This window comes from Kitasatospora sp. NPDC049258, assembly GCF_040678895.1.
Lineage (GTDB): Bacteria > Actinomycetota > Actinomycetes > Streptomycetales > Streptomycetaceae > Kitasatospora.
In genome coordinates this window covers 1-114103 of record NZ_JBFAQT010000021.1, presented here as the reverse complement: position 1 = coordinate 114103, position 114103 = coordinate 1, and the positions used below count along the sequence as shown (strand labels likewise).

Genomic DNA, 114103 nt, shown 5'->3' with positions numbered 1-114103 from the left:
CCAGGTCGAAGGGCCTGGCGGCCTCGGCGCGGGCCAGCCGCTCGATCTCCGCGGGCCGGCGGGCGGCGGAGAGCCGGCCGAGGTCGCGGACCGGGAGGGGGAACTCGCCGGCCGGGTCGATCCGCTGGCGCGGGGTGCCGTCGTGGTTCACCAGGGCGGTGCGCAGGATCTCGTGGCGCGCCACGATGCCGCCGAGGGCGGCCCGCAGGGCGTCCACGTCCAGCGCGCCGTGGATCCGCAGCGAGAAGGGGACGTTGTAGATCGGCCGGCCGGCGGCGAGCTGCTCCAGGAACCACAGGCGCTGCTGGGCGAAGGAGGCGGGCAGTTCGGCCTGCTCCGGCTCGCGCGGCCGGATCCGGTCGCCGGTGGTGCGGCGCTGCTCGGCCAGGCGGGCGGTGAGCGCGGCGCGCTGGGCCGGCGAGAGCCGGTCGCGCAGGGCGGTGGTCTCAGACAAGGCTGGTCTCCTTGCGCTCGGTCTCGTCCATGACCTTCCAGCGGAAGCCGCCGGCACCGAAGCGGGCCTGGCGCGGTACCGCGCTGCCGGCCGGGATGTCGCGCAGCGAGCGGAAGGAGGTGTTGCCCTTGTAGAGCGAGAGCTCCACCGTGCCGGTCGCGCTCGCGACGATGGTGTCGGCGTCCGCCCGGGCGGCGGCGGCGCGCTCGTCGAACCAGCGGCCGGCGTACAGCTCGGTGCCGAGCACCGCGGACAGCGACTGCAGCCGGCGGGCGTCCTCCAGCGACAGCACGGCCTGGTAGAGCCGGCGCACGCAGCGGCCGAGCAGGTCCAGGCCGGGCGCCTCGTAGACGCCGCGGCACTTGGTGCCGTTGAGCCGGTTCTCCAGCACGTCGAAGAAGCCGAGCGCGTTGCGGCCGCCGACCAGATTGGCCTGCAGCATGGCGCCGAGGGCGTCCACCGGCTCCTCGCCGATGCTCAGCGGCCGGCCGTTGCGCAGGGTGATGGCGAAGGACTCCGGCCGGTCGGGCGCTTCCTCGGGGGACACGCTCATCACCCGCCGGACGGCCCCGTGGCCGGCCAGCCGCTCCAGTTCGGTGCCCTCGTGCGAGTAGCCGCCGAGGTTGCCGTCGAGCGAGCGGACCGCCTCGTCGCCGATCAGGGACAGGCCGTGCGCGGCGGCGAAGGCGGCGAGCGCCGCGCGGTCGGCGAACGCCGCTCCGCAGGCCGGGTCGGCCCAGGGGGTGAACACGTCCATGGCGGGCCGGATCCGGGAGACGTAGCCGGCGAACCGGCGCTCGTCGTTGCCGCCGCTGACGGAGGCGTGCCCGAGGACCCGCAGCCCGCGGTCGCCCATCACCGCCGCCAGACCGCGGACCAGGACGGCCCGGGAGGCGCCGGTGGTGTTCCAGTAGCCGTCGTCGTAGCGCGCCTGGTAGCGCACCACGTCGACGCACAGCTCGGCCATCTCCCGGCGCAGGTCGACGACCTCCGTGGGCAGGCCGGCCGCGACCAGTTCGGCGGCCAGCCGGTCGAGTTCGGCGCGCGGCCGCTGCCCGATGTCGGCCAGGAAGGCCTGCATCGGGACGCCCTGCTCGGCGAGCCACAGGGCGGTGGCCCGCGAGGGCAGGCCCTCCGAGACGCAGAACCCGACGGGCCCGGGCAGGTCCCGTACGTTCGCAATCGTGGTCATGACGTCACACTCCTCGCGGTGGAGCCGATCCGGACCGCGGCGAGGCGGTCGTGGAACGGCTGGTGGTGGTCGCGGAACCCGGCCAGCCGGGGGTCGTTGTGGACGGTGCGCCGGTACTCGTTGGTGCGGGCGCCGAACGAGCCGCTGGCCGCGACGTCCTGGTGCCAGCGGGCGGTGCGCTCCCACTCGGCCCGGGGCCCGGGCTCCCAGCTGAGCGCCTCGGGCCGGAACGGCAGCCCGGCCCGCTCGCAGTAGGCGCGGACCACGCCGGCCGGGTCGGCCAGCAGGTCGGTGGAGTCGATCACCACCGGCGTGCTGCCGGTGGCCCGGCGGACGTGCTCGAAGACCTCGAACTGCCGCTCGTAGCCGACCTCCTCCAGCGTGAGGTCGGGGTTGACGGCGAAGTGCGAGGCGATCGCCTCGGCCGGGTCGCGGATGATGAAGGTGTGCACGATGCCGGTGGTGAACCGCTCGTCCAGGTACGGCAGGTACCGGTACTCGGTGGTGTCCTTGAAGAACACCGGGCGGTCCTCGCCGAGCAGCAGGATCCGCTCCAGCAGCTCGGCGGGGCTGTGCACCCGGACGCCGTCGAGGTCCAGGTGGCCGACGCTCAGCAGGTTGGAGATCGGTTCGTGGAGCACCAGGAGGTCCCGGCGCTCCATCATCATCCGGGTGAAGGCGGTGGACCGGGAGCGCGGCGGGCCCCAGAGGGCGATGACGCGGGGCCGCGGGGCAGAAGGATTCACTGGGACCATTCCGTCGGGGTTCGGTCCCACCGGTGCCGCTTGAGTTCGGCGGCCAGCGGGGCGGGCAGGGCGGGCAGGCTGCTGACCGCGAGGTTGGCCCGGACGTGCTTCGGGGAGCTCATCCCGGGGATCACGGTGGCGATCCGCGGCTCGTCGAGGATGAAGCGCAGGGCCAGCTCGGGCAGGGTCAGGCCGGGCGGGAGCAGTTCCTTGAGCCGGTCGGCGCGCGCCACGGCCGGCACCAGGTTCTCCGGCACGAAGTAGCTGTTGCGCCAGTCGCCCTGGGGCCAGGTGCTGTCGGCGGTCAGGGTGCCGGTCAGGGTGCCCTCGTCGAACGGCACCCGGGCGATCACCGCGATGTCCAACTCCTCGCACAGCGGGAGGAGTTCGTCCTCGGGTGCCTGGTCGAAGATGTTGTGGATCACCTGGACGGCGTCCACCAGGCCGGTGCGCAGGGTCTTCAGGACGTTCCACGGCTCCCAGCGGTTCACGCTGATGCCGATGCCCCCGACCAGGCCCTCCGCGCGCAGCCCGGCCACCGCCCGCTGCCAGCGCGGGTCCTCGGCCCAGGCGTCCTCCCAGACGTGGAACTGCAGGAGGTCGATCCGCTCGACGCCGAGGTTGGCCAGGCTCCGCTCGGTGTACGCGCGGACGTGGTCGGCCGGGAACACGTCCTCCAGCCGGGAGTCCCTGGTGGAGGGCCACCGGCGGTCCTTCGGCGGCACCTTGGTGGCGACGGTCAGGCCGCGGTCCGGGTTGGCGCGCAGCACCTCGGCGAGCATCCGCTCGCTGTGGCCGCGCCCGTAGATCCAGGCGGTGTCGAAGAAGGTGCAGCCGAGGTCGACGGCCTCCTGGAGGGCGGTGAGCCCGCGTTCGTCGTCGGCGCCGGTCCAGCCGCCCTCGCCGCCGGCGACCCCCCACATGCCGTAGCCGACCTCGCTGACCTCGCGGCCGAGCCGGCCGAGGCGTCGGTACCGCATCAGCGCACCCCCCGACCGTGGGCCAGCGGGACCGGCCGGGCGGTGGGGCGGGGCGTGCCCACGCGCTGGAGGCAGCCCTGGGCGTAGCGGCCGAGCACCGCCTCGCGCGGCGGCAGGACGATCCCGGCCTCGGCGCAGAGCCGGTCGGCCCGCTGCGAGGCGAACCGGTGGGAGGCGTCGCTGAAGACGTCGGCCAGGCAGCGGGCGTCCGCGGCGGGATCACCCACCGGCTCGGGGAGCATGGTGCGCAGCCGCAGCACCGCTTCGTCGGAGCGGTCGAGCGAGCGCCAGAAGGCGCGGTAGGAGACCCGGTCGACCTTGGACCGGCGGGCCAGCGCGTGGAACAGGTCGTCCAGCCCGACGGCGGTGCGCTGGACCGGGTGGTAGGTGTCGCCCACCCGCCCGCGGGCGACGGCCGCGACGACCAGCCGGGCCACGTAGTCGACGGGGGTGTAGTCGATGGAGACCGAGGTGCCGGGGTAGACGCCGTGGGAGGCCGCCGCGCGCAGCAGCCCGTCGACCAGGCCGCGGTCGCTGGGCACGCCGGTGCCCGAGTGCGGGCCGACCTCGCCGAGGCGGTAGACGCTCGACTCGACCCCCCGGTGCCGCGCGGCCAGCACCAGCCGCTCCGAGACCCACTTGGACTGGCCGTAGCCGTGGGAGGGCAGGGAGTTCTCCTGGGGCTCGGCCTCCTCGGCGATCCGGCCGCCGTCCAGCGCTCCGGCCGGGAAGATGCCGAGGGTCGAGATGTGGTGCAGGTGCTTGCGCCGTCCGGTGGCCATCAGCCGCAGCACCTCGCCGGTGCCCTCGACGTTGGCCGGCCGGTGGGCCTCGTAGTCGAGCAGCAGGTTGACCATGGCGCCGCTGTGCACGACGGTGTCGACCTCGTCGGCGAGCGCGCCGAAGGCCTCGGGGGTCAGCCCGAACAGCGGGGTGCCGAGGTCGCCGGGGAGCACCTCCATCCGGTGGGTCGCGGTGTCCTCGGCCAGGCCGTAGCGGGCCAGCACCGCGTCCATCCGGGCCCGGGCCGCCCGCCGGTCGGCCGCCCGGACCAGGCAGACCACCCGGGCGGGGGTGCGGGCGAGCAACTCGTGCAGCAGGTGGGCGCCGACGAACCCGGTCGCGCCGGTCAGCAGGACGGTGCCGAGCTGCCAGGGGTCCTCGGCGGACCGGCGCAGGTCCGCGGGCAGCACGGAGTCGGCCCGCAGCCGGCCGATGACCGGCTCCTCGCCCGTGGCGTCGGCCTCGTGGACCAGCGCCACCTGCGCCCGGACGGTCGGGTGGCTGACCAGCTCGCGCACGCTGGGCGAGCGCCCGAGGACGGCGCGCAGCGCCACGGCGAGCCGGTGGGCGGCGAGCGAGTCACCGCCGGCGTCGAAGAAGCTGGTCGTCGTGCCGACCGCCGGCAGGTTCAGGACCTGCCGCCAGACCGCGAGGATCCGCCGTTCGAGTTCGGTGGCCGGGCCGGTCTCCTGCTGCGGGTTGACACCCGAGGTGGCCAGCGCCGCCAGGGCGCGCCGGTCGGCCTTGCCGTTGGGGGTGAGGGGGAAGGCGGGGAGTTCGACCACCTCCTTCGGCACCGCCTCGCCGGGCAGCAGCCCGGCCACGTACTCGCGCAGCCGGCCGGCCGGGACGGGCTCCGCGAGCAGCACGAAGGCCACCAGGCGCTGGCGGGAGCCCTCGCCCGCGATCACGGCCTTGGCCTCGCGCACCCCCGGGTGCCGGCTCAGCGCCGCCTCCACCTCGGTCAGTTCGATCCGGACCCCGTTCAGCTTCACCTGGTGGTCGCGGCGCCCGGCGAAGCGCAGCAGACCGTCCTCGCCGAGCCAGCCGAGGTCGCCGGTGCGGTAGATCAGCGGGCCGGGGACGCTCGGGAACGGGTTGGGCAGGAACGCGGCCGCGGTCTTCTCCAGGTCCCCGAGGTAGCCGCGGCCGACGCAGTCGCCGCCGATGTGGATCTCGCCCTGCACGCCCGGCGGGACGGGCCGCAGCCGCTCGTCGAGCACGAGCGCCACGGTGTTGTCGATGGCGCGCCCGATCGGGATCTCGTCGGCGTCGTCGATCTCGTGGAACACCGAGCCGATCGAGCACTCGGTCGGGCCGTAGGTGTTGGTCAGCCGGACCTGCGGCAGGAGGGCGCGGAACTGCCGCACGGCGGTCGCGTTGACCTCCTCACCGCCGATCAGCACCCGGCGCAGCGAGCCGAGGGAGGCACGCAGCCGCGGGTCGTCGGCGACCATCGTCACCAGCGTGTTGAAGATCGACGGGACGAAGTCGGTCATGGTGACGCCGTGGCGGGCGATCACGTTGACCGTCTCGGTCAGGTCGAGGATGCCGTGCCGCACCGGGATGACCACGGTGGAGCCGGTGGTCAGCGGCCAGAACAGCTGCCAGATCGAGGAGTCGAAGACGTGCCGGCTGTTCTGCAGGACGACCGCGCCGTCGGCGGCGAACCGGCGGGTCATGGTCAGGAACCGGTTCAACAGCCCGAGGTGGGCGTTGAGCGCGCACTTGGGCAGCCCGGTCGACCCGGAGGTGAAGAACCCGTAGATCAGGTCGTCCGAGGTGGGGCCGGGGCCGGGGGGCGGCGGCGCGTCGTCCGCGAGGGCGGCGAGCTCCACCGGCACCGTCGCGCGGCCGCCGGCCACCGCCTCGGCGAGGTCGGCCAGGCCCGGCGAGCAGATCACCACGGCGGGGTCGAGCTGGTCGAGCACGGCGGCGGTGCGGGCGGCCGGCCAGGCCTCGTCCAGCGGGACGAACGGCGCGGCGAGCTTCATCAGGGCGATCGCCGACACCGGCAGCAGAGGGTCGTTGCCGACCAGCAGCGGGGTGAGGGCGCCGCGGCGCACGCCGGCCGTCGTGAGGCGCGCGGCCAGCGCGTTCGCCCGGCCGTCGATCTGGCGGTAGGTCAGCACGGTGTCGCCGAAGACGATCGCCGGCCGGTCCGGCGTCTCGGCCACCCGGGCGTGGAACAGTTCCAGTACGGTCGCCTGGGGCGGGTACTCCACGCGGGTGAAGTCCACCTCGCCCGCGTCGGCGTCGGTCGGGGTCAACCTGGGCACTGCACACCTCTCCTGTTGATCGCGCGTCATCGCGCGGGGACGGTGGGGACACTCGGCCCGGCGGCCGGCTCGGGCGCGGTCAGCGTGTGGCGTCCGACCAGGCCGGCCAGCAGGCCGGCGGCGACCGCGGCGGGGATCACGGCGAACCCCAGGGTCAGCGAGTGGGCCGCGAGGGCGCCGGCCAGCGCCGCCCCGGCGGCCGCGCCGACCGACTCGGCGGTGCTCAGCCAGGCCCACGCCTCGGTGGAGTGGCTCTTCGGCACCACGATGTCGAGCAGTTCGTAGAGCACGACGTTGGTCACGCCCCAGGCGAGGCCCACCACCAGCAGCAGCGCCCCGACCACCGGCTCGGGGGGCGTCGGCACCAGGGCCAGCGTGCTGACCAGCAGCAGGGCCAGCCCGGCCACGTACCGGCCGCCCGGGGTGTACGTGGCGAGCTTCGGGGACAGCACGCTCCCGACCACCCCGCCGACGCCGAGCGCGCCGAGCATCAGGCCGGCCGCCCAGCGGTCGCCCCGGTCCGTCGCCAGCGCCACCACCACCACGTCCACCGCGCCGAGGCCGAGGCCGGCGCCGATGCCGCCGACCGCGATCGTGCGCAGTCCGGGGAAGCCGATCGCCCCCAGCACGCCGCGGGACTCCTTCGGCGCCGGCCCGTCGGCGGCCGGTTCGTCCGCGCCGTCCGTGGCGGGTGCGCCGGCCGGGCCGGTCTGCGGGCCGATCAGCAGCAGGCCCAGGGTGGTGAACAGGGCCGCCACCGCGAGGCCCGCGGACGGGTTCAGGAGGGTGGCGAGCAGGGCCGCCGCCGGGGCGCCGCCGATCTGCGCCAGGTCACCCAGCATCGCGGTCAGCGCGTAGGCGCGGGGCAGGTCCGCCTCGGGCACCACGTCGGACCAGCGGCCCCGGGCGAAGCCGATCAGCGGCGGTGTGGAGCCGCTGACCACGGCGGCCAGGACCACGAACACCGCGCCGCCGGCGTGCATCCGGGCCGCGCCGATCATCAGCAGCAGCGCGGTCACCTGGACGGCGGCGAGCGCCGGCAGCGTGCGCCGGGGGCCGTAGCGGTCCACCAGCCGGCTGCGCGGCACGCTGACCAGGGCCGCCGCCAGGCCGTAGGCGGCCGCGGCCAGGCCGGCCGCCGAGTAGGAGCCGGTCGCGTCGATCACCTGGAGCACGATCGCCAGGGCGATGATCGCCACCGACACCCAGGCCGAGGCGCAGGCGAGGGCGAGCCGGCGGGCGCCCCCGCCCTTCGGGAGGAGCATGGTCGAGATGCCGCTGTTCATCGGTCGGTGTCCTCGATCTCGTCGAGCAGGTGCTCGAGTTCGGTGTCGTCGAGCCCGGCCAGCAGCTCCAGGTCGACGCGGTCGCAGAAGTCCGCCAGGTCCACGGTGTCCATCACCTGGCGCAGGGAGAGCCGGACGCCGAAGCGGTCGCCGATCGCGCCCAGCATGCTGGCGGCGGTGAGGGAGTCCCCGCCGAGGGCGAAGAAGCCGTCCCGCCGGCCCACGCCGGTACGGCCCAGCACATCGGCCCAGATCGCGGCGACGTCCCGCTCGGTGGCGGTCAGCGGGGCTTCGGAGGCGGTGTCCGCGGTCCGCCCCTCGGCGCCGGGGCCGCCGGGCGGCTCGGGCAGGGCGGCCCGGTCGAGCTTCCCGTTGCCGGTCAGCGGCAGGCGCGGCAGGACCACCACCGCGGACGGCCGCAGCTGCTCGGGCAGGTGCCGCGCGGCGTGCGCCGCCAGCTCGGCCGGCAGCTGCCGGGCCGCCGGGCCGTGGGTGCGCGGGCGCGGCACATTGGCGCTGGCCGGGCCCGGCGGCCGCCCGGCGGGCCCGGGGAAGACCACCTCCCAGGTGTGCGCGCCGATCACCGCGTCGAACGCGCCGTCGCGGTGCCCGGCCCGCCAGCTCACCGCCACCGGCCGGCCGGCCGCGGCCGCGGCCCGCTCGACCTCGGCGGGGGTCAGCCCGCCGGCCGGGACGACGGACCCGCCCCCGTCGAGGAGTTCGGCGGCGGAGCTGACCAGTGTGGCCAGCCGCGGGTGCGGTACGGCGCGCAGCAGCACCCGATCCCCGCGCTCGGCCAGGTGGCGCAGGCCCGGGGCGTCGAGCGCCCCGGCGTCGATCCAGCTGCCGTCGACGGCCGCCGGCCCGTTCGCCGCGGGCGTCAGCACCACGTCGTAGCGGAAGGTGTTCAGCTCGTTGTCGTGCGGGCCGGTCTTCGGCGCCACGCGCGGCGCGGCCAACCCGTGCTCGGCGGCGAACTGCTCGAACCAGGCCGGGGCCAGCAGGAGTTCGCCCTCGTCGGCGAGCTCCTGGCGGGCCAGACGGCGGTGCTCCGCCGGTGTGCTGTCCGGGTGCCGGTGCCGCACCACGTCCACCTGGAAGGCATCGTGCAGCGCGAGGTGGCGCACGTCGCCGACGAACAGGTGGCCGTGCGGCTCCAGCACCGCCAGCGCGTTGCGCAGCACCGTCCGCAGGTACTCCTGGTCCGGGAAGTACTGCGCCACGGAGTTGATCACGACGCAGTCGAAGGTCTCGCCCGCGAGCGCGGCGAGGTCGGTGCCCTCGGCCCGGTGCACCGAGACCCCGGCGAGCGGGCGGGCCCGCAGCCGCTCGCGCAGCAGGTCCACGGTGGTGGCGGACAGGTCCGTGCCCGCGTACCGCTCGCAGTGCGGCGCCAGGCGCCACATCAGCAGGCCGCTGCCGACGCCGATCTCCAGCACCCGGCGGGCGCCGAGCTCGGCGATCCGGGCCACCGTGCGACCGACCCAGTCCCGCATCTCCTCCTCGGCCATGGCCCGGCCGGTGTAGCTGCTGGCCCAGCCGCGGACGTCGAACTGCGGGTCCACGGTGTCCGCGCCCGCGTGCGCGGCCTGGAACACCTCCTGCCAGGAGGCGACCGTCCGCTCCGGCGTCCCGGTGTCCGGCGCGGCCGTGACGTAGGCGACCAGCCGCCGGGCTCCGGAGGCGTCGGCGCGGGCGACGACCGCGGCCTCGGCCACGCCCGGGTGCCGGGCCAGCTCCGCGGCCACCTCGCCGGGCTCGACCCGCACGCCGCGGATCTTCACCTGGTCGTCGACCCGTCCGACGAACTCCAGCCGGCCGTCCGCCAGCCGGCGCACCAGGTCGCCGGTGCGGTAGACCCTGGCACCGGGGCGGAACGGGTCCGGCGGGAAGCGCTCGGCGGTCAGCTCCGGCCGCCCCAGGTAACCCCGGGCGACGCCGCCCCCGCCGATCCACAACTCACCCGCCGCCCCGGCCGGCACCGGCGCGCCCCGCTCGTCCACGACGTAGGCGCGGGTGGCGGTCACCGGGGCGCCGATGGTGGGGGTGGCGCCGGCCTCGTCCAGCGGCTGGGCGGTGGCGTAGACGGTGGCCTCGGTCGGCCCGTACAGGTTGAAGAACCGGGTGCCGGGGATCGCTCGCAGGCGGTTCCAGAGCGCCGGGCCGGTGGGCTCACCGGCCACGACCACCACCGACGGGGCCCGGTCCTGGTCCTCGAACAGGCCCAGCGAGACCAGCACGGCCAGCTGCGAGGGCGTCACGTCGATGACACCGACCCGGTGTTCGGCCAGGTGGGCCGCGAGGGCGTGGGTGTCCCGCCGGGTCTCCTCGTCGACGATCCAGCCGGTGTCGCCGCGCAGCAGCCAGGAGAGCTGGTTGACCGAGGCGTCGAAGGCGAAGGAGGCGGTCAGCCCGACCAGCAGCGGCCGCGGGCCGGCCGCCGGGTGCAGCACGTGCCGGTTGGCGCGCAGCAGGTGGGCGAGGTTGCCGTGCTCGACCTCGACGCCCTTGGGGCGGCCGGTCGAGCCGGAGGTGTAGATGACGTACGCCAACTGGTCCTCGGCGCGCGGGAGTCCGAGGTTGCTCTCGTCGTCGCACGCTCCCGCCGGGCCGTCGGCGCGGGCCAGGGCGTCGTCCAGGGTGATCGCGGGCACCTCGGTCCGCAGCTCGTCGAGGGCCTGCGCCCGGGCGAGCAGCAGCTGCGGCCGGCAGTCGTCCAGCAGCAGGCGCAGCCGCTCCACCGGGTGGGCCGGGTCCAGCGGCACGTACGCGCCGCCGGCCTTCCAGACCGCCAGGATCGCCACCACCGACACCGCCTCGCGCCCGGCGTGCAGCGCCACCCGCGAGCCGGCCCCGACCCCGGCCGCGACCAGGCGGCGGGCCAGCCGGTTGGCGGCCGCGTTGAGCCGGCCGAACGTCAGCGCCTCGCCGGGCCGGGCCAGGGCTGGCCGGTCCGGGTGCTCGGCGGCCCGCTGTTCGAAACAGGTGACGATGTCGTCGGTCGGGCCGGGCGCGTTCGGCCCGGCGTTCCGTTCCGCCGGTGCTACCGGCTCGGTCGAAGAGATGAGTTGAGACACCAGCCAGCTCCAGGGCGTGGGTTGGGTACGACGGAGGGGGAGGGACGGCGCGGGGTCGGGCGGGCCGGGCCGTGGGGGCCGAGCGGCGGCCGCGCTCACCGCGCGGTCATCAGCACGCCCCGTTCGGTGACGGCGTGCAGGATGGTCGTCACGGCGCGGGCGGCGTCCAACCCGCAGTGCCGCGGCGGCTTCCCGGTGGCCAGCGCCTCGGCCATGTCCCGGTAGACCTCCAGGCGCAGCCGCGCTCCCGGGAGCGCCGGGTGGTCCTCGATCACGCCCCCGGTCTCGGTGGTCACCTCGCCGTCCTGGACCAGCAGCCGGCAGTCGGCCCCGAGGACCTCCAGCCGTGCGACGCGGACGGTGGACTCGGCGGTGACGGCGAAACCGAGCGTCGCCCCGCCCCGGTAGTCGACGACCCCGGCGATCCGGGAGTCGATCCCGGCGGCGACCTCGCGGCGGCCCACCACGTGGACCGCGGCGGGCTCGCCGAGCACCTGGCAGGCGAGGTCCAGGTAGTGCGCGCCGAGGTGGGCGCCGACGCCGCCGAGGGCCCGGGCCGGGTCGTGCCGCCAGCCGGCCCGGTGGTAGTGCGCGGTCGGGCGGAAGCGGGACACGTGCAGCACGGCGGTGGCGCCCGGCCCCCAGTCCCAGCGCAGGACCTGCTCCGGGATCAGCCGCCGGTGCTGGAACATCACCCCGACGGGCCGCCCGACCCGCCGGCTGACCGCGAGCAGCCGGTCGACCTCCGCCGGCGAGCAGGCAGCCGGCCGTTCGAGCAGCACCGCCTTGCCGGCCGCCAGGGCCTGCTCCGCGAGCTCGGCCCGCCCGCCGGGGGGCGTGCACAGCGCCACCAGCTCCACCTCCGGGTCGCCGAGCAGCTCCGCCCAGCCGGAGCTGCGCCGCAGCGGCCCGAGGTCCGCCGCCCGGTCCGGCACCAGCACGGACCTGATCCGCGCCACCCCGCTGCCCTCCAGCGCTGCCGCGTGCCGGCGGCCGGCGACACCGAAGCCGACCAGCCCGACGCCGAGGGTCATCGGACCGGTCCCAGGCTGGTGGTGCGGTCCACGGCGCTCCTTCGGGGGGTGGGTGCGGGCCGCTCCCAGCCGGGGAGCGAGCGCAGCAGGGCGGCGGCCGCATCGGCCGCCTGACAACGGATCTCGGGAATCGCGGTGGACTCCAGGAGGTTCCCGCGGCGGGCCGCGCCGAGCGTCCACAGCGGTGGCGCCCAGGCCCGGTCGCGGGCGGGCAGCAGGCGCCCGTCGGCGGCGGTGTCCAGCCCGACCCCGGCCGGCCCGGGGCGGGCCGTCCCGCGGTTCAGCAGGCCGCCGAGCAGCGGGTCGGGCACGGTACGCGGGTCCAGCGGCGCGCCGGTGCAGTCGACCACCGCCACCACCTCCAGCTCCCGCCCGTCGGACAGCCGCACCCGCAGGCCGTCGTCGGCACCGCGCGCGCCGACCATCTCGCAGGCCCGCACGGTCAGCCGGCCGGCGGCGCGCAGCGCGTCCAGCCGCCCGGCCGTCGCCGGGGCCAGCCGGTGCCGGTGGACCTCCCAGCGCCGGAGGTCCTCCCGCAGGAACCGGGCCCGGTCGACCGGCGACAGCCGGCCCCACAGGGCCGCGGTGACCGGCCGCAGGCCGTCCAGGCCCGGCCGCCAGTCGCCGCGGGCCCGCCGGGTCGCGGCCAGGTGCCGCAGGGTGGCGCGGCGCAGCGCGGCCAGCTCGTGCAGGCCGTCCAGCACCGGCGGGTCCACCGGCGGCAGCGGGTGCGAACGGTGTCGCTCGGGCAGCAGCCCGGTGCGGGAGACGGCGTGCACGGTGCGGCCGGCCCGGCCGAGGGTCACGGCCACGTCGGCCATGGTCAGTCCGGTGCCGACGAGCAGGACGTCCCCGCGGTCCGGGATCCGCTCCAGGGCTCCCGCCGCCCAGGGGTCGCGGACGAACCGGGCGTCGGAGCGCAGGCCGGCGGGCGCCCACGCGGCGTCGGACGGCAGGGGCCCGAGGGCGAGCACCGCCGCGTCGACGCGGTGACGCGCGCCCGAGGCGAGGTGCAGCACCGGCCCGGTCGGCCCGCCGTCGAGGTCGACGACCGTGTCCCGGTGGTGGACGAGCCGGGCCGAGCGGCCGCACCGCTGCGCCGTGCGGACCAGCAACTCGCCCAGGTACTGCCCGTACACCGCGCGGGGGACGAAGTCGGTGGCCGCGTACCGGTCGCCGGTGCGGGCGGCGAGCCAGCGCACGAAGTGTTCCGGGTCCTCGGGGAGCGCGCCCATCCGGCCGGCGGGCACGTTGAGCAGATGGCGGGGGTCGTGCGTGCGGTAGGCCGCGCCGCGGCCGGGTGCCGGGGCGGGGTCGACGAGCTCGACCGCGCAGCGCAGGCCGTGCCGGTCGGCCTGCCGGAGCAGTTGGACGGCGGCCAGGGTGCCGGCGGCGCCGGCCCCGATCACGGCGACCCGCGGGAGCGCGGTGTCCTCGGTCATGCCGCGCTGCCCGGGCGGACCGCCATGCCGGCGCCGAGCGTGTCGCCGTCGTGCTCGTCCAGCAGCAGGAAGGCCCCGGTCGCGCGGATCCGGTCGTAGGCGTCGACCGGGAGCTCGGTCATGGTGCGCAGGGTGACCGAGGCCAGTGCGTTGAGTTCGAGCTCGGCCGCCCCGGGGAGCCGGCCGGCCGTCGCCGGGTCGAAGCGGTCGCCGATCCCGCGGACCACCGCCCGGGTGACCTGGGTGCCGTGCCGCACCAGGAGGCGGGCGCCGACCCGCAGCGGGCGCGGGGAGAACCAGCAGACGGTGCCGGTGAGGTCGCGGGTCGGCTCCGGGGCGTCGGCGGCCGAGGCGAGCAGCTCGCCGCGGGAGATGTCGAGGTCCTCGTGCAGCCGCAGGACCACGGACCGCCCCGCGCCGGCCTCGGCCAGCTCCCGGCCGGCCGCGTCGATGGCGGCGATCCGGCCGGTGGCACCGGACGGCAGCGCGACGACCTCGTCACCCGGCCGCAGCACCCCGGACTCGATCCGCCCCGCGTACCCCCGGTACTCGCCGGCGCGGAGCACCACCTGCACCGGCATCCGGGCCGGCCGCGCGTCGGCGGGCGCGGCCGAGCAGTCCTCCAGCCGGGCGAGCAGCGGTCCGCCGGCGTACCAGGGCATGGCGGCGGAGAGCTCGACCACGTTGTCGCCGGTGGCCGCCGAGACCGGGACGACCACCGGTGCGGCGATCCCCAACCGCTCGGCCAGCGCGCGGAACTCCCGCTCCACGGCGCGGAACGCGGGCTCGGCCCAGCCGGCCAGGTCCATCTTGTTCACCACGAGCAGGACGTGCCGCACCCCGAGCGCGGCCACCACGGCCGTGTGCCGGCGGGTCTGGTCCGTCAGCCCGGCGCGCACGTCGACGAGCAGCAGGGCGGCGTCCGCCGTGGACGCGCCGGTGACCATGTTCCGGGTGTACTGGACGTGCCCGGGGGTGTCGATCAGGACGAACGACCGCCGGGGAGTGGCGAAGTAGCGGTACGCCACGTCGATGGTGATGCCCTGTTCCCGCTCGGCGCGCAGGCCGTCGGTCAGCAGGGAGAGGTCGAGCCCGGTGCCGCGGTCGTGCCCGGCCGCGAGCAGCGCGGCGAGCTGGTCGTCGGGCACCGCGCACGAGTCGTGCAGCAGGCGGCCGATCAGGGTGGACTTGCCGTCGTCGACGGAGCCGGCGGCCACCACGCGCAACAGAGTGTCGGTCATCAGAAGTAGCCCTCACGCTTGCGGTCCTCCATGGCGGCCTGCCCGACCCGGTCGTCGGCCCGGGTGGCGCCGCGCTCGGTGGTGCGGCTCAGGGCGACCTCGGTGACGATCGCCGGATAGTCGACGGCGCTGCTCTCGACCGCTCCGGTGCAGGTCACGTCACCGACGGTGCGGTAGCGCACCAGCCGCTCCTCGATCCGCTCGCCGGCGCGCAGCGGCACGTGCGGGGACTCGGGCAGCCACATCCCGTCCCGCCGCAGCACCCGGCGGCGGTGCGCCCGGTAGAGCTCCGGCAGGGGGACGTCCTCGCGGGCGAGGTAGCGCCAGACGTCCAGCTCCGTCCAGTTGGAGAGCGGGAACACCCGCAGGTGCTCGCCGGGCAGGTGGCGACCGTTGTACAGCTGCCACAGCTCGGGCCGCTGCCGGCGCGGGTCCCACTGGCCGAACTCGTCGCGCAGGCTGAAGATCCGCTCCTTGGCCCGGGCCCGGTCCTCGTCCCGGCGCGCCCCGCCGATCAGGGCGTCGAACCGGTGCTCGGCGACGGCGTCGAGCAGGGTGACCGTCTGCAGCGGGTTGCGCAGTCCGTCCGGGCGCTCGCGCACCCGGCCCGCGTCGATGGAGTCCTGCACCCGCGCCACCAGCAGGCGGGCACCGGCCCGTTCGGCCGTGGCGTCGCGGAAGGCCAGCACCTCGGGGAAGTTGTGGCCGGTGTCGACGTGCAGCAGCGGGAACGGCACGGGCGCCGGGCGGAACGCCAGCAGCGCGAGGTGGAGCACCAGAACGGAGTCCTTGCCGCCGCTGAACAGCAGGGCCGGGCGGTCGAACTGCCCGGCGACCTCCCGCAGGACGTGGATCGCCTCGTCCCGCAGGTCGTTCAGGTGTCCGTCCGGCGCCGGTGGCGCGCCGGCGGTGCGCCGGGCCGGCTCGGCGAGCGTGGTCATACCAGTCCTTCCCTGGTCAGGAGGTCGAGGAGGTCGTCGACGCAGGCGTCGGGGGTGCGGGCCTCGGTCTCCAGCCGGAGCTCCGGGCCCTCGGGTGCCTCGTACGGCGCGTCGAGGCCGGTCATACCGGTGCTCCGACCGGCCCGGGCCCGTGCGTAGAGGCCCTTGACGTCGCGTTCCTCGCAGGCCGCGAGCGAGGTGGCGACGTGCACCTCCAGGTACCGGACGCCGTCCGCGCGGTGCGCCCGGCGGACCAGGCGGCGCGCGTCCGCGTACGGCGCGACCACCGGGACGACGGCGAGGACGCCGTGCGCGGCCAACCGCCGGGCCAGGAAGCCGACCCGGCGCACCTGCTGGTCGCGGTCCGCCCGGGTGAAGCCGAGGTCGGGCGAGAGCTCGGCGCGCAGCGCGTCACCGTCCAGCAGTTCCACCGGCCGGCCGCCGTGGAGGCGGGCGCACAGGGCCCGGGCCAGCGTGGTCTTGCCGGCGCTCGGCAGGCCGGTCAGCCACAGGGTCGCGCCCGGTGGCCGCGCCGGCGGCGGGCCGGCCGGCGGCCGCGCCCCGGTTGCGGGAGTCGTCATCGCGTCCACCCCTTCCAGGCGCCGCGGGGCCGGCGGCGCCTGGCCCGGACGGCCGGGCCTACCACCAGCCGTTGCTGTCCGAGCCGGCCTGGGGCGAGGGGGTGCCGCTGGGGTCGGTGTGCGGCGCGGTGGTGGCGTCGGCGCCGTCGGCGGTCACCGAGACCTGGGCCGACGGGCCGGCACAGACACCTGCGGAGCCGGCGACGGCGGCGCCGCAGGCGACCAGCGCGAGTGTGGCGGCACCGACGAGCGATGGGACGAAACGGAACGACCTGGACATGACTCTCCCCGTGGATGGCGTTCGGATGGTCGACCGGGGGGCGCTGGCGGCGCCTCGCTCCGGCCTTCTGACGACAATCCTGCGCGTCCCGTGATCGGTAATCCACGGTTGCGGGCTGCGGCCATCGGCCATGACCGATGCTGGCCACGGCACCGGATCGTCTCACCTGATGAGACGGACCCGTTGGTGGCATGCCAAAAACACACGAGGTACTGTGCTAGGCCGCGGTCGATCCGCGACAGGTGGGCGCCGACCTCCACCCACGGGGTCACGGCGCCCCACGGGGGACAGGGGAGCAGGATGCGGCGTCACCTCGCCGGCACGGACACCGAGGCGTCACTCACCCAAGCCGTGTACCGGCTGATCCATCAACATCCGACCTGGCTGGTGGAGGACATCGCGGCCGACGCCGGCGTCTCGCACGCCGAGGTCGAGGCCGCGCTGGACCCGTTGGAACGGCTCGGCCTGCTCGCGCCGTCCGCCACCGCGCCCGGCGGCTACAGCGCGATCGACCCGGAGGCCGCCCTGAGCCGCCTCTTCGCCGCCGAGGAGCGGCAGGTGACGCTGCACCAGCAGCAGATCGCCCGCACCCGGGAGTCGATCCGCACCATCATGAGCGGATTCGTCCGGCTGCGGGCCGAGGAACGGGGCGTCGTCGAGATCGAGACACTGCGCAGCGGCAGCCAGGTCAACGCCTTCATCGACGACGCGGTCAGCATGGTGCAGTCGCACGAGAGCACCATGCACCCGGGCGGCATCCCGCCGGTCGAGGTCATGGACGACATGCTCCTGCGCGATCAGGAGGTGATCGGCCGTGGCATCGAGGTCCGCACGCTCTACGCCCGGCACGTCGCCGAGGTGCCGCACATGGCCGAGTACCTGGCGGAGATCACCCGCCTCGGCATGGACGTCCGGATCTCCGCGCACCTGCCGCTACGGATGCTGATCTTCGACGAGGGCCTGGCGCTGCTGCCGATCGACCCCCAGGACAGCTCGCGCGGTGCCTTCGCCATCCGGGGCACCGAACTCGTGCGCTCGCTCCAGACGTTCTTCGACTTCTGCTGGCACGACGCCGCCCCGCTGGACCGCGGCGGTTCGGGCGCGGCCGTGGACGTGCCGCTCACCGCCCAGGAACACCTGATCATCCGGATGCTCGCCGCAGGTGTGAAGGACGAGACCATCGCCCGCCAGCTGGGCGTCTCCGCACGGACCCTGAGCCGGACCATCTCGGGGCTGCTGGACAGCCTCGGCGTGCAGACCCGGTTCCAGGCCGCGCTGAAGATCGCCGAGATGGGGATCCTGGAGCAGGCCGCGTCCGTCGGCTGACCCGACCGCCCACCGCTCGCCCACCGCCCGCGCGGAGCGGCAACGCCCTTCGCCGCGGGCGGTCCGGGCGGCGTCCCGTACCGCCCGGGCGGCCCCGGAACGCAGAAGTGCCGGTCGAGACGGATCTCGACCGGCACTCTCCGTGAACCCTTGGGTTCACCTTCGGTGTCCGAGGGGGGACTTGAACCCCCACGCCCGATAAAGGGCACTAGCACCTCAAGCTAGCGCGTCTGCCATTCCGCCACCCGGACCAGGTGTCTCGCCCGCGCCGCTCTCCGCCGCGCTGACTCCGTAACTGTAGCAAAGATCGGCTGGCGGACCCAAAACCGCCCGGGGCACCGGGAGGGCGGCCCGCGGCCGGGAAACTCGGTCTTGGGCGCGGGCGGTCGGCCGGGAGAGGATGGCGGGACGGTGCCCGCGGAGCCCCCGGGCCGGGGGTCGGCGTGCAGGTACGCCGCGCGGGCCGCAGACGTCGGCAGAGACGAGGAGTGACCGTGAGCGAGTCGAGGGCGGAGCAGGCGGGTGCCGCGCGGGTGACGGCGGAGTCGGAGGTCGCCGAGATCTGCCGTGACCTGATCCGGATCGACACCAGCAACTACGGGGACGGGTCGGGCCCGGGCGAGCGCAAGGCGGCCGAGTACGTCGCGGAGCAGCTGGCCGAGTTCGGCCTGGAGCCGACCATCATCGAGTCGGCCAAGGGCCGGGCGTCCACCGTGGTCCGGATCGAGGGGGAGGACCGCTCGCGGCCCGGCCTGCTGGTCCACGGGCACCTCGACGTGGTGCCGGCCAACGCGGCCGACTGGACCTACGACCCGTTCGCCGGCGAGATCGCCGACGGCTGCGTGTGGGGCCGGGGCGCGGTCGACATGAAGGACATGGACGCGATGACCCTGGCGGTGGTCCGCGACCGCCTGCGCACCGGCCGCAAGCCCCCGCGCGACCTGGTGCTGGCCTTCGTCGCGGACGAGGAGGCGGGCGGCACCTTCGGCGCCCGGTACCTGGTCGACAAGCACCCCGACCTGTTCGAGGGCGTCACGGAGGGCATCGGCGAGGTCGGCGGCTTCTCCTTCACGGTCAACAACGACGTCCGGCTCTACCTGATCGAGACCGCCGAGAAGGGCATGCACTGGATGCGGCTCACGGTCGAGGGCCGGGCCGGGCACGGGTCGATGGAGAACGACGACAACGCCATCACCGAGCTGTGCGAGGCGGTGGCCCGGCTCGGCCGGCACACCTTCCCGCTGCGGATCACCAAGACCGTGCGCGCCTTCCTGGACGAGCTCTCGGACGCGCTCGGCGTGCCGCTCGACCCGGAGAACATGGACGAGACGCTCCGGGTGCTCGGCGGCATCGCCAAGATGATCGGCACCACCCTGCGCAACACCGCCCAGCCGACCATGCTCGGCGCCGGCTACAAGGTGAACGTCATCCCCGGCCAGGCGACCGCGCACGTGGACGGGCGGTTCCTGCCCGGCTACGAGGAGGAGTTCCTGGCCGAGCTGGACAGCGTGCTCGGCCCGCGGGTGAAGCGGGAGAGCCTGCACACCGACAAGGCGATCGAGACCAGCTTCGACGGTGCGCTGGTGGACGCGATGCAGCTGGCGCTGCGCGCCGAGGACCCGATCGCCCGGGCCGTGCCGTACTGCCTGTCCGGCGGCACGGACGCGAAGTCCTTCCAGGACCTCGGCATCCGCTGCTTCGGCTTCGCGCCGCTGCAGCTGCCGCCGGAGCTGGACTTCGCCGGGATGTTCCACGGCGTGGACGAGCGGGTGCCGGTGGACGGTCTGAAGTTCGGCGTCCGGGTGCTGGACCGCTTCTTCGACGCCTGCTGAGCGGCTCGCCGAGGCACCTGCCGAGGCACCAGCCGAAACGCCTGCCGAAACGCCGCGTCGGCGGCCGTCCGACGGCCCGTCCCGGGATTCCCGGGGCGGGCCGTCCGCATTGTCGGAGCTGATGATTAGGGACAATGCGACACGCTGGTGAAGAAACGATACCTCTTGGAATTCCGGGTCGATCAGGTGTGCGAGCTGTCACCGCTGGGAGTGAATGGGCGGGCGGCTCCGTACCCCGTTTGCCACACCCTCGTTCACCCATATGCAGTCCGGAGAACGGTCTGCGGAATCGACCAGGAGGAAACCATGAAGGTCAAGAAGATCGCCGCTGTCGCCGCTGCCACGGGTGGCCTGGTGCTCGCCGGTGCCGGTGTCGCGTCCGCCCACGGCGGCGCCACCGCGCACGGTGCGGCGGTCGGCTCCCCGGGCGTGCTGTCGGGAAACCTGATTCAGGTCCCGGTGCACGTGCCGGTCAACGTCTGCGGCAACACCATCAGCGTGATCGGCCTGCTGAACCCGGCGTTCGGCAACAGCTGCGCGAACTTCTGAGCCGCTCCCGGCCCGACGTCGATGGGCCGGTGACGGCCGGCCGGTGACGGCCGGCCGACCGGAGCGCCCCCTGAGCCGTGGATCCGCGGCTCAGGGGGCGTGGCGGTTTTTCACCCGCGTCCATTCGGGGGTCGTCGGACACGGCATCGAAGACATCACTCGATCGAATGAATTGCGGCCTTATGGCTCAACATCGGCCGCGGCCACTCGTTTACAGGTGTACCGGCGGAGGCATTCGTCGGGAATTCCGACAAGTACAGAAGTCAGGGGAGTCAATTGCGACAGGTCGCTAAGAAGGGCCTCCTCACTGCCGTGGCCACCGGCAGTGTGCTGGCCTCGACGGCGGGCTACGCCTACGCCGCCAGCGAGGCCCAGGGCGTGGCGGCGAACTCGCCCGGCGTGGGTTCGGGAAACGCGGTCCAGGTCCCGGTGGACATCCCGGTCAACGCCTGCGGGAACACCGTGGACGTCGTCGGCCTGCTCAACCCGGCCTTCGGCAACCAGTGCGGCAACGCGTCGCACACCAGGGGTGCCCACGCGCCGGCCCACGCGGGCGGCGCGTCGGCGAGCGGCACCACCCAGGGGTCGCCCGGCGTGGGCTCGGGGAATTCGGTCCAGGCCCCGGTGAGCGTCCCGGTGGACGCCTGCGGCAACTCGGTCAACGTGGTGGGCATCGGCAACCCGGCCTTCGGCAACGACTGCGCCAACCACAGCCACCCGGCCCCGACGCACCCCAGCCACCCGGTCACGCCCCCGGCCGGGGACGACTGCCCCGACCAGCCGGGCGCCCACAACCCGCCGCCGCCCGGTGAGACCACCCCCACCCCTCCGGGCACCACCACCCCCACCGGCACCCCGAGCGGTGGCACCCCGCGCACCGGCGGCGGCTCCGAGGGCTCCGGTCCGTCGCAGAGCACCCCTGGCAGCGTCACCCCGGCGAGCACCGGCTCGGCGCCGGCGGTGACCCAGACCCAGCTGGCCTCCACCGGCGCGGCCGGGGTGGAGCTGCTGGCGGGCACCGGCGCGCTGCTGCTGCTCGGCGGCGGCGTGCTCTACCGCAGGGCCCGCGCGGCGGCCTGACACCGCCCGCCATCGAGGCGCCCGTGGTCGTGGGGGGCGACTACGGGCGCCTGGCACCGCTGCCCCGGGGCACTGCCCCGGGTCGGCGCCCAAGGCCCCGCCCGCCGGTCACCAGCTGCTGCGCACCTGCCGGATGATCCGGCGCCGCAGCAGTACCGTCCGGCTGCCGTCCGGGAAGAGCCGCAGGCGGTCCAGCTCCCAGTGCCCGTACTCGGCGTGCTCGGTCAGCAGCTGGCGGGCCGCGTTGCGGGTGGTGCCCCGCGGCAGCCGCAGGGACTGGTACTCGTACTCCGGCTGCCGGGTCAGCTTGGGTGGCGTCAAGTCTCTCCTCCTGCGTTTCGGCTGTCGGCAAGCCTAGGGCCTGCCGCGGACAACCGGGCCGGGCGGACGGGCGGCGCACTCCCTCCGGCCTGCCGGGTTGTCCGCCGAGCCTGCCCTGGTCCGGGATGACCGTCCATCAGTTTTCGACTGTGGACGAGATACCCAGCGTTCGGCCGCCGACCCCCGGAATCACCCGTTCCGCTGGAGGCCGGGTCCGGTACAGATCCGCCCGGATCGGACATCGGGGGGTAACTTGCCGGGAATTCACGGCTGTAGGTGACAACCGCTGTGCGTGTCGCCGCCGGGTGGGGATAGCGTCTGCACCATGTCTGATGCCGCGCAGCTCACCGTCAACGAGGTACGCGCCGCCGCCGAGGCGGTCAAGGCCGCAATCGATCGCCACCTGGAAGCAGTTTCGAGCGCCACCGAAGCCGGCGAACCCGCTGTGGTCACTGCCTACGAGGAGCTCGCCGCGGCGGCCATCGCCTACGACCAACTTCTCTACGAAGCCTACGACGAGGTCACCCCCTTCGAAGTGCCCGGCGACGAGGCGGGCGGTGCCTACCACGGCCCCGACCAGCCCGAGGCGATCAGTGTGCTGATCCGCCGCGACTACCTGGTCGCCGACCCCTCCCGGCTGCGGGCGCAGGCCGAGCGGGTGGACAGCACGCTCACCCCGGGCGGTGGCGCCGGGGACGCCGTGACGGCCGCGATCGGCGTGCTGTTCGGCGAGTACGAGCCGGACGAGATCGCCGCCCGGGCGGACGAGTTCGGCCTGGAGGAGGGTGACTCCACGCTCTGGGTCTCGGCCACCGAGCCCACCGACCCCGGCGAGTGGCTGCCCGAGCCCTTCGACGGGCTGGACCCGCAGCTGCTGATCTGCCGGTTCGACGTCAGCGAGGTCTACGACGACGAGCTGGACGGCCTGGAGCAGGAGCTCTGAGCCCTGCGCGCACGGCGGGGGGTGAGGCACGCGCTCGCGTACCCCACCCCCCGCCGTGCGCCGGTCACTCGCGGCAGACGACGAAGTCGGGGTAGGCGTGCCGGCCGGGCCGGTCGCCGATCTCCTCGATCGCCGCGCGGATGTCCCGCAGCTGGGCCACGGTCATCTCCAGCGGGGGCTCGTCCGGCTGGTGGACGGTGCGGATCGGGTAGTCCACGCCGGGTTCGGTGGTCATCTCGATGTGGCAGCCGAGCACGTGGGTGACCCGGCGGGAGGCGGCGAAGTCGATCAGGCGGTCGATCGTCCGGCCGAAGGCCGCCCAGTCGGCCACGTAGAGCCGCCCCGGGTAGACGGTGTCCCCGGTGAGCAGGAAGCCGGTGCGCGGGTCGTAGTAGGTCACCGCCGCCGGATGGTGGCCGGGCGTGGCCAGGCACTCCAGCACCCGGCCGCCGAGGTCGACCAGGGCCACCCGGTCGGGGTCGTCGGCGAAGCCGAAGTACTCCCAGGCGTGGTCCAGCCCGGCCGGCACCAGCACGGTGTCCGGCCGGTCGGCGAACTGGGCGTCCCCCGCGACGTGGTCACCGTGGGCGTGGGTGTGCAGCACCAGCAGCCCGTAGCCGTCCCGCGGGTGGTCGGCCAGCCAGGCCGAGAGCAGCTCGTCGACGACCCGGCGCAGCGGGAAGAACTCGGCGTCGGCGGTGGCCCCGGTGTCGATCAGGACGGCCCGCTCCTCGCCGAACAGCAGGAACAGGAACGGGGCCTCGTAGTCGACCGCCATGTTCTGGCGCAGGATGACGGTGTGCTCGTCGTACGCGTGCACCTGGATGTCCGGGTCGGTGTTGTGCTTCGCGGAGGTCGACCCGTGGATCCACCGTACGCCGAGCGGCCCGGCCTGCGGTGTCCCCGTCGTACCCGTCCCCATGACGCCTCCAGCCCCGTGCCCCGACAGTCCTGTACCCCGGCGGCCCCGTACCCGACAGTCCCGTGCCCCGGTGGCCCCGTGCCCGATCCGGGCGACCGGCGGCGAGCCTACCGAAGGCCGCCGCCGCCCGCTCTCGGTTCACCCCTGCTCGGCGTGCTCGGCCAGGATGGCCCGCAGCCGGGTGGAGCGCGGCTGCGCGGGTCGCTGCGCGACGGCCTGGGCGAGGGCCTGGCCGGCCGCGTGGACCACGGACAGGTGCCGCTCGGCGCGGCCGAAGGCGGTGTACACCCACTGCCTGGTCAGCCCGGCCGCCGCGTCCTGGGGCAGCACCGCGACCACGGCCGGCCAGCGTCGGCCGACGGCCTGGTGGGCGGTCAGCGCCCAGCCGTGCCGCAGCCCGGCGGCCTGGTCGGGGGAGAGGGTCAGCCGCTCGCCGTCGGCCAGCTCCAGGTGCAGACCGGCCGCGTCGCCGTCCAGCACCCGGCCCGGCAGGGTGACCCCGAGGGAGGGGGAGTGGACCACCCGGTCGCCCGGGTCGAAGCCGCCGAACCGGCCGGGGCCGGGGTTGAGCCGGGCCTTGGCCGCCGCGTTCAGCGCCCGGGTGCCGGCGCTGCCGCCGTGGCCGGGGGTGAGCAGCACGGTCTCCTCGGCCGGGATGCCGAGCGCGCGCGGGATCGAGTCGCCGAGCAGTTGCAGCGCGCGGTGGACCGCCTCGCCGTCGTCCGTGGCGCCGAGGATCACCACCTCCTTCTCCGGTGCCTCGACGGTCAGCAACTCGCCGATGCCGATGCCGGAGACCAGCTCGCCGATCGGACCGAAGTCAGGAGTCCGGGAGGCCACCACCGGGCAGAGCTTGACGGCGATCAGGTCGGCGAAGAACCGGCCGGGGCCGGCCGACCAGAGCTGGCCCGGGTCTCCGCCGAGCACCAGCCGGGTGCCGTCCGCGACCGCCTCCAGCAGGGTGGCGGCCAGCTCGACGTCGAGCAGCGGCGCGTCCAGCACCAGCAGCAGGTCCAGCGCCAGGGTGCCGTCCTCGGCGCGGCCCGGACCGGCCGTACCGGCCAGCAGGTCGGCCAGGGTGGCCACCTGCCCGGCCGCGCCACAGGAGTCGGCGGCCGGCTCGGCAAGCAGCGCGGCCAGGCTGTCGCGGCCCTGCTCCGTCCAGGTGGCGGCCCAGGCCCGCAGCCCGAGGCCGTGCGCGGCGGCCAGCACGGCGGCGCTCTCGGCGCGGGCGGCCTCGCCGCCGGTGTGGGCCACCAGCGCGCCGTCGGCGACGGCCCGCAGCAGCGCGGCGGCGGAGGAGGACGGTGCGGCGGCGACCGCCTCGGCCCAGGCGGCCGGACCGGGCGCGGGAGCGGGAGCGGGCCCGGCGGCGTCGGTGCCGGCCTCGGTCCCGTCCCCGGCGTCGGCCTCGGTCTCGCTGTCGATCCCGGCCTCGGTCCCGTCCCCGGCGTCGGCCTGCTGCGCCCGGGACTCCTGGTACGCCCGGTACTCCTCGTCCGAGCCGGGGGTGAAGGTGGAGAGCACCCGGACCAGCCCGTCGGCCAGGCTCTCCTCGGCCAGCGCGAGCCGCTCCAGGGCGAGCACCGTGCGGGTCGGCGGCTCCTCCTCGTCGTCGGCGCCGGGGCGGCCGGGGAGCTCCTCCTGGAACGCCATCACCAGGCCGTCCACCACCACCGCCTGCAGGGCGGCGGCCGGGTCCGGCAGGCCGAGCCGCTCCAGACCGGTGGCCACCTCGCCGATCTCCTGGGCCGAGTGCCCGCGCAGGGCCGCCTGCTCCAGCAGCCACGGCACCAGGGCTTGTGCCCGCCGGGGGTCGCCCGGCCCGGCCTGCTGGCCGAGCAGGCCGCGGGCGAAGCCGTCCGCGTGCTCGGGCCGGACCCCGGGCAGGGCCAGGACGGCCCAGGGGTCGGCCCGCAGCGCCTCGGCGGCGCCCTCGCCCAGCTCGGCGACGGCGGCGGGGGCCAGCGAGGTGGGCGCGCCGCCCGCGGCGAGGACCTCGGCGGTGGCCCGCAGCGCGGCCTCGCGCTGCTGGTCGGCGGCCGGGCCGGTGGCGTCCGCGGCGGCGGGGCGCTCGGCGGAGCCCTCACCGGCGCCGCCCTGGCCGACCGCCCGGATCGCCTCCGCGAGGGCGGCCACCGTGCCCGCCCGCTGCTCCGGGGTGATCGGCTCGGTCTCGCTGCTCGCCGCTTCGGTCATGGGTTCGCTCCTCACAGCCGGCGCTACAGCTCCGTCCAGCCCTGGTCCGGGTAGCGGCGCAGTGGGGCTGACACGTCGTCCAGCGCGCCGCGGATCTCATCCGGAAGCGTAAGGGTCTCCACCGACAGCGCTGCCAGCAGCTGGGTCGCGTTCCGGGCGCCGACCAGCGCGCTGGCCACCCCGGGCCGGTCCCTGACCCAGGCCAGTGCCACCGCCAGCGGGCTGCTGGCGAGGCCGTCGGCGGCGGTGGCGAGGGCGTCGACGATCCGCCGGGAGCGGTCGCCGAGGTAGGGCTGGACGAAGCCGGACAGGTGCGCGGAGGCACCGCGCGACTCCGGTGGCACACCGTGCCGGTACTTGCCGGTCAGCACCCCGCGGCCCAGCGGCGAGCAGGCGATCAGCCCGAGGCCGCCGTCCAGGGCGGCGGGCAGCATCTCGCGTTCGATGCCGCGCTGGAGCAGCGAGTACTCCATCTGGGTGCTGGCCAGCGGGACCCGGTCGGGGGTGCCGCGCTGCCAGGTGGCGGCCTTCGCGAGCTGCCAGCCGCTGAAGTTGGAGACCCCCACGTACCGGGCGCGGCCGGAGGCGACCGCGAGGTCCAGCGCGTGCAGGGTCTCCTCGGTCGGCGTGGCGGGGTCGAACGCGTGCACCTGCCAGAGGTCGACGTGGTCGGTGCCGAGCCGGCGCAGGGAGGCGTCCAGCGCGGCCAGCAGATGGCCCCGGGAGCCGTCGAAGCGGCGGTCGGTGCCCGGCACGCTGCCCGCCTTGGTGGCGATCACCAGCTCGGAGCGGGGCACCAGGCTGTCGGTGAGGCGGGAGATCAGGTACTCCGCGCCGCCGTCGGCGTAGACGTCGGCGGTGTCCAGCAGGGTGCCGCCGGCGTCGACGAAGACCTTGAGCTGTTCGGCGGCCTCGTGCTCGTCGGTGTCCCTGCCCCAGGTCATGGTGCCGAGTCCGAGGCGGGAGACCCGCAGCCCGGTCCGTCCGAGGTGGCGCTGTTCCATCGGGGCGGTCCTCCGTCAGCTGACGAACACGCAGGTGAACACGGAGCTGGGGAGTGGCCTCCCGCTGCCGGCCGAGCGTAGCGCCCGCACCCTGGCGCAACCCCGAAAGACCCGCGCACACGCCGCGCGCGCCCGTCTCCACCCGCTTGCGGAGTCCGCTGCGCGCTCCCCCGCACGGGTGACGCAGCACACACCTACCGGCCAGTAGCATGTCGGTCGAAGGCAGGGTTACGCTCACGCCACGGACCGACTGGAAGGCTTGGCACCCATATGCGACTCGGGATCAACCTCGGCTACTGGGGACTCGGCATGGACGCCGACAACATCGCCGTCGCCCAGGAGGCCGACCGCCTCGGCTACTCGGTCTGCTGGGCCGCCGAGGCCTACGGATCGGACGCGGCCACCGTGCTCAGCTTCGTCGCCGCGAAGACCGAGCGGATCGACGTCGGCTCGGCGATCTTCCAGATCCCGGCCCGCACCCCGGCGATGACCGCGATGACCGCCGCCACCCTGGACACCCTCTCCGGCGGCCGCTTCCGGCTGGGCCTCGGGGTCTCCGGCCCGCAGGTCTCCGAGGGGTGGTACGGCGTCAAGTTCGACAAGCCGCTGGCCCGCACCCGGGAGTACGTGGAGATCATCCGCAAGGCGATGTCCCGGGAGCGTCTGGTGCACGAGGGCGCCAACTGGACGCTCCCGCTGCCCGGCGGGCCGGGCAAGCCGATCAAGCTCACGGTCCACCCGGTGCGCGAGCACATCCCGCTGTACATCGCCGCGATCGGCCCGAAGAACCTGGAGCAGACCGGCGAGATCGCCGACGGCTGGCTCGGCATCTTCTTCGCCCCCGAGCACGCCGCGCTCTCCCTCGACCCGCTGACGGCCGGCCGCGCCAAGACCGGCCAGGGCCTGGAGGGCTTCGACCTCTGCCCGACCGTGGCGATCTCGGTCGGCGAGGACGTCAAGGCGGCCGCCGACTCGCAGCGCTCCTACGCGGCCCTGTACATCGGCGGCATGGGCAGCAAGGACAAGAACTTCTACAACCAGCTCGCCCGCCGGATGGGGTACGAGCAGGCCGCCGACGAGATCCAGGAGAAGTACCTGGCCCGGGACTACGCCGGCGCCGCGGCCGCCGTGCCGCACGACCTGATCGACTCCACCGCCCTGCTCGGCGGCAAGGAGCGGATCGCGGACCGGATGCAGGCCTACGCCGCCGCGGGCGTCACCACGCTGACCCTCGCCCCGGCCGGCTTCACCCTGGACGAGCGGATCACCGCCCTGCGGACCGGGGTCGAGGCGCTGGAGCTGGCCGGCCTGGCCTGAGGCCCGGGGCAGAGGCCGGGTGCCCGGGGGCGGACGACCGCTCCCGGGCAGGGCAGGGCAGGGCAGGACGCGCGGGCGGCCCTCAGAGCCAGCCGGCGCGCTTGAAGGCCCGGTACAGCCACACGCAGGCGCCCGTCATCAGGGAGAGCGCCGCCGGATAGCCCCAGATCTGGTGGAGCTCCGGCATGTGGGTGAAGTTCATGCCGTAGATGCCGGCGATCATCGTCGGCACCGCGGCCAGCGCCGCCCAGGCCGAGATCTTCCGCATGTCGTTGTTCTGCTGCACGCTGACCTGCGCCAGATTGGCGTTCAGGATGTCCGAGAGCAGCCGGTCCAGGCCTTCCCCCAGCTCGTTCACCCTGGTCAGGTGGTCGGCGACGTCCCGCAGGTAGGGCTGGAGCTGCTCCGGCACGAACGGCACGTCCGGCCGCAGCAGCCGGGCGGCCGGCTCCTGGAGCGGCAGGGTGGCCCGGCGGAAGCGCATCACCTCGCGCTTGAAGGCGTAGATCCGCTCCGCGACGCCCTGGGCCCGGCCGGGGGCGAACACATCGGCCTCCAGCTCGTCCAGGTCCCCCTGGAGCGTGGTGGCGAGGTCCAGGTAGCTGTCGACCACCAGGTCGAAGACCGCGTACAGCACCGCGGCCGGGCCGAGCCTCAGCAGGTCGGGCTGCTTCTCCAGCTCCGAGCGCAACTTCCGCAGCGGGCTGTCCGAGCCGTGCCGGACGGTCATCACATACGAGTCGCCGACGAAGACCATCACCTCGCCGATGCTCATGGTGCGGTCGGCCGGGTGGTAGCCGATCGTCTTGAGCACCAGGAACAGCGCGTCCTGGTACTCCTCCAGCTTCGGCCGCTGATGGGCCGTCACGGCGTCCTCGGCCGCCAGCGGGTGCAGCCCGAACTCCGCGGTGACCAGGTCGAACTCCTCGGCGGTCGGCTCGGCCAGCCCTATCCACACGAAGGAGTTCCCGGCTGCCCGGGCGGCGTCCAGGGCGTCCGAGAAGTCGTCAGGCCCCTCGGTGCGGTGGCCGTCCCGATAGACGGCGCAGTCGACGATCATGTCGGCCATTGTCCCGCGCCTGGCGCCGAAGGGCCGTCACATCCACCGAACGCGCACGAGCCGACCACCCGGTGCGGGCGCCCGCGGGCACCCCGTAGGCTTGGCCGCATGCCCACCCTGCTGCTCGTCCGCCACGGCCGTTCCACCGCCAACACGGCCGGTGTCCTGGCCGGCTGGACACCGGGCGTCGACCTCGACGGGACCGGGCGCGCCCAGGCCGCCGAGCTGCCCGCCCGGCTCGCCGGGATCCCGCTGGCCACGGTGGTCTCCAGCCCGCTGGAGCGCTGCGGGCAGACCCTGGAGCCGCTGCTGGCGGCGCGCCCCGAGCTCGGCCCGGCGGAGCTCGACGAGCGGTTCGGCGAGTGCCACTACGGCGACTGGACCGGACGCCCGCTGGGCGAGCTGGCCAAGGAGCCGCTCTGGCGCACCGTCCAGGACCACGCCTCGGCCGCCGCCTTCCCCGGCGGCGAGTCGCTGCGCCAGCTCAGCCACCGCACGGTGGACGCCGTCCGGGACTGGAACGACCGGATCGCCGCCGAGCACGGCCCGGACGCGGTCTGGGCGGCCTGCTCGCACGGCGATGTGATCAAGGCCGTGGTCGCCGACGCGCTCGGCCTGCACCTGGACCACTTCCAGCGGATCTCGGTCGAGCCCTGCTCGGTCACCGCGATCCGCTACACCGAGCACCGCCCCTACCTGCTGCGCCTCGGCGACACCGGCAGCCTCGCCTCGCTGGCCCCCAGAACCGACGGCCCGGCCCCGAGCGGGGACGCGGTGGTCGGCGGCGACACCGGCGCGCCCGCACCGGCGCCCGCGTCCTGAACCCACCCCTCACCCGGCCGCCGCGCAAGCCGTAGGCTGGCCTGAGACAGCCCCTGCCCGATCCCGATCCGGAGCGAGAGAGTGCCCCGTCAGGTCTACTTCTACGACCAGCCCGAGCGGTTCGTGGCCGGTACGGTCGGCCAACCCGGCTCCCGCGCCTTCTACCTCCAGGCCAGCTCACGCGGGCGGATGACCAGCGTGCTGCTGGAGAAGACCCAGGTGGCGGCGCTGGCCGAGCGGGTCGAGGAGGTCCTGGACGAGGCCCTGCGGCGCAGCTCCGGCTCCCCGGCGATCCCGGCCGTGGCCCCCGCCGAGCTCATCGACACCGCCCCGCTGGACCTGCCGCTGGAGCAGGAGTTCCGGGTCGGCACCATGGCCCTGGCCTGGGACAGCGTCGACGAGTGCCTGGTGGTCGAGGCCCAGGCGGTGACCGAGGACGAGGACGAGGAGGCCGCGCTGGAGGACGAGGAGAACGGCCCGGACATGCTCCGGGTGCGGCTCAGCGGCGCGATGGCCCGGGTGTTCGCCAAGCGCGCCCTGGACCTGGTCGCGGCCGGCCGCAAGCCCTGCCCGTTCTGCAACCTCCCGCTCGACCCGGAGGGCCACCTGTGCCCGCGCGCGAACGGCTACCGGCGCTGAACACCCCGTCGCCCAGCGAGGCCGTCCCCGGCACCGACCCGAAGGCCAGCGCGGCCCTCGCGGCCGACCCCGAAACCGCCCTCCGGCTGCTGGGCTCGGGCGCGCTGACCGTGCACGGCCGGGTCACCGACGCCTCCAACGCCGTCCTGTACTGCACCGTCGCGCTGGACGGCCGCACCGCCCCCTGCGTCTACAAGCCGGTGGCCGGGGAGCGCCCGCTCTGGGACTTCCCCGACGGCACCCTGGCCGGCCGCGAGGTGGCCGCCTACCGGCTGGCCGCGGCGACCGGCTGGGCGCTGATCCCGCCCACCGTGCTGCGCGAGGGCCCGCACGGCCCCGGCATGGTCCAGCTGTGGATCGAGCCCGACCTCGGCGCCCCCGAGCTGCTCGCCCTGCAGGACCCGGCCGGGCCGGAGCCGGGCTGGCTGCCGATCGTCCGGGCCGAGGTGGGGGAGGGCCGCACCGCCCTGCTGGTGCACCGCGACGACGAGCGGCTGCGCCGGCTCGCCGTGCTGGACGCCGTCCTCAACAACGCCGACCGCAAGGGCGGCCACTGGCTCCCGGCCGCCGACGGCCGGATCTACGGGATCGACCACGGGGTGACCTTCGCCGTCCCCGGCAAGCTGCGCACGCTGCTGTGGGGGTGGGCCGAACAGCCCCTCCCCGAGGAGGCCCGCGAGGTGCTCGACCGGCTCGCCGCCGGCCTCGGCGCCGACCTCGGCGGGGCGCTGGCCGAGGAGCTCCGCCCGCACCTGACCGAGGCCGAACTGGCCGCCACCGGGCAGCGGATCGAGCTGCTGCGGCGCACCGGGCGGCACCCGCTGCCGTCGGCTGACTGGCCGTCGATCCCGTGGCCGCCGGTCTGACCGGCACGGGCTGCGGCGGGTGGCTCGTACCCGGAACGATCGGAAAGTGATTCAAGCCGATCCTGGTGACTGGTTAGCCTTTCAAATGATCGCAAGGTTAGAGTCGGAGCCATGCATTCCTGGCCCGCCTCCGAGGTTCCCGCCCTGCCCGGTCAGGGGCTTCCCCTGCGCATCCACGACACCGCCACGAGCAGTGTCCGAGAGATCGTGCCCCAGGGGCCGACCGCTCGCCTGTACGTCTGCGGCATCACCCCGTACGACGCCACCCACCTGGGCCACGCTGCCACCTACAACACCTTCGACCTGGTGCAGCGGGTCTGGAAGGACGCCGGCCACGACGTCCTCTACGTGCAGAACGTCACCGACGTGGACGACCCGCTGCTGGAGCGGGCCGTGGCCACGGGGCAGGACTGGACGGTGCTCGCCGAGCGCGAGACCGCCCTGTTCCGGGAGGACATGACCGCGCTGCGGATCCTGCCCCCGGCCCACTACATCGGTGCCGTCGAGTCGATCCCGTGGATCGTCCCGCTGGTCAGGAAGCTGCTGGCGCGCGGCGCCGCCTACGAGCTGGACGGCGACATCTACTTCTCGGTGGAGTCGGACCCGCGCTTCGGCGAGGTCTCCGGGCTCACCCGCGAGCAGATGCTGCCGGTCTTCGGCGAGCGCGGCGGCGACCCCGAGCGGCCCGGCAAGAAGCACCCGCTGGACGCCCTGCTCTGGCTGGCCGCCCGCCCGGGCGAGCCCGCCTGGGACACCGAGCTCGGCCACGGCCGCCCCGGCTGGCACATCGAGTGCGTGGCGATCGCCCTGCAGTTCCTCGGGATGTCCTTCGACATCCAGGGCGGCGGCACCGACCTGTCCTTCCCGCACCACGAGATGGGCGCCGCGCACGCCCAGGTCGCCACCGGCGAGCACCCCTACGCCCAGGCGTACCTGCACTCCGGCATGGTCGCGCTGGACGGGCACAAGATGTCCAAGTCCCGCGGCAACCTGGTCTTCGTCTCGGCGCTGCGGCGCGAGGGCGTCGACCCGGCGGCGATCCGGCTGGCCCTGCTGGCGCACCACTACCGCAGCGACTGGGAGTGGACCGGCGCCGACCTGGACCGCGCCGTCGAGCGGCTCGCCGCCTGGCGGGCCGCGGTCTCCCGGCCGGACGGCCCGTCCGCCGAGGGCCTGCTGGCCGAGGTCCGGGCGGCCCTGGCCGAGGACCTGGACGCGCCGGCCGCGCTGGCCGCCGTCGACCGCTGGGCCGCTCTGCAGGCCGGGACCGGCGGTACCGACATCGGGGCGCCCGGCCTGGTCTCGCGGACGGTGGACGCGCTGCTGGGCATCGCGCTGTAGCACCGGGCACCACATCGGAAAGGGGCGTCGGGACCAGGTCCTGACGCCCCTTCCGGTCTGCTCGGCTCAGCCGTCCCGGCCCTCGTCGCGCCCGTCGGCGCCGTCCTCGGCCTGGTCCTGCGCGCTGTCCTGCGCGCTGTCCTGCTCCTCGGCCTGGTCCGGCTCCGCCGCCGGGCCGGGCTCCCTGTCCTCGGCGGGCCTCGGCTCGGTGTCCGCCGGGCCCGCGGTGGCGTGCCCGGCCACCGGCTTCTCGCCGGTCGGCCCCAGGTTGTCGCGCCGGCGCAGGTAGCGCTCGAACTCCCGGGCGATCGCGTCACCCGAGGCCTCCGGCAGCTCCGCCGTGTCCTGGGCCTCCTCCAGCTGCTGCACGTACTCCGAGACCTCGCTGTCCTCGGCCGCCAGCTGGTCGACGCCGAGCTGCCAGGCCCGGGAGTCCTCGGCCAGCTCGCCCGGCGGGATCCGCAGGTCGAGCAGGTCCTCCAGCTTGTTGATCAGCGCCAGCGTGGCCTTCGGGTTCGGTGGCTGCGCCACGTAGTGCGGCACCGCGGCCCAGAGCGTCACCGCCGGCACCCCGGCGTGCGCGCAGGCCTCCTGGAGCACGCCGACGATGCCGGTCGGGCCCTCGTAGCGGCTCTCCTCCAGATCCAGCGTCCGGGCCAGCGCGGCGTCCGAGGTCACCCCGCTGACCGGCACCGGACGGCTGTGCGGGGTGTCGCCGAGCAGGGCGCCCAGGATCACCACCAGCTCCACGCCCAGCTCGTGCGCGAAGCCGAGCAGTTCGTTGCAGTACGAGCGCCAGCGCATGCTGGGCTCGATGCCGCGGACCAGCACCAGGTCGCGCGGCTTGGGCTCGGTCACCCGGACCACCGAGAGGCGGGTGGTCGGCCAGGTGATCCGGCGGACGCCGCCGTCCAGCCAGACGGTCGGGCGGTTGACCTGGAAGTCGTAGTAGTCCTCCGCGTCGAGTGCGGCGAACACCTTCCCGCCCCAGGTCTCGTCCAGGTGCCCCACGGCCGCCGAGGCCGCGTCACCGGCGTCGTTCCAGCCCTCGAAGGCGCAGACCATCACCGGGTCGATCAACTCGGGAACGTCCTCCAGCTCGATCACCCAGCGTCTCCCTCCATCGGTCAGCCGCCGCCCCCGTCCGGTGCGCACCGGCTGGCCGGCCGCCGACTGTTCAACTCGCGCGTGGAACGCCCCGTTCCACGGTCCCTACCTGCCCAGCCTACGGTCTTCGACACCTGCCCCGGCCCGGAGTGGGAGAGCCTATCGGAGGGGCCTCGAGGCAGGGCGGAATTACCCCGCCGACGCTGCCGGGCGATGGGTCACCCGAGCGCCGCGGTGACGGCCGGGAGGTAGCCGTCCGCCTGGCCGCGGGCGGTGGGGTGGAAGGACTCCTGGAGGTGGGTGAGCACGAAGCGGGTGATCCACTCCTGGGAGCCGCCGGAGCAGACGCCGTGGCCGGCGAAGGCGGGCCGGACGTCGGCGAACTCGAAGCCCTGCTTGCCGGCCTGCTGCTGGATCAGCTCGTCCAGCCGGTCGGTGACGGCGTTGAACCGGACCCGGCGGGCGTCGGTGCCGATGGTGCAGATGGTGCCGGTGTGGAGCAGGTGCGGGTAGCCCGTCACCACCACCCGGGCGGCCGGGGCGGCCGCGCGCAGCTCGCCGTAGAGCGTGCCCAGCCTCCCCGGCAGGTCCTCGCGCAGCCGGCGCTCGGTCTCGTCCAGCGCGCGGTCGCACCGGCCGTCGGTGCTGAAGGGCTGGAGGCAGGCGACCACCCCGTCGGCGAAGCCCAGGTCGTTGCCGCCGATGGTCAGGGTGACCAGGGTGGCGTCGGCGGGCACCAGGGGCAGCTGGTCGCGCCGGACGTCCTCGGTGGTGGCCCCGTTGCAGGCCGCGTGCACGAAGGCGGCGGGGTGCTGCCCGGCGGCCCACAGGGCCGGGTACGCGCGGGCGCTGCGGCGGCAGTCGCCGCTCGCCGGGTCGTAGGCGCCGGCGGCGACGCCGGCCGCGTAGGAGTCGCCCAGCGCGGCGTAGGTGTCCTGCGGGGCGGCGGCGGCCGGGGTGGCGATGAGCAGCAGGGGAGCGGCGACGAGGGCGGCGAGCAGGCGGTGGCGCACGGGCTTCTCCGGGGTGCACGGGCCGGCCGGCCGAGCGGCGCGACCGTTCGATCACGCATGGTAGTCGGTTGGATGCGAAGCGTGGGGATGCCTTGATTTGCAAATCAGCGCAAGCCGTTTGCGCGATCTGTCGTACACTCGCGGCCATGACACGACGACTTGCCGAGGTGGCCAAGAAGGTCGGGGTGAGCGAGGCGACCGTCAGCCGGGTGCTGAACGAGAAGCCCGGCGTCTCCGAGGCGACCAGGGCCGCGGTGCTGACCGCCCTGGACGTGCTCGGCTACGAGCGCCCCACCCAGCTGCGCGGCGAGCGGGCCCGGCTGGTCGGGCTGGTGCTGCCCGAGCTGCAGAATCCGATCTTCCCCGCGTTCGCCGAGGTGGTCGGCGGCGCGCTGGCCGGCCAGGGCTTCACCCCGGTGCTCTGCACCCAGACCGCCGGCGGCGTCTCCGAGGCCGACTACGTCGACCTGTTGCTGGAGCAGCAGGTCTCCGGAGTGGTGTTCTTCGGCGGCCTGTACGCCCAGGGCGACGCCCCGCACGAGCACTACGACCGGCTGGCCGAGCGCAGCCTGCCGACGGTGCTGCTGAACGCGGCCATCGACCACCTGGACTTCCCCCGGGTCTCCTGCGACGACGCCGTGGCGGTCGAGCAGGCGGTGGGCCACCTCAAGCAGTTGGGCCACCGCAGGATCGGGCTGGTGCTCGGCCCGGCCGACCACGTGCCCTCGCACCGCAAGCTGGCCGCGGCCCGCACCGCGATGGCCAAGGCCGGCCTGGAGCTCCCCGAGGAGCACGTGGAGCGGGCCCTGTTCAGCCTGGAGGGCGGCCAGGCCGCGACCACCCGGCTGCTCAAGCGGGGTGTCACGGGCGTGGTCTGCGCCTCGGACCCGCTGGCCCTGGGGGCGGTGCGCGCGGTCCGGCGGGCCGGGCTGGCCGTGCCCGACGACGTGTCGGTGATCGGGTACGACGACTCCTCGTTCATGATGTGCACCGATCCGCCGCTGACCACCGTCCGCCAGCCGATCGAGGCGATGGGCCGGGCGGCGGTCGAGCTGCTGGTGGGGGAGATCGCCGGGGTCAAGGTGACCCACGACGAGCTGCTGTTCGAGCCGGAGCTGGTGGTGCGCGGGTCGACCGCGCCGGTCCGCGAGCGGGGCTGACGGTGGCGGCCGGCGGCGGCGCCGCCACGGTCTGACGAGGCTTCACCGGGCGGGCGGGCACTTCGGTGCCCGCCCGCTTCGGTATGCCCGCGGCCGGTCCGGAGGTGACTGTGCGTCGGTACGAGCCGTTGACATGCCCGTAGCCCCTCTGTAACTCTTGGCTGCCATCGCGCAAATCCTGCACAGATCAATGTCGTTTTCTTGATTCAAGCTGCAACTTCCCCGGAACGGCCGAGTGGTGGGCCGTTCGGGGCCCTCACCCGCCGACCCTCAGCGGCGGGCCCGGCGCGCAGCCGCGCACAGCACCGGAGTTCCGGGCCGCCGTCCGACAGCGGCGGCCCGGTGAGCTGTCAGTGATCGCAGAATCAGAGACAGAGGGACGCAATGAGATCGAAGCGCATACAGCCACGGCTGACCGCAGGGGCGGCCGTGCTGGGCATGCTCCTGCTGGCCGGGCCGCTGCTGCCGGCCGCCCGGGCCGCGGGCGGCCCCAACCTCGCCGCCGGCAAGGCCGTCACCGCCAGCAGCGTCGGCGACGTCTACGTGGTCGGCAACGTCAACGACGGCAATCAGGGCAGCTACTGGGAGAGCGCGAGCAACGCCCTGCCGCAGTGGGTCCAGGTCGACCTCGGCAGCGCCGCCGCGATCGACCAGGTGGTGCTCAAGCTGCCCACCTCCTGGGAGTCGCGGACCGAGACGCTCACCCTGCAGGGCAGCACCGACGGATCGAACCTCTCCACCCTGGTCGGCTCCGCCGTCTACTCCTTCGACCAGGGCGCGGGCAATACCGTCCGGATCAACTTCGGTGCCACCAGCGCCCGTTACGTCAGGATCAACGTCTCTGCCAACACCGGCTGGCCGGCCGCCCAGTTCTCCGAGTTCGAGGTCTACGGCGCCGCGTCGGCCTCGGGCAACCTGCTGGCCGGCCGCCCGATCACCAGCAGCAGCGCCAACTCCCCGTACAGCGCGAGCAATGCCGCGGACGGCAACCGGGGCAGCTACTGGGAGAGCGCCAACAACGCCTTCCCGCAGTGGATCCAGGGTGACCTCGGGGCCGCCGTGCCGGTCAACAAGCTGGTGCTGGGGCTGCCCGGCGGCTGGGGCGCCCGGAGCGAGACCCTGAAGGTCCAGGGCAGCACCGACGGCAGCAACTTCACCGATCTGGCGGCCGCCACGGCCTACTCCTTCGATCCGGCGAGCGGCAACACCGTCACGGTCAACCTGGCGACCACCACCACCCGCTACCTGCGCCTCACCGTGACCGCGAACTCGGCCTGGCCGGCCGCCCAGCTGGCCGAGTTCGAGGCGTACGGGCCGGCCACCGGCGACGTCCAGGCGCCGAGCGCGCCGACCGGCCTGGCGTACACCCAGCCGGCCTCCGGGCAGATCAGGCTCGGCTGGAACGCGGCCACCGACAACGTCGGCGTCACCGGCTACGACATCTACGCCGACAACGTGCTGCTCACCAGTGTCGCTGGCAGCGTGCTGAGCTACACCGACAGCCGCCCGGACAGCGCCACCGTCTCCTACTACGTGAAGGCCAGGGACGCGGCGGGCAACCAGTCCGGCAGCAGCAACACGGTGACCCGGGCCGGGCAGGGCGGCGACACCCAGGACCCGTCCGCGCCGGCCGGCCTGGCGTACACCCAGCCGGCCTCCGGCCAGATCAGGCTGACCTGGGGCGCCTCGGCCGACAACGTCCAGGTCACCGGCTACGACGTGTACGCCAACGGCGCGCTGCGCGCCTCGGTGGCGGGCAATGTCCTGACGTACACCGACAGCCAGCCCGACAGCGCGACGGTCTCCTACTACGTGAAGGCCAAGGACGCGGCGGGCAACCAGTCCGGCAGCAGCAACACGGTGATCCGGACCGGGCAGGGCGGCGGCACCGGCACCAACCTCGCGGCCGGCAAGCCGATCACCGGCTCCTCCTCGGTGTTCACCTTCGTGGCGGCCAACGCCAACGACAACGACACGGCCACCTACTGGGAGGGCGCCCCCGGCAGCTACCCGGACACCCTGACGGTGGCGCTCGGCGCCAACGCCGCCACCAGCTCGGTGGTGGTCAAGCTCAACCCCAACAGCGCCTGGTCGACCAGGACCCAGACCATCGAGGTGCTGGGGCGGGAGCAGAGCGCCACCGGTCCCACCCGGCTGGTCGCCCCGCAGAGCTACACCTTCGACCCGGCCACCGGGAACACCGTCACCATCCCGGTGAGTGCGACCGTGGCCGACGTCCAGCTGAAGATCACCGCCAACAGCGGCTCCGCGGCCGGCCAGGTGGCCGAGTTCCAGGTGATCGGCACCCCGGCGCCCAACCCGGACCTCACCGTCACCGGGATCACCTCCTCGCCCGCCGACCCGGTCGAGACCGACGCCGTCCAGCTCTCCGCCACCGTGCGCAACGCCGGCACGGCCGCGGCCGGGCCGAGCAGCGTCACCTTCTACCTGGGCACCACCAAGGTCGGCACCGCCCAGGTCGGCGCGCTGGCGGTGGGTGCCACCAGCACCGTGAGCACCGGCATCGGCACCCAGAACGCGGGCAGCTACCAACTGACGGCCAAGGCCGACGAGCCGAACGCCGTGATCGAGCGGGACGAGACCAACAACGACTGCACCAGCCCCACCGCGCTCACGGTCAGCCCGGTCGCCAGCTCCGACCTGGTCGCCGCGGCGGTCGGCTGGACGCCGGGCAACCCGGCCGCCGGCAACAACGTCGCGTTCACGGTGGCGATCAAGAACCAGGGCACCGTGGCCACGACCGGCGGCAGCCACGGCGTCACCCTCACGGTGGCCGACGCCACCACCGGCGCCGTGGTCCGGACGCTGACCGGCTCCTCCACCGGTGCGATCGCCCCGGGCGCCACCACCGCGCCCGTCCCGCTGGGCAGTTGGACGGCCGCCAACGGCAAGTACACCATCAGGACGGTGCTGGCCGCGGACGGCAACGAGCTGCCCCTGAAGCAGGGCAACAACACCGGCAGCCAGCCGCTGTACGTCGGCCGCGGTGCCAACATGCCGTACGACACCTACGAGGCCGAGGACGGCGTGCTGGCCGGCGGCGCGGCCGTGGTCGGCCCGAACCGGACCATCGGCGACCTGGCCGGCGAGGCTTCCGGGCGCCGCGCCGTGACGCTCAACTCCACCGGCGCCTCGGTGGAGTTCACCACCAAGGCGGCCACCAACACGCTGGTGACCAGGTTCTCCATCCCGGACGCGCCGGGCGGCGACGGGATCGACTCCACCCTCGACGTGTACGTGAACGGCAGCTTCCTCAAGGCGATCGACCTGACCTCCAAGTACGCCTGGCTGTACGGCAACGAGACCTCGCCGGGCAACGGACCGAGCGCGGGCGGACCGCGGCACGTCTACGACGAGGCCAACCTCCTGCTGGGCACCACGGTGCCGGCCGGCAGCAGGATCAAGCTGCAGAAGGACGCCGCCAACTCCAGCCAGTACGCGATCGACTTCGTCAGCCTGGAGCAGGCGACCCAGACCGCCGACCCGGACCCGGCCCGATACGCCGTGCCGGCCGGCTTCACCCAGAACGACGTGCAGGCCGCGCTGGACCGGGTGCGGATGGACACCACCGGCACCCTGCTGGGCGTCTACCTGCCGGCCGGTGACTACCAGACCGCCAACAAGTTCCAGGTCTACGGCAAGGCCGTGAAGGTGATCGGGGCCGGGCCGTGGTTCACCCGGTTCTACGCGCCGGGCGGGCAGTCCAACACCGATGTCGGCTTCCGCGCGGAGGCCTCGGCCAACGGCTCGACCTTCGCCGGCTTCGCCTACTTCGGCAACTACACCTCCCGGATCGACGGCCCCGGAAAGGTCTTCGACTTCTCCAACGTCGCCGGCATCACGATCGACAACATCTGGACCGAGCACATGGTCTGCATGTACTGGGGCGCCAACACCGACTCCATGCGGATCACCAACTCGCGGATCCGCGACACCTTCGCCGACGGCATCAACATGACCAACGGCTCCACCGACAACCTGGTCTCCAACAACGAGGCCCGGGCCACCGGCGACGACAGCTTCGCGCTGTTCTCCGCGATCGACGCCGGTGGCGCGGACGAGAAGAACAACGTCTTCGAGAACCTCACCGCCGTGCTGACCTGGCGGGCGGCCGGGATCGCGGTGTACGGCGGCTACGCCAACACCTTCCGCAACATCTACATCGCCGACACCCTCTGCTACTCGGGCGTCACCATCTCCTCGCTGGACTTCGGCTACCCGATGAACGGCTTCGGGACGGACCCGACCAACCTGCAGAACATCTCCCTGGTCCGGGCCGGCGGCCACTTCTGGGGCGCCCAGGTCTTCCCGGCGATCTGGGTCTTCTCGGCCTCCAAGGTCTTCCAGGGGATCCGGGTGAGCGACGTGGACATCGTCGACCCGACCTACAGCGGCATCATGTTCCAGACCAACTACAGCGGCGGCCAGCCGCAGAACCCGGTCACCGACACGGTGTTCACCAACGTCTCGATCACCGGGGCCCGCCGGAGCGGTGACGCCTTCGACGCCAGGTCCGGCTACGGCATCTGGGCCAACGAGATGCCGGAGGCCGGCCAGGGCCCGGCGGTCGGCTCGGTGACCTTCGACCACCTGACCCTGAGCGGCAACGCCAAGGACATCCAGAACACCACCTCGACCTTCCACATCACCGTCAACCCGTAGCACCGACGCTCCGGAGCAGGGCGGGCACCGGGGTGCCCGCCCTGCTCCGGCATGCCCGCAGCCTGCGTCGACGGGCGGCTACGCAAGCGAGAAGTCGTGTTTTTGCGAAATCTCGTCGACATCTTGTGGTCATCTGTCGAGGCTGGTTAAGTGGTCGACGCCAGCAGGCGATGCGTCACCGCAGCGGCAGAGGTACGACCTCGCACGCGCTTCCCCGCCACCCGACTGTGTTTCTCGGAGGCGGCCCCCACCGGAAATCACGGGCTACTCCCGCGCCCCGGCGCTGCCCACGTGCTCGAAAGGGTCCACCCGCATGAACAGAGACCGGCTCATCCGCAGATCCGTCGCCCTCGCCGCCGCGGCCGGCCTGGCGCTCAGCGCCGCCGCCTGCAGCTCCTCCGGCTCCTCGGGCTCGGCCGACCAGGGCGGTTCGGCCAAGGGCGGCTCCGCCGACGCCGCGGCCCCGCTCGACCCGGCCACCAAGGTGACGATCAGCATCGACTGCCAGCCGCCGGTCACCAAGGCCGCCGAGCGCAAGCAGTGGGCGGACGACGTCGCGGCCTTCAACAAGCTCTACCCGAACGTCACGGTCGACGCCAAGGACGGCTTCCCCTGCGAGGAGCCCGCCGCCTTCACCGCCCAGCTCAAGGGCAGGACCCAGACCGACGTCTTCTACAGCTACTTCACCGACCTGAACCAGGTGCTGGACGCCGACGGCGTCGAGGACATCTCGGCCTACGTCAACGACAGGTCCGTCCCGGCCCTGAAGGACATCGACCCGTCCGTGCTGGCCACCCTGAAGTCGGAGGGCAAGCTGTACGGACTGCCCTACTCCAACTACAAGATGGGCCTGCTCTACAACCGCAAGCTCTTCACCCAGGCCGGCCTCGACCCGGACAAGCCGCCGACCACCTGGGAGGGCATCCGGGAGGCCGCCAAGAAGATCGCCGCGCTGGGCAACGGCGTCAACGGCTACGGCGACTACAGCGCCACCAACCAGGGCGGCTGGCACTACACCGCCGAGCTGTACGGCCTGGGCGGCGCGATGACCACCGCGGACGGCAAGAAGGCCGCCTTCAACACCCCCGAGGGCAAGCAGGTCCTGCAGAACCTGTACGACATGCGCTGGACCGACAACAGCATGGGCGCCACCCAGGGGCTCAAGTGGCCCGACCTGATGACCCAGATGTCCACCGACAAGCTGGGCATGTACGTCGGCGCCCCGGACGACATCACGTACATGGTGCAGACCCTCAAGGGCAACTACGCGGACTACGGCATGGGCCCGATGCCGGGCGGCAGGGCGGCCCTGCTCGGCGGCAACGACTACCTCTTCAAGAAGGGGTCGAGCCCGGACCAGATCAAGGCCGGCATCGCCTGGATCAACTTCAAGTTCCTCACCATCGGCAAGGGCCAGTTCGACTACGCCCGCAACAAGACCGACGGCCTGCCGGTCGGCCTGCCCCAGCCGTTCTTCTTCACCGGCGCCAGCCTGCAGGCGGACAACAAGGCCAAGGCCACCGACGCCACCGTCCCGGTGCAGAACTACGCGCCGTACCTGGCCGCGTCGGTGCCCGGAAAGACCGAGCCGGCCAACGCCCAGCAGATCTACAAGGTGCTGGACAACGCCGTCTCCGCCGTCCTGACCGACAAGGACGCCAAGGTGGACAAGCTGCTCTCGGACGCCGAGAGCCAGGTCAACCAGGTGCTGGCGAGCCTCCAGTAACGGTCCGCCAGGGGCCGGCCGCCGGGCCGGCCCCCGGCGCCGCCCGCACCCGCCCAGCCCGCCGACCCAGGAGCCCCCTCCGATGGCAGCGATCAGCGTCTTGGCCCGCAAGAAGCCCGCCGGGCCGCCCCCGGACCGTGCCCCCGCCTCCCGCCGCGCGGGTCTGCGCCAGCGCGTCCGCCAGCACCTCACGGCGCACGGCTTCCTGCTCGGCGCGCTGCTCTGCTTCGGCTACTTCGCCTGGTACCCGATGGTCCGCGAAGTCATCATGAGCTTCCAGAAGACCAAGCGCGGCCGGACCACCTGGGTGGGGTTGGACAACCTCGACCACATCCTCCAGGACCCGGCCTTCTGGCAGGCCTGGCGCAACACCCTGCTCTTCACCCTGCTCGCCCTGCTGCTCGGCTTCGCGATGCCCTTCGTGGTCGCCGTGCTGCTCAACGAACTCCGGCACGCCAAGGCCTACCTGAGGATCCTGGTGTACCTGCCGGTGATGATGCCGCCGGTCGCCTCGGTGCTGCTCTTCAAGTACTTCTACGACCCCGGGCACGGCCTGTTCAACAGCATCCTGAGCGCCCTCCACCTGCCGACCTCGGCCTGGCTGAACTCCGCCGGCACCGCGATGGTCTCGGTGGTGATCGCCGCCACCTGGATGAACATGGGCGGCGCCACCCTGATCTACCTGGCCGCCCTGCAGGGCATCCCCGGCGAGCTGTACGAGGCCGCCGAGCTGGACGGGGCCGGGCTGCTGCGCCGGATCTGGCACGTCACCATCCCGCAGACCCGGCTGATCCTCTCGATGCTGCTGCTGCTCCAGGTCGTCGCCACCATGCAGGTCTTCGTGGAGCCCTACCTGCTCACCGGCGGCAACGGCCCGCAGGGCTCCACCACCACCGTGGTCTACCTGATCTACCAGTACGCCTTCAACTTCAACAACTACGGCAGCGCCTCCGCGCTGGGCCTGGTGATGCTCGTCGTCCTGGCCGGCTTCTCGGCCCTCTACGCGCGGCTGAGCCGCACCACCGACTGAGGAGCGGCCGCGATGCGCACCCTGATCTCCGACACCCAGCTGAACCGCCGCCGCGGGCGGATCGTGTACCGGATCGTGCTCACCCTGGTGCTGGTCACCTTCACCCTGGTCTTCCTCGGCCCGCTCTACTGGCTGGTCACCGGCGGGCTGAAGTCCACCCGGGAAGTGCTGCAGAACCCGCCGACGCTCTTCCCCGCGCAGATCCGCACCGACACCTACAGTGAGGCCTGGAGCCAACTGCGGATGGGCCGGCTGTTGTTCAACACCCTCTACTACGCCTTCGGGGCGCTCGCCTTCCAGCTGGTGTTCGACGTCGCCGCGGCCTACGCCCTGTCGAAGCTCCGGCCGGTGCTGGGCAAGCTGATCCTCGGGATGATGCTCGCCACCCTGATGATCCCGGCGGCGGTGCTGATCGTGCCGCAGTACCTGACCGTGCTGGATCTGCCGCTGCTGCACGTCAACCTGATCAACACCCCCTGGGCGATCTGGCTGCCCACCGTCGCCAACGCCTTCAACATCTTCCTGCTGAAGCGCTTCTTCGACTCGATCCCGGAGGAGCTGATGGCCGCGGCGGCGATCGACGGGGCCACCCCGCTGCGGGCCCTGTGGTCGATCGTGCTGCCGATGTCCCGCCCGATCCTCGGCGTGGTGTCCATCTTCGCGGTGGTCAACGTCTGGAAGGACTTCCTGTGGCCGATGCTGGTCCAGCCGGATCCGGCGAACCAGCCGCTCAACATCGGCATCAACTCGCTCTCGCTCGGCGTCTCGCAGAACGTGATCATCGCGGCCCTGGCGATCGCCTCGGCACCGACCGTCGTGTTCTTCCTGATCTTCCAGCGCAACATCATGGCCGGCCTGACCTCAGGCAGCCTCAAGGGCTGACCGCCCGTCACATCCCCAAGCCTGTCCACTCTCGAAAGGGGCCCCACCGTGGCACAGCAGCCCGAGCACTCGGACTGGTGGCGGGACGCCGCGATCTACCAGGTGTACCCGCGCAGCTTCGCCGACGGCAGCGGCGACGGCACCGGGGACCTTGCCGGGGTCCGCTCACGCCTGGCGTACCTCGCCGAACTCGGCGTCCAAGCCGTCTGGTTCAACCCCTGGTACCCCTCGCCGATGGCCGACGGCGGCTACGACGTGGCCGACTACCGGGACGTCGACCCGGCCTTCGGCACGCTGGCCGAGGCCGAGAAGCTGATCGCCGAGGGCCTGGAGCTGGGCATCCGGACCATCGTGGACGTGGTGCCCAACCATGTCTCCGAGGCCCACCCGTGGTTTTGCGCCGCGCTCGCGGCCGGCCCCGGCAGCCCCGAGCGGGAGCTCTTCCACTTCCGTCCCGGCCGCGGCGAGCAGGGCGAACTGCCGCCCAACGACTGGAGATCCGAGTTCGGCGGCTGCCCGTGGACCAGGACCAGCGACCCGGACGGGACGCCGGGCGACTGGTACCTGCACCTGTTCGCCGTCCAGCAGCCGGACCTCAACTGGGCCCACCCGCAGGTCCGTTCGGAGCACGAGTCGATCCTGCGGTTCTGGTTCGACCGGGGCGCGGCCGGGGTGCGGATCGACTCCGCCGGCCTGCTCGCCAAGGATCCCGGGCTGCCGGACTTCGTACCGGGCCGCGACCCGCACCCGTACGTCGACCGGGACGAGCTGCACGAGATCTACCGCTCCTGGCGCGAGATCGCCGACTCGTACGCCGAGCCCCGGGTGCTGATCGGCGAGATCTGGGTGCCCGACACCCAGCGGTTCGCCCGCTACCTGCGCCCGGACGAGCTGCACACCGCCTTCAACTTCGACTTCCTGGCCCGGCCCTGGGACGCGGCGCAGCTGCGCGCCTCGATCGACGCCACCCTGGCCGCGCACGCCCCGGTCGGGGCCCCGGCCACCTGGGTGCTGGCCAATCACGACGTCACCCGCACGGTGACCCGCTACGGCCGGGCCGACACCCGGTTCGACTTCGCGGCCAAGGCCTTCGGCACCCCCACCGATCTGCCGCTCGGGCTCCGCCGGGCCCGGGCGGCCGCGCTGCTCTCGCTGGCGCTGCCCGGCTCGGTCTACCTCTACCAGGGCGAGGAGCTCGGGCTGCCGGAGGTGGAGGACCTGCCGCTGGAGCGCCTCCAGGACCCGATGCACCTGCGCTCCGGCGGCATCGACCCGGGCCGGGACGGCTGCCGGGTGCCGCTGCCCTGGTCGGGCGGCGAGCCGCCGTACGGCTTCGCTCCGCCGGGTGTCGAGCCGTGGCTGCCGCAGCCGGCCGGCTGGGCCGCGCTGACGGTCGAGGCCCAGTCCGGGGACCCGGCCTCGATGCTGGAGCTCTACCGGGCGGCGCTGCGGATCCGGCGTTCGGTGGTGGCGGGGGAGTTCGACTGGCTTCCGGCCGCTCCGGAGGTGCTGGCCTTCCGGCGCTCGGGTGGCTTCTGCTGCCTGGTGAACCTGGGTGCCGAGCCGGTGCCGCTGCCGCCGCACGGGGCCGTGCTGCTCGCCAGCGGGCCGCTCGCCGACGGGCTGCTGCCGGTGGACACGGCGGTCTGGCTGCAGGGCTCGCCAATCTGATGGACACCTGTCTATGATTACTGGACAGTTGTCCATGAGTGAGTGAGTGGGGACCATGCAGATCCTGTCCGTCGTCCTGGTGGCCCTGGTGGCCGCGCTGCACCTGTACTTTCTGGTGCTGGAGATGTTCCTGTGGCAGCGCAAGCCGGGGCGCGAGCTCTCCGGCTTCGACGCCGAGCTGGCCAGGGCGACCGCGCCGCTCGCCGCCAACCAGGGCCTCTACAACGGCTTCCTGGCGGCCGGCCTGGTCTGGGGCCTGATCGCGGCCGACCCCACCGGCCAGCGGGTGCAGGTGTTCTTCCTGAGCTGCGTGGTGGTGGCGGGCCTGTACGGCGCGGCCACCGCCAACCGGCGCATCCTGTTCGCCCAGGCCCTCCCCGGGGCACTGGCGCTGGCCGCCGTGCTGGTGGCCGGATGAGCCCGGCCGCAGCCGACCCGCGGGCCGAGCGGACCAGGGCCGGCCTGCGGGCGGCGCTGCTCGCCGAATGCGCGGAGCGGCCGCTCGACCAGGTCAGCGTCTCGGCGGTGGTGCGCCGGGCCGGGGTCGGCCGGGCCACCTTCTACCTGCACTACCAGGACCTCCAGGCGCTCGCGGTGGACGCCTGCGCGGAGGTGGTGCGGGCGGCGAACGACGCCCTGCACGCCTGGCGGGGCATCCCGGATCCGGCGGCGCCGCCGTCCGAGCTGGCGGAGTTCTTCGGCGAGGTCCGCGAGCAGGCCGGGCTCCACCGCTCCCTGCTGCACCCCGGCGGCACCGGCCCGCTCGGCGAGCTGCTCAACCTGGAACTCCGCGAGCGCAGCCGCACCGAACGCGCACGCGCCGGCGCCCCCCACCCCGGCGTGGTCGCGGCCGCCGTCGCCGGGGCCTTCACCGCCCTGCTGGCCGACTGGCTGCACAGCCCCGAGCCCGCCGCCCCGCCGGTCGTGGCCGGCCAGGTCTGGCGCCTGCTGATCTCCCTGCACCGCACCCCGTTCCCCTGAGCACCGGCGCCGCACCCCGCCCGGACGCGCGTCTCAGACCCGCCCCCACCCGTCCCGGTACGCCGCCCAGTCCTCGTCGGTCGCCGTGAAGTCGACGTACAGCGCCAGCCCGAAGGAGCGCCGCGGGCTGTCGCCGAGCCCGAGCCGGGCGCCGCGGACGGCCGCGGCCACCGTCTCCGCCGAGCCACGGTGGCTGAAGGTGTCGTCCCAGTAGGCGGGCAGCCCCATCAGCAGGTCGACCCGCTCGGGCGTCACCTCCAGGGCCAGCCGGGTCTGCCGCACCACGTACCCGCCGTACAGCGACTCCAGCTGCATGCTGGTGTCGTAGGACATCAGCGCGACCTGGTCGACCCGGCGCGCGGTCTGGGCGAAGTACGCCTGCGACCACCACTTGCCGTGCCCGGTCAGCCCGGTGCCGGCCACGTGCAGCCCGGGCAGCGGGTCGATCTGCGGCGCCGCCACCGACAGCGGGACACCCCGGGCGGCGGTCGTCGCGTGCGCCTGGTCGAGCAGGGCGAGCCAGCCGGGGTCCTCCGAGTGCACCGGCTCCATGTCGAAGTGCACCCCGTCGAAGCCGAGGTCCAGCACCTGGACGCAGGAGGCGGTGATCCGGTCCCGGACGTCCGCCCGGTCGAGGTGCAGCCCCTCCTTCTCGGGTGCGACCACGTCGCCCAGCCAGGACTGCACCCGGACCCCGGGCAGCGTCCGGTGCACCTGGTCCACGAACCGCCGGGCGGTCGGGTACAGCGCAGGGTCGAGCGAGCCGTCGTGCGCGAGCGGCCCGGTGTGCACGTAGAGGTCCCGGATCCCGGTGCCGGCCAGCCGCCGGCCGAGCTCGGCGAGCTCCGCGTCCCCCTTTCGGCCGTCCACCCAGGCGTGGCCCAGCCAGAGCGCGTCGCGGCCCCTGCTCCGGGCCTCGGCGGCCGGCTCTCCGGTGTACGCGAGCCGCAGCGCGGCGGCCGCGCCGGCCACCGGGAGCAGCAACAGGGCCAGGCCCAGCAGGGCCGCCACACCCGTCCGGCGCCATCGGCCCCACCCGCGCCAGCGTGCCCGCAGCACCCTCAGTCGCGCCCGTATCGCCCGTCGCACAAGGCCTCCCCGTTCTCGTCCGGCGTCCATCAGGACGCCCACGATGCGAAACGGGTTCCGTGCGCGGGGCCCCGGGCGGATACCCTGACCGGGTGCGTCCCGGATCACAGGAGCGGGACCGCATAGCCGACAGCCGTCGCACTCAGGAGCAGCCACATGGCCACAGCCGTCCCCTCGTCCGCCCAGACAGCCTCCGTCCAGCAGGGGCGTGCGAACGCCCTGCGTGAAGCCCTCGCCGCCCGGGTGGTGGTGGCCGACGGCGCGATGGGCACCATGCTGCAGGCGCAGGACCCCACGATGGAGGACTTCCAGCAGCTGGAGGGCTGCAACGAGGTCCTCAACGTGACCCGCCCCGACATCGTGCGCGCGGTGCACGACGCGTACTTCGCGGTGGGCGTGGACTGCGTGGAGACCAACACCTTCGGTGCCAACCACGCGGCGCTGGGCGAGTACGACATCCCGGAGCGGGTCTTCGAGCTCTCCGAGGCGGGTGCCCGGATCGCCCGTGCGGCCGCCGACGCCTTCGCCGAGCAGGACGGCCGGACCCGTTGGGTGCTCGGCTCGATCGGGCCCGGCACCAAGCTGCCGACCCTCGGCCACGCCCCGTACGAGCTGCTCCGGGACGGCTTCCAGCGCAACGCCGCCGGCCTGATCGCCGGTGGCGCGGACGCGCTGCTGGTGGAGACCAGCCAGGACCTGCTGCAGACCAAGGCGGCGATCCTGGGCTCCAAGCGGGCGCTGGCCGAGGCGGGCCTGGACCTGCCGGTGCTGGTGCAGGTGACGGTGGAGACCACCGGCACGATGCTGCTCGGCTCCGAGATCGGTGCCGCGCTGACGGCGCTGGAGCCGCTGGGCGTCGACTACATCGGCCTGAACTGTGCCACCGGCCCGGCCGAGATGAGCGAGCACCTGCGCTACCTGGCGAAGAACGCCAGGGTGGGGCTGTCCTGCATGCCGAACGCCGGTCTGCCGGTGCTGGGCAAGGACGGCGCGCACTACCCGCTCTCCCCGGCCGAGCTGGCCGACGCGCACGACGTGTTCACCCGTGACTACGGCCTCTCGCTGGTCGGCGGGTGCTGCGGCACCACCCCCGAGCACCTGCGCGCGGTGGTCGAGCGGGTGCAGGGCCGCGAGATCGCGGTGCGCGACCCGCGCCCGGAGCCGTCCGCGGCCTCGCTGTACCAGGCGGTGCCGTTCCGGCAGGACACCTCGTACCTGGCGATCGGCGAGCGGACCAACGCCAACGGCTCGAAGAAGTTCCGCGAGTCGATGCTGGCGGGGGACTGGCAGGCCTGCGTGGAGATCGCCCGCGAGCAGATCCGGGACGGGTCCCACCTGCTGGACCTGTGCGTGGACTACGTCGGCCGGGACGGCGTGGCCGACATGAAGGAGATCGCCGGCCGGCTGGCCACCGCCTCCACGCTGCCGATCGTGCTCGACTCCACCGAGCCGGACGTGCTGCGGGCCGGCCTGGAGGCACTGGGCGGGCGGGCGCTGCTCAACTCGGTCAACTACGAGGACGGCGACGGCCCGGACACCCGGTTCGGCAAGGTCGCCGGGCTGGCCCGGGAGCACGGCGCCGGTCTGATCGCGCTGACCATCGACGAGGAGGGCCAGGCCCGCACCGCGGACACCAAGGTCGCCATCGCCGAGCGGCTGATCGCGCAGCTGACCACCGAGTACGGCATCGAGGAGAGCTCGATCCTGGTCGACTGTCTGGCCTTCACCCTGGGCACCGGCCAGGAGGAGTCCCGGCGGGACGGCATCGAGACCATCGAGGCGATCCGCGAGCTGAAGCGGCGCCACCCCGAGGTGCAGACCACGCTGGGCCTGTCCAACATCTCCTTCGGCCTCAGCCCGGCGGCCCGGATGGTGATCAACTCGGTCTTCCTGAACGAGTGCGTCGAGGCCGGCCTGGACTCGGCGATCGTGCACGCCTCGAAGATCCTGCCGATGGCCCGGATCCCCGAGGAGCAGCGCGAGGTCGCGCTCGACCTGGTCTACGACCGCCGCACCGAGGACTACGACCCGCTGCAGAGGCTGCTGCAGCTGTTCGAGGGCGTGTCGGTGGCCTCCAGCGCGGAGTCCAAGGCGCAGGAGCTGGCGGCGCTGCCGCTGGAGGAGCGCCTGCAGCGCCGGATCATCGACGGTGAGCGAAACGGCCTGGAGGCCGACCTCGACGAGGCGCTGGCCGAGCGCCCGGCGCTGGAGATCGTCAACTCCACCCTGCTGGCCGGGATGAAGGTGGTCGGCGAGCTGTTCGGCTCGGGCCAGATGCAGCTGCCGTTCGTGCTGCAGTCCGCCGAGGTGATGAAGACCGCGGTGGCGCACCTGGAGCCGCACATGGAGAAGTCCGACGACGAGGGCAAGGGCACCATCGTGCTGGCCACCGTCAAGGGCGACGTGCACGACATCGGCAAGAACCTGGTCGACATCATCCTGTCGAACAACGGCTACACCGTGGTCAACCTCGGCATCAAGCAGCCGGTCTCGGCGATCCTGGACGCCGCCGTCGAGCACAAGGCGGACGTCATCGGGATGTCCGGGCTGCTGGTCAAGTCGACGGTGATCATGAAGGAGAACCTCCAGGAGCTCAACCAGCGCAAGCTGGCGGCCGACTACCCGGTCATCCTGGGCGGCGCCGCGCTCACCCGCGCCTACGTCGAGCAGGACCTGCACGAGATCTACGAGGGCGAGGTCCGCTACGCCCGGGACGCCTTCGAGGGCCTGCGCCTGATGGACGCGCTGATCGCGGTCAAGCGCGGGGTGCCGGGCGCCGCGCTGCCCGAACTGCGCCAGCGCCGGCACGCCCGGGTCGAGGTCGAGGAGCCGCTGGAGGAGCCGAACCTCGGTCAGATCCGCTCGGACGTCGCGGTGGACAACCGGGTGCCCGCCCCGCCGTTCTGGGGCGACCGGATCGTCAAGGGCATCCCGTTCGCCGACTACGCCTCCTGGCTGGACGAGGACGCGCTGTTCAAGGGGCAGTGGGGCCTGAAGGCCGCCCGCACCGGCGAGGGCCCCTCGTACGAGGAGCTGGTGGAGACCGAGGGCCGGCCGCGGCTGCGGATGTGGCTGGACCGGCTGCAGACCGAGGGCTGGCTGGAGCCCGCCGTGATCTACGGCTACTACCCGGCCAACTCCAAGGGCGACGACCTGATCGTCTTCAACGAGGACGGCTCCGAGCACACCCGCTTCACCTTCCCCCGCCAGCGGCGCGGGCGGCGGCTGTGCCTGGCGGACTTCTTCCGCCCGGAGGAGTCGGGCCAGCGGGACGTGCTGGGGCTCCAGGTGGTGACCATGGGCAACCGGGTCTCCGAGGCCGCCAACGAGCTGTTCGCCAACAACTCCTACCGCGACTACCTGGAGCTGCACGGGCTGTCCGTCCAACTGGCCGAGGCGCTGGCCGAGTTCTGGCACGCCCGGGTCCGGTTCGAGCTGGGCTTCGGCGACGAGGACCCGCAGGACGTCCGGGACATGTTCGCGCTCAAGTACCGCGGCGCCCGCTTCTCGCTCGGCTACGGGGCCTGCCCCGAGCTGGAGGACCGCGCCAAGATCGCCGAGCTGCTGAAGCCGGAGCGGATCGGGGTCGTGCTCTCCGAGGAGTTCCAGCTGCACCCGGAGCAGTCCACCGACGCGATCGTGATCCACCACCCCGAGGCCAAGTACTTCAACGCCCGGTAATCCGTGCCTTGCGCTCCGTTCGCGGCAAAAGCGGACACCGGGCGTAAGCTTGATGATCCTGAACGGGCCGGTCCGCTCACCAGCGGGCCGGCCTGTGCCATCCCCCGGGATGGTCGGCACTCGGAAGGGACCACCCGCATGACGACCGTTTCCACCTCTGCCCGTACCACCGGCGACGGCGCGGGCCTGCAGGCGGTCCTGCTCGACATGGACGGCACCCTGGTCGACACCGAGGACTTCTGGTGGCAGGCCGAGGCCTCGCTCTTCGCGGAGCTGGGCCACCAGCTGGACGAGGCGGACCGGGCCCAGGTGGTGGGCGGCCCGATGAGCCGGGTGATCGACTACCTGCTGGGCCGCACCGGGGTGCGGCTCAGCCCCGCGGAGCTGACGGTGCTGATCAACCAGCGCTTCGTCGACCTGCTGGCCGGCGGCGTCCCGCTGATGCCCGGCGCCGAGCGGCTGCTCAACACGCTGGGCGCGCACGGCATCCCGGCCGCCCTGGTGTCGGCCTCGCACCGGCACATCATCGACATCGTGCTGCAGAGCCTGGGAGCCCACCACTTCGCCTTCTCGGTGGCCGGCGACGAGGTGGTGCGCACCAAGCCGCACCCGGACCCGTACCTGGCCGCGGTGGCCCGCCTCGGCGCCGAGCCGGGCCGCTGCGTGGTGGTCGAGGACGCGCCGACCGGCGTCCGGGCCGCGGAGGCGGCCGGCTGCCCGGTGATCGCGGTCCCCTCGGTGGCCGCGATCGAGCCCGCCCCCGGACGGACGGTGCTGGCCTCGCTGGAGCAGGTGGATCTGGAGCTGCTGCGGGCCGTGGTCGCCGCCCGGGTGTGAGATTGCTCTCTTTTGGACGATTCGCCGCTTCCGTACCGCGCACCGGCGGCGACACTGCGTGCTCATGACCAGGGGCAAAACGGGCATTGGCTGACAACTCGTCGGGGTGCTCCGGCGACGGCCCGTCAGGGTGGGGCGAACGGGCACGATTCGTACATGTTCGATGTGGCACGCTACATCCGAATCAGTGCCCTGACCTCATGCCGCGTCAGCCCCGTCGCCGGGTATCCGGTCGAAGGTGCGCGCGCGGTCGTAAGGCCCTCCGGAGCCTGCCCCACACCGGCAGGTCGAGGAGGCCCCCGGCGCCCACCGCAGCCGGCCGCATGCAGAAGGAACCCAACCGAATGACTTCCGCCAACCGCCGCCTGGCGGTCCTCAGCTGCGCGGCCCTGGTGGCCACCACGGCCGCCGGCTGCGCCTCCGCGACGAAGGTGGTCACCGGTGGTGACTCCAGCGGCGCGATCACCATGGGCACCACCAACGTGACCAGCGTGCTGGACCCGGCGGGCGCCTACGACGCCGGTTCCTGGATGGTGCTCAACAACACCTTCCAGTCGCTGCTCAAGTTCCCGGCCGGCGCGACCGTGCCGCAGCCCGACGCCGCGCAGTCCTGCGAGTTCACCGGCTCGGACGCCAAGACCTACCACTGCACCCTGCGCAGCGGCCTGAAGTTCTCCAACGGCCACCCGCTGACCGCCGCCGACGTGGTCTTCTCGGTGCAGCGGATGCAGAAGATCAACGACGAGAACGGCCCCTCGGGGCTGCTGTCGACCATCCAGTCGGTCGAGGCGAGCGGCGACGCGGACGTCACCTTCCACCTGACCTCGCCGGACGCGGTGCTCCCGGCCAAGCTGGCCTCGGCGGCCGGCTCGATCGTCGACCACCAGGTCTACCCGGCCGACAAGCTGCTGGAGAACTCCAAGCTGGTCGGCTCCGGCCCGTACAAGGTCGACTCGATGGAGGAGGCGGACGCCGAGAGCCACTCGCTCGGCAAGGTCTCGCTCTCGGCCAACTCGAACTACAAGGGCGACGCCAAGCTGCAGAGCGACAAGTTCGCGCTGCGCTTCTTCGCCAAGGCGGACGAGCTGAAGTCGGCGCTGGACAAGGGCGACGTCGACGTGGCCGACAACAGCCTGGAGCCGACCGCCGCCGCCCAGATCAAGAACGACGAGCTGGCCGGCAAGGGCGACCTCAAGGTGGCCGAGGGCGACGGCGCGGAGACCCGCTTCCTGGTCTTCAACGCCAAGGACCCGGTCGGCGGCAACGTCGCGGTCCGCCAGGCCGTCGCGCAGCTGCTGGACCGCAAGGCGATGGCCCGCGACGTGTACGCGAGCACCGTCCAGCCGCTCTACTCGGTGGTCCCGACCGGCATCACGGCGCACAACACCGCCTTCTTCGACAAGTACGGCGAGCCGGACGTCAACAAGGCCAAGAAGATCCTGGGCAACGCCAAGGTCGCCACTCCGATCAAGATCACCATGACCTGGTCGCGGGCCCGGGCCGGCGCCGAAGAGCTCAACCTGGTCAAGAAGCAGCTGGAGGCCAGCGGCCTGTTCCAGATCACGGTCGAGCAGGAGCCGGACTGGACCGCCTACAAGGAGGGCTGGAAGTCCGGCAAGTACCAGGCCTACACGGTCGGTTGGACCCCGGACTACGCCGACCCGGACGACTTCATCTCCCCGCTGGTGGTGGACGGCGGCGCCTTCCACAACGGCTGGGACGACCCGAAGATCAGCCAGACCCTGGTGCCCGAGAGCATCAGGTCCACCGACCGCACGGCCGGCGGCAGCTACACCCAGATCCAGAAGCTGGTCGCGGACGCGGTGCCGATGCTGCCGATGTACCAGAACAAGTCCTTCTTCGCCTCGCGCAACAACATCACCGGCATCGAGGGCACCATGGACACCACCGGCGTGGTCCGGTTCTGGGAGATCGGCCGGGTCAAGAAGAAGTGACCCGTGCCGGGTGACCCGACCCGGTGACCCGCCACGGCGAAGGCCCGCCCCCCGCGAAGGGGGCGGGCCTTCGCCGTACGCCGAGCCGGGCGGGCCGGCTCAGAGGGCGCCGGGCCGCACCAGGCCGCTCTCGTAGGCGTACACCGCGGCCTGCACCCGGTCGCGCAGCTGAAGCTTGGTCAGCACGTGCCCGACATGGGTCTTCACGGTGGTCTCGCTGACGAACAGCTCGGCGGCGATCTCGGCGTTGGACAGGCCGCGGGCCACCAGCCTGAGCACCTCCACCTCACGCTCGGTCAGCATGGTGAGCGCCTGCGGCGGCAGCTCCTCGCCGGAGGGCAGCCGGGTGGCGTACATGTCCAGCAGGCGGCGGGTCACCGAGGGTGCCAGCATCGCCGCGCCGTCCGCGACCACCCGGATCGCCTGCACCAGCTCCTCCGCCGGCACGTCCTTCAGCAGGAAGCCGCTGGCCCCCGCGCGCAGCGCCTCGACCACGTACTCGTCCAGGTCGAAGGTGGTCAGCACGAGCACCTTCGCCGGGCCGTCCCGCCCGGGGCCGGCGATCCGCCTGGTCGCCTCCACCCCGTCCATCCGCGGCATCCGGATGTCCATCAGCACCACGTCCGGCTGGAGCGCCCGGACCTGGTCCAGTGCCTGCTGGCCGTCCCCGGCCTCGCCGACCACCACCAGGTCGGGCTCGGCCTCCAGGATCATCCGGAAGCCGGTGCGCAGCAGCGGCTGGTCGTCGACCAGCAGCACTCGGATCGTCACCTGTGACTCCTCTTGCTCATGTCTTGGTCCCCCGTCGGGATCGAACTCAGCCCTGCTCGGGCAGCGTGATGTGGATCGGCAGCGGGTACGGCGGCGGGGTGCCGCCGAACTCGGGGCAGCTGGCCTGGTGGTCGCACCAGTCGCAGAGCCGGTTGCGGGTGGCCGGGAACTCCCCGGTCGTGACCGCCTGCGAGATGGTCTGCCAGAGCGCCTCCAGCTTGCGCTCCACCGAGCGCAGGTCGGCCTCGTCCGGGTCGTAGGTGACCACGTCACCCCCGCCGCCGAGGTAGACCAGCTGCAGCCGCTTGGGGATGACGCCCTTCCAGCGCCACACCACCAGGGCGTAGAACTTCATCTGGAACATCGCCTTGCCCTCGAAGTCCCGCGAGGGCGCCCGCCCGGTCTTGTAGTCGACCAGCCGGACCTCGCCGGTCGGGGCGACGTCCACCCGGTCGATGTAGCCGCGCAGCAGCAGGCCGGACTCCAGCGCCGTCTCCACGTAGAGCTCCCGCTCCACCGGGTGCAGCCGGGTCGGGTCCTCCAGCCGGAACCACCGGTCGACCAGCTTCTCGGCGTCCGCCAGCCAGCGGGCCAGCGCGGTGGCGGCGGCCTCCTCGTCCTGCCCCGGCGCGGCGAACAGCTCGGCCAGTTGCGGGCGCTCGGCCAGCAGCCGCTCCCACTGCGGGCGCAGCAGGTCCAGGGCGCGCTCCGGGGTGCGCTCCTCGGCCGGGCTGTCGAACAGCCGCTCCAGCACGGCGTGCACCAGGGTGCCCCGGGTGGCCGCCGGGCTCGGCGGCTCGGGGAGCCGGTCGATCACCCGCAGCCGGTAGAGCAGCGGGCAGGTCATGAAGTCGCCGGCCCGGGAGGGGGACAGGCCGGTCGGGGCGCTGGCCGGCCTCGGCTGCGCGGTCGCGGCGGGGTCGCGGTCGGTCTGCTGCATACCCAGACCCTATTGCCCGGCGCTCACATCTCGCTGTCAGGGCACCGGGCCGACGCCCGCCGCGGCGCGATCCCGGGCCAGCCGACGGCACCAACGGGGGCGCACGCGGCGTTGTACGGGGTATAGACCCATGCGAGGGGCGCGCGCCGAATCGTCTGCGCGATCACGTAGCGTGGGCGCACCGACCGCAGGTGCCACCGCGGGCACGCACCGACCGACCACGGGATCGAAGAGCGAAGGGGCAGCGTGAGCGACAGCAGGGGGCAGCAGACCTCGGCGGGGCCACCACCGGCCCACGAGCCGGACGGGCCCGACGGCGACGAGCCGCGCGGCGGGATCCTGATGGGACGCCCGTTCGGGGTGCCGGTCTACGTCACCCCGTCCTGGTTCGTGATCGCCGCCCTGATCACCTGGATCTTCGGCGGCCGGCTCGCCGACATCCTCCCCGAGCTGGGCTACACCCGGTACCTGGTCGCGCTCTCCTTCGCCGTCGCCTTCTACGCCTCGGTGCTGGTGCACGAGCTGGCGCACACCGTGGTGGCGCTGCGCTACCGGCTCGGCGTGCGGCGGATCCGGCTGCAGTTCTTCGGCGGTGTGTCGGAGATCGAGAAGGAGGCGCAGAGCCCCGCCCGGGAGTTCTGGCTCGCCTTCGTCGGGCCGCTGCTCTCGCTGGTCCTCGGCGGCCTCTTCTACCTGGCCGTGCGGGCCGTGGACGCGGGCACCGTGCCCGGCGTGCTGCTGGCCGGCCTGATGGTCTCCAACCTGGTGGTCGCGGCCTTCAACCTGCTGCCCGGCCTGCCGCTGGACGGCGGCCGGATGCTGCGGGCCGTGGTCTGGGGGATCACCGGGCGGCCGATGACCGGCACCGTGGCCGCCGCCTGGGCGGGCCGGGTGCTCGCGCTGGCGGTCCTCTTCGGCCTGCCGCTGTTCAGTGCCGCCCAGGCCGGTCCGGACCGCTCCGGGGTGGACAGCGTGATCGACGGGGTGCTGGCCGCGGTGCTCGCGGTGATCATCTGGAGCGGCGCCACCAACAGCGTCCGCAACGCCCGGCTCAAGGAGGCGCTGCCGCTGCTGGAGGTCCGCGACTTCACCCGGCGCGCGGTGCACGTCACCGCCGACACCCCGCTCGGCGAGGCCATGCGGCAGGCCAGGGAGGCCGAGGCCGGGGCGATCCTGGTGGTGGACGGCCGGGGCGACCCGATCGGGCTGGTCAAGGAGCACGCCGTCAGCGCCGTCCCGGAGCACCGCCGCCCCTGGATGTCCGTCGGCGCCCTCGCCCGCGACCTCGAACCGGGCCTGCGGATCCCGCTGGACCTCACCGGCGAGCAACTGCTCACCGCACTGCGCCGCACCCCGGCCACCGAGTACCTGGTGGTGCGGGCCGACGGTTCCCCGTACGGCGTGCTCACCCTGGCCGACCTGGAGCGCCGGCTGACCGCGGCCCTCGCCGGCCGGTAGCGCGGCGGCACTGGTCGGACGGGCGTCCGGCTTCCCCTAAGATTGTCCGCATGTCCGAACCGACCGGTGCCACCCGCCGACGCGGGCCCTTCCAGGTCGGGGACCAGGTTCAGCTGACCGACCCCAAGGGCCGTCACTACACGTTCACTCTGCAGGCCGGGAACCAGTTCCACACCCACAAGGGTGCGTTCCCCCACGACGAGCTGATCGGTGCCCCTGAGGGCACTGTTGTGCGTACCACGGGCAACGTGCCCTATCTGGCGCTGCGACCCCTGCTCCCCGACTACGTCCTGTCCATGCCCCGCGGCGCGGCGGTGATCTACCCCAAGGACGCGGGCCAGATCCTCGCCATGGCCGACATCTTCGCGGGTGCCCGCGTGGTCGAGGCCGGCGTCGGCTCCGGGGCGCTGAGCAGCTACCTGCTGCGCGCCGTCGGCGACACCGGGATGCTCGCCTCGTACGAGCGCCGCGAGGACTTCGCCGAGATCGCCAAGGGGAACGTCGAGCGCTACTTCGGCGGTCCGCACCCGGCGTGGAAGCTCACGATCGGCGACCTCCAGGACAACCTGGTCGAGACCGACGTCGACCGCGTCATCCTGGACATGCTCGCCCCCTGGGAGTGCCTGGACGTCGCCTCCAAGGCGCTCGTGCCCGGCGGCCTGATCTGCTGCTACGTGGCCACCACCACCCAGATGTCGCGGACCGTCGAGGCGCTGCGCGAGCACGGCACCTTCACCGAGCCGCAGGCCTGGGAGACCATGGTCCGCACCTGGCACCTGGAGGGCCTGGCCGTCCGCCCGGACCACCGGATGATCGGCCACACCGGCTTCCTGCTCACCGCCCGCCGGCTGGCGGACGGCGTCGAGCCGCCGCTGCGCCGCCGCCGCCCCGCCAAGGGCGCGTACGGCGAGGACTACGACAACGGCGCCGAGCCGGAGCTCACCCTGGCCGAGCGCGCCGCCATCCGGCGGGCCACCCGCCAGGCCGCCGCGGCCGACGCGCGCGAGCTCGACTGACCTCGGGAGCACCGGCCCGCGAGGGGTGGCACACCGGGCGCGAGCCCGCGGTGCCACCCCTCGCGGGCTTCTTGTCGTACCGGCTCGGACCCTCGTCGACCTGCTGTGCGACCCGGTGCGGACACGGCCGTTCGGGTGTGGGACGATGCTCGCTCACAGCACCCACCGTGCCGATCAGGGGCACCGTACCGGTGGAGGGGACTGCCTGGTGGAAGCAGCGGTCGAGACGGCGCGGACGATGACGACGAGCGGCGCGGGGGGCATACCCGCCCACGCCCGCCCCGGAGTGCGGCACTGGGCCCTGGTGGCCGCCGGCTGCCTCGCCCTGGTGGGCGGCGCCCTCGCCGCCACCCCCGCCACCGGCACCGTCACCGCCGGCCGGCCGGCCGCGGGCCCGACCCCGACGGCCGCCGCGCCCGACCCGGCCGCGGCCGAACTGCCACTGGACTGCGGCCCGTTCCCGGTCGCCGTCGGCGCGAGCTTCCCCGCCGACCTGGGCGACCACCACCCGGTCACCGTGGTGGCCGCGCACTGCGCCGCCGACAACGGCACCCCGCCCGACGGCGTCTGGCTGCTCGGGCCCGGCCAAGGCGGCCGCCCGGTGGTGCTGGAGACCCTGCTGCGCCCGGACGAGAACCTCACCGTCACCCGGCTCGCCCCGGCCGGCGGCTACGTCACCGCGCACGTCCAGGGCTACTCGGACGACGAGGTGCCGCGCTGCTGCCCGGACGTCTCCAAGGACCTGAACTGGGTCCGCAAGGACGGCCGGTGGACCCGCGGCGAGAGCGTCCCGTCGGCCGCGCAGGCCTGAGGCCTCGCGCGCGGCCGCTGCGCCGCTACGGCGCGTCCGGCCCGTACACCTCGACCCGGTCGGTGACCCGCCGCACGTGGATGCAGTCGCCGGGGCACTCCTTGGCGGAGTCCACCACGTCCTGAAGCAGGGTCAGCGGCACCGGCGCGGTCTCGCCGGGCTGCTGGCGCAGCTCGTCGTCCGGGCCCTTCACGTACGCCAGGCCGTCGATGTCCAGCTCGAAGACCTCGGGCGCGTACTGCGCGCAGATGCCGTCGCCGGTGCACAGGTCCTGGTCGATCCATACTTCGAGCGCGTCGCCGGTCGCCGACATGTCCCCTGCCGTTTCTGCTCCGAGTTGCCCCGATTTCGTAGGCAATCCCGCCATTCGTACAACGATCGCACCGCTTTCCACGGTCACGATCAGGTATTGACTCGATCGACGATACATCTGGTCCGCTTTGAATCGTCGACCGGTGGGCATCTCCTCTACCAGAGGGGAAGCACGCGAGGGCGAAGATCGGACACGCCCACTCCATCTTTCTTGATCTAGGGGTTTACGGACCCCTGGTCCCAGGTAGGGTCTGGAAGCGTCCAGCTCCCCCAGGAGGAGGTGAGGACCGTGGCCGCCCACGATGACGACTACAACCGCAGCGCCGGCCGGCCTGCTCGTGGTTCAGACGAGGCCGCACAGGTCTCGTACCTTGAGCAGGAAATCGCCGTGCTGCGCCGCAAGCTGGCCGAATCGCCCCGCAACTCGAGAGTTCTCGAGGAGCGGATCGTCGAACTCCAGACCAATCTGGCCGGGGTCTCCGCCCAGAACGAACGGCTCGCCTCCACCCTGCGAGAGGCCCGCGACCAGATCGTGGCCCTCAAGGAGGAGGTGGATCGGCTCGCCCAGCCCCCCGCAGGCTTCGGCGTCTTCCTCGAACGGAACGAGGACGACACCGTCGACATCTTCACCGGTGGGCGCAAGCTGCGGGTGAACATCAGCCCCGGCGTCGACCTGGACGCGCTGCGCCGCGGCCAGGAGGTGATGCTCAACGAGGCGCTCAACGTCGTCGAGGCGATGGCCTTCGAGAGCATCGGCGACATCGTCACCCTCAAGGAGGTCCTGGAGGACGGCGAGCGCGCCCTGGTCACCGGCCACACCGACGAGGAGCGGGTGGTCCGGCTCGCCGAACCGCTGCGCGGCATCAAGCTGCGCCCGGGCGAGGCCCTGCTGCTGGAGCCCCGCTCCGGCTACGTGTACGAGGTCGTGCCGAAGTCCGAGGTCGAGGAGCTGGTCCTCGAGGAGGTCCCGGACATCGACTACCGGCAGATCGGCGGCCTGGGCAACCAGATCGAGCAGATCCGCGACGCGGTGGAGCTGCCGTACCTGCACGCCGAGCTGTTCAAGGAGTACGAGCTGCGCCCGCCCAAGGGCGTCCTGCTCTACGGCCCGCCCGGCTGCGGCAAGACGCTGATCGCCAAGGCGGTGGCCAACTCCCTGGCCAAGAAGGTGGCCGAGGTCACCGGTCGGCCGCAGGGGAAGAGCTACTTCCTCAACATCAAGGGCCCGGAGCTGCTCAACAAGTACGTCGGTGAGACCGAGCGGCAGATCCGCCTGGTCTTCCAGCGGGCCCGGGAGAAGGCCAGCGAGGGCACCCCCGTCATCGTCTTCTTCGACGAGATGGAGTCGCTCTTCCGCACCCGTGGGTCGGGGGTGAGCTCGGACGTGGAGAACACCATCGTCCCGCAGCTGCTCGCCGAGATCGACGGCGTGGAGGGCCTGGAGAACGTCATCGTCATCGGTGCCTCCAACCGCGAGGACATGATCGACCCGGCGATCCTGCGGCCCGGCCGCCTGGACGTCAAGATCAAGATCGAGCGGCCGGACGCCGAGGCGGCGAAGGACATCTTCTCCAAGTACCTCAAGGAGTCGCTGCCCTTCCACCCGGACGACGTCAAGGAGCACGACGGCTCGCTGCCGGCCACCGTGGCCGCGATGATCCAGTCCGTGGTCGAGCGGATGTACTCGGAGACCGAGGACAACCGCTTCCTGGAGGTCACCTACGCCAACGGTGACAAGGAGGTCCTGTACTTCAAGGACTTCAACTCCGGCGCCATGATCCAGAACATCGTGGACCGGGCCAAGAAGATGGCCATCAAGGACTTCCTCGACCACGGCCAGCGGGGTCTGCGCGTCTCCCACCTGCTCGCCGCCTGCGTCGACGAGTTCAAGGAGAACGAGGACCTGCCCAACACCACCAACCCGGACGACTGGGCCAGGATCTCCGGCAAGAAGGGCGAGCGGATCGTCTTCATCCGCACGCTGGTCACCGGCAAGCAGGGCGCCGAGTCCGGCCGCTCCATCGACACTGTCGCCAACACGGGGCAGTACCTCTAAGCGGCGGTCACCCTCCGTCCGGCTGCGGAGCCTGCGGGCCCCGCAGCCGGACGGCGTGTCTCGGGGGCCGGCCGCAGGGGGCCGGTCCAAGCTCGACCTGTCGCCGGTCTCGCACCGGCGGCGGTGAACACAGGTGAACACAGCGGTACGTCAGTACCCAGCCCGGCGGGGCGGGGTACCGGGCAAGGAGGGCCGCATGACCGTACGGCGCGTGATGGGGATCGAGACCGAGTACGGAATCTCCGTGCCCGGCCACCCGAACGCCAACGCCATGCTCACCTCGTCCCAGATCGTCAACGCCTACGCGGCGGCGATGCACCGGGCCCGGCGGGCCCGCTGGGACTTCGAGGAGGAGAATCCGCTGCGCGACGCCCGGGGCTTCGACCTCGCGCGGGAGGTGGCGGACGCCAGCCAGCTCACCGACGAGGACATCGGCCTCGCCAACGTCATCCTGACCAACGGCGCCCGGTTCTACGTGGACCACGCGCACCCCGAGTACAGCTCGCCCGAGGTCACCAACCCGCGCGACGCCGTGCTGTGGGACAAGGCCGGTGAGCGGATCATGGCCGAGGCGGCGGCCCGCGCCCTGGAGCTGCCGAACGGGCAGCCGATCCACCTCTACAAGAACAACACCGACAACAAGGGCGCCTCCTACGGCACCCACGAGAACTACCTGATGCAGCGGGCGACGCCGTTCGCCGACATCGTCCGCCACCTCACCCCGTTCTTCGTCTCCCGCCAGGTGGTCACCGGCGCCGGCCGGGTCGGCCTCGGCCAGGACGGCTCCGCGAACGGCTTCCAGATCAGCCAGCGGGCCGACTACTTCGAGGTCGAGGTGGGCCTGGAGACCACCCTCAAGCGCCCGATCATCAACACCCGGGACGAGCCGCACGCCGACGCCGAGAAGTACCGCCGGCTGCACGTGATCATCGGCGACGCCAACCTCTCCGAGATCTCCACCTACCTCAAGCTGGGCACCACCTCGCTGGTGCTGTCGATGATCGAGGACGGCTTCATCGCCGTCGACCTGGCCGTCGACCAGCCGGTCCGCACCCTGCACCGGGTCTCCCACGACCCCGGCCTCGAGTACCTGATCACGCTGCGCAGCGGCCGCAAGCTGACCGCGGTCCAGCTCCAGATGGAGTACTGCGAGCTGGCCCGCAAGTACGTCGAGGACCGGTTCGGGCAGGACGCGGACGAGCAGACCGTGGACGTGCTGGCCCGCTGGGAGGACGTGCTCGGGCGCCTGGAGCGAGACCCGATGAGCCTGTCCCGGCAGCTCGACTGGATCGCCAAGAAGGAGCTGCTGGAGGGCTACCGCCAGCGCGACGGCCTCGGCTGGGAGGCTCCGCGGCTGCACCTGGTCGACCTGCAGTACAGCGACGTCCGGGCCGACAAGGGTCTGTACAACCGGCTGGAGGCGCGTGGCCGGTTCGACCGGCTGGTGACCGAGGAGGAGGTGCAGCGGGCCGTCCTGAAGCCGCCGGAGGACACCCGGGCGTACTTCCGGGGCCGCTGCCTGGAGCAGTACGCCGAGCACGTCGCGGCGGCCTCCTGGGACTCGGTGATCTTCGACCTGCCCGGCCGGGACTCGCTCCAGCGGGTGCCCACCATGGAGCCGCTGCGCGGCACCAGGAACCACGTCAAGGAGCTGCTGGACCGCTGCCGCACTGCGGAGGACCTGCTCCGGGTGCTGGCCGGCGGGTAACTTTTCGATCACCACGGGTGAACGGCGTCCGGATGGGAATCATCCGGGGGAGAGCCGAACGTTGAACGTAAGTGGGGGCGAGATCCGCACCCTGTGGATAGGGTCTGACTCAAGCAGACCGAGCCGTGCCAGACCGATCGAGCGAGCGGGGTGAGGGAAATGGCTAAGGACAACGACGGCGGCCAGCAGCGGGCGAACCGCTCCTCCGAGGAGGTCGAGGAGCAGGCCGCGGAGGCGCAGGGCTCCGAAGACCTCAAGGAGCGCCAGGAAAAGCTCAGCGACGACGTCGACGCCGTCCTGGACGAAATCGACGAGGTCCTGGAGTCGAACGCGGAGGACTTCGTCCGCGGATTCGTGCAAAAGGGCGGCCAGTAGTTTTCCCCGGGTCCTGGAAAACCGTAGACAATTCGGGGCGGGCAGCGCTGCAGGCGCCAATCGCGTCTGTGGCGCTGCGTGCTGTCCGGGCCGGTCCGGCCCGCCGCCGCGGCCTCCCGTTCCACCCGGCGCAGTGCCCGCAAGCGCACCGGTCCCGACATGTGGATCACGGGCCGGAAGCGGGTAAGGTCCGGGTCATCAGCTGCACTGATCGTCCACTGGAAGGAAACGTGTGGAAGCCAACACTGGTGGCACCGGGCGTCTACCGGCTGCCTTCCTGACCCCGGGGTCCTCGTCGTTCATCGACTTCCTGGCCCAGCACTCGCCGTCCATGCTGCCCGGCGGCCGCACCCTCCCCGAGGGGCTGACGATCGAGGCGCCGCACGGCACCACCATCGTCTCGGCGGTGTTCGACGGCGGTGTGGTGATCGCCGGTGACCGCCGGGCCACCATGGGCAACGTGATCGCCCAGCGCGACATCGAGAAGGTCTTCCCGGCCGACGAGTACAGCGCGGTCGGCATCGCCGGCACCGCCGGCCTCGCGGTCGAGATGGTCCGGCTGTTCCAGCTGGAGCTGGAGCACTACGAGAAGATCGAGGGCGCCGTCCTCTCGCTGGAGGGCAAGGCCAACCGGCTCACCACGATGATCCGGTCCAACCTGCCGATGGCCATGCAGGGCCTCGCCGTGGTGCCGGTCTTCGCCGGCTACGACCTCGACCTCGGCCGGGGCCGGATCTTCACCTACGACGTCACCGGCGGCCGCTCCGAGGAGCGCGGCTTCGCCGCGACCGGATCGGGCTCGGTCTTCGCCCGCGGCGCGATGAAGAAGCTCTACCGGGACGGCCTGACCGCCGATCAGGCCGCCACGCTGGCCGTGCAGGCGCTCTACGACGCCGCTGACGACGACTCGGCCACCGGTGGCCCGGACGTCGCCCGGGGGATCTACCCGATCGTCTCGGTGATCACCGAGGACGGCTTCCGCCGGCTGTCCGACGACGAGGTGTCCGCGATCGCGGTCTCCATCACCGCCGGCCGCCGCGAGCACCCCAACGGCCCGCAGGCCCCGCTCCTCTAGTCCGCGCACTCCTCACCCGGAAGGGACGGTCCACCGGTGTCCACACCGTTCTACGTCTCGCCTCAGCAGGCCATGGCGGACCGCGCGGAGTACGCCCGCAAGGGCATTGCCCGCGGGCGCAGCGTGGTCGTGCTCACCTACACCGACGGCATCCTGTTCGTCGCCGAGAACACCTCCCGCGCACTGCACAAGGTGTCGGAGATCTACGACAAGATCGCCTTCGCCGCGGTCGGCCGGTACAACGAGTTCGAGAACCTGCGGATCGGCGGCGTGCGCTACGCCGACCTGCGCGGGTACTCCTACGACCGGGCCGATGTGACCGCCCGCGGGCTGGCCAACGTCTACGCCCAGACCCTGGGCACCATCTTCTCCTCGGTCGGCGAGAAGCCGTACGAGGTCGAGCTGATCGTGGCCGAGGTCGGCCGCACCGGCGACGACGACCAGATCTACCGGCTCACCCCGGACGGCTCGGTGGTCGACGAGAAGAACTCCGTCGTGGTCGGCGGCAACGCCGACTCCATCGGCAACTACCTGGGCCAGCGCCACCGGGCCGGTATGACCCTCGTCGAGGCGCTCCGGGTGGCGGTGGACGCGCTGGCCCGCGACCCCAACGGCGGCAGCCCGCGCACCCTCACCCCGGAGCAGCTGGAGGTGGCGGTGCTGGACCGCCAGCGGCCCCAGCAGCGCAAGTTCAAGCGCATCCTGGGCGGCCAGCTGGCCCGCCTGCTGAGCGGCGACGAGACGGCCGCGGACGACTCCGCGCCGGAGCCCGCCGACCAGCCGTCCGGCGGGGCCGCACAGGCCGCCCCGGGCGAGGACGGGTCGGAGTCCGCCGGCGAGTGACCCGGCGGGGTGGATCCCGTACGGAGCGAGCATTCGCGCCGTACGGGATTCACGTGCGCCTACGGGCATTTGGCGGTTCGCCGTGATCGGATTGGCATCGTCGCAGTGGGTTTCGAAAGGCCCTCGGAAGAGAAAAGATGCCTCATGGACCGCCGAATTTTCGGGCTGGAGAACGAGTACGGTGTCACGTGTACGTTTCGGGGACAACGGCGTCTGTCTCCGGACGAGGTGGCCAGGTACCTCTTCCGCCGCGTAGTTTCCTGGGGCCGCAGCAGCAATGTGTTCCTGCGCAACGGTGCACGCCTCTATCTGGACGTGGGCTCGCACCCCGAGTACGCCACCCCCGAGTGTGACGACGTCACCGAGCTGGTGACGCACGACAAGGCCGGTGAACGGATCCTCGAAGGCCTGCTCGTCGACGCCGAGCGGCGGTTGCACGAGGAGGGCATCGCCGGCGACGTCTACCTCTTCAAGAACAACACCGACTCGGCCGGCAACTCGTACGGCTGCCACGAGAACTACCTGGTGGCCCGGCACGGCGAGTTCTCCCGGCTGGCCGACGTCCTGATCCCGTTCCTGGTGACCCGCCAGCTGATCTGCGGGGCCGGCAAGGTGCTGCAGACCCCGCGGGGTGCGGTGTTCTGCGTCAGCCAGCGGGCGGAGCACATCTGGGAGGGCGTCAGCTCGGCGACCACCCGGTCCCGACCCATCATCAACACCAGGGACGAGCCGCACGCCGACGCCGAGCGGTACCGCCGGCTGCACGTGATCGTCGGCGACTCCAACATGTCGGAGACCACCACCCTGCTCAAGGTGGGCGCCACCGACCTGGTGCTGCGGCTGATCGAGGCCGGCGTGGTGATGCGCGACCTCACCCTGGAGAACCCGATCCGGGCGATCCGCGAGGTCAGCCACGACCTGACCGGCACCCACCAGGTGCGCCTGGCCAACGGCCGGGAGGCCAGCGCGCTGGACATCCAGGAGGAGTACTTCACCAAGGCGCTCGAGTTCGCCGACCGCAAGGGCCTCAACACCGGCACCATCGCCCGGGTGCTCGAGCTGTGGGGCCGCACCCTGGAGGCGGTCCGCACCGAGGACCTGGCCCGGGTCGGCAACGAGATCGACTGGATCATGAAGTACAAGCTGATCGAGCGGTACCGCGAGAAGCACCAGATGACCATGTCCAACCCGCGGGTCGCCCAGATCGATCTGGCCTACCACGACATCCACCGCCGCCGCGGGCTGTTCTACCTGCTCCAGAACAAGGGGCAGGCCACCCGGGTGACCACCGACCTGAAGACCTTCGAGGCGAAGTCGGTGCCCCCGCAGACCACCCGCGCCCGGCTGCGCGGCGACTTCATCCGCAAGGCCCAGGAGCAGCGCCGGGACTTCACGGTGGACTGGGTGCACCTGAAGCTGAACGACCAGGCGCAGCGGACGGTGCTCTGCAAGGACCCGTTCCGTTCGGTGGACGAGCGGGTGGAGAAGCTGATCGCCGGCATGTGACCGGTGCACCGGGGTGGTGGTCGGGCGGATTGTCCGATCACCACCCCTTTGTCTTGTGCTTGTGTCTCCGACAACCCGGACGAATCGGGCCATACGCTGAGCCGCATGCGTAGATTCGCCGGTCTTCTGGTTGTGCCCCTCGCCGTCCTGCTGGCCGCGTGCAGCAGCGGATCCGGGTCCTCGTCGGGCAGCTCCTCGTCCACCGCCACGGCCGCCTCCCCGGTGGAGGTGCCGAGCCCGGTCGCCTCGGCCGATCCGATGCCGACCGTGACGGGCAGCTTCGGCAGCAAGGCGACCATCACGCTGCCCGACGCGAAGCCCAGCGGCCAGTTCGTGGTGAACACCGTCTCGGCGGGCAGCGGGGCGACGGTGGCCAAGAACGACTGGGTCACCGTGAACTACACCGCCAAGGACTGGACCACCGGCAAGGACCTGCCCAGCTCCTACGACCAGGGCAGCAAGCCGCAGCTCTACCAGGCCGGCAGCGGCGGTCTGGTGCCCGCCTTCGACCAGAGCGTGGTGGGCCAGAAGGTGGGCAGCCGGGTGCTGGTGGTGGCCCCGCCGGCGGCGGCCTTCGGCAGCCAGGGCAACAGCGCGCTCGGGATCGGCAAGGACGACACCGTGGTCTTCGTGCTGGACATCATGCAGGACGTCCCGCCGGACTCCACGATCACCGGCACGATGTCCGAGCCGCCCGCGAACATGCCGCAGGTGACGGACAACGGGAAGGCCGCGCCGACCATCACCGTGCCCTCGGGCCAGGCCCCGCCGACCGACCTGCAGACCTTCGTGCTGATCAAGGGCGACGGCAAGGAGGTCAGCTCCGGGCAGACCCTGCTGGTGCAGTACACCGGCGTGGTCTGGGCGGACGGCAAGCAGTTCGACTCCTCCTGGAGCCACGGCGGGGCGCAGGCGCTCCAGGTCGGCACCGGCAGCCTGATCAAGGGCTGGGACCAGGCCCTGGTCGGCCAGACCGTCGGCAGCCGGGTGCTGCTGGTGGTGCCGCCGGCGCTGGGCTACGGGGACAAGGCGAGCGGTGCCATCCCGGCGAACTCGACGCTGGTCTTCGTGATCGACATTCTTGAGGCGGTCTGATCCCATGGGGTCGGGCGGGCGTTCGCGAACCTGAACGTCCGTCCTCATGGTGACCTGACATACTGCTGCCCTTCCGCAGTTGGTACCTGTCGTCGGGCGAGATGAATTGGGGAGTCATGTCTGAGAAAGCGTCGGGCCCGGGCGAGGCCGGGACCGCGAACGGCGCGGTCGGCCCAGGCCCGGCATCGCCCGACCGCGAGTCGATCGTCGTGCCGCCGGCGATCCTGGCCCAGCAGGCCGGCTGGGGCCAGGCCCCGGCCGCCCCTGCCGCGCCCAAGGACGACGAGCAGCCGCAGGTCTTCGCCTCCACCAAGCGCAAGCAGGAGGTCTCGGAGGCCGGCTACAACGAGAACCCGCCCGGAGTGGGCAAGCTGGGTGTGATCCTCGGCACGGTGCTCACCCTGCTGCTGGTCGGCAGCGGCATCACGCTCTACCTGGCCTACAAGCCGGACTCCAAGAGCTCCCCCGCCACCAAGGCCGACGCCGCGCCCACCGCGTCGCCGTCGCCCACCGAGGCCCCGGTGCCGCCGATCAAGGACACCGCCAAGGTGCTCCCGACGGTCACCGGCGACTTCGGCCAGAAGGCCACCATCGCGCTGCCCAAGGAGGCGGCCGACGGCACCTTCGTGGTCAAGGAGCTGAGCGCGGGCAACGGCCCGAAGGTGGAGAAGAACAGCTGGGTCACCGCCGACTTCACCGCGATGAACTGGACCACCGGCAAGGAGATCCAGGGCTCGTACGAGGGCGGCAAGCCGCAGCTGTTCCAGGCCGACGGGGGCCAGCTGATCCCCGCCCTGGACGCCGCCGTGACCGGCCACAAGGTCGGCAGCCGGCTGCTGGTGGTGGCCCCGCCGGCCGCGGCCTTCCGCGAGCAGGGCAGCCAGGGCATGGGCGTCGGGCCGACCGACAACCTGGTCTTCGTGATCGACATCCGCAACGCCAACGCGCCGGACGCCGTGCTCAGCGGTGACGTCACGCCCCCGCCGTCCGACTTCCCGAAGGTCAAGGACAACGGCAAGAAGGCCGCCGAGATCACCCCGGTGCCGGGCGCGGCCGACCCGACCGAGCTGAAGACCGCGGTGCTGATCCAGGGCAAGGGCCGCAAGGTCGAGTCCGGTGAGGGCGTCCTCGTCCAGTACACCGGCGCGCTCTACAAGGACGGCAAGAAGTTCGACTCCTCGCTCGACCGGGGTCAGGCGTTCAGCTTCGTCACCGGTGGCGGCAACGTCATCGAGGGCTGGGACAAGGGCCTGGTCGGGCAGGCCATCGGCAGCCGGGTCGAGCTGGTGATCCCCGCCTCGCTGGCCTACAAGGACCAGGCCAAGGACACCATCCCGGCCAACTCCACGCTGGTCTTCGTGGTCGACATCCTGGATGCCGGTATCGGCGGCGGCAGCGGCTGAGACACAATGTCAAGGTGATCCGGCGCGGGGCAACTCGCGGCCGGGCCTGACTTCGACGGGCGGCAGCCGGTCGTACCGTGGTCCTGGACAGGACTTCGGCGCGGGCGGCTGCCGCCGCGTCATGTGTCTATCAGCGAACGAGAAGAGTCTGTTGTGAGCATCAGCAAGCCGGAGATCGACTTCCCGGGCGGCGAGCCGCCGAAGGAACTGCAGATCCGCGACATCGTGGTCGGCGACGGTGCCGAGGCCAAGTCCGGCGCGATGGTCGAGGTCCACTACGTGGGTGTCACCTTCGAGTCGGGCGAGGAGTTCGACGCCTCCTGGAACCGCGGTCAGTCCTTCCGCTTCCCGCTGGGTGGCGGCCGCGTCATCAAGGGCTGGGACCAGGGCGTCCAGGGCATGAAGGTCGGCGGCCGCCGCGAGCTGGTCATCCCGGCCCACCTGGCCTACGGCAACCAGTCGCCGAGCCCGCTCATCCCGCCGGGTTCGACCCTGATCTTCGTGGTCGACCTGCTCGGCGTCTGAGCCCGCCCGCAGGGGCCGCATCCCGCCCGGCGGGATGCGGCCCCTGCGGCGTTCACGGACTCGGCTTTTGCGCAGCGTGCCCGTACCGGTACGGTCGGGTCCGCCGGATCAAGAATGTCCCGCCGAGACTCCCAGGAAGGTCCGCGATGGCGATCGCCAAGGCAGAGCGGCTGATGAACCTTGCGCTGTGCCTGATGAACACCAGACGCCCGCTCTCCAAGAAGGAGTTGCGGGAGTCCATCGAGGCCTACCGCGAGGCCTGGCAGCAGGGCAGCGAGGACGCCTTCAACCGGATGTTCGAACGGGACAAGGACGACCTGCGCGAGCTCGGCCTGGTCATCGACGTGGACGAGAACGCGCTGGACGGCGAGATCGGCTACCTGGCCCGCCGCGACCGCAACCGGCTGCCCGAGATCGCCCTGGACGCCGAGGAGGCCGCCGCGCTGAGCCTGGCCGCCCGGGTCTGGCAGCAGGCCAAGATGTCCGGCGCGGCCAGCGGTGCGCTGCAGAAGCTGCGGGCCGCCGGCGTGCCGTTCGCCGAGGACACCGAGCACAGCGCGCTGGAGCCGCGGATCCCGGCCCGCGAGGCCGCCTTCGAGCCGCTGCTCACCGCCGCCCGCGACCGCCGCCCGGTCGGCTTCGAGTACCGCAAGGCCGGCGCCGCCGTCCCCGAGCAGCGCGCGGTCGAGCCGTGGGCGCTGGAGTGCTGGCGCGGCCACTGGTACCTGGCCGGCTACGACCGGGACCGGCAGGACGCCCGGGTCTTCCGGCTCAGCCGGATCACCGGCAAGGTCCGCTCGCGGGCCGGCGCCTTCACCGGCGCGGTGCCCGAGCACGTGGACGTCCGGGCCTACGTGGCCCGGTTCGCCGGCGAGGGGGCCACCAGCACCGCCACCGTCCGGCTGCGCCGCGGCGCCGCCTTCCCGCTGCGGACCAAGGCGCTGGGCAGCGTCCGGGTGGACGAGCAGTGGGACGAGCTGGAGATCCCGTACGGCTACGGGCTGGGCGCCGACCTGGCCGAGTTCGGGCCGGACGTGGTGGTGCTGGGCCCGGACGACCTGCGGGCCGACGTCATCGACCGGCTGCGCGCGGTGGCCGGCCTCGCCGAGGGGGAGTAAGGCCATGAGCAACGCGATCGACCAGACCCGGCGGATGCTCTCCCTGGTCACCTACCTGCGCGAGCGCCCGGGTGCCGAGGTGGCCGAGGTGGCCCGCGCCTTCGGCATCACCGAGCGCGAGCTGATCGGCGACCTCAACGTGCTGCCGATGTGCGGCACCAGCTTCCGCGGCGGCGACCTGCTGGACATCGACACCGACGGCGAGCGGATCTGGTGGCACAACGTCGACGACGTGGCCCAGCCGCTGCGGCTGGCCGCCGACGAGGCGACCGCGCTGCTGGTCGCCGCCCGCGCGGTGGCCGGGCTGCCGGGTCTGCGCGAGCGGGACCGGCAGGCGCTCACCCGGGCCGTCGCCAAGCTGGAGGACGCGGCCGGCGAGAGCGCCGAGTCAAGCGCCCGGGTCGGCGTCACCTTCGAGGCCGAGGGCCAGGTCTTCGCCGACATCGACCGGGCGCTCAGCGAGGGCCGGCGGATCTGGCTGCGGTACTGGTCGCACGGGCGCGGCGGGATGACCGAGCGCGAGGTCGACCCGATCCGGCTGGTCACCGAGGGCCACACCTACCTGGAGGCCTGGTGCCGGGTCTCCGAGGACCGGCGGATCTTCCGGCTGGACCGGGTGGCCGAGATCAAGGTGCTGGACGAGGCCGCCGACGCGCCCCGGCTGCAGCCGCGCGACCTGTCGGCCGGCCTGGTCAACCCGGCCGCCGACGACCCCGAGGTGGTGGTCGAGGTCGGCCCCGGCGGGCGCTGGGTGGCCGAGTACTACACCCACGACTCGGCCGAGGAGCTGCCCGACGGCGGTCTGCGGATCACCCTGCGCAGCGCCGACCCCTCCGGGCTGCGCCCGCTCGCGCTGCGGCTGGGCCGGGACGGCCGGATCGTCTCCCCGCCCGAGCCGGCCGAGCAGGCCAGGGCCGCGGCGCTGGCCGCGCTGGACGCCTACCGGGACGGGCAGGTCTGATCCGGGGTGGTGGAGGGCACCAGATTCAAGGTCTACTGCTCGCAGTGCCGGGAGAAGGTGGAGCTGCCGGTCACCGACTTCCGGCTGGCGCTGGGGGCCACCGCGGAGCGGACCTTCTACAGCTTCACCTGCCCGGAGTGCGGCGCGGCGGTGCGCAAGACCGCCGGGGAGAAGATCGTCGCCGCGCTGAGCGCGGCCGGGGTGCGGACCATGCGGCTGCTGCCGCTGGACGGATAGGGTCGGCGCCATGGAGTGGATCGTCATCGCGGCCGTCCTGACGGCCACCGCGGGCCTGCTGGTGCTCGGCGTGCTCGGCTGCCGGCTCTGGCTGCAGGTCCGGGTGCTGGCCCGGGAGGTGGACGGCGCCTCCCGGGCGCTCGCCGAGGCGGCCGGCGCCCTCGCCGGACACCGGCGGTAGCGGGTTACCCTCTAGGGCAGGTCCCTGCGGTGCGGGAGGGGCCTGCCGCCTCGGCCACCGGGCGGTTGCCGGGCCGACATCGGCAGCGGCTACCATCGCCCGCAGCAGGGCAGTACCCGGATTGGCTGAGCTGACCGATGCTCAGCACGGGGGCCCGCCGCCCGGCGGGTTTCGTCGCACGAGTTCGAGGACCGGGGTTGAGCAAGTCTTCCAAAGCACCCAAGGATCCCGAAGGCCGGATGGCCCTCGCGGATCACCTGCGCGAGCTGCGCAGCCGGCTGGTGAAGTCGGTCCTGGCGATCCTGCTGTTCACGATCATCGCCGCGTACTTCAACAAGCCGCTGATCGACTTCCTGACCGCGCCACTGCCCCAGTGCGGCCCGGACGGCAAGCCGCTGCCGGGTGACACCAACTGCGCCAGCGTGGTCAACATCGGCCTGCTGACCCCGTTCACCCTGGTGCTCAAGGTCAGCCTCACGGCCGGTCTGGTGGCCGCCACCCCGGTCTGGCTGTACCAGCTGTGGAAGTTCGTCTCGCCGGGCCTGCACAAGCACGAGCGCCGGTACTCGCTCACCTTCCTCGGCGCCGGCACCCCGCTCTTCCTGGCCGGCGCGGCCTTCGCGTACCTGGTCATGCCGCTGACCGCGCAGATGCTGATCTCCTTCACGGCCGACCACGTCTCCAACATCCTGCCGGTCGAGGACTACCTCGACGTGGTCACCCGGATGGTGGTGGTGTTCGGCCTGGGGTTCGAGTTCCCGCTGTTCCTGGTGATGCTGAACGTCATCGGGGTGCTCACCGGCAAGCGGCTGCTGGGCTGGTGGCGCGCGATGGTGATGGCGATCACCGTCTTCGCCGCCTTCGCCACCCCGAGCGCCGACCCGCTGACCATGCTGGCGTTGGCGGCGCCGATGTGGGGCCTGTACTTCCTGGCCGTCGGCATCTCGGTGCTGAACGACCGCCGCCGGCTGCGCCGCAACCCGGACGCCGGGCTGGACGACGACGAGGCCTCGCAGGTCGACCTCTCGGTGGACGAGGTGGACGGCGCCGAGTCGGTGGCGGCCTCGGCCACGCCGGCCGCTCCGGCCCCGGTGCCCGCCGCCCGGCACGAGCAGATGGACGACATCACCTGATCGACGCCCACGAAGGCCCCGTTCCGCCGCCCGGCGGGGCGGGGCCTTCGCCATGACCGCGCCGGTCCGGCGGGCCACCTTGGCAGCTCCATCGCCATGTGACATATTACTGCCGTGTCCATGCGATCCCCCCACGACGTCGTGGTGATCGGCGCCGGTGTCGTCGGCGCCGCCTGCGCCTACTACGCCACCCAGGCCGGCCTGCGGGTCGCCGTGGTCGACCGCGGCCCGGTGGCCGGCGGCACCACCGGCGCCGGTGAAGGCAATCTGCTGGTCTCCGACAAGGAGCCCGGCCCCGAGCTGGACCTGGCCCTGCTCTCCACCCGGCTCTGGCTGGAGCTGGCCGACACCCTCGGGGTCGCGGTCGAGTACGAGCCCAAGGGCGGCCTGGTGGTCGCCCGGGACGCGGCCGGGATGGCGCTGCTGCGGCGGTTCGCCGCCGCGCAGGCCGCGGCCGGGGTCGAGGCCGCCGAGGTCAAGGGGGACGAGCTCGGCGAGCTGGAGCCGCACCTCGCCGCCGACCTGGCCGGCGGCTTCCACTACCCGCAGGACGCCCAGGTCCAGCCCGCGCTGGCCGCCGCCCACCTGCTGCGGGCCGCCCGCGCCGGCGGCGCCGAGCTGATCCTCGGCGAGGCCGTGCGGGCCGTGCGCACCCGGGCCGACGGCTCGGTGCTCGGGGTCACCACCGAGCGCCGCCGGCTGGACGCGGCTGCCGTGGTCAACGCCGCCGGCACCTGGGGCGGCGAGCTCGCCCGGCTCGCCGGGGTCGAGCTGCCCGTGCTGCCCAGGCGCGGCTTCGTCCTGGTCACCGAGCCGCTGCCGCGGATCGTCCGGCACAAGGTCTACGCCGCCGACTACGTGGCCGACGTGGCCAGCGGCTCCGCCGCCCTGCAGAGCTCCGCCGTGGTCGAGGGAACCCCCGGCGGACCGGTGCTGATCGGCGCCAGCCGGGAGCGGGTCGGCTTCGACCGGACGCTGTCCGTCGAGGTGCTGCGCCGGCTGGCCGGCAACGCCGCCGCGCTCTTCCCGGTGCTGCGCACGGTCGCCGTGCAGCGGGCCTACCGGGGCTTTCGCCCGTACCTGCCGGACCACCTGCCGGCGATCGGCGCCGACCCGCGGGCGCCCGGCCTGTACCACGCCTGCGGCCACGAGGGCGCGGGCATCGGGCTGGCCCCCGCCACCGGGCGGCTGATCGCCGCGCAGCTCACCGGCGCACCGCCGGAGCTGGACCCGAGCCCGTTCCGGCCCGACCGCTTCGCCGGCCGGCCCGCCCCCGAGGGAGAGGCATGAGTACCCGACGCACCCCCGCCGAGCTGGTCGGGGCCGAGCCCGGGCCCGGGCACACCATCGAGTTCGACGGGCGCCCCGTGCCCGCCCTGCCGGGCCAGACCATCGCCGCCGCGCTCTGGGCGGACGGCGTGCTGGCCTGGCGCACCACCCGGGTCGGCGGCCGGCCACGCGGCGCGTTCTGCGGGATCGGCGTCTGCTTCGACTGCCTGGCCACCGTCAACGGTGAGCCCAACCGGCGCACCTGCCTGCTCCCGGCCCGGCCCGGCGACAGCGTCACCACCCAGGAGGGCCACGGCCGTGCCGACCTCGCCGTCTGACCAGCGCGGCCCCGCCGCCGAGGACGCTGCCGCCGTCTACGACCTGGCCGTGATCGGGGCCGGGCCGGGCGGGCTGGCCGCCGCCGTCACCGCCGCCGACCTGGGCCTGAGCGTGGCCCTGCTGGACGCCGGCGGGCGCCCGGGCGGACAGTACTACCGCCACCCCGCGCCGGGCCTGCGCGCGGCCCGGCCCGAGCGGCTGCACCACGGCTGGTCCGCCTTCGCCGGCCTCTCCCGCCGCCTGCGGGAGCACATCGGCCACCGGCGGATCGGCTACCTGAGCGGCCACCACGTCTGGACCGCCGAGCCCGGCGCACCCTGGCGCCTGCACGCCACCACCGGCCGCGACGCCGGGGACGCGGCGGTGCTGCGGGCCCGCGCGGTGCTGCTCGCCACCGGCGCGTACGAGCGCCAGCTGCCCTTCCCCGGCTGGACGCTGCCCGGTGTGGTGACGGCCGGCGGTGCGCAGGCCATGCTCAAGTCCTCGCTGGTGCTGCCCGGGCGCCGGATCGTGGTGGCCGGGAGCGGCCCGCTGCTGCTGGCCGCCGCCTCCTCGCTGGTCACCGCGGGGGCCGAGGTGCCGGCGATCGTCGAGGCCGGGACCTACCTCGGCTACGCCCGGGGCCTGCCGACCCTGCTCGGCAACCCCGCCAAGCTGGTGGAGGGCGCCGGCCACGGCGCGCGGCTGCTGCGTCACCGGGTCCGGCTGCGGCGGGCCAGCGCGGTGGTCGAGGTGCACGGCAACGACCGGGTGACCGGCGTGACGGTGGCCCGGCTGGACCGCGACTGGCGGCCGGTGCCCGGCACCGGACGCCGGATCGACTGCGACGCGGTGGCGGTCGGCCACGGCCTGATCCCGCAGATCGAGCTGGCGACCGAGCTGGGCGCCGACACCCGGGTCATCCCGGACGGCACGGTCGCGCTGCGGGTGGACGCCGAGCAGCGCACCAGCCTGCCCGGCCTGTGGGCGGTGGGGGAGACCTGCGGGGTCGGCGGGGCCGACCTGGCGCTGGCCGAGGGGGTGCTGGCCGCGCACGCCGTCGCCGGGCGCGCGGCCCCGCCCGGGGTCGCCCGCCGCCGCGACCGCCGCCGGGCGTTCGCGGAGCTGATGGCCGCCGCGCACCGGCCCGCGCCCGGCTGGACGCAGTGGCTGACCCCGCAGACCGAGGTCTGCCGCTGCGAGGAAGTCCCGGCCGGGCGGATCCGCGAGGCGGTCGAGGAGCTCGGGGCCACCGACGCCCGGACGGTCAAGCTGCTCACCCGGGCCGGGATGGGCTGGTGCCAGGGGCGGATGTGCGGGGCGGCGGTGGCCTGCCTGTCCGGCGATCCCTCGACCAGGGCGGACAGCCGCCCGCTGGCCTGTCCGGTGCCGCTGGCCCAGCTGGAGCGGCTGCCGGCGCAGGAGCCGCAGGCCTCGGCGGAGCCGGAGGTGCCGGCCTAGGCCGTCCGGCGGATTTCTGCGGGGCGGCTCTTGTGGCCACCCCGTCAAATCCTATAAAATGTCACACCTCACCACACAGGAGAATCCCCCGTGTCCCACGCACCCCATGACCCCACCCGTCCATGGCGCGGCATCATGGTCGCCACCGCACTCCCGCTGCGTGACGACCGCTCCGTCGACTACGACGCCTACGCCGAGCACGTCCGCTGGCTGATCGACAACGGCTGCGACGGCGTCGTCCCCAACGGTTCGCTCGGCGAGTACCAGACCCTCACCGACGAGGAGCGCGCCCGCGTCGTCACGGTCGCCGTCGAGGCGGCCGGCGACGGCTCCCGGGTGATGCCCGGCGTCGCCGCGTACGGCAGCGCCGAGGCGCGCCGCTGGGCCGAGCAGGCCGGCGAGGCCGGGGCCGGCTCGGTGCTGCTGCTGCCGCCGAACGCCTTCCGGGCCGACGCGGCCGCCGTCCGGGCGCACTACGCCGAGGTCGCCGAGGCCGGCGTGCCGATCGTGGCCTACAACAACCCGATCGACACCAAGGTCGACCTGGTGCCCGAGCTGCTGGCGCAGCTGCACACGGCCGGCTCGATCGTCGCGGTCAAGGAGTTCAGCGGCGACGTCCGCCGGGCGTACGAGATCGCCGAGCTGGCCCCCGGTCTCGACCTGCTGATCGGCGCCGACGACGTGCTGCTGGAGCTGGCCCTGGCCGGCGCCGTCGGCTGGATCGCCGGCTACCCGAACGCCCTGCCCCAGGCCTGCGCCACGCTCTACCACGCCGCCGTGGCCGGTGACCTGGCCACCGCGCTGCCGCTCTACAAGTCCCTGCACCCGCTGCTGCGTTGGGACTCCAAGGTGGAGTTCGTCCAGGCCATCAAGCTGTCGATGGACATCGCCGGCCGCCCCGGCGGGCCGGTCCGCCCGCCGCGCTTCCCGCTCTCCCCGGAGATCGAGGCCGCCGTCCGGGCCGCCACCGAGAAGTCGCTGGCCGAGGGCCTGAAGTAACGCACTGTCAGCGGGGCCGGCTGCGGGGACAGCCGGCCCGCCCCGGCCCGTACGAGGGAGTATCGAACCCATGCGCAGCCGCCACGTCTTCCACGCCGTCGACTCGCACACCGAGGGCATGCCGACCCGGGTGATCACCGGCGGATTCGGCACCATCCCCGGCAGCACCATGGCCGAGCGCCGGGTCCACTTCCAGCAGCACCTGGACCACTTCCGCACCCTGCTGATGTACGAGCCGCGCGGCCACGCCGCGATGAGCGGGGCGATCCTGCAGCCGCCGACCCGGCCGGACGCCGACTTCGGGGTGCTCTACATCGAGGTCTCCGGGCTGCTGCCGATGTGCGGCCACGGCACGATCGGCGTCGCGACGGTGCTGGTGGAGACCGGCATGGTCGAGGTGGTCGAGCCGGTCACCACCGTCCGGCTGGACACCCCGGCGGGGCTGGTGATCGCCGAGGTGGCCGTCCAGGACGGCGCGGCCAAGGCCGTCACCATCCGCAACGTGGCCTCCTACGCGGTGGCGCTGGACCGGAAGGTGGAGGTGCCCGGCTACGGCACCGTCGGCTACGACCTGGCGTACGGCGGCAACTTCTACGCCGTGCTGCCGCTGGCCGAGCTCGGGCTGCCGTTCGAGCGCGAGCGCGGGCAGGACATCCTGACCGCCGGCCTGGCGCTGATGGACGCCATCAACGAGGCCGACCGCCCGGTGCACCCGCAGGACCCGTCGATCCACAGCTGCCACCACGTCCAGCTGCTGGCGCCGGGCTCCACCGCGGCGCACTCCCGGCACGCGATGGCCATCCACCCGGGCTGGTTCGACCGGTCGCCCTGCGGCACCGGCACCTCCGCCCGGATGGCCCAGCTGCACGCCCGCGGCGAGCTCCCGCTGCACCAGGACTTCCGCAACGACTCCTTCATCGGCACCACCTTCACCGGCCGCCTGGTGGAGGAGACCACCGTGGCCGGCCTGCCCGCGGTCGTCCCCACCGTCACCGGCCGGGCCTGGATCACCGGCACCGCGCAGTACTTCCTCGACCCGGACGACCCGTTCCCGGCCGGCTTCCTGCTCTGAAAGGCTTCCGCACCATGAGCATCGACTCGTACAACCCGGCCGACCCGAGCGATCTGGTGATCCGGGTCGAGGCCCCCGGCGCGGCCGGCACCGCCGCCGCCGTGGAGCGGGCCCGGGCCGCCGGGGCGGCCTGGCTGGGCGCGGGCGCCGCGGGCCGCTCGGCCGCCCTGGGCCGGGCCGCCGCCGCGCTCGAGGCGCACGCCGAGGAGCTCGCCGCGCTGGTGGTCCGCGAGGTCGGCAAGCCGGTCGCGGAGGCCCGCGGCGAGGTCGCCAGGACCGTCGCCATCTGGCGCTACTACGCGCAGGCGCCGTACGCCCCGGCCGGGGAGCTGCACGAACCGGCCGCGGGCCAGGGGCTGCTGATGACCCGGCGCCGCCCGTACGGGGTGGCCGGGCTGATCACGCCGTGGAACTTCCCGCTGGCCATCCCGACCTGGAAGGCCGCGCCGGCGCTCGCGGTCGGCAACACGGTGGTGCTCAAGCCCGCGCCGGAGGCGACCGCCTGCGCGCTGCGGCTGGCCGAGCTGGCCGGCCTCCCGGAGGGCGTGCTCACCGTGGTGCCGGGCGGGGCCGAGGAGGGCGCCGCGCTGGTGGACGCGGTCGACGTGGTCTCCTTCACCGGTTCGACCGGGGTCGGCCGGGTGGTGATCGCCGCCACCGCCGCCCGCGGGGTGCCGGTGCAGGCCGAGATGGGCGGTCTCAACGCGGCGCTGGTGCTGCCCGACGCGGACATCGAGCAGGCCGCCGCCCACCTGGCCGCGGCCATCGCCGGGTACGCCGGCCAGAAGTGCACCGCCACCAGCCGGGTGATCGCCGTCGGGGCGGCCCACCGGCCGCTGCGCGAGGCGCTCGCCAAGGCGCTGACCGCGACCGCGACCGGGGCGCCCGGGGAGGCGGAGACCGTCTGCGGGCCGGTGATCAGCGAGGCCGCGCTGCACCGGCTCACCGGCGCGCTGGACTCGGCGGTCGCCGCCGGCGCCACCGTGGTGGCGGGCGGCTCCCGGCCGGAGCGGGACGGCTGGTACCTCGAACCGACCCTGCTGGAGGACGTCCCGGACGGCCACCCGCTGCTGGCCGAGGAGTTCTTCGGCCCGCTCGCGGTGCTGGTCACGGCCGCCGACCTGGACGAGGCGATCGACCTGGCCAACAGCACCCGGCACTCGCTCGCCACCTCGGTGCACAGCCGCGACCTGGACACCGCGCTGGCCGCCGCCGACCGGCTGGAGGCCGGCATGATCCGGGTCAACGCGCCGTCCAGCGGCGTCGACTTCCACCTCCCGTTCTCCGGCGCCAAGTCCGCCAGCTACGGCAGCCGGGAGCAGGGGCAGGCCGTGCTGGACTTCTTCACCTCCAGCCGGACCGTCACGCTGCTGCCCGCCGGGACGTCCCGATGAACCCGATCAGCACCGTCGACTACCACGCGGCCGGTGAGCCGTTCCGGATCGTCACCGGCGGCCTGCCGCCCGTCCCGGGTGACACCGTCGCCGAGCGCCGGGCCGTCGCGCTCGGCGCCGGCGGCAGCGCCACCGCCCCGCGCCCCGGCGCTTTGGACGAGGTCCGCCGGCTGCTCTCCCGCGAACCGCGCGGCCACGCCGGGATGTACGGCGGCTTCGTGGTGCCGGCCGACGACAGCGAGGCGCACTTCGGGGTGCTGTTCTGGCACAAGGACGGCTACTCGACGGCCTGCGGGCACGGCACGATCGCGCTCGGCGCCTGGGCGGTGGACTCCGGCCTGGTCGCCGCGCCGGCCGACGGCACCGCCTGGGTGCGGATCGACGTGCCCTCGGGCCGGGTCTCGGCGGCCGTGCACCGCGCCGGCGGCCGCACCACCGCGGTCACCTTCCGCAACGTGCCGACCCTGGTCACCGCCCGCAAGGTGGCGGTGCCGACCTCGCGCGGCACCGTCGAGGTCGACCTGGCCCACTCCGGCGCCTGCTACGCCTCGGTCCGCGCCGCGGACCTCGGCCTGACCGTCCGGTCCGACCGGCTGCCCGAACTGACCGCGGTCGGACGGGAGATCCGCACCGCGCTGGCGGCCGGCCCGGGCACCCGGCACCCTCGGGACCCACGGCTGTCCGGTGTCTACGGGGTGATCCTCCACGAGGAGCTGCCGGACACCCCGCAGGGCCCCAGCCAGCGCAACGTCACCGTCTTCGCCGACGGCCAGATCGACCGCTCGCCCTGCGGCTCGGGCACCTCCGCCCGGCTGGCGCTGCTCGCCGCCGACGGCCGGCTCGGCCCGGGCGAGCAGCTGCGGCACGAGTCGGTGATCGGCACGGTGTTCACCGGCCGGGTGGTGGGGGAGCACCCGGACGGGGTGGTCACCGAGGTCACCGGCACGGCCCACCGCACCGGCGAGCACCGCTTCGAGCTCGACCCGTTCGACGGGCTCGGGACGGGATTCCAGCTCTGATGGCCGACGAACCGATCGGCCTCGCGCCGACCCTGGAGCTGACCCTCTCCCCGGCCGGGGCGGTCGAGGCGCTGGAGCGCGTGCTGCGCGAGGGCCTGGACCCGGAGCAGTGCCCCGCCCGCGCCAACATCCCCGTCCCGGCCGGGGAGTTGCTGCTGATGCCGGCCGCGGCCGGGCGGTACGCCGGGGTGAAGATCGCGGGCGTGGCGCCGGCCAACCCGGCCCGCGGCCTGCCCCGGATCACCGGCAGCTACCTGCTGCTGGACGGCCCGACCCTGCGGCCGCTGGCGCTGCTCGACGGCGCCGCGCTGACCGCGCTGCGCACCCCGGCGGTCACCGCGCTGGCGCTCGGCCGGCTGGCCACGCCCGACGCGGAGCACCTGGTGCTGTTCGGTACCGGCCCGCAGGCGTACGGGCATCTGGAGGCGCTGGCCGCGATCCGCCCGCTGACCCGGCTCACGGTGGTGGGACGCAGTGCGGTGCGGGCCGAGGAGTTGTGCGCCCGGGGCCGCGCGCTGGGGCTGGAGGCGGTGGCCGGCGGGCCCGGTGCGGTGGCCGGGGCGGATCTGGTGGTCTGCTGCACCACGGCCCGTACGCCGCTGTTCGACGGCGCGCTGGTGCCGGACCGGGCGGTGGTGGCGGCGGTCGGCTCGCACGAGCCCGGGGCGCGCGAGGTGGACGGCGCGCTGGTGCGGCGCTCCGCGCTCTACACCGAGTCCAGGGCCACCGCGTTGCGCGAGGCGGGCGATCTGCTGATGGCTTTCCGGGAGGTCGGGGAGGCCGTTCCGGCGAGCCTTGCGAACCTCTCAGAACTGGTGAACGATGGGGCAGTTGCCCCGCTCGACCGGCCGCGGTTCTTCAAGAGCGTCGGGATGGCCTGGCAGGATCTGGCAGTCGCTGCCAGGCAATACGAATGTCACCCGAATTGCGTTTGAATCTTCCACAATTTGAGTAACGTGACATTGTACAATGGTGTCCTGCAAACTCCCGGAGGAACACCATGGCGGACCGAAAGCCCCGCACCCTCATCTCGGTACAGGAGCGGCTGCGCGACCAGGTCGCGCACGCACTGCGCGCGGGGCTCATCTCCGGCGAGCTGCGCCCCGGCGTCGTCTACTCCGCGCCCGCCCTGGCCGCCGACTTCGGGGTCTCCGCCACCCCCGTCCGCGAGGCGATGCTCGACCTCGCCCGCGAGGGCCTGGTCGAGGCCGTCCGCAACAAGGGCTTCCGGGTCACCGAGCTCAGCGAGCGGGACCTCGACGAGTACACCGAGATCCGCGCCCTGATCGAGGTGCCCACGGTCGGCCGGGTCGCCCGCACCGCCACCCCCGAACAGCTCGAGGCGCTGCGCCCCGAGGCCCAGGCCATCGTGGTCGCCGCCCGGGAGCACGACCTGATCGGCTACCTGGAGGCGGACCGGCAGTTCCACCTCGACCTGCTCGGACTGGCCGGCAACGCCCGCCTGGTGGAGACCGTCGGCGACCTGCGCAAGCGCTCCCGCCTCTACGGCCTCAACCGGCTGGACCAGCGCGGCGAGCTGGTCACCTCCGCCGAGGAGCACCTGGAGCTGCTCGACCTGATGATCGCCGGCCGGGCCGACGAGGCCGAGGAGTGCATGGCCCGCCACCTCGGCCACATCCGCTCGCTCTGGGCCTCCGGCGCGGAGCACGCCGTCGAGGAGCGCCCCGCCCTGCGACTCGGCGCCCGCTGACCCGTCCGGGTCGGCGGCCTCGGCCGAGCTGCCTCAGGTGAGCGGCCTCGACCGAGCTGCCTCAGCGGAGGCGGCCGTCGTGCATCTGCGCCACCCGGTCGACGCGGTGGAGCAGGTCGCGGTCGTGGGTGACCATCACCGTCGCCGTCCCATGGGTGCGGGTGACCTCGGCGAGCAGCTCGACGATCTGCGTGCCGCGCTCGTGGTCCAGGGCGGAGGTGGGCTCGTCCACCAGGAGCACCGAGGGACGGCCGAACAGCGCCCGGGCGATGTTCACCCGCTGGCGCTCGCCGCCCGAGAGCTGGTGCGGACGGCGGCGCTGCTTGGCGCCGTCCAGCCCGACCGAGGTCAGCAGCTCCTCGGCGCGGGCCCGGGCCGCCGCCGGGCGCCCGCCGCGGACCGACTCCAGCACCAGCAGCTGCTCCACGGCGGTCAGCGAGGCCAGCAGGTTGGACTGCTGGAAGACGATCCCGAGCCGCTCGCGGCGCAGCGCCGTCCGGGCCCGGTCGCCGAGCGCTCCGGTGTCCTGACCGTCGATCATCACCTCGCCCGTGTCGGGCCGTTGCAGGGTGGCGGCCACCGCCAGCAGGCTCGACTTGCCGGAGCCGGACGGGCCGACCACCGCGGTGAACTCGCCCGGGGCGACCACCAGCGACACCGCGTCCAGCGCGGTCAGCCGGCTCTCGCCGTCCGGGTAGCTGAGCGTCACCCCGCGCAACGCGAGGCCGGTGCGGGTGAGTTGGGGGGTCGTGGTCATCGGGAGGCTCCCAGTGCGGCCAGCGGGTCGACGGAGGTGATGCGGCGGACCGCCAGCGCGGCCCCGGCCAGGCCCAGCAGGACCATCGCGGCCACCGGTACGGCCACGGTGGCCGGCCCGACGTCGAACGGCACCGCGGCGGAGGCCAGCAGCCCGCCCGCCCCGCCGACCGCCCCGCCGAGCAGCGCCCCGGCGAGCAGCACCGCGGCCGCCTGCGCCAGCGCGTCCCGCACCAGGTAGCCGCTGCTCGCGCCGACCGCCTTGAGGACCGCGATGTCGGGGCGCCGCTGCACCGTCCAGACGGTGAAGAAGGCGCCGACGACCAGCGCGCTCACCGCGAACAGGAAGCCCTGGATCAGCTGCAGGCTGCCCTGCTCGGCCGCGTAGCCGTTGATCCCGGCCAGCGCGTCGGCCAGCGCCACGGTCGTGGTGCCCTGGGCCCGGTCCAGCGCGGCCGCCGCGGCGGGGGCGCCGGTGAGCGCCAGCGCGGTGGGCCGGCTCTGGCCGCTGATCCGCTCCCAGCCGGCCAGCGTGGTCCAGACGGTGGGCGCGTGCGAGTACGAGCGCTCCGCGGTGATCGCGGAGACGGTCAGCGTGCTCGGGCCGACCGTGACCCGCGCCCCCACCGACAGGTGGTACGTGCGCGCGGTGTCCGCGCCGACCGCCAGCTGGCCGTCCTGCGGGGCCGCGCCCTGGCGCAGCGGCGGCAGCAACTCGGCGGGGGAGCCCAGCACGCTGACCGAGGCCGCCGCGTCGGCCGCGGTCAGCCTGGTCAGCGAGATGCCCAGCGGCTGGGCGGCCCGCACGCCGGGCGCGGCGGTGAAGGCGGCCTGCTGCTCGGCGGAGACGGTGGAGTTGCCGAACGAGACCGTCGGGGCGGCGCCGGCCGGGGCGCCGAACACGATCCGGTCGGCCGGCAGCGCGGCGACGGTCGAGGAGGCGGCGGCGGCCAGGCCGCCGGTGAGGCCGTAGAGGAACACGACCAGCGTGGTGATCAGGGTGACGACCGCGCCCATGAGGGCGAAGCGGCCCTTGGCGAAGCGGATGTCACGCAGTGCGACGAACACGGGGACCTTCCGGTGGAGGGGGCTGTCCGATGGCGTCACCCACCCTGGCCGCCCGCGACGCCGCCGCCATCGTGGAGAGGAGGGCACCTCGCCTCCACCGTCGGATGCAGCCGGGAATCCATCGAACGGTTGATGCCCGGCCGGTCGGCGGGGGCCGCCGCAGCCCGTACCCTCGGAAGGCGTGACCCGTACCGAACCGCCCGCACCGGGCCACGCCGCCGACACCCCCGCCCTGCGGCTGATGAATCTGGCCCTGCACGGGCTGTTCTTCGCCCTGCTCGGGGTGCTGCTGGTGCGCGGTACGGTCGGCGGCGACCTCGGGGCCGGCGCGCTGGCCACCGCCGCCGCGCTGGCCGTGGTGTACGCCGCCGGCGGGCCGGTCGGGCGGATCCGCGACAGCCGCGCGTGGGCCTGGCTCTGGCTCGGGGCGGTGGTGCTGCTCTGGATCGCGCTGACCCTGCAGCACCCCGAGTTCTGCTACCTCGCCTTCCCGCTCCACTTCCTCTGCCTGCACCTGCTGCCGGTGCGCCGGGCGGTGGCCGCCGTCGCCGGGCTCACCCTGATCGTGGTCGCCGCGCAGGCCGGCACAGCGGGCGGCCTCACCACCGCCAAGGTGCTCGGCCCGGTCGCGGGCGCGGCCGTCGCCCTGCTCACCGCGTACGGCTACGCCGCGCTCTACCGGGAGAGCCGCGAGCGCCAGCGGCTGATCGACGACCTGATGCGCACCCGCGGCGAGCTCGCCGCCACCCAGCGCGAGGCCGGGCGGCTGGCCGAACGGCAGCGCCTCGCCCGCGAGATCCACGACACCCTGGCCCAGGGCCTGTCCTCGATCGTGCTGCTCGCCCGGGCCGCCGAGTCGGCGCTGCCCGCCGACCCCGCCACCGCCGCGAGCCGGATCCACGAGGTCGGGCGGACGGCCTCCGCCAACCTCGCCGAGGCCCGCCGGTTCGTCCACGCGCTCACCCCGCCCGCCCTCGACGACGTCACCCTCACCGAGGCGCTGCGCCGCCTGGCGCAGGGTGCGAGCGCCGACTTCCACCTCGACGGCGAGCCGCACCCGCTGCCGGTCGAGGCGGAGGTGGCGCTGCTCCGGCTCACCCAGGAGGCGCTCGCCAACGCCGTCCGGCACGCCCGGGCGGGGCGGATCGCGGTCACCCTCGCCTACCTCGACGACGAGGTGACCCTGGACGTCTTCGACGACGGGGTCGGCTTCGACCCGCGGGCCAGGTCGGGCGGTGGCCGCCGTACCTTCGGCCTGCACGGCATGCGGGAGCGGATCGCCGCCCTCGGCGGCAGCCTGACCGTCGAGTCGGCCCCCGGCGAGGGCACCGCCGTCGCGGCGGCGCTGCCGCTGCAGGCGACGGTGCCGGCCGAGGCGGGTGCCCGGTGATCACGGTCCTGCTGGTGGACGACCACCCGGTGGTGCGGCGCGGCCTGCGGGCGATGGTCGACGACTTCCCGGACATCACGGCGGTCGGCGAGGCGGCGGACGGCGCGGAGGCGCTGCGGCGGCTGGCGGAGCTGGAGCGGCGGCCGGACGTGGTGCTGATGGACCTCCAGATGGGCCCCGGTATGCACGGCGTCGAGGCGACCCGCCGGATCACCGCGCTGCCCGACCCGCCCGCCGTGCTGATCCTCACCACCTACAGCACCGACGCCGACATCCTCGCCGCGGTCGAGGCCGGCGCCACCGGCTACCTGCTCAAGGACGCCCCGCCGCAGGAGGTGGCGGCCGCGGTGCACGCCGCCGCGCGGGGCGAGACGGTGCTCGCCCCGCCGGTGGCCGCCCGGCTGCTGGGCCGGGTGCGCTCCGGCCGGCCGAGCCTGTCACCGCGCGAGACCGAGATCCTCCGGCTGCTCGCCGAGGGCCTGGCGAACCGGCAGATCTCCCGGCGGCTCTTCATCAGCGAGGCCACCGTGAAGACCCACCTGGTGCACATCTACGACAAGCTCGGTGTCGACAGCCGCACCGGGGCGATCGCCGCCGGCCTCGGCTCCGGGCTGATCCGGCCGGCCTGAGGCGCCTTGGCGGCGGGGGCCGGGTGGGGCGCCCGCGCGGAGCGGTCGGAGCTGTCGCAGCTGTCGGAGCTCTCGGAGCGGTCAGAGCGGTCAGAGGGGGAGGACCGGGCGGGTGGAGTAGTCCTCGTAGAGGTCCTCGCCCTCCGGGCCGTGGACGAACTCGGCCATGAACGGGTTGCGGTTGGCCGTGGCCAGCGGCAGCCAGCCCAGCAGGTGGCCGTAGCCGCCGCAGACCGACTCGCCGCCGTCGCCGCCGTGCACGGCCCTCGGGTCGGCGGAGATCTCGGTGCGGTAGGTGTCGTAGGTGATCCGCAGCCCCAGGGCGCTCGGCCGGTGCTGCGGCCCGGTGGTGTCGCCGTACGGGATGCGGTCGAGCGGGCACTCGTCGCCCCAGCGGAACAGCGTGCTCGCGCCGGCCCCGCAGGCGTGCTCCCACTCGTCGGAGCTGGGCAGCCGCAGGCCGCGGGTGGCGAGCGCGGCCGGCATGTCGCACGGGAGCTCGGTCAGGCCCTCGTCCGCCACCGCCATCAGCACCGTGGCCAGGGTGACGCTGCGCGGGGTGCTCATGAGGTGGGCGAGGTGGGTCCGCAGGTCGCGGCCGAAGCCGAAGCCCTCCGCCAGGCTCCGGGCGTAGTCGGCGATCTGCCCGGGCGTGGGCTGCCAGGCGTCCGGGTCGAAGCCGAGCCGCACCTCGCCGCCGGGTATCAGGGCGAACTCCTGCCCCTGCCGCTCGATCCGGACCCGGTGCAGCGGGGCGCCGAGGTGCTGGACGCTCTCCACCGCCGTCACCCGGCCGCCCACCAGGTCGGCGGCCTGCCGGGCGAGATCGCGGGCGGTCGGCAGGTCGAGCGACCGCCAGCGGTCGAGCGTGAGATCGGCGAGAGACATGGCCGCAGTCTGGCACCGGCCACCGACACCTCGCGTTCACGCGTCGTCAGCCGGCGCCGACACGGCGGCCGGCCGCGAGCGGTCCCCCGGGCGGGGCATTCCTCAGCAGGAGTACGCCGCGGGGCGGGGCCGGGCGGGCGACCGGCTCCGCCGTGGGGCGCGGGGTCGGAGCACCGGGATGTCGACCTTCAGCACGAAGGCGTGCGGCGCCGGGTCGGCCGGGGCCTGGTAGGTGAGGGTGGCCGTGACCCTGCTGCCGTGCGGGGCGGTCGGGCCGACCCGGACCGCGAAGCCGCGGTTGACCCAGGACCAGGTGTTGCCGACCACGTCGGGGCAGGTCGCGGTGGTGCCGTCGGCCGAGAACTCGCACGGCGCCCAGTCCGGCGCGGAGCTCAGGAAGCGCGAGCCGGGCGGCAGTTGGGCGACCAGGCGGCCGCGCCACGGGTAGTCGGTGGACGGGCCGAGGTTGCGCTCCTCGACCTCGAAGTCGGCCGGCTCGCCGGGGGCGGCCGGCAGCGGCGGCCGGGCGCGGCCACCGTCACGGCGAGGTCGCGGGCGTAGGGCGGGGACGAGGGTGGCGGGCGGCTCGGATCGGCGCCCACGTTCGTCCGCGACGTTATCCCCGGGCGGCGGGCGGCAGCGGGACGACCGGGCCGGGGCGCCCCCGGACGCCGCCCGCCCGGGTGACCTGACAGGGCTCGGGGCGACTTCGGTGCGGGGCCGTTAGGGTGGGGCGAGGAGTGGGGTGAACCGGCCCTGGAGGAGTGGCACATGACGGTGGATCTGACCGGTCTCGCGGCGCCCGTGGTGGCCGCGCCGATGGCGGGCGGGGCCTCGACCCCGCAGCTGGTCGCGGCGGTGGGCGCCGCCGGCGGCTTCGGCCTGCTGGCCGCCGGGTACCGGACGGCCGCCGCCGTGGCGGAGCAGATCCGGGCCACCCGGCAGCTCACGGACCGGCCGTTCGGCCTCAACCTCTTCGTGCCGGCCGCCCCCGGCGACCCGGCGGCCGTCGCCGGGTACCGGGAGCGGCTGCTCCCCGAGGCCGAGCGGCACGGTGTCGAGCTGCCGGCCGCGATCGCGCCGGACCGGGACGACTGGGACGCCAAGATCGAGCTGCTGCTGGCCGATCCGGTGCCGGTGGTCTCGTACACCTTCGGCCTGCCCGCCCCGGCCGAGGCGCAGGCGCTGCGGGCCGCCGGGATCGTGCAGGTCGGCACGGTGACCACGCCGGCCGAGGCGCGGGCCGCGGCCGAGCTCGGGATGGACCTGCTGACGGTGCAGGGCCCGGAGGCGGGCGGCCACCGGGCCACCCACCGGGCGGACGCCGAGCCCGGCGCCGTGCCGCTGCTCGACCTGCTGGCGGCGGTCCGCGCCGAGGTCGACCTCCCGCTGATCGCGGCCGGCGGGATCGCCGACGGCCCGGGGCTGGCCGCCGCCCTGCGGGCCGGTGCGGTGGCCGCCCAGCTGGGCACGGCCTTCCTGCGCTGCGAGGAGTCGGGCGCCTCGGCGGCGTACCGGCAGGCCCTGGTCGACCCGCGGTTCCGGGAGACCGTCGTCACCCGTACCTTCACCGGCCGTCCGGCGCGCGGGCTGCGCAACGCCTTCATCGACCGCTACCAGCCGTACGCGCCGGCCGCCTACCCGGAGGTGCACCACCTCACCCAGCCGTTGCGGGCGGCGGCGGCGAAGCGGGCCGACCTGCAGGCGATGCACCTGTGGGCCGGCACCAACCACGGGCTGGCCGCGGCCGGCCCGGCGGCGGCGATCGTCCGGGAGCTCGTGACGGGGCCGGCCCGTACCTGAGCCGCGGGCCACCGCCGGGCCGGCGGGGGTCAGCCCAGCAGGGTGCCCATCCACTCCTCGATCCCGGCCACCGTGCGCGGCAGCCCGCCGGACATCAGCCGGGCGCCGTCCGAGGTGATCACCAGGTCGTCCTCGATCCGGACGCCGATGCCGCGCAGTTCGAGCGGCAGCGTCTCGTCGTCGGGCTGCAGGTACAGGCCGGGCTCGACGGTGAGCACCATGCCCTCCTCCAGCACGCCGTCCAGGTAGGTCTCGGCCCGCGCCTTGGCGCAGTCGTGCACGTCGAGGCCGAGCATGTGGCCGCTGCTGCACAGGGTGTAGCGCCGGAACAGGCCGCTGTCCTCGCGCAGGGCCTCCTCGGCGGAGATCCGCAGCACGCCCCAGTCGACCAGGCCTTCGGCGATCACCCGCATGCCGGCCCGGTGGAAGTCGCGGAAGCTGGCACCCGGGCGCAGGGTGGCGATGGCGGCGTCCTGGGCGGCCAGCACCAGCTCGTACACCTGGCGCTGGACGGGGGAGAACGTGCCGCCGAGCGGGAGGGTGCGGGTGACGTCGGCGGTGTAGAGGGTGTCGGTCTCCACGCCGGCGTCCAGCAGCAGCAGTTCGCCGGGGTCGAGCGCGCCGTCGTTGCGGATCCAGTGCAGGACGCAGGCGTGGGCGCCGGAGGCGACGATGGTGTCGTACCCGGTGCCGTTGCCCTCGGCGCGCGCACGCAGGTTGAAGGTGCCCTCCAGCCAGCGCTCGCCCCGGCCGTGGCGCAGCGCGGCGGGCAGCGCCCGGACCACGTCCTCGAAGCCGGTGGCGGTGAGGTCGACGGAGTGCTGGAGCTGGGCGACCTCCCAGGCGTCCTTGATCAGGCGCAGCTCGGAGAGCGCGGCCGCGAGTGCGGTGTCCGACTGCTCGGCGGCGGCGTCGGGCCGCCCGGCGAGCGCGTCGAGCGCCGGGTCGACGCCGGTGAGCACCCGGGTGGCGGGCTGCCCGCCGGTGAAGAGCTTGGCCAGGTCGTCCAGGTGCGCGGTGCGCACGCCGGTCAGCCGGGCGGCCTCGTCGAGGTCGGGCCGGCGGCCGACCCAGAACTCGCCGTAGCGGCGGTCGCGGTAGAACTCGCCGCCGTACGGGCCGGGGCCGCCGCGCGGGGAGCGCGGGCGCAGGTGGAGCACCGCCTCGCCGGTGGGCTCGATCACCAGGACGTGGCCGACCTGGTCCTCGCCGGTGAGGCCGGTGAGCCAGGCGTAGGCGCTGTGCGGGCGGAAGCGGTAGTCGCAGTCGTTGCTGCGGACCTTCAACTGCCCGGCGGGGATCAGCAGTCGCTCGCCGGGGAAGGCGGCGGCCAGCCGGCTGCGCCGGGAGCCGGTGGCGTCGTACCCGGGCACCCGCCGGTCGGCGGGCAGCGGGGTGGCGGCCCACCCGGTGCCCATGAAGGCGTCGAGGGCGGGCGAGACGGGCAGATCGTGGCTGCCGGTGTTGAGGCGAGGGGTGGGTTCGGCGGTCACTGCTGCGACTCCTCTGACCTGGGGCGGAACTACGGGGAACGATAATGGAGTTGCGCTCCGGCAGGACACGGCTCGGTAACGGGCCGCACCAGCTCTTGCCAGTGCAATTTCACATTACTATGTTACGGGTCACATCCCGGAGGGGCTAGACCCATGGTCGCCCCTCCGGAGTGGGCCCCGGATCAGCCCCGGGGCGGACTGGGTCTCAACACCGGCCCCCCATCTCGGAGTTCAACATGAACAGGCGCACGCACGTCGCCCTGGCGGCGACCATCGCAGCAACCCTCACCCTTGGTCTCGGGGCATGCAGCAGCAACGGCAGCAGCAACGGCGACGGCGCCGACCACGCGGGTGTCACCACCGAGGGCAACGGCATCGTCGGCGGCACGCCGGTCAAGGGCGGCACCCTCACCATCCTGTCCAACCAGGACTTCGACCAGCTCGACCCGGCCCGCAACTGGACCATGCCGGTGATGGACGTCGGGGTCCGGATGCTCTACCGCACCCTGACCACCTTCAAGGCGGCCCCGGGCGCCGAGGGCCTGAAGATCGAGCCGGACCTGGCCACCGACCTCGGCACCCCGAGCGACGGCGCCAAGACCTGGACCTTCCACCTCAAGGACGGCCTCAAGTACGAGGACGGCACCCCGATCGTCGCCGACGACATCAAGTACAACGTCGAGCGCTCCTACTCGCCCGAGCTGCCGGGCGGCCCCGACTACGCGGTGCGCTACCTCGACGCGCCCGAGGGCTACAAGGGCCCGCTCGCCGGTGAGCGCCTGGGCAAGCAGGCCATCGAGGTCCCGGACGCCAAGACCATCATCTTCCACCTCAAGCGCCCGGTCGCCGAGTTCGGCTACACCGTGACCCTGCCGACCTTCGCGCCGGTGCCCAAGGCGAAGGAGGCCGGCGCCAACTACAGCAACCACCCGGTCTCCTCCGGCCCGTACAAGATCGAGGAGTACGACCGCGGCAAGCGCATGGTGCTGGTCCGCAACACCAACTGGGACGAGAAGACCGACCCGGTGCGCAAGGCCTACCCGGACAAGATCGTGGTGGAGCAGACCCTCAAGGGCGCCGGCATCGCCGACCGGCTGATCGCCGACCAGGGGGACGACAAGAACGCGATCTCCTACGTCGACCTGGTCTCCGCGAAGGTCGGCGAGGTGCTCACCAACCCGGAGCTGAAGAAGCGGCTGATCAGCGAGAACTCCGGCTGTACCGCGATGTTGGTGACCAACACCAGCAAGCCCCCCTTCGACAACCAGAAGCTGCGCCTGGCGCTGCAGTACGCGGTGGACAAGGAGGCGTACGCGACCGCGGTCGGCGGCCCGGCGTTCAACGACGTCGCCACCACCTTCCTGCCGCCGGTGCTGACCGCCGGCGCGCCGATCGACCACTTCATGATCAAGCCGGCCGGCGACCCGGAGAAGGCCAAGCAGCTGATGGCCGAGGCCGGTTACGCGAGCGGCCTGAAGACCGAGCTGATCACCTCCACCGGCGGCAAGCCGCAGGCCGAGGCGGTCCAGGCCTCGCTGAAGAAGGTCGGCATCGACGTCACCGTCACCACCGTCGACCCGACCGCGGTCGCCTCCATCACCGGCGACAAGGACAAGCAGCCCGGCCTCTCGCTCAGCGGCTGGTGCCCGGACTACCCGTCCGCCGCGACCTTCCTGCCGATGATCTTCGACGGCCGGTCCATCAAGGACAAGGGCAACAACGGCAACAACAGCCGGTTCAACGACCCGGAGACCATCGCGGAGCTGGACCGCATCGCGGGCCTGGAGGACCTCCAGAAGGCCAACACGGCGTGGCTCGCCCTCGACGCCAAGATCATGGACAAGTCGCCCGCCATCCCGATGACCTGGCAGAAGAAGCCGCTGCTGGTCGGCTCCAACATCGCCGGCGCCTTCGCGCACCCGGTGTGGTCCGGCCAGATCGACTACGCCGTCATCGGCCTGAAGTCCGTCAAGTAGTCAGGAGCCTGACCCATGACCGCCCCGCTCCCCGAGGCAGCCGCCCAGGGAGCGGGGGCGGTGGTCAGCGCCGCCGACCCCGCCCCCGCGCCCGCCGCGCCGCCCGCCCCCGGGCCGCCCGCCTCCCCCTGGCGGCTGGCCTGGCACCGCCTCCGCCGCCAGCGCCCCGCCATGGCCGGCCTCGGCATCATCGCCTTCTTCGTCCTGACCTCGCTGCTCGCCCCGGTGTTCACCGCGATCAGCGGCTACGGCCCGGCGGACACCGACAAGAAGGCCCTCGACCTCTACCTCGGCGGCCTGCCCAAGGGCGCCCTGGGCGGCGTCGGCACCGACCACTGGCTCGGGGTCGAACCGGGCCTGGGCCACGACATCTTCGCCCGGCTCCTGTACGGCGGGCAGATCAGCCTGCTGGTGGCCTTCAGCGCCGCGCTCATCACCACCGTGATCGGCGTCCTGCTGGGCATCACCGCCGGCTACTTCGGCGGCCGGATCGACTCGGTGATCAGCCGCTTCATGGACATCATGATGTCCTTCCCCAGCCTGATCTTCATGATCGCGCTGCTCTCGGTGGCCCGGAACGCCAACCGGATCCTGCTGCTGATCCTGGTGATGAGCGTCTTCGGCTGGCCGTACATCGCCCGGCTGATCCGCGGTCAGACCCTCTCGCTCAAGCACCGCGAGTACGTCGAGGCCGCCCGCGCCTGCGGCACCTCCAGCGCCCGGATCCTGTTCACCGAGATCCTGCCCAACCTCACCGGCACCATCATCGTGTACGTCACCCTGGCCATCCCCGGCCTGATCGGGGCCGAGGCCGCGCTGACCTACCTCGGCGTCGGCGTCCGCCCCCCGACGCCCTCCTGGGGGCAGATGATCTCGGACGCGGTGCCCTACTACAAGGTCGACCCGATGTTCTTCGTCCTGCCCAGCCTCTGCCTGTTCCTGGTCGTGCTGGCCTTCACCCTGCTGGGCGACGCGCTGCGCGACGCCCTCGACCCGAAGGGCAGCCGGGCATGATCGGATTCCTGGTCCGGCGGGTGGCCGGCATCCTGCTCACCCTCGTGGTGATCTCCGCCATCACCTTCGCCGTCTTCTACCTCCTGCCGAGCGACCCGGCCGCGCAGTTCTGCGGCAAGGACTGCTCGGCCGACCGGATCCTGCTGGTGCGCCAGCAGATGGGCCTGGACGACCCGGTCACCGTCCAGTTCGGCCGCTACCTGGTCGGCATCTTCGCCGGCCAGACCCTGGGCAGCGGCGACTACGCGGTGCACTGCAGCTTCCCCTGCTTCGGCTACTCCTACCAGAGCGCCCAGCCGGTCTGGGACCTGATGATGGACCGCCTCCCGGCCAGCGCCTCGCTGGCCGTCGGCGCCGCCTTCCTCTGGCTGGTGATGGGCCTGGCGGCCGGGGTGGTCTCCGCCCTGCGCCGGGGCACCTGGATCGACCGCACCCTGATGGTCGGCACCATCGGCATCGCCGCCATGCCGGTCTACTTCACCGCCATGGTCCTGCTGTACCTGGTGGTCGGCCAGCTCGGCCTGATCCCCTACCCGCGCTACATCGCCTTCGGCGAGCACCCGTTCCAGTGGATCCAGAACCTGATCCTGCCCTGGATCACGCTGGCGCTGATGTCCGCCGCGATGTACGCCCGGATGACCCGCAACTCGGTGATCGAGACGATGGCCGAGCCGTACGTCCGCACCGCCCGGGCCAAGGGCCTGCCCGAACGCAGGGTGGTGGCCAAGCACGGCCTGCGCCCGGCGCTCACCCCGGTGGCCACCATGCTCGGCATGGACCTCGGCGGCCTGCTGGCCGGCGCGCTGATCACCGAGTCACTGTTCGGTCTGCCGGGCGTCGGCAAGCTCTTCGCCGACTCGCTCAACAAGGCGGACCAGCCGGTGATCATGGGCGTGACGCTGCTGGCCTCCTTCTTCATCGTCACCTCCAACCTGATCGTGGACCTCGTCTACGCCTGGATCGACCCGAGGGCGAGGCTGTCGTGACCCTGCTCGAAGTCAAGGACCTGGCGGTGCAGTTCGACACCGCGGAGGGAGTCGTCCGAGCCGTCCGCGGCGTGGACTTCACCGTCGAGGCCGGCCGCACGCTCGGCATCGTCGGCGAGTCCGGCTCCGGGAAGTCGGTCACCTCGCTCGCCGTGATGGGCCTGCACCGGGGGGCCGAGGTCACCGGATCGGTCCGCTTCCAGGGCACCGAGCTGATCGGCGCCCCCGAGGAGACCGTCCGGCAGCTGCGCGGGCGCCGGATGGCGATGGTCTTCCAGGACGCCCTCACCTCGCTGCACCCCTACTTCACCATCGGCGACCAGATCGCCGAGGCGCACCAGACGCACTTCGGCACCGGCCGCAAGGCCGCCCTGGCCCGCGCCGTCGAGGTGCTCGGCGACGTCGGCATCCCCGAACCGGCCCGCCGGGCGGGGGAGTACCCGCACCAGTTCTCCGGCGGCATGCGGCAGCGGGCGATGATCGCCCTGGCGCTCTCCTGCGAGCCCGACCTGATCATCGCCGACGAACCCACCACCGCACTGGACGTCACCGTCCAGGCGCAGGTGCTGGAACTGCTGATGAAGATCCAGCAGGACCGCGGACTCGGCATCATCATGATCACCCACGACCTGGGCGTGATCGCCCGGGTGGCCGACGAGGTGCTGGTGATGTACGGCGGCTCGGCCGCCGAACAGGCCCCCGCCGAAACGCTGTTCAGCACACCGCGGCACCCCTACACCCGCGGCCTGCTGGACTCGCTGCCCCGCCTCGACGCCGCCGACGGCGACCCGCTGCTCGCCATCCCCGGCAGCCCGCCCTCGCTGCTCGCCCCACCGGCCGGCTGCGCCTTCCACCCGCGCTGCGGGCTGTACGCCGCCGCCCCCGAGGCCGTCCGCGCGGCCTGCACCGGCGAGCGCCCGCCGCTGCGCCTGGTCGCCGAGGACCACCGCACCGCCTGCCTGCTGGACTCGCCGTCCGAGGGCCGCATCACCCACCAGGAGGTGACCGCATGACGGCCCCGCTGCTCACCGTGCAGGACCTGGGGATGACCTTCCCCGGCGCGAACGGCGCCTTCCGCCGCCACGCGGGCGTCCGGGCCGTCGACGGGGTGAGCTTCGACGTCCGGCCCGGTGAGACGCTCGGGCTGGTCGGCGAATCCGGCTGCGGGAAGTCCACCACCGGCCGGATGCTGGTCCGGCTGCTCGACCCGACCGCCGGCCGGGTCGGCTTCCACGGCCGGGACATCACCCGGATCGGCCAGCGCGAACTGCGGCCGCTGCGCAGCAAGTTGCAGATGATCTTCCAGGATCCGTTCGCCTCGCTCAACCCGCGGCAGACCGTCCAGCAGATCATCTCCGCCCCGCTGCGGGCCCAGGGCGCCGCGCCCAAGGAGATCGCCGCCGAGGTCCGGGACCTGATCCGGCTGGTCGGGCTCGCCCCGGAGCACCTGGAGCGCTACCCGCACCAGTTCTCCGGCGGCCAGGCCCAGCGGATCGGCATCGCCCGCGCGCTGGCCACCCGCCCCGAGCTGGTGGTCGCGGACGAGCCGGTCTCCGCGCTCGACGTCTCCATCCAGGCCCAGATCGTCGGCCTGATGGAGCGGCTGCAGCGCGAACTCGGCGTCGCCTACGTGTTCATCGCGCACGACCTGGCCGTGGTGCGGCACATCAGCCACCGGGTGGCGGTGATGTACCTCGGCCGGATCGTCGAGATCGGTGACAAGCGCGAGGTGTACGAGAGTCCCGCGCACCCGTACACCAAGGCGCTGCTGTCCGCCGTGCCGCTGCCCGATCCGCTGGCCGAGCGCCGGCGCGAGCGGATCGTGCTGCTCGGCGACCCGCCGAGCCCCGCCAACCCGCCCAGCGGCTGCACCTTCCACCCCCGGTGCCCCAAGGCGCAGCAGATCTGCCGGACCGAGGCACCGCTGCTGAGGATCACCTCCGCGGGCACCGCCCGCCAGGCCGCCTGCCACTTCCCCGAGGCCTGACCGCGCCGTCGCGCCCGCGCCGCCCCCCGGGAGCCGGGCCCGATCATCCCCCACAGCCCGATCATCCCCACCGCCCGATCATCCCCACAGATCAGGAACACAGATGTCGACCCCACCCGCCAGGAACAGGACCCTGCCCGCCGCCGCCGCACCGGCGGGCGCCCGCCCGCCGCTCGCGATCCGGACCGTCCACCCGCCCGTGCCGCGGTGACCCATGACCCCCGGTCGGGCGTCGGCGGGGAACCGTAACAGCGGGCCGCGCCCGGCCGGGACTTTCTTCTCCCCGCCGAACTCCCGCACGGACCGGACGTCCTGACCGCTTCCGCGTCCGGCCCGTGCGGGCCACTGCCGTACGCCGCCGGCCGCCGCCCCGGACATCCTGTCCTCGGGCGGCGGCCGGTGCGTACGGAAACGGTCGTCAGACCTCCAGGTCGGCTTCGATCCGCTTCAGCTGGTGCCGGGCCATCGCCAGGTTGGCCCGGCCCTTGTCGAGCGCCAGGTAGAGGAACAGGCCCTTGCCGGAGCGGCTGGTGAGCGGCCGGATCAGGTGGTACTGGCTGCTGAGCGAGATCAGGATGTCCTCGATCGCCTCCTTGAGGCCGAGCAGCTCGATCGCCCTGACCTTGGCGCGGACCACGTCGGTATTGCCGGCCGCGGCCACGTTCAGGTCCAGATCGGGGCCGCCGCCGAGGATGCCCAGTGCCATACCGCTGTTGTAGTCGACCAGAGCGACACCGATAGTGCCGTCGATCGAGTTCATGATGTCCTTGAGTGCGCTGTCGGTGCTCGCCATGGTGTCCTCTTTCATCTGGGGATGGCAGGGTTGTCGGATGGTGCGTGAAATGGCTGGGGGTCAGTCCCGCTGGTCCTGGCGCTCCAGGGCGGAGTCCGCGATCGTGGCGATCCGGCCGCCGGCCCGGCGGGCCTCCAGGTGCAGCCGCCCGATGTTGGCCTCGGGCCCGGCCAGCAGGGTCAGCACCACGAAGGCGCCGGCCGCGTAGGTGGCCGTGTAGCCGAACTCGCCCCGGGTGAGCAGCTCGCGGAACCCGCCCTGGCCGGTCGCCTCGGCCAGCCGCGCGCCCACCCCGAGGGCGGCCGCCGTCAGCGCGGCGACCCCGGCCGGCTCCAGGTCGGTGGTGTCGTGCGCCACGACCAGGCCGTCGGTGGTGGCGACCAGACTGCCGGTCAGGTGCGGGACTCTGGCCCGCAGCCCGCGCAGCTCGGTGAGTACCTCGGGCTCGGCCAGCAGCTCGGGGTCGATCAGGATGGGAGGCCGGCGGCCGGTGAACTGTCGCAAGGTGCGCTTCATGACTCGGTCGGGCGGGCGATAAGGACGGGCGGAACAACACTCACAGTCGGGCCTCCAGGCCGGCTCGGATCCTGAGCAGCAGGGCGACGTGCGGATCTGACGGGTCGTGGAACAGGGCGGGGGTGGTGGGCTGCGGCCAGGAGGGGAGCAGCACCCGCGGGGGATCGAGGGGCGGTGCCGGCGCCGGTACGGGGCGGGGCGGCGCCACCGGCGCGGCCGACTCGATCAGCCCGCCGGCCGCCAGGTGCCGGATGTCGAGCACGGTGCCGAAGGTCGAGCGGCCGAGCAGCCGGGCGATCTCGGCCGGGGTCCGCAGCCCGTCGGCGGCCTCCAGTACCGCCCGGCGCCGCCGGGTGCAGGCCCGCGGCACGGCGCCGGGGCGGCGCCGGACGGTCGCGGTGTCCAGCTGCGGGCAGGGCCAGACCCGGTCCAGCAGGGCGCGCCGCCGGCCGGCCGCCGCCCGCAGCTCCCGCACGCTCATCGGGCGGGCCAGGGTGAACTGCGGCTCGGCGGCGGCCGCGAAGCGGATCTCGCCCTCGTCCTGCCCGAGCGCGAAGAAGGCCGCGTCCAGCACGGCGGTGAGGTGGCACAGGTGCAGCTCGCTGCTGTTCACCCGGCCCGAACCGACCAGCCGCTCGGCCATCGGGCGGCCGCTGGCGAGGTGGCCGGCCCACTCGGCGGCGGTGAGCCGCCCGCAGCCGGTGAGCAGGGACTCGACCCCGGGGGTCGCGGGGCTCTCGGCGTGCACCACGGAGCCGTCGCGCAGATACAGCGCTCCGGCGCTGCCCGTCATGACGCCGCTGGCGCGCTGCGCGGCCAGGTCGGTCAGCGCGGTCTCGAAGACGGTGGCGGGCGAGCAGCCGGAGCGGCGCCGGCGGGGCAGCCGCAGGACGGGGGCGTGCAGGGTCGGCACGTCGAGGGCGGTGGTCATCAGTCGAGCACCAACTGTTCGGCGATGGCGGCGAGTCTGAGCCGGGCGAGGGCGAGGTTCGCCCGCTCCCGGTCGAGCCGCAGGTAGAGGATCAGGTTGCTGTCGAAGTCGGTGTCGAGGAAGCGGACCAGGTGGTACGCGCCGGCGGAGCTGAGGATCAGGTCCTCGGCGGGGGCGGTGCCGGCGGCCGGGTCGGCGAAGGACGCGCTCTGGGTCACCGCTCTCGCCAGCTCGGTCGCGTCGGCGGCCCCGGCCTCGTGGTCGCCGCCGGGGCCCTCACCGGCGGTGCCCAGCGCCAGCCCGCTGGTCCAGTCGACCAGGCTGACGCCGAGCGCGCCCGGCACACCCATGGCCTCGTCTAGGCAGTCATCGATCCCCGGCACCGACACGCACCCCTCCTGCGGCGCCCTCGACGGGGCCCCGCGTGTGGCACCGCGCTCACTAGCGGTAACCTCTTCGGAGCGTAACGCTAACCCCCGTGGTTCGACCGTGGGTCGGAATCCGTCATATTCGTCGGGCATATGCCCGAATCTGTTAGGGTCACCAGCCCTTGTCGGACGGGGAAGTGACGGGTTGTCGGCCGCTCCTGCTACGCTCCCGGGGCATCGCACCGGCGGCGCAGGTAGGCCCGGACGGCTTCGGGCGCCGCGGCGTCCGCCGGCGCGGTCAGCGCCACGTGGTTGTCGGGGCGGACCAGCACCAGTGCGTCGCCGGTGATCCCGTACCCGCGGTGGGCGTGGCCGGCATGGTCGGCGAGCGAGCCCGGGCCGGCATCGATCGCCACTGGCCGGACGTGCGCCGGCAGGCCCTCCAGCGCCGGCCGGGCGGCCGGACCGAAGCCGAGCAGGGTGTAGTGACTGCCGGCGAAGGCTTCGAAGAGCCGCACCGGCTCGCCGTCCGGGCCGGTGCACGGTGCGTCCGGGGCGCGGTCGCCGGCCCGGAGCGGGCCGCCCAGCCGGTCCTCGGCGAGCGAGCTCCAGCGGTAGTCGATGCCGAGCCCGGTGGCGTCGGCGACCCGTCCCGCCTCCACGCCGACCCCCGGGGTCCGGACGCCCTCGATCACGGCGGCCATCCCCGCGCTGCTGACGCCGAGCGTCCAGGCGGCGACCGGCAGCCGCTCCTCCTGGTAGCTGTCCAGCAGGTCGGGGCCGGCCAGGCCGGTCAGCACGTGGCCCAGCTTCCAGCCGAGGTTCCAGGCGTCCTGGATGCCGGTGTTCATGCCCAGTCCGCCCGCGATCGGGTGGACGTGCGCGCAGTCCCCGGCGAGCAGCACCCGGCCGACCCGGTAGCGGTCGACCATCCGGACGTTGACCCGCCAGGTGGACAGCCAGGTCGCCCGGGCGAGCCGGATGTCCCGGCGGCCGGTGCGCAGCTCGACCAGTCGCCGGAAGCTCTCCAGCGAGGGCGGCAGCGGCCTGCCGTCGGCGTCGAACTCGGGGGAGGCCTGGAGCTGCCAGGCGTTCCCGTCCCCCAACGGGCACAGCAGCAGCGCGCCGGTGGGGCCGAACCACTGGTGCCAGGCGTCGGGCTCCAGCCCTGCCACCTCGACGTCGCCGCAGACCAGCGCGAACCCCGGGTCGCTGCTGCCTTCGAGCGGGATGCCGAGCCGCTTGCGCACCGTGCTGCGGCCGCCGTCGCAGGCCACCAGGTAGTCGGCGGCGATCGTGCGGCCGTCGGCGAGCAGCGCGCTCACGCCGTCCGCATCCTGCTCGAAGCGGTCGAGCCGGCTGTCGAGTTCGACCCGCCCGCCGAGCTCGGCGAGCCGCTCCCGTAGGGTCTCCTCGACCTGCCACTGGGGGAGGTACAGGCCCGACTCGTACGGCGCGTGGGGCGTCGGCCGGGCGTCGGCGTAGGGGTCGGTGTCCGCGACGAACGCGCCGTCGAAGTACTTCCGGTACGGCAGGTGGGTGCGACCCCGGGCGGCCAGCCGGTCGGCGATCCCCAGGTCGGCCAGCACCTCCAGGCTGCGCGGGTTGAGCGTCTTGCCGCGCGAGCCGGTGGCGAAGGCCGCCGCCTGGTCGAGCAGTCGGACCCGCACGCCCTGGCGGGCCAGGCCGCAGGCCAGGGTCAGTCCGGTCGGTCCAGCCCCCACGATCACCACGGTCGTCATCGAGGTCTCCCCTCATCGCTGGTCTCGCGTCCTACGAGCCTCCAGAAAATCGCAACCGGGGAAGAAATGCAACCCGGTAACAAAAGTATCCGGGTTATGATCGAGCCATGATCGAGGAGCCCGAAGGGCTACGAGCCCTGAAGAAGCAGCGCACCCGGCAGGCGATCGCCGACACCGCGATCGGGCTGTTCCTGGCGCACGGCTTCGACCGGGTGTCGGTGGCAGAGATCGCCGCCGCCGCCGAGGTCTCCAAGCCGACCCTGTTCCGCTACTTCGCCACCAAGGAGGAGCTGGTCCTGCACCGGATCGCCGACCATCTCGGCGAGGCCGCCCGGGTGGTGCGCGACCGGCCCGCCCCGCTCACGCCGCTGGCCGCGCTGGAGCGCCACCAGCTGGAGCGACTGGCCGCGCACGACCCGGCCACCGGGCTGTGCGACGAGCCCGAGGTGCTCGCCTTCATGCGGCTGGTCTACGACACCCCGAGCCTCTCCTCGCACCTGCTGGACCACATCGGCCAGGACATCGACGAGCTGGCGGCCGCGCTGGCCGAGGCACTGCCGGGCGCGGGCGGGCTGGCCCCGCGGCTGGTGGCGGTGCAGTTCATCGGCGTGCGGCAGGAGCTGGCCAGGGCCAACTGGCAGCGGCTGGACGGCGGCACCCCGATCGCGCAGGCCCACCGGTTGGCGGTGGCCGAGACCGCCGAGGCCGTCGCCCTGCTGCGGGGCGGCGCGGGCGGGCGCGGCTTCTGAGCCCACCCCGGGTCGGCGGCGGGCGCGGCTCCCGGTCGGGTCCCGCCCGGACGCGCCGCAGCGGGGCGCCGGGGGTGTCCCGGCGCCCCGCTGCGGGGTGCGTGCGGCGGCCCGGATCAGGCGGCCGGGCCGACCTTGATGGTGGTCAGCTTGCCGCCCTGGGTCTCCCGGACGACCTCGATCTTCGTGTTGGTGTTCGGGACCTTCACGCCCAGCTGCGGGGCGGCCGGGTTGTAGTAGTCACCGGTCCGGTCGTTGAAGGCCGGCACGGCCGGCTTCGCCGGGAACTTGGTCACCGCGCTCACGTTGTGCAGCTGGAACGCGGTGGTGGGCTTCAGCGAGAACGGCGCGTCGTAGCTCTGCATCCGGCCGTTGACCGCGGTGCCGCCGTTGAAGTAGTTCACCTCGGGGTGCGCGTCGACCGGCAGGATCAGGCCGCCGCCCAGGTGGTCCTTGGTGTTGTTGTCCTCGTAGGCGGTGTCCCACAGCCAGACCAGGACGCCCTCCTGGTACGGGTAGTTGTCGATGATGTTGGCCTTGCCCCAGATACCGGAGTATCCGAAGTTGTACGGGCCGGTCTTCAGGTAGGCGCCGTAGCCGACGTAGCGGCGGTTCTCCACCAGGTAGGCGCGCGGGTGGTCCTTGACGGCGTCCTTGCCCTTGATGACCGAGAAGCCGGTCAGTGCCCAGCCCTGGCCGCCGGTCTCGGCGCCGTCGTCGACGAGCTCCACGCCGTCGGCGGTGACCTTGACGGCGTCGATCAGCGCGCCGCGGCCGTGGGTGTTGCCGTCCGAGGTGACGTGGAAGCGGACCTGCACCTGGCGGCCGAGGTAGGCGTCCAGCGGGATGTGCAGCTGCGTCCAGGCGTTGGAGGTGCCGGTCAGCCCGGGGGTGAGCGCGGTGGTGTCGCCGATCGGCGTGCCGTTCACGGTGCCGTGCAGCGGGGTCCAGCTGCGGCCGCCGTCGGCGGAGGCCTCCACCGAGAGGAAGTCGTAGTCCTGCTCGATGTCGTACCAGGCCGAGGCGTCCAGCGCGGCCGAGGTGGAGCGGCCGCGCAGGTCCAGCGTGCGGGTGAGCGAGGCGTCCATGTTGTCGCCGGTGTCGCTCCACCACTGGGCCGCGCCCTCGGCGGGTGCCGCCAGTGAGGTGGTGGTCTGCGACGGCGGCAGGTGCACCAGGACGGCCTGGGCCTGGTCGGTGTTGTAGCCGCTGACGCCCAGCGCGTGGCTGGAGCGGGTGGCGGCCTGCGCCTCGTCGTAGTTGAGCCAGCCGAGCTGCAGCTTGCTCCAGGCGTCCAGGTCGCCGGGGAACTCGCCGGTGGTGTTCTTTCCGTTGCCCAGGTACGAGGCGGAGGACATCAACGACCAGAAGTTGACCGCGTTGTCGCCGCCGCTGGTCGGGTAGAGGTCCGGCAGGCCGAGGTTGTGGCCGTACTCGTGCGAGAAGAGGCCGACGCCGCTGTTCTCGCCCGCCTGCACGTAGTCGTAGACGTACAGGCCGGTGTCGCCGACCGGCGCGCCGCCGATCCGGTTGCCCTCCGGGCCGCTCTGGCCGGTCGGGTCCGGCAGGTCCCAACTGCGGTGCGCCCACAGCGCGTCGGCGCCCTGGGCACCGCCGCCCCAGGTCTCGTCGACACCGGCGTGCACCACGAGCATGTTGTCCAGGTAGCCGTCCGGCTCGTTGAAGTCGCCGTCCTTGTCGTGGTCGTAGCGGTCCTGCACGTCGTACTGGGCCAGCTCGGCCTTGACGTCGGCCGGGGTGCGGCCCTTGGCGATCTCGCCGTCGAACCAGGCCTTGGTGGCGTCCCGGACGAACTCCTGCGCCTGGGTCCAGGCGCCGCTGCCCTGCGGGCCCTTGTTGCTGCCGTACCGGGCCTCGTTGTACGGCACGGTGACCCAGTCGCTGACGGTGCCCTCGATGTCGTACCGGCCCGAGGACTGGGTGCGGTAGAAGTTGCGCACCGAGTTGGCGCCGGGGGAGTCGTCGAAGAACATCTGCTGGTAGTACGCGCGGCTGAAGTCGTTCTTCCAGAAGGTGTGGGTGTCGTCCTTGCCCGGCTTCGGGATCGCGTTGTGCTGCGGCCCGGGGGTGCCGCCGTAGCGCGGCTGGCCGTTGTAGAGCGTCGAGTTGTCGACCTCGTCGCCGAACTGGGCGAGGATCACGAAGACCTTGTCCTTGCGCTGCTGCGCGAGCTGGACGTAGTCGTTGCCGATCTTGACCTTGGCCGGCGTGGTGCCGGCGGCGGTCTTGGCCACGGCGCCGCTGTTGACCTGCTCCAGGGCGAGGCCGCGCAGCGCCTGGCGCTTGCGCTCCTGCGGCGAGAGCTCCTGCTGCGGGCCCTCCTGGCCGTCGGCGGCGGGCGCCCCGACGGCGGCCTGCTGGCCGGAGACGGTCACGGGCACGGCGGGGCGGGCGTAGGCGGGGGTCCCCAGCATGGTTGCTGCTATCGCACCGGTGCTGAGTGCAGCCGCGAGGGCCGCAGAGATTCTGCGCAACTGACCGGTCCTTTCCGGACGGGGGTGGTCGGGTGAGCGGGTGTAATATTTCACATGTCATCGGTCACATGGAAGACCAATGACGGCTCGTCACCCACGGTGTGCGCGCTCTGGCGCTCGGTGCTCAGCCGAGCGCGCGGCGCAGGAAGTCGAGCTCCAGCGCGGCGAGTTGTTCCATCACCCCGCCCGCCGTCAGATGGCTGACGCCGGGCAGCGCGAGCATGCTGTGCGGCCGGCCGGCCCGGGTGAGCGCCTCGGAGAGCAACAGGGTGTGCGCGGGGTGCACGTTGTCGTCCGCCAGGCCGTGGATCAACAGCAGCGGGCGGGTCAGGCCGGCGGCGTCCTCGATCAGGCAGTCGGCCCGGTAGCCCTCGGGGTTGTCCTGCGGCAGGCCCAGGTAGCGCTCGGTGTAGGCGGTGTCGTACAGCCGGAAGTCGGTGGGCGGGGCCCCCGCGCTGGCGGCGTGGAACACGTCCGGCCGGCGCAGCACCGCCAGCGCGGCCAGGTAGCCGCCGTAGGACCAGCCGCGCACGCCGACCCGGTCGAGGTCGAGGTCCGGATGGTGCGGGGCCAGCGCCCGCAGCGCGGCGACCTGGTCGTCCAAGGCCACCTGGGAGAACCGCCGGAAGATCGCCCGGGCGAACGCGGGGGAGACGAACGGGGTGCCGCGGTTGTCGGTGGTGACCACCGCGAAGCCCTGGTCGGCCCACCACTGGCGGACCTGCCAGCGCCGGGGCTCGCTGGCCACCGCCTGGGCGCCGGGGCCGCCGTAGACGTCCAGCAGGACCGGCAGGCGCTGCCCGGCGACATGCCCGCGCGGGTACACCACCGCGGTGGGCAGGCCGAGTTCGGTGACCCGGGCGAGTTGCGGGCGGACCACGTACGGCAGCGGCTCGGCGTGGTCGGTGAGCGGGATCCACTCGCCCCGGAAGTGCGCCGTGCGGCGGATGCCGTCCGGGGTGGCGGAGGTGAGCAGCAGGGTCTCGCCGGCGGCGGTCGCGGAGTGCACGCCGGCGCCCTCGGTGAGTCGCTCCAGCGCGCCGCCGTCCGGGTCGAGCAGGTAGACGTGCTGGTCGGCGGGCTGGTCCTCGTTCGCCTCGATCAGCAGCCGGCCGTCCAGCCGGCCCACCACCCGGCGGACCTGGATCCGCTCGTCGCTGAGGATCCGGCCGTCCAGGGCGAGGCCCCGGGCGGCGCCGTCCGGGGTGTCGGCGGCGGTCAGCAGCCGGCCGTCGGCCAGCCGGGCCGGCGTGCCGGGCAGGTCGTCCACCCAGAACGCGTCCGTGGTGCGCGAGAGTTCGCGGGTCTCGCCGGTGGCGGGGTCGGCGCTGAGCAGCAGGACGCACTGCTGCAGCCGGTCGGCGACGGTGAGCAGGATCTCGCCGTTGCCCTCCCAGCCGGCCGCGGTCAGGTACGGGTGGGCCTCGGCGTCCCAGCGCAGCCGTACCCGGTGGCCGTCCAGCGCCAGCACCCAGAGCTGGACATCGGCGTTGGGGCCGCCGGCCTGCGGGTAGGCGAAGGACTCGGGGGCCTGCTCGGGGTGCGCCGGGTCGGCGAAGTGCCGCAACGGCAGGGCGGATTCGTCCACCCGGGTGGCCAGCACGGCGCTGCCGTCGGGTGACCACCAGTGCCCGCGGTGGCGGCCCAGCTCCTCGGCCGCGGCGAACTCGGCGACGCCCCAGAGCGCGCCGTCCGCCGGGCTGAGCGGGCCGCCGGGGTGCAGGGCGGGGGCCGGGGTGAGGTGCAGGGCGCCGCCGGTCAGGTAGGCCACCCGCTGCCCGGTGGTGTCCGGCCGGGGGTCGAAGGCCGGCCCCTCGGTGGGGAGTTCGGTGGTCTCGCCGGTGGCGGTCACGGTCCGCAGCAGTCGGCCGTCCAGGGCGAAGACCGCGACCGAGAGGTCGGCGGTGGCGGCGAAGGAGCCGATGCCGGGGGCCCACAGGCGCACCCGTTCGCGCAGCCGCCGCTCGAGGACGGGCAGGTCGGCCAGGTCGCCGGTGCGCTGCGGGGCGAGCGTCACCGGGTCGGCGACCAGCCGCTCCTCGCGGGTGGCCAGGTCGAGCAGCCAGAGCCGCTCGACCGGGTCCAGCGGGCCGGTGGAGCGCAGGAACAGCACCCGGGTGCCGTCCGCGGACAGGGTGGCGGCGCGCGGGGAGCCGAAGCCGAAGCGGCCGGTGCGCGCGCTGAGGGAGAGGAAGGGGTCGGTTTGGGTCACGGGCACAGATGCTTGCCCCGGGTGGCGTCGCTCGGCTAGAACTATGCAGTGTGAAATGTCACACATCAGACGGTGTCCGATGAACGGACCCCCCGAGCCGGTGCCGGGCGCCCGCGCGCTGTTCACCCTCGGCCCCTCGGTGGCGCACCTCAACCACGGCTCGTACGGGGCGGTCCCGGCGCCCGTGCAGCGGATCCAGGCCCGGCTGCGGGCCGAGCAGGAGCAGGATCCGGACGGCTTCTTCGCCGAGCTGCCGGACCGGATCGCCCGTGCCCGGGCCCGGATCGCCACCTCGCTCGGCGCCGAGCCGGACCGGATCGCGCTGCTGACCAACGTCACCGAGGGCATGGCGGTGGTGCTCGACTCCGTCCCGCTCGCCGAGGGCGACGAGATCCTGGTGACCGACCACGGCTACGGCGTGGTCGCCGAGGCGGCCCGGCGCCGGGCCGCCGAGACCGGCGCCCGGGTGCGCACCGTGCGGCTGTCGCTGCACACCCCCGACGAGCAGGCCGTCCGGGCGCGGCTGCTGGCCGCGGTGGGCGATCGCACCAGGATCGCCGTGCTGGACCTGGTCACCTCGCCGACCGCGCGCGAGGTCGCCGGGGCGCCGCTGCTGGCGGAGCTGGCCTCCCGCGGGGTGGTCACGGTGGTGGACGCCGCCCACGCGCCCGGCATGTTGCCGGTGCGGCTGGGCGGCGGTGCGGGCGGTGCGGGCGGTGCGGACTTCTGGATCGGCAACCTGCACAAGTGGGCCTTCGCCCCCAGGGCCACCGCCGTCCTGGCGGTCGGCGGCTCCTGGCGGCCGCGGATCCGGCCGCTGACCCTGTCCTGGGAGCACGACCGCGGCTTTCCCGGCCGGGTGGAGTGGCGCGGTACCGCCGACTACACCCCGTGGTTGGCCGCCCCGGCCGGCTTCACCCTGCTGGAGCAGCTCGGCGCCGACCGGGTCCGCGCCCACAACGACGCGCTGGCCGGGTACGGTGCCCGGCTGCTGGCGGAGCGGGCCGGCCTGCGCCCGCTGGCGGTGATGCCGGGGGTGGCGATGCGGGCTCTGCGGCTGCCCCCGGGGGTGGCCGAGAGCGACCACGGCGCGAGGGCGCTGATGGTGGCGGTGGCCCGCCGGCTGCACACCCGGATCGCCGTGCGGCCGTGGCTCGGCGGCGGGGTGCTGCGGATCAGCGCCCAGCTGTACAACCGGCCCGAGGAGTACCGGGAACTGGCGTGCGGTCTGCGCGAGTTGATCGCCCGGTGAGGGCGGCGGTCAGTCCGCCGCCCGGAGCTCGGCGAGCAGCATCCCCTGGTCGGCCAGCAGCTCGGTGAGGATCCGCCGGGCGGCCCGGAGCAGGTCGGCGACATCGGCGCCGGCCAGCGCGTACACCACGGTCGACCCCTCCCGGGTGGCGGTCACCAGCCCGGAGCGGCGCAGCTGGGCCAGCTGCTGGGAGAGGCTGGACGGCTCGATCTCCAGCTCGATCAGCAGGTCGCGGACCGGTGTCGGGCCGGCCTGGAGCAGCTCCAGCACCCGGATCCGGATCGGGTGGCCGAGCATCCGGAACAGCTCGGCCTTCGCCTGGTGCAGCGGTACGGGCATCCGGGCCTCCCCTCTCCGATGCTCCGTCGGGTGGCGGCGGTCAGACTTCGAGCGCGGCTTCGATCCGCTTCAGCTGGTGCCGGGCCATGGCGAGGTTGGCGCGGCTGCGGCTGAGCGCCAGGTAGAGGAACAGGCCCCGGCCGGACTGCACGGTGAGCGGCCGGATCAGGTGGTACTGGCTGCTCAGGGTGATCAGCATGTCCTCGATCTCGTTGTCGTGGAGGTTGAGCATCTCCATCGTGCGCATCTTGGCGCGGACCACGTCGGTGTTGCCGGCCGCGGCCACGTTGAGGTCGAGCTCGGTGTTGTCGCCGAGGGTGCCGAGCGCCATGCCGCTGCTGTAGTCCACCAGCGCGATGCCGATCGCGCCCTCGATGGTCATGGCATCCTTGAGTGCGGTCTCCAGAGTCGCCATCGCGAATCCTCCAGCCGGTGAATCCCGCGCCGCGGTGGCGGGGTGAGTGGTCCCGACTGTAGGAAGCGGCCGGTCCGGCCCGGCCGGATGATCAGAACTGGCCGAAGCTGTCCCCTTCCTGGCTGTTCGTCGGCGATCTCCGACGGTGTGAAGACTTTTGAAACTCCGGATCTGATTGATCGAGTGCCCAGGAGCCGGTCGACGCGGTCGGCCCGGTCACCCCTGGGCCACCAGCTGCGCCGCCAGCCTGAGCGACTCCTCCTCCCCGTGCCGGGCGGCCTGGAGCAGCTCGGCATGGCGGTCCATCAGAGCCCGCTGGTACGCCGACTCGACGGCGTACCAGATGCCCACCAGGTTGGTCCGGCGCTTGCAGTCGACGTCCGCAACCGCCGCCGCGATCCCGGCCGGGGAGGCGAACCGGTCCGGCTCCAGGCCGAGTTCGGCCTGCGGGCTGACCGGGTTACGGGCATGGTAGCCGCGCTCGGCCAGGCAGGCGCTCCACTGCTCGGTGGCCTTGACCACCCGGCTGTCCTGCCGGGAGCGGTCGTACGACTCGGCGTCCAGCTCCTGCACCTTCATCGGATCGCCGGAGGCCGCCGTCGGGGCCCACAGCCGCAGGTAGGCCTCGCGGCGGCAGCCGCCGATCGGGACCTTCAGCCCGTTCACCTCGCCGTCCCCGGCCCCGGACTTCTCGGCCTCCTCCTGGCTCTTGGGCATGGTCTTGGTGTTCACCCGCCCGGTGCCGCCCAGCACCAGCGACTCGGCCGGCTCCAGTGAGGGCATCGGCGGCTTCCGCGGCCGGTCCTCCTCGTGCGTGCTGTAGCCCGACGCGGCCGCCGCCTGCGGGTCGTACAGGCCGTAGCGGCGGGCGTTGTCCCCCTCGGCGGACGGGCTCTCGGGCAGCTCGGGCACCAGGAAGTGGAAGCCGTACCGGCTCATGCACCGGTCGGTGAGGATCCGCTGGGCGCGGTCCAGCCGGCGCAGCTGCGCGGCGTCGGGGATGTAGTCCTGGAGCGGCAGCCGCAGCGCGGCCGCGTTCGCCGGGGTCGGCGCGGCCGCCACGGCCGGCTCGCCGCCGTCACCACCGCTCGCGCAGGCCGTCAGCAGCACGGCGGCGGCGGTGAGCAGTGCGGGCAGGGCGGCGCGGCTGATCTGCGACCGGCTCGGCACATCGGGCTCCAGGGACTCGGGCGGGCGGGCGGGGGCGGAGACGGAAGTGCCGCCCGGCCCCGGCCGGGCGGCACGGTGGCGACGGGTCAGCCCGTGTAGTAGGCGGAGGAGACCTGGTGCCGGAAGTTGCTGGACGCGTCGGAGATCACGCCGGGGTTGATCCAGCCGTGCCGGCCGCCGCGGTTGGGATCGGTGTAGACGTGCCAGGTGAAGCTGTCGTTGTTCCAGTACGACTCGTTGCGGTCGTTCGGATTCCCGCCGTAGACCGGCCAGCTGAGGTAGCCGAGGTTGTCCTTGGACACGTAGAGGTCGAGCACCATGGCCGTGGTGCCGGGCCCGCTGTACAGCGAGAACTCGCCGTTGTCCGTATAGCCGTTCAGCTCGGCCGCACCGGCCGTGGCGGCGCCGGTCAGGCCGAGCACGGCGGCAGCGGCGGTGGCGATCAGGGCGGAGATCAGGCGGTGCGGGAGCCGGTGGCGGTTGGCCAGCATGCGGCTTGCCTCTCTGGGAGTGGTCGCGGGAGACGGCGGTGCGTGAGTCCTGTGCCTGGAACCTCGTACCGGGACAGTGGACCAGCCCTGTGACGCACTGCACAGGCTCGATTGCGTCAGGTTGCCGTCGGGCTGGCCGAATTCCTGTCGACAAACCGCTAAAAACGCACCAAGGCCCGCCATGCCCCCACAGCGCGGAAAAACGGTGCTATCGATGTCAGTCCCGGCGGGTAATCTCTGGCTGAGATGCTCGATCACCACACCACCCACCACGTCCGCTGCGCCCCGACGGCCTTCCGCGCCACGGCTCCGCAGCCGCAGGCGTCGCCGTCTGCGCCCCCGTCTCGCCCCTCGGGGCCGTCCGCCCGCGGGAAGAAGAGGTGACGCCGATGAACAGCGCCATGCCGGACCGCAGTGACCAGCAGCTCACGGAGCAGGAGCAGCTCAGCCCCGCCGAGGCCTACCAGGCCGCGCGGCGCCGGGCCAAGGAGCAGGCGACCGCGCTGTACGGCTTCCAGCAGCTCTACGACTTCCCGCTCGACCCCTTCCAGCTGGAGGCCTGCGAGACCCTGGAGGCGGGCGAAGGGGTCCTGGTCGCGGCCCCCACCGGTTCCGGCAAGACCATCGTGGGCGAGTTCGCCGTCCACCTGGCCCTGACCGGCGGCCGCAAGTGCTTCTACACCACGCCGATCAAGGCCCTGTCGAACCAGAAGTTCGGCGACCTGGTCAAGCGCTACGGCGCCGACAAGGTCGGCCTGCTCACCGGCGACAACTCGGTCAACGGCGACGCGCCCGTGGTGGTGATGACCACCGAGGTGCTGCGCAACATGCTCTACGCGGGCTCCCGGGCCCTTGACGGCCTCGGCTACGTGGTGATGGACGAGGTCCACTACCTGGCCGACCGCTTCCGCGGCGCCGTCTGGGAAGAGGTGATCATCCACCTCCCCGAGTCCGTCACCCTGATCTCGCTCTCCGCCACCGTCTCCAACGCCGAGGAGTTCGGCGACTGGCTGGACACCGTGCGCGGCGGCACCAAGGTGATCGTCTCCGAGCACCGCCCGGTGCCGCTGTGGCAGCACGTGATGGCCGGCAACCGGATGTACGACCTGTTCGCCAGCCCGGACCGGGACGGCCGCCCCAAGGACGCCCCGCGCAACCCGGCCAAGGCGGTCAACCCCGAGCTGGTCCGGCTCGCCCGCTCCGAGCAGGACCGCGGCGGCCGGGACAGGTTCGCCAAGGGCCGCGGCCGCTCCATGCCCACCGGCCGGCCCACCCGGATCTGGACGCCCGGCCGGGTCGACGTGATCGAGCGCCTGGACGCCGAGGGGCTGCTGCCCGCGATCACCTTCATCTTCAGCCGGGCCGGCTGCGAGGCCGCCGTCCAGCAGTGCCTCACCTCCGGCCTGCGGCTCAACCGCGAGGCCGACCGGGCCGTGGTCCGGGAGATCGTCGAGCAGCGCTGCGCCGACATCCCCGACGAGGACCTGCACGTCCTCGGCTACTTCGAGTGGCTGGACGGCCTGGAGCGCGGCATCGCCGCCCACCACGCCGGCATGCTGCCCAGGTTCAAGGAGGTCGTCGAGGAGCTCTTCGTCAAGGGCCTGGTCAAGGCGGTCTTCGCGACCGAGACGCTGGCCCTCGGCATCAACATGCCCGCCCGCTCGGTGGTCATGGAGAAGCTGGTCAAGTGGAACGGCGAGACCCACGCCGACATCACCCCCGGCGAGTACACCCAGCTCACCGGCCGGGCCGGGCGCCGGGGCATCGATGTCGAGGGCCACGCGGTGGTGCTCTGGCAGCGCGGACTCGACCCGGAGGCGCTGGCCGGCCTCGCCGGCACCCGCACCTACCCGCTGCGGTCCTCCTTCCGCCCGTCCTACAACATGGCCGTCAATCTGGTCGGCCAGTTCGGCCGGCACCGCTCCCGCGAGCTGCTGGAGACCTCCTTCGCGCAGTTCCAGGCCGACCGCTCGGTGGTCGGCATCGCCCGCCAGGTCCAGCGCAACGAGGAGGGCCTGGACGGCTACCGCGAGTCGATGACCTGCCACCTCGGCGACTTCGACGCATACATGGGCCTGCGCCGGGCGCTGAAGGACCGGGAGAACGAGCTCGCCCGCGAGGGGTCCAGCCAGCGCCGGGCCGCCGCGGTGGAGTCGATCGAGCACCTCAAGCCGGGCGACGTGATCCACGTCCCGACCGGCAAGTTCGCCGGCCTCGCGCTGGTCCTCGACCCGGGCCTGCCGCCGGTCAGCCGCTCACCGCGGACCACCCGCCACCCCGACTACCAGGACGGCCCCCGCCCGGTGGTGCTCACCGCCGAGCGGCAGGTCAAGCGGCTCGCGATGATCGACTTCCCGCACCCGGTGCAGGCCCTGGAGCGGGTCAAGATCCCGAAGTCCTTCAACCCGCGCAGCCCGCAGTCCCGGCGCGACCTGGCCTCCGCGCTGCGCACCAAGGCCGGCCACCTGGAGCCCGAGCGCTACCGTAGGGGGCGCGCGGCCGCGGCCGACGACGACGTGATCGGCCGGCTGCGGGCCGAGCTGCGGCAGCACCCGTGCCACGGCTGCGACGAGCGGGAGGACCACGCCCGCTGGGCCGAGCGCTACCACCGCCTGCACCGGGACACCGAGCTGCTGGAGCGCCGGATGCGCTCGCGCACCCACACCATCGCGCGCACCTTCGACCGGGTCTGCGGCCTGCTCACCGACCTCGGCTACCTCCGCGCGGACACCGTCACGGACGACGGCAAGCGGCTCGGCCGGCTCTACGGCGAGCTCGACCTGCTGGCCTCCGAGTGCATCCGAGAGGGCGTCTGGTCGGGCCTGGCCGCCGCCGAGCTGGCCGCCTGCGCCTCGGCGCTGGTCTACGAGTCCCGGCAGTCGGACGACGCGACCGCTCCCCGGGTGCCCGAGGGGGCGGCCAAGGAGGCGCTCGGCAAGATGGTGCGGATCTGGGGCCACCTGGACGCGCTGGAGGAGCAGCACCGGATCTCCACCGCCGAGGGCGTGGGCCAGCGCGAGCCCGACCTCGGCTTCGCCTGGGCCGCCTACCGCTGGGCGCTGGGCCACACCCTGGACTCGGTCCTGCGGGACGCCGACATGCCGGCCGGCGACTTCGTCCGCTGGACCAAGCAGCTGATCGACGTCCTCGGCCAGATCCAGGACGCGGCCGGCGAGGACTCCGCCCTGCGCGCCACCGCCCGCAAGGCGGTGGACGGCCTGCGCCGCGGCATCATCGCCTACTCCTCCGTCGGCTGACCGCCCCGCCGGGGGCGCGGGCCACCCGGCGGCACCGCGGCGACGGTGCCCGCGTACTTCTCCAGGTGCTGCTCCAGCCAGTTCACCGACTCGGCGTCCAGGTGGTTGGTGGGCTCGTCGAGCAGCGCTGCGCCGACATCCCCGACGAGGACCTGCACGTCCTCGGCTACTTCGAGTGGCTGGACGGCCTGGAGTGCGGCATCGCCGCCCACCACGCCGGCATGCTGCCCAGGTTCAAGGAGGTCGTCGAGGAGCTCTTCGTCA

At 73.4% G+C, this 114103-nt stretch carries 99 protein-coding genes, 1 tRNA gene and 1 pseudogene (1 of these 101 cut by a window edge); 60 read left to right on the top strand and 41 right to left on the bottom strand.

The genetic code is table 11. The features are described from left to right. The 13 genes from AB0K43_RS19700 to AB0K43_RS19640 all read right to left on the bottom strand — a co-directional run. Positions 1-454: the 5' portion of an amino acid adenylation domain-containing protein gene (locus AB0K43_RS19700; RefSeq protein WP_363641396.1), read on the bottom strand. Its footprint begins 2873 nt before the window's first position; only the first 454 of its 3327 coding nucleotides appear in the window; it begins with the start codon at positions 452-454; its stop codon lies off the left edge, out of view. Beyond that, positions 447-1646 carry an argininosuccinate synthase domain-containing protein gene (locus tag AB0K43_RS19695; RefSeq protein WP_363641394.1) on the bottom strand — a complete coding sequence of 400 codons (1200 nt, stop codon included), beginning with the start codon at positions 1644-1646 and terminating at the stop codon, positions 447-449. Before AB0K43_RS19695 ends, AB0K43_RS19700 begins: the two co-directional genes overlap by 8 nt. Continuing rightward, positions 1643-2392 carry a sulfotransferase family protein gene (locus AB0K43_RS19690; RefSeq protein WP_363641392.1) on the bottom strand — a complete coding sequence of 250 codons (750 nt, stop codon included), beginning with the start codon at positions 2390-2392 and terminating at the stop codon, positions 1643-1645. Before AB0K43_RS19690 ends, AB0K43_RS19695 begins: the two co-directional genes overlap by 4 nt. Then, entirely contained in the window at positions 2389-3372 is a 984-nt protein-coding gene (locus AB0K43_RS19685) for an aldo/keto reductase (protein WP_363641390.1), read from the bottom strand. The genes AB0K43_RS19690 and AB0K43_RS19685 overlap by 4 nt, the downstream gene beginning before the upstream one ends. After that, positions 3372-6434, bottom strand: a complete 3063-nt coding sequence (locus tag AB0K43_RS19680; protein ID WP_363641388.1) for an amino acid adenylation domain-containing protein — start codon at positions 6432-6434, stop codon at positions 3372-3374. The genes AB0K43_RS19685 and AB0K43_RS19680 overlap by 1 nt, the downstream gene beginning before the upstream one ends. Positions 6435-6460: 26 nt before the next feature. Further along, positions 6461-7720: an MFS transporter gene (locus tag AB0K43_RS19675; protein ID WP_363641386.1), complete on the bottom strand. Its 1260-nt coding sequence runs from the start codon at positions 7718-7720 to the stop codon at positions 6461-6463. Continuing rightward, positions 7717-10797 (bottom strand): amino acid adenylation domain-containing protein, encoded by a 3081-nt coding sequence (locus AB0K43_RS19670; RefSeq protein ID WP_363641384.1) that lies wholly within the window; start codon positions 10795-10797, stop codon positions 7717-7719. Before AB0K43_RS19670 ends, AB0K43_RS19675 begins: the two co-directional genes overlap by 4 nt. 95 nt (positions 10798-10892) lie before the next feature. Next, entirely contained in the window at positions 10893-11831 is a 939-nt protein-coding gene (locus AB0K43_RS19665; RefSeq protein ID WP_363641382.1) for a Gfo/Idh/MocA family oxidoreductase, read from the bottom strand. Next, positions 11828-13273, bottom strand: a complete 1446-nt coding sequence (locus AB0K43_RS19660; RefSeq protein WP_363641380.1) for an FAD/NAD(P)-binding protein — start codon at positions 13271-13273, stop codon at positions 11828-11830. Before AB0K43_RS19660 ends, AB0K43_RS19665 begins: the two co-directional genes overlap by 4 nt. Further along, positions 13270-14514: a GTP-binding protein gene (locus AB0K43_RS19655; RefSeq protein ID WP_363641378.1), complete on the bottom strand. Its 1245-nt coding sequence runs from the start codon at positions 14512-14514 to the stop codon at positions 13270-13272. The genes AB0K43_RS19660 and AB0K43_RS19655 overlap by 4 nt, the downstream gene beginning before the upstream one ends. Further along, on the bottom strand, positions 14514-15455 hold the full coding sequence (gene cysD, locus AB0K43_RS19650; RefSeq protein WP_363641376.1) for a sulfate adenylyltransferase subunit CysD: 942 nt from the start codon (positions 15453-15455) through the stop codon (positions 14514-14516). Before cysD ends, AB0K43_RS19655 begins: the two co-directional genes overlap by 1 nt. After that, entirely contained in the window at positions 15452-16036 is a 585-nt protein-coding gene (gene cysC / locus AB0K43_RS19645) for an adenylyl-sulfate kinase (protein ID WP_363641374.1), read from the bottom strand. The genes cysD and cysC overlap by 4 nt, the downstream gene beginning before the upstream one ends. A 58-nt stretch (positions 16037-16094) precedes the next feature. Next, a complete protein-coding gene (locus AB0K43_RS19640; RefSeq protein WP_363641372.1) occupies positions 16095-16316 on the bottom strand; it encodes a hypothetical protein in 222 nt (73 codons plus the stop codon). Between the two features lie 300 nt (positions 16317-16616). Between AB0K43_RS19640 and AB0K43_RS19635 the strand changes: the two genes are divergently transcribed. Beyond that, a complete protein-coding gene (locus AB0K43_RS19635; RefSeq protein WP_363641370.1) occupies positions 16617-17642 on the top strand; it encodes a helix-turn-helix transcriptional regulator in 1026 nt (341 codons plus the stop codon). Positions 17643-17808: 166 nt separating this feature from the next. Here AB0K43_RS19635 and AB0K43_RS19630 read toward each other — a convergent pair. Further along, positions 17809-17893 (bottom strand) — tRNA-Leu (locus AB0K43_RS19630). Positions 17894-18136: 243 nt separating this feature from the next. On the opposite strand from AB0K43_RS19630, the gene AB0K43_RS19625 reads away from it, so the two are divergent. From AB0K43_RS19625 to AB0K43_RS19615, 3 genes are all read left to right on the top strand, one after another. Further along, entirely contained in the window at positions 18137-19474 is a 1338-nt protein-coding gene (locus tag AB0K43_RS19625) for a M20/M25/M40 family metallo-hydrolase (protein WP_363641368.1), read from the top strand. Between the two features lie 306 nt (positions 19475-19780). Then, positions 19781-20023: a chaplin gene (locus AB0K43_RS19620; protein WP_363641366.1), complete on the top strand. Its 243-nt coding sequence runs from the start codon at positions 19781-19783 to the stop codon at positions 20021-20023. A gap of 312 nt (positions 20024-20335) precedes the next feature. Beyond that, the gene (locus AB0K43_RS19615) at positions 20336-21103 is read left to right on the top strand and encodes a chaplin (RefSeq protein ID WP_363641364.1); all 768 of its coding nucleotides are present in this window, start codon (positions 20336-20338) and stop codon (positions 21101-21103) included. A 108-nt stretch (positions 21104-21211) separates the two neighbouring features. Here AB0K43_RS19615 and AB0K43_RS19610 read toward each other — a convergent pair whose 3' ends face one another. Continuing rightward, on the bottom strand, positions 21212-21409 hold the full coding sequence (locus AB0K43_RS19610) for a DUF5703 family protein (protein ID WP_033817856.1): 198 nt from the start codon (positions 21407-21409) through the stop codon (positions 21212-21214). A 340-nt stretch (positions 21410-21749) separates the two neighbouring features. On the opposite strand from AB0K43_RS19610, the gene AB0K43_RS19605 reads away from it, so the two are divergent. After that, positions 21750-22367, top strand: coding sequence for a hypothetical protein (locus tag AB0K43_RS19605; protein ID WP_363641362.1), 618 nt, complete (start codon positions 21750-21752; stop codon positions 22365-22367). A gap of 64 nt (positions 22368-22431) precedes the next feature. On the opposite strand, the gene AB0K43_RS19600 is transcribed toward AB0K43_RS19605, so the two are convergent. The 3 genes from AB0K43_RS19600 to AB0K43_RS19590 form a co-directional block, all read right to left on the bottom strand. Continuing rightward, positions 22432-23289 (bottom strand): MBL fold metallo-hydrolase, encoded by an 858-nt coding sequence (locus tag AB0K43_RS19600; protein WP_363641360.1) that lies wholly within the window; start codon positions 23287-23289, stop codon positions 22432-22434. Positions 23290-23427: 138 nt separating this feature from the next. After that, positions 23428-25488, bottom strand: coding sequence for a helix-hairpin-helix domain-containing protein (locus AB0K43_RS19595; RefSeq protein ID WP_363641358.1), 2061 nt, complete (start codon positions 25486-25488; stop codon positions 23428-23430). A 23-nt stretch (positions 25489-25511) separates the two neighbouring features. Next, entirely contained in the window at positions 25512-26492 is a 981-nt protein-coding gene (locus tag AB0K43_RS19590; protein WP_363641356.1) for an aldo/keto reductase, read from the bottom strand. Positions 26493-26762: 270 nt separating this feature from the next. Here AB0K43_RS19590 and AB0K43_RS19585 point away from each other — a divergent pair, with 270 nt between their 5' ends. After that, entirely contained in the window at positions 26763-27809 is a 1047-nt protein-coding gene (locus AB0K43_RS19585; protein WP_363641354.1) for an LLM class F420-dependent oxidoreductase, read from the top strand. 82 nt (positions 27810-27891) lie between these two features. Here the strand turns inward: AB0K43_RS19585 and corA are convergent, their stop codons facing one another. Beyond that, positions 27892-28869, bottom strand: a complete 978-nt coding sequence (corA, locus tag AB0K43_RS19580) for a magnesium/cobalt transporter CorA (RefSeq protein ID WP_363641352.1) — start codon at positions 28867-28869, stop codon at positions 27892-27894. A 108-nt stretch (positions 28870-28977) separates the two neighbouring features. Between corA and AB0K43_RS19575 the strand changes: the two genes are divergently transcribed. The 4 genes from AB0K43_RS19575 (at position 28978) to mshC (ending at position 32537) form a co-directional block, all read left to right on the top strand. Continuing rightward, positions 28978-29691 carry a histidine phosphatase family protein gene (locus tag AB0K43_RS19575; protein ID WP_363641350.1) on the top strand — a complete coding sequence of 238 codons (714 nt, stop codon included), beginning with the start codon at positions 28978-28980 and terminating at the stop codon, positions 29689-29691. Between the two features lie 81 nt (positions 29692-29772). Continuing rightward, positions 29773-30330 (top strand): DUF3090 domain-containing protein, encoded by a 558-nt coding sequence (locus AB0K43_RS19570; protein WP_350638412.1) that lies wholly within the window; start codon positions 29773-29775, stop codon positions 30328-30330. 86 nt (positions 30331-30416) lie between these two features. Next, positions 30417-31196, top strand: coding sequence for an SCO1664 family protein (locus AB0K43_RS19565; protein WP_363641402.1), 780 nt, complete (start codon positions 30417-30419; stop codon positions 31194-31196). Between the two features lie 111 nt (positions 31197-31307). Next, on the top strand, positions 31308-32537 hold the full coding sequence (gene mshC / locus AB0K43_RS19560) for a cysteine--1-D-myo-inosityl 2-amino-2-deoxy-alpha-D-glucopyranoside ligase (protein WP_363641348.1): 1230 nt from the start codon (positions 31308-31310) through the stop codon (positions 32535-32537). A 66-nt stretch (positions 32538-32603) separates the two neighbouring features. On the opposite strand, the gene AB0K43_RS19555 is transcribed toward mshC, so the two are convergent. After that, positions 32604-33644, bottom strand: a complete 1041-nt coding sequence (locus AB0K43_RS19555) for a PAC2 family protein (RefSeq protein ID WP_363641346.1) — start codon at positions 33642-33644, stop codon at positions 32604-32606. Positions 33645-33862: 218 nt separating this feature from the next. After that, entirely contained in the window at positions 33863-34657 is a 795-nt protein-coding gene (locus AB0K43_RS19550; RefSeq protein ID WP_363641344.1) for an SGNH/GDSL hydrolase family protein, read from the bottom strand. A gap of 146 nt (positions 34658-34803) precedes the next feature. Between AB0K43_RS19550 and AB0K43_RS19545 the strand changes: the two genes are divergently transcribed. The 8 genes from AB0K43_RS19545 to AB0K43_RS19510 all read left to right on the top strand — a co-directional run bounded on the left by AB0K43_RS19545 (position 34804) and on the right by AB0K43_RS19510 (position 46790). Continuing rightward, entirely contained in the window at positions 34804-35817 is a 1014-nt protein-coding gene (locus tag AB0K43_RS19545) for a LacI family DNA-binding transcriptional regulator (RefSeq protein WP_363641342.1), read from the top strand. A 384-nt stretch (positions 35818-36201) separates the two neighbouring features. Then, positions 36202-40500 (top strand): discoidin domain-containing protein, encoded by a 4299-nt coding sequence (locus AB0K43_RS19540; protein WP_363641340.1) that lies wholly within the window; start codon positions 36202-36204, stop codon positions 40498-40500. 313 nt (positions 40501-40813) lie between these two features. Further along, positions 40814-42226, top strand: coding sequence for an extracellular solute-binding protein (locus AB0K43_RS19535; protein ID WP_363641338.1), 1413 nt, complete (start codon positions 40814-40816; stop codon positions 42224-42226). A gap of 82 nt (positions 42227-42308) precedes the next feature. Next, a complete protein-coding gene (locus AB0K43_RS19530; RefSeq protein ID WP_363641336.1) occupies positions 42309-43256 on the top strand; it encodes a sugar ABC transporter permease in 948 nt (315 codons plus the stop codon). Between the two features lie 12 nt (positions 43257-43268). Continuing rightward, positions 43269-44138: a carbohydrate ABC transporter permease gene (locus AB0K43_RS19525; protein WP_363641334.1), complete on the top strand. Its 870-nt coding sequence runs from the start codon at positions 43269-43271 to the stop codon at positions 44136-44138. A 48-nt stretch (positions 44139-44186) separates the two neighbouring features. Next, positions 44187-45809, top strand: coding sequence for a glycoside hydrolase family 13 protein (locus AB0K43_RS19520; protein WP_363641332.1), 1623 nt, complete (start codon positions 44187-44189; stop codon positions 45807-45809). Between the two features lie 55 nt (positions 45810-45864). Further along, positions 45865-46227, top strand: coding sequence for a DUF1304 domain-containing protein (locus AB0K43_RS19515; RefSeq protein WP_363641330.1), 363 nt, complete (start codon positions 45865-45867; stop codon positions 46225-46227). Beyond that, entirely contained in the window at positions 46224-46790 is a 567-nt protein-coding gene (locus AB0K43_RS19510; RefSeq protein ID WP_363641328.1) for a TetR/AcrR family transcriptional regulator, read from the top strand. The genes AB0K43_RS19515 and AB0K43_RS19510 overlap by 4 nt, the downstream gene beginning before the upstream one ends. A 33-nt stretch (positions 46791-46823) precedes the next feature. On the opposite strand, the gene AB0K43_RS19505 is transcribed toward AB0K43_RS19510, so the two are convergent. Next, entirely contained in the window at positions 46824-47909 is a 1086-nt protein-coding gene (locus tag AB0K43_RS19505) for a hypothetical protein (RefSeq protein ID WP_363641326.1), read from the bottom strand. Between the two features lie 126 nt (positions 47910-48035). Between AB0K43_RS19505 and metH the strand changes: the two genes are divergently transcribed. The 3 genes from metH (at position 48036) to AB0K43_RS19490 (ending at position 54352) form a co-directional block, all read left to right on the top strand. Beyond that, positions 48036-51560, top strand: a complete 3525-nt coding sequence (metH, locus tag AB0K43_RS19500; protein WP_363641324.1) for a methionine synthase — start codon at positions 48036-48038, stop codon at positions 51558-51560. Between the two features lie 138 nt (positions 51561-51698). Further along, positions 51699-52397, top strand: coding sequence for an HAD family phosphatase (locus AB0K43_RS19495; protein ID WP_363641322.1), 699 nt, complete (start codon positions 51699-51701; stop codon positions 52395-52397). A 344-nt stretch (positions 52398-52741) separates the two neighbouring features. Beyond that, a complete protein-coding gene (locus tag AB0K43_RS19490; RefSeq protein WP_363641320.1) occupies positions 52742-54352 on the top strand; it encodes an ABC transporter substrate-binding protein in 1611 nt (536 codons plus the stop codon). A gap of 99 nt (positions 54353-54451) precedes the next feature. On the opposite strand, the gene AB0K43_RS19485 is transcribed toward AB0K43_RS19490, so the two are convergent. Further along, positions 54452-55123, bottom strand: a complete 672-nt coding sequence (locus tag AB0K43_RS19485; protein WP_363641318.1) for a response regulator transcription factor — start codon at positions 55121-55123, stop codon at positions 54452-54454. 46 nt (positions 55124-55169) lie between these two features. After that, positions 55170-56063: a RecB family exonuclease gene (locus AB0K43_RS19480; RefSeq protein ID WP_363641316.1), complete on the bottom strand. Its 894-nt coding sequence runs from the start codon at positions 56061-56063 to the stop codon at positions 55170-55172. 246 nt (positions 56064-56309) lie between these two features. On the opposite strand from AB0K43_RS19480, the gene AB0K43_RS19475 reads away from it, so the two are divergent. The 3 genes from AB0K43_RS19475 to AB0K43_RS19465 all read left to right on the top strand — a co-directional run bounded on the left by AB0K43_RS19475 (position 56310) and on the right by AB0K43_RS19465 (position 59348). Then, positions 56310-57521, top strand: a complete 1212-nt coding sequence (locus tag AB0K43_RS19475; RefSeq protein WP_363641314.1) for a site-2 protease family protein — start codon at positions 56310-56312, stop codon at positions 57519-57521. A 50-nt stretch (positions 57522-57571) separates the two neighbouring features. Then, on the top strand, positions 57572-58537 hold the full coding sequence (locus AB0K43_RS19470; protein ID WP_363641312.1) for a tRNA (adenine-N1)-methyltransferase: 966 nt from the start codon (positions 57572-57574) through the stop codon (positions 58535-58537). 208 nt (positions 58538-58745) lie between these two features. Next, positions 58746-59348: a hypothetical protein gene (locus AB0K43_RS19465; protein ID WP_363641310.1), complete on the top strand. Its 603-nt coding sequence runs from the start codon at positions 58746-58748 to the stop codon at positions 59346-59348. Positions 59349-59373: 25 nt separating this feature from the next. Here the strand turns inward: AB0K43_RS19465 and AB0K43_RS19460 are convergent, their stop codons facing one another. Beyond that, positions 59374-59661, bottom strand: coding sequence for a ferredoxin (locus AB0K43_RS19460; RefSeq protein ID WP_363641308.1), 288 nt, complete (start codon positions 59659-59661; stop codon positions 59374-59376). 288 nt (positions 59662-59949) lie between these two features. Between AB0K43_RS19460 and arc the strand changes: the two genes are divergently transcribed. The 24 genes and pseudogenes from arc (at position 59950) to AB0K43_RS19340 (ending at position 83119) form a co-directional block, all read left to right on the top strand. Continuing rightward, on the top strand, positions 59950-61716 hold the full coding sequence (gene arc / locus AB0K43_RS19455; RefSeq protein WP_363641306.1) for a proteasome ATPase: 1767 nt from the start codon (positions 59950-59952) through the stop codon (positions 61714-61716). A gap of 196 nt (positions 61717-61912) precedes the next feature. After that, complete coding sequence (dop, locus tag AB0K43_RS19450) at positions 61913-63424, top strand: depupylase/deamidase Dop (RefSeq protein WP_363641304.1); 1512 nt, start codon at positions 61913-61915, stop codon at positions 63422-63424. Between the two features lie 159 nt (positions 63425-63583). Continuing rightward, a complete protein-coding gene (locus tag AB0K43_RS19445) occupies positions 63584-63799 on the top strand; it encodes a ubiquitin-like protein Pup (RefSeq protein ID WP_363641302.1) in 216 nt (71 codons plus the stop codon). Between the two features lie 158 nt (positions 63800-63957). Next, positions 63958-64080 (top strand): annotated as a pseudogene (locus AB0K43_RS19440) (endonuclease VII); the annotation flags it as partial. Further along, a complete protein-coding gene (prcB, locus tag AB0K43_RS19435) occupies positions 64032-64874 on the top strand; it encodes a proteasome subunit beta (protein ID WP_363641300.1) in 843 nt (280 codons plus the stop codon). The pseudogene AB0K43_RS19440 and the gene prcB, both read left to right, overlap by 49 nt. A gap of 36 nt (positions 64875-64910) precedes the next feature. Further along, positions 64911-65717, top strand: coding sequence for a proteasome subunit alpha (prcA, locus tag AB0K43_RS19430; protein WP_363641298.1), 807 nt, complete (start codon positions 64911-64913; stop codon positions 65715-65717). A 144-nt stretch (positions 65718-65861) separates the two neighbouring features. Beyond that, a complete protein-coding gene (gene pafA, locus AB0K43_RS19425) occupies positions 65862-67223 on the top strand; it encodes a Pup--protein ligase (protein ID WP_363641296.1) in 1362 nt (453 codons plus the stop codon). Positions 67224-67328: 105 nt separating this feature from the next. Further along, positions 67329-68318 carry an FKBP-type peptidyl-prolyl cis-trans isomerase gene (locus AB0K43_RS19420; RefSeq protein ID WP_363641294.1) on the top strand — a complete coding sequence of 330 codons (990 nt, stop codon included), beginning with the start codon at positions 67329-67331 and terminating at the stop codon, positions 68316-68318. A 116-nt stretch (positions 68319-68434) separates the two neighbouring features. Beyond that, the gene (locus AB0K43_RS19415) at positions 68435-69721 is read left to right on the top strand and encodes an FKBP-type peptidyl-prolyl cis-trans isomerase (RefSeq protein ID WP_363641292.1); all 1287 of its coding nucleotides are present in this window, start codon (positions 68435-68437) and stop codon (positions 69719-69721) included. Positions 69722-69874: 153 nt separating this feature from the next. After that, on the top strand, positions 69875-70246 hold the full coding sequence (locus tag AB0K43_RS19410) for an FKBP-type peptidyl-prolyl cis-trans isomerase (protein ID WP_363641290.1): 372 nt from the start codon (positions 69875-69877) through the stop codon (positions 70244-70246). Positions 70247-70392: 146 nt separating this feature from the next. Next, positions 70393-71364: a WYL domain-containing protein gene (locus AB0K43_RS19405; RefSeq protein WP_363641288.1), complete on the top strand. Its 972-nt coding sequence runs from the start codon at positions 70393-70395 to the stop codon at positions 71362-71364. Between the two features lie 4 nt (positions 71365-71368). Further along, the gene (locus AB0K43_RS19400) at positions 71369-72325 is read left to right on the top strand and encodes a WYL domain-containing protein (protein ID WP_363641286.1); all 957 of its coding nucleotides are present in this window, start codon (positions 71369-71371) and stop codon (positions 72323-72325) included. A 9-nt stretch (positions 72326-72334) separates the two neighbouring features. Beyond that, a complete protein-coding gene (locus tag AB0K43_RS19395; protein WP_363641284.1) occupies positions 72335-72562 on the top strand; it encodes a hypothetical protein in 228 nt (75 codons plus the stop codon). A 10-nt stretch (positions 72563-72572) separates the two neighbouring features. Next, entirely contained in the window at positions 72573-72743 is a 171-nt protein-coding gene (locus AB0K43_RS19390) for a hypothetical protein (RefSeq protein WP_363641282.1), read from the top strand. A gap of 239 nt (positions 72744-72982) precedes the next feature. Then, positions 72983-73876, top strand: a complete 894-nt coding sequence (tatC, locus tag AB0K43_RS19385; RefSeq protein ID WP_363641280.1) for a twin-arginine translocase subunit TatC — start codon at positions 72983-72985, stop codon at positions 73874-73876. Positions 73877-73996: 120 nt separating this feature from the next. Then, the gene (locus AB0K43_RS19380) at positions 73997-75166 is read left to right on the top strand and encodes an FAD-binding oxidoreductase (protein ID WP_363641278.1); all 1170 of its coding nucleotides are present in this window, start codon (positions 73997-73999) and stop codon (positions 75164-75166) included. Further along, a complete protein-coding gene (locus tag AB0K43_RS19375; protein WP_363641276.1) occupies positions 75163-75483 on the top strand; it encodes a (2Fe-2S)-binding protein in 321 nt (106 codons plus the stop codon). Before AB0K43_RS19380 ends, AB0K43_RS19375 begins: the two co-directional genes overlap by 4 nt. Next, a complete protein-coding gene (locus tag AB0K43_RS19370) occupies positions 75464-76924 on the top strand; it encodes an NAD(P)/FAD-dependent oxidoreductase (RefSeq protein WP_363641274.1) in 1461 nt (486 codons plus the stop codon). Before AB0K43_RS19375 ends, AB0K43_RS19370 begins: the two co-directional genes overlap by 20 nt. Positions 76925-77059: 135 nt before the next feature. Then, complete coding sequence (locus tag AB0K43_RS19365; protein WP_363641400.1) at positions 77060-77923, top strand: dihydrodipicolinate synthase family protein; 864 nt, start codon at positions 77060-77062, stop codon at positions 77921-77923. Between the two features lie 70 nt (positions 77924-77993). Next, a complete protein-coding gene (locus AB0K43_RS19360; RefSeq protein WP_363641272.1) occupies positions 77994-78995 on the top strand; it encodes a proline racemase family protein in 1002 nt (333 codons plus the stop codon). Between the two features lie 14 nt (positions 78996-79009). Next, complete coding sequence (locus tag AB0K43_RS19355) at positions 79010-80389, top strand: aldehyde dehydrogenase family protein (protein WP_363641270.1); 1380 nt, start codon at positions 79010-79012, stop codon at positions 80387-80389. Beyond that, positions 80386-81408 carry a proline racemase family protein gene (locus tag AB0K43_RS19350; protein WP_363641268.1) on the top strand — a complete coding sequence of 341 codons (1023 nt, stop codon included), beginning with the start codon at positions 80386-80388 and terminating at the stop codon, positions 81406-81408. Before AB0K43_RS19355 ends, AB0K43_RS19350 begins: the two co-directional genes overlap by 4 nt. Further along, on the top strand, positions 81408-82343 hold the full coding sequence (locus AB0K43_RS19345) for an ornithine cyclodeaminase family protein (protein WP_363641266.1): 936 nt from the start codon (positions 81408-81410) through the stop codon (positions 82341-82343). The genes AB0K43_RS19350 and AB0K43_RS19345 overlap by 1 nt, the downstream gene beginning before the upstream one ends. Positions 82344-82408: 65 nt before the next feature. Next, positions 82409-83119 carry a GntR family transcriptional regulator gene (locus AB0K43_RS19340; protein ID WP_363641264.1) on the top strand — a complete coding sequence of 237 codons (711 nt, stop codon included), beginning with the start codon at positions 82409-82411 and terminating at the stop codon, positions 83117-83119. Positions 83120-83180: 61 nt separating this feature from the next. On the opposite strand, the gene AB0K43_RS19335 is transcribed toward AB0K43_RS19340, so the two are convergent. After that, positions 83181-83876 carry an ABC transporter ATP-binding protein gene (locus tag AB0K43_RS19335; protein ID WP_363641262.1) on the bottom strand — a complete coding sequence of 232 codons (696 nt, stop codon included), beginning with the start codon at positions 83874-83876 and terminating at the stop codon, positions 83181-83183. After that, positions 83873-84943 (bottom strand): FtsX-like permease family protein, encoded by a 1071-nt coding sequence (locus AB0K43_RS19330; RefSeq protein ID WP_363641260.1) that lies wholly within the window; start codon positions 84941-84943, stop codon positions 83873-83875. Before AB0K43_RS19330 ends, AB0K43_RS19335 begins: the two co-directional genes overlap by 4 nt. Before the next feature lie 181 nt (positions 84944-85124). On the opposite strand from AB0K43_RS19330, the gene AB0K43_RS19325 reads away from it, so the two are divergent. Then, entirely contained in the window at positions 85125-86333 is a 1209-nt protein-coding gene (locus AB0K43_RS19325; protein WP_363641258.1) for a sensor histidine kinase, read from the top strand. Further along, positions 86330-86962 carry a response regulator transcription factor gene (locus AB0K43_RS19320; RefSeq protein WP_363641256.1) on the top strand — a complete coding sequence of 211 codons (633 nt, stop codon included), beginning with the start codon at positions 86330-86332 and terminating at the stop codon, positions 86960-86962. Before AB0K43_RS19325 ends, AB0K43_RS19320 begins: the two co-directional genes overlap by 4 nt. 90 nt (positions 86963-87052) lie before the next feature. On the opposite strand, the gene AB0K43_RS19315 is transcribed toward AB0K43_RS19320, so the two are convergent. After that, complete coding sequence (locus AB0K43_RS19315; protein ID WP_363641254.1) at positions 87053-87850, bottom strand: hypothetical protein; 798 nt, start codon at positions 87848-87850, stop codon at positions 87053-87055. A gap of 102 nt (positions 87851-87952) precedes the next feature. Beyond that, entirely contained in the window at positions 87953-88177 is a 225-nt protein-coding gene (locus AB0K43_RS19310) for a hypothetical protein (RefSeq protein WP_363641252.1), read from the bottom strand. 444 nt (positions 88178-88621) lie between these two features. On the opposite strand from AB0K43_RS19310, the gene AB0K43_RS19305 reads away from it, so the two are divergent. After that, on the top strand, positions 88622-89653 hold the full coding sequence (locus AB0K43_RS19305; protein ID WP_363641250.1) for a nitronate monooxygenase: 1032 nt from the start codon (positions 88622-88624) through the stop codon (positions 89651-89653). Positions 89654-89682: 29 nt separating this feature from the next. On the opposite strand, the gene AB0K43_RS19300 is transcribed toward AB0K43_RS19305, so the two are convergent. Continuing rightward, positions 89683-91146, bottom strand: a complete 1464-nt coding sequence (locus tag AB0K43_RS19300) for an aminopeptidase P family protein (protein WP_363641248.1) — start codon at positions 91144-91146, stop codon at positions 89683-89685. A gap of 236 nt (positions 91147-91382) precedes the next feature. On the opposite strand from AB0K43_RS19300, the gene AB0K43_RS19295 reads away from it, so the two are divergent. The 5 genes from AB0K43_RS19295 to AB0K43_RS19275 are packed head-to-tail and all read left to right on the top strand — an operon-like array spanning position 91383 to position 97109. Continuing rightward, positions 91383-93122 carry an ABC transporter substrate-binding protein gene (locus tag AB0K43_RS19295; protein WP_363641246.1) on the top strand — a complete coding sequence of 580 codons (1740 nt, stop codon included), beginning with the start codon at positions 91383-91385 and terminating at the stop codon, positions 93120-93122. Between the two features lie 15 nt (positions 93123-93137). After that, positions 93138-94136: an ABC transporter permease gene (locus AB0K43_RS19290; protein ID WP_363641244.1), complete on the top strand. Its 999-nt coding sequence runs from the start codon at positions 93138-93140 to the stop codon at positions 94134-94136. Continuing rightward, positions 94133-95122 carry an ABC transporter permease gene (locus tag AB0K43_RS19285; RefSeq protein ID WP_363641242.1) on the top strand — a complete coding sequence of 330 codons (990 nt, stop codon included), beginning with the start codon at positions 94133-94135 and terminating at the stop codon, positions 95120-95122. The genes AB0K43_RS19290 and AB0K43_RS19285 overlap by 4 nt, the downstream gene beginning before the upstream one ends. After that, positions 95119-96135, top strand: a complete 1017-nt coding sequence (locus AB0K43_RS19280) for an ABC transporter ATP-binding protein (protein ID WP_363641240.1) — start codon at positions 95119-95121, stop codon at positions 96133-96135. Before AB0K43_RS19285 ends, AB0K43_RS19280 begins: the two co-directional genes overlap by 4 nt. Then, a complete protein-coding gene (locus AB0K43_RS19275) occupies positions 96132-97109 on the top strand; it encodes an oligopeptide/dipeptide ABC transporter ATP-binding protein (protein WP_363641238.1) in 978 nt (325 codons plus the stop codon). Before AB0K43_RS19280 ends, AB0K43_RS19275 begins: the two co-directional genes overlap by 4 nt. A 418-nt stretch (positions 97110-97527) precedes the next feature. On the opposite strand, the gene AB0K43_RS19270 is transcribed toward AB0K43_RS19275, so the two are convergent. From AB0K43_RS19270 to AB0K43_RS19250, 5 genes are all read right to left on the bottom strand, one after another. After that, positions 97528-97902 carry a hypothetical protein gene (locus AB0K43_RS19270; protein ID WP_363641236.1) on the bottom strand — a complete coding sequence of 125 codons (375 nt, stop codon included), beginning with the start codon at positions 97900-97902 and terminating at the stop codon, positions 97528-97530. Positions 97903-97962: 60 nt separating this feature from the next. Beyond that, positions 97963-98418, bottom strand: coding sequence for a roadblock/LC7 domain-containing protein (locus AB0K43_RS19265; RefSeq protein WP_363641234.1), 456 nt, complete (start codon positions 98416-98418; stop codon positions 97963-97965). A 40-nt stretch (positions 98419-98458) separates the two neighbouring features. Then, the gene (locus AB0K43_RS19260; RefSeq protein WP_363641232.1) at positions 98459-99349 is read right to left on the bottom strand and encodes a transcriptional regulator; all 891 of its coding nucleotides are present in this window, start codon (positions 99347-99349) and stop codon (positions 98459-98461) included. Continuing rightward, entirely contained in the window at positions 99349-99732 is a 384-nt protein-coding gene (locus AB0K43_RS19255) for a hypothetical protein (RefSeq protein WP_363641230.1), read from the bottom strand. The genes AB0K43_RS19260 and AB0K43_RS19255 overlap by 1 nt, the downstream gene beginning before the upstream one ends. Before the next feature lie 206 nt (positions 99733-99938). Next, positions 99939-101459, bottom strand: coding sequence for an FAD-dependent monooxygenase (locus AB0K43_RS19250; RefSeq protein ID WP_363641228.1), 1521 nt, complete (start codon positions 101457-101459; stop codon positions 99939-99941). A gap of 107 nt (positions 101460-101566) precedes the next feature. Here AB0K43_RS19250 and AB0K43_RS19245 point away from each other — a divergent pair, with 107 nt between their 5' ends. Next, a complete protein-coding gene (locus tag AB0K43_RS19245; protein ID WP_363641226.1) occupies positions 101567-102208 on the top strand; it encodes a TetR family transcriptional regulator in 642 nt (213 codons plus the stop codon). A gap of 116 nt (positions 102209-102324) precedes the next feature. On the opposite strand, the gene AB0K43_RS19240 is transcribed toward AB0K43_RS19245, so the two are convergent. Both AB0K43_RS19240 and AB0K43_RS19235 read right to left on the bottom strand, forming a co-directional pair. Then, positions 102325-104643, bottom strand: a complete 2319-nt coding sequence (locus tag AB0K43_RS19240) for an immune inhibitor A domain-containing protein (protein WP_363641224.1) — start codon at positions 104641-104643, stop codon at positions 102325-102327. Between the two features lie 184 nt (positions 104644-104827). After that, positions 104828-106915: a prolyl oligopeptidase family serine peptidase gene (locus AB0K43_RS19235; protein WP_363641222.1), complete on the bottom strand. Its 2088-nt coding sequence runs from the start codon at positions 106913-106915 to the stop codon at positions 104828-104830. 79 nt (positions 106916-106994) lie between these two features. On the opposite strand from AB0K43_RS19235, the gene AB0K43_RS19230 reads away from it, so the two are divergent. Further along, a complete protein-coding gene (locus tag AB0K43_RS19230; protein ID WP_363641220.1) occupies positions 106995-108167 on the top strand; it encodes an aminotransferase class V-fold PLP-dependent enzyme in 1173 nt (390 codons plus the stop codon). Between the two features lie 9 nt (positions 108168-108176). On the opposite strand, the gene AB0K43_RS19225 is transcribed toward AB0K43_RS19230, so the two are convergent. The 4 genes from AB0K43_RS19225 to AB0K43_RS19210 form a co-directional block, all read right to left on the bottom strand. Continuing rightward, positions 108177-108506, bottom strand: a complete 330-nt coding sequence (locus tag AB0K43_RS19225) for a metalloregulator ArsR/SmtB family transcription factor (protein ID WP_363641218.1) — start codon at positions 108504-108506, stop codon at positions 108177-108179. Positions 108507-108546: 40 nt separating this feature from the next. Beyond that, positions 108547-108921: a hypothetical protein gene (locus tag AB0K43_RS19220; protein WP_363641216.1), complete on the bottom strand. Its 375-nt coding sequence runs from the start codon at positions 108919-108921 to the stop codon at positions 108547-108549. Positions 108922-109137: 216 nt separating this feature from the next. Then, positions 109138-110091, bottom strand: a complete 954-nt coding sequence (locus AB0K43_RS19215) for a hypothetical protein (RefSeq protein ID WP_363641214.1) — start codon at positions 110089-110091, stop codon at positions 109138-109140. A gap of 86 nt (positions 110092-110177) precedes the next feature. Next, positions 110178-110582 carry a peptidase inhibitor family I36 protein gene (locus tag AB0K43_RS19210; RefSeq protein ID WP_363641212.1) on the bottom strand — a complete coding sequence of 135 codons (405 nt, stop codon included), beginning with the start codon at positions 110580-110582 and terminating at the stop codon, positions 110178-110180. A gap of 389 nt (positions 110583-110971) precedes the next feature. Between AB0K43_RS19210 and AB0K43_RS19205 the strand changes: the two genes are divergently transcribed. Together AB0K43_RS19205 and AB0K43_RS19200 are read left to right on the top strand one after the other, a co-directional pair. Further along, complete coding sequence (locus AB0K43_RS19205; RefSeq protein ID WP_363641210.1) at positions 110972-113839, top strand: DEAD/DEAH box helicase; 2868 nt, start codon at positions 110972-110974, stop codon at positions 113837-113839. Positions 113840-113904: 65 nt separating this feature from the next. After that, positions 113905-114103 (top strand): hypothetical protein (locus AB0K43_RS19200; protein WP_363641405.1); only part of this gene is annotated, 199 nt, incomplete at its 3' end.

Bases quoted from the DNA above. Each gene is read 5' to 3' on its own strand.
- metH (WP_363641324.1), top strand. From the start codon at position 48,036: ATGGCCACAGCCGTCCCCTCGTCCGCCCAGACAGCCTCCGTCCAGCAG.
- AB0K43_RS19635 (WP_363641370.1), top strand. From the start codon at position 16,617: ATGCGGCGTCACCTCGCCGGCACGGACACCGAGGCGTCACTCACCCAA.
- AB0K43_RS19275 (WP_363641238.1), top strand. From the start codon at position 96,132: ATGACGGCCCCGCTGCTCACCGTGCAGGACCTGGGGATGACCTTCCCC.
- AB0K43_RS19250 (WP_363641228.1), bottom strand. From the start codon at position 101,459: ATGACGACCGTGGTGATCGTGGGGGCTGGACCGACCGGACTGACCCTG.
- AB0K43_RS19590 (WP_363641356.1), bottom strand. From the start codon at position 26,492: ATGGAACAGCGCCACCTCGGACGGACCGGGCTGCGGGTCTCCCGCCTC.
- corA (WP_363641352.1), bottom strand. From the start codon at position 28,869: ATGATCGTCGACTGCGCCGTCTATCGGGACGGCCACCGCACCGAGGGG.
- AB0K43_RS19285 (WP_363641242.1), top strand. From the start codon at position 94,133: ATGATCGGATTCCTGGTCCGGCGGGTGGCCGGCATCCTGCTCACCCTC.
- AB0K43_RS19290 (WP_363641244.1), top strand. From the start codon at position 93,138: ATGACCGCCCCGCTCCCCGAGGCAGCCGCCCAGGGAGCGGGGGCGGTG.
- AB0K43_RS19305 (WP_363641250.1), top strand. From the start codon at position 88,622: ATGACGGTGGATCTGACCGGTCTCGCGGCGCCCGTGGTGGCCGCGCCG.
- AB0K43_RS19360 (WP_363641272.1), top strand. From the start codon at position 77,994: ATGCGCAGCCGCCACGTCTTCCACGCCGTCGACTCGCACACCGAGGGC.
- AB0K43_RS19390 (WP_363641282.1), top strand. From the start codon at position 72,573: ATGGAGTGGATCGTCATCGCGGCCGTCCTGACGGCCACCGCGGGCCTG.
- AB0K43_RS19595 (WP_363641358.1), bottom strand. From the start codon at position 25,488: ATGACCGAAGCGGCGAGCAGCGAGACCGAGCCGATCACCCCGGAGCAG.
- AB0K43_RS19355 (WP_363641270.1), top strand. From the start codon at position 79,010: ATGAGCATCGACTCGTACAACCCGGCCGACCCGAGCGATCTGGTGATC.
- AB0K43_RS19205 (WP_363641210.1), top strand. From the start codon at position 110,972: ATGAACAGCGCCATGCCGGACCGCAGTGACCAGCAGCTCACGGAGCAG.
- AB0K43_RS19530 (WP_363641336.1), top strand. From the start codon at position 42,309: ATGGCAGCGATCAGCGTCTTGGCCCGCAAGAAGCCCGCCGGGCCGCCC.
- AB0K43_RS19405 (WP_363641288.1), top strand. From the start codon at position 70,393: ATGGCGATCGCCAAGGCAGAGCGGCTGATGAACCTTGCGCTGTGCCTG.
- tatC (WP_363641280.1), top strand. From the start codon at position 72,983: ATGGCCCTCGCGGATCACCTGCGCGAGCTGCGCAGCCGGCTGGTGAAG.
- AB0K43_RS19350 (WP_363641268.1), top strand. From the start codon at position 80,386: ATGAACCCGATCAGCACCGTCGACTACCACGCGGCCGGTGAGCCGTTC.
- cysD (WP_363641376.1), bottom strand. From the start codon at position 15,455: ATGACCACGCTCGCCGAGCCGGCCCGGCGCACCGCCGGCGCGCCACCG.
- AB0K43_RS19525 (WP_363641334.1), top strand. From the start codon at position 43,269: ATGCGCACCCTGATCTCCGACACCCAGCTGAACCGCCGCCGCGGGCGG.
- AB0K43_RS19665 (WP_363641382.1), bottom strand. From the start codon at position 11,831: ATGACCCTCGGCGTCGGGCTGGTCGGCTTCGGTGTCGCCGGCCGCCGG.
- AB0K43_RS19495 (WP_363641322.1), top strand. From the start codon at position 51,699: ATGACGACCGTTTCCACCTCTGCCCGTACCACCGGCGACGGCGCGGGC.
- cysC (WP_363641374.1), bottom strand. From the start codon at position 16,036: ATGACGACTCCCGCAACCGGGGCGCGGCCGCCGGCCGGCCCGCCGCCG.
- AB0K43_RS19540 (WP_363641340.1), top strand. From the start codon at position 36,202: ATGAGATCGAAGCGCATACAGCCACGGCTGACCGCAGGGGCGGCCGTG.
- AB0K43_RS19490 (WP_363641320.1), top strand. From the start codon at position 52,742: ATGACTTCCGCCAACCGCCGCCTGGCGGTCCTCAGCTGCGCGGCCCTG.
- AB0K43_RS19345 (WP_363641266.1), top strand. From the start codon at position 81,408: ATGGCCGACGAACCGATCGGCCTCGCGCCGACCCTGGAGCTGACCCTC.
- AB0K43_RS19365 (WP_363641400.1), top strand. From the start codon at position 77,060: ATGGTCGCCACCGCACTCCCGCTGCGTGACGACCGCTCCGTCGACTAC.
- AB0K43_RS19460 (WP_363641308.1), bottom strand. From the start codon at position 59,661: ATGTCGGCGACCGGCGACGCGCTCGAAGTATGGATCGACCAGGACCTG.
- AB0K43_RS19605 (WP_363641362.1), top strand. From the start codon at position 21,750: ATGTCTGATGCCGCGCAGCTCACCGTCAACGAGGTACGCGCCGCCGCC.
- AB0K43_RS19375 (WP_363641276.1), top strand. From the start codon at position 75,163: ATGAGTACCCGACGCACCCCCGCCGAGCTGGTCGGGGCCGAGCCCGGG.
- AB0K43_RS19575 (WP_363641350.1), top strand. From the start codon at position 28,978: ATGCCCACCCTGCTGCTCGTCCGCCACGGCCGTTCCACCGCCAACACG.
- AB0K43_RS19315 (WP_363641254.1), bottom strand. From the start codon at position 87,850: ATGTCTCTCGCCGATCTCACGCTCGACCGCTGGCGGTCGCTCGACCTG.
- AB0K43_RS19335 (WP_363641262.1), bottom strand. From the start codon at position 83,876: ATGACCACGACCCCCCAACTCACCCGCACCGGCCTCGCGTTGCGCGGG.
- AB0K43_RS19695 (WP_363641394.1), bottom strand. From the start codon at position 1,646: ATGACCACGATTGCGAACGTACGGGACCTGCCCGGGCCCGTCGGGTTC.
- AB0K43_RS19380 (WP_363641278.1), top strand. From the start codon at position 73,997: ATGCGATCCCCCCACGACGTCGTGGTGATCGGCGCCGGTGTCGTCGGC.
- AB0K43_RS19420 (WP_363641294.1), top strand. From the start codon at position 67,329: ATGCGTAGATTCGCCGGTCTTCTGGTTGTGCCCCTCGCCGTCCTGCTG.
- AB0K43_RS19295 (WP_363641246.1), top strand. From the start codon at position 91,383: ATGAACAGGCGCACGCACGTCGCCCTGGCGGCGACCATCGCAGCAACC.
- AB0K43_RS19600 (WP_363641360.1), bottom strand. From the start codon at position 23,289: ATGGGGACGGGTACGACGGGGACACCGCAGGCCGGGCCGCTCGGCGTA.
- AB0K43_RS19225 (WP_363641218.1), bottom strand. From the start codon at position 108,506: ATGCCCGTACCGCTGCACCAGGCGAAGGCCGAGCTGTTCCGGATGCTC.
- AB0K43_RS19585 (WP_363641354.1), top strand. From the start codon at position 26,763: ATGCGACTCGGGATCAACCTCGGCTACTGGGGACTCGGCATGGACGCC.
- AB0K43_RS19245 (WP_363641226.1), top strand. From the start codon at position 101,567: ATGATCGAGGAGCCCGAAGGGCTACGAGCCCTGAAGAAGCAGCGCACC.
- mshC (WP_363641348.1), top strand. From the start codon at position 31,308: ATGCATTCCTGGCCCGCCTCCGAGGTTCCCGCCCTGCCCGGTCAGGGG.
- AB0K43_RS19660 (WP_363641380.1), bottom strand. From the start codon at position 13,273: ATGACCGAGGACACCGCGCTCCCGCGGGTCGCCGTGATCGGGGCCGGC.
- AB0K43_RS19260 (WP_363641232.1), bottom strand. From the start codon at position 99,349: ATGACCACCGCCCTCGACGTGCCGACCCTGCACGCCCCCGTCCTGCGG.
- AB0K43_RS19535 (WP_363641338.1), top strand. From the start codon at position 40,814: ATGAACAGAGACCGGCTCATCCGCAGATCCGTCGCCCTCGCCGCCGCG.
- AB0K43_RS19445 (WP_363641302.1), top strand. From the start codon at position 63,584: ATGGCTAAGGACAACGACGGCGGCCAGCAGCGGGCGAACCGCTCCTCC.
- AB0K43_RS19545 (WP_363641342.1), top strand. From the start codon at position 34,804: ATGACACGACGACTTGCCGAGGTGGCCAAGAAGGTCGGGGTGAGCGAG.
- AB0K43_RS19480 (WP_363641316.1), bottom strand. From the start codon at position 56,063: ATGCAGCAGACCGACCGCGACCCCGCCGCGACCGCGCAGCCGAGGCCG.
- AB0K43_RS19655 (WP_363641378.1), bottom strand. From the start codon at position 14,514: ATGACCGACACTCTGTTGCGCGTGGTGGCCGCCGGCTCCGTCGACGAC.
- pafA (WP_363641296.1), top strand. From the start codon at position 65,862: ATGGACCGCCGAATTTTCGGGCTGGAGAACGAGTACGGTGTCACGTGT.
- AB0K43_RS19210 (WP_363641212.1), bottom strand. From the start codon at position 110,582: ATGCTGGCCAACCGCCACCGGCTCCCGCACCGCCTGATCTCCGCCCTG.
- AB0K43_RS19415 (WP_363641292.1), top strand. From the start codon at position 68,435: ATGTCTGAGAAAGCGTCGGGCCCGGGCGAGGCCGGGACCGCGAACGGC.
- AB0K43_RS19230 (WP_363641220.1), top strand. From the start codon at position 106,995: ATGAACGGACCCCCCGAGCCGGTGCCGGGCGCCCGCGCGCTGTTCACC.
- dop (WP_363641304.1), top strand. From the start codon at position 61,913: ATGACCGTACGGCGCGTGATGGGGATCGAGACCGAGTACGGAATCTCC.
- AB0K43_RS19640 (WP_363641372.1), bottom strand. From the start codon at position 16,316: ATGTCCAGGTCGTTCCGTTTCGTCCCATCGCTCGTCGGTGCCGCCACA.
- AB0K43_RS19510 (WP_363641328.1), top strand. From the start codon at position 46,224: ATGAGCCCGGCCGCAGCCGACCCGCGGGCCGAGCGGACCAGGGCCGGC.
- AB0K43_RS19340 (WP_363641264.1), top strand. From the start codon at position 82,409: ATGGCGGACCGAAAGCCCCGCACCCTCATCTCGGTACAGGAGCGGCTG.
- AB0K43_RS19675 (WP_363641386.1), bottom strand. From the start codon at position 7,720: ATGAACAGCGGCATCTCGACCATGCTCCTCCCGAAGGGCGGGGGCGCC.
- AB0K43_RS19400 (WP_363641286.1), top strand. From the start codon at position 71,369: ATGAGCAACGCGATCGACCAGACCCGGCGGATGCTCTCCCTGGTCACC.
- AB0K43_RS19265 (WP_363641234.1), bottom strand. From the start codon at position 98,418: ATGAAGCGCACCTTGCGACAGTTCACCGGCCGCCGGCCTCCCATCCTG.
- AB0K43_RS19685 (WP_363641390.1), bottom strand. From the start codon at position 3,372: ATGCGGTACCGACGCCTCGGCCGGCTCGGCCGCGAGGTCAGCGAGGTC.
- AB0K43_RS19515 (WP_363641330.1), top strand. From the start codon at position 45,865: ATGCAGATCCTGTCCGTCGTCCTGGTGGCCCTGGTGGCCGCGCTGCAC.
- AB0K43_RS19240 (WP_363641224.1), bottom strand. From the start codon at position 104,643: ATGCTGGGGACCCCCGCCTACGCCCGCCCCGCCGTGCCCGTGACCGTC.
- AB0K43_RS19620 (WP_363641366.1), top strand. From the start codon at position 19,781: ATGAAGGTCAAGAAGATCGCCGCTGTCGCCGCTGCCACGGGTGGCCTG.
- AB0K43_RS19220 (WP_363641216.1), bottom strand. From the start codon at position 108,921: ATGGCGACTCTGGAGACCGCACTCAAGGATGCCATGACCATCGAGGGC.
- AB0K43_RS19470 (WP_363641312.1), top strand. From the start codon at position 57,572: ATGTCCGAACCGACCGGTGCCACCCGCCGACGCGGGCCCTTCCAGGTC.
- AB0K43_RS19505 (WP_363641326.1), bottom strand. From the start codon at position 47,909: ATGGACGCCGGACGAGAACGGGGAGGCCTTGTGCGACGGGCGATACGG.
- AB0K43_RS19270 (WP_363641236.1), bottom strand. From the start codon at position 97,902: ATGGCGAGCACCGACAGCGCACTCAAGGACATCATGAACTCGATCGAC.